The sequence below is a fragment of the Streptomyces sp. NBC_00271 genome, assembly GCF_036178845.1.
Taxonomy (GTDB): domain Bacteria; phylum Actinomycetota; class Actinomycetes; order Streptomycetales; family Streptomycetaceae; genus Streptomyces.
The window spans coordinates 9805243-9920585 of record NZ_CP108070.1 but is presented as its reverse complement, the minus strand read 5'-3'; the positions used below and the strand labels follow the sequence as shown (position 1 = coordinate 9920585).

General features: G+C 70.5%; 103 protein-coding genes, 2 tRNA genes, 2 pseudogenes and 1 riboswitch (2 of these 108 only partly in view). Of the genes and pseudogenes, 44 read left to right on the top strand and 63 right to left on the bottom strand.

Annotated elements, in window-relative coordinates; genetic code table 11:
- Together OG798_RS45140 and OG798_RS45135 are read right to left on the bottom strand one after the other, a co-directional pair.
- A protein-coding gene (locus OG798_RS45140; protein WP_328758940.1) for a family 20 glycosylhydrolase crosses the window boundary here: on the bottom strand, positions 1-1768 show its 5' portion. It extends 128 nt beyond the left edge of the window; only the first 1768 of its 1896 coding nucleotides appear in the window; its start codon is at positions 1766-1768; its stop codon lies off the left edge, out of view.
- On the bottom strand, positions 1761-4100 hold the full coding sequence (locus tag OG798_RS45135; protein WP_328758939.1) for an alpha-L-fucosidase: 2340 nt from the start codon (positions 4098-4100) through the stop codon (positions 1761-1763). The genes OG798_RS45140 and OG798_RS45135 overlap by 8 nt, the downstream gene beginning before the upstream one ends.
- A 252-nt stretch (positions 4101-4352) precedes the next feature.
- Here OG798_RS45135 and OG798_RS45130 point away from each other — a divergent pair, with 252 nt between their 5' ends.
- Positions 4353-5696, top strand: a complete 1344-nt coding sequence (locus OG798_RS45130; protein ID WP_328758938.1) for an amidase — start codon at positions 4353-4355, stop codon at positions 5694-5696.
- An 87-nt stretch (positions 5697-5783) separates the two neighbouring features.
- Here OG798_RS45130 and OG798_RS45125 read toward each other — a convergent pair whose 3' ends face one another.
- Positions 5784-6266, bottom strand: a complete 483-nt coding sequence (locus tag OG798_RS45125) for a GNAT family N-acetyltransferase (RefSeq protein WP_095851227.1) — start codon at positions 6264-6266, stop codon at positions 5784-5786.
- A gap of 59 nt (positions 6267-6325) precedes the next feature.
- Positions 6326-6499 carry a hypothetical protein gene (locus OG798_RS45120; protein ID WP_165853954.1) on the bottom strand — a complete coding sequence of 58 codons (174 nt, stop codon included), beginning with the start codon at positions 6497-6499 and terminating at the stop codon, positions 6326-6328.
- Positions 6500-7066: 567 nt separating this feature from the next.
- Here OG798_RS45120 and OG798_RS45115 point away from each other — a divergent pair.
- The 4 genes from OG798_RS45115 to OG798_RS45100 all read left to right on the top strand — a co-directional run bounded on the left by OG798_RS45115 (position 7067) and on the right by OG798_RS45100 (position 11382).
- Positions 7067-8311, top strand: coding sequence for a permease (locus OG798_RS45115; protein ID WP_095851228.1), 1245 nt, complete (start codon positions 7067-7069; stop codon positions 8309-8311).
- Positions 8312-8416: 105 nt separating this feature from the next.
- Positions 8417-8872 (top strand): hypothetical protein, encoded by a 456-nt coding sequence (locus OG798_RS45110; protein WP_120986394.1) that lies wholly within the window; start codon positions 8417-8419, stop codon positions 8870-8872.
- Positions 8873-8897: 25 nt separating this feature from the next.
- Positions 8898-9698 (top strand): SDR family oxidoreductase, encoded by an 801-nt coding sequence (locus OG798_RS45105; RefSeq protein WP_328758937.1) that lies wholly within the window; start codon positions 8898-8900, stop codon positions 9696-9698.
- A 67-nt stretch (positions 9699-9765) separates the two neighbouring features.
- The gene (locus OG798_RS45100) at positions 9766-11382 is read left to right on the top strand and encodes a serine hydrolase (RefSeq protein WP_328758936.1); all 1617 of its coding nucleotides are present in this window, start codon (positions 9766-9768) and stop codon (positions 11380-11382) included.
- A gap of 32 nt (positions 11383-11414) precedes the next feature.
- On the opposite strand, the gene OG798_RS45095 is transcribed toward OG798_RS45100, so the two are convergent.
- From OG798_RS45095 to OG798_RS45070, 6 genes are all read right to left on the bottom strand, one after another.
- Positions 11415-12938, bottom strand: a complete 1524-nt coding sequence (locus tag OG798_RS45095) for an SDR family NAD(P)-dependent oxidoreductase (RefSeq protein ID WP_257016419.1) — start codon at positions 12936-12938, stop codon at positions 11415-11417.
- Positions 12939-13063: 125 nt separating this feature from the next.
- Positions 13064-14395 (bottom strand): wax ester/triacylglycerol synthase family O-acyltransferase, encoded by a 1332-nt coding sequence (locus OG798_RS45090; RefSeq protein ID WP_121414148.1) that lies wholly within the window; start codon positions 14393-14395, stop codon positions 13064-13066.
- 253 nt (positions 14396-14648) lie between these two features.
- Complete coding sequence (locus tag OG798_RS45085; RefSeq protein ID WP_328758935.1) at positions 14649-17255, bottom strand: PA14 domain-containing protein; 2607 nt, start codon at positions 17253-17255, stop codon at positions 14649-14651.
- Between the two features lie 179 nt (positions 17256-17434).
- Positions 17435-18655, bottom strand: a complete 1221-nt coding sequence (gene glgC, locus OG798_RS45080; protein ID WP_054234963.1) for a glucose-1-phosphate adenylyltransferase — start codon at positions 18653-18655, stop codon at positions 17435-17437.
- An 81-nt stretch (positions 18656-18736) separates the two neighbouring features.
- Positions 18737-19888 carry a glycogen synthase gene (gene glgA / locus OG798_RS45075; RefSeq protein ID WP_095851233.1) on the bottom strand — a complete coding sequence of 384 codons (1152 nt, stop codon included), beginning with the start codon at positions 19886-19888 and terminating at the stop codon, positions 18737-18739.
- 81 nt (positions 19889-19969) lie between these two features.
- Positions 19970-20731 carry a (2Fe-2S)-binding protein gene (locus tag OG798_RS45070; RefSeq protein ID WP_328758934.1) on the bottom strand — a complete coding sequence of 254 codons (762 nt, stop codon included), beginning with the start codon at positions 20729-20731 and terminating at the stop codon, positions 19970-19972.
- Positions 20732-20941: 210 nt separating this feature from the next.
- Between OG798_RS45070 and OG798_RS45065 the strand changes: the two genes are divergently transcribed.
- Positions 20942-22450 (top strand): DMT family transporter, encoded by a 1509-nt coding sequence (locus OG798_RS45065; RefSeq protein ID WP_328758933.1) that lies wholly within the window; start codon positions 20942-20944, stop codon positions 22448-22450.
- Here the strand turns inward: OG798_RS45065 and OG798_RS45060 are convergent.
- A complete protein-coding gene (locus OG798_RS45060) occupies positions 22440-23654 on the bottom strand; it encodes a transglycosylase family protein (RefSeq protein WP_121414152.1) in 1215 nt (404 codons plus the stop codon). The two genes, OG798_RS45065 and OG798_RS45060, sit on opposite strands and share 11 nt — an antisense overlap.
- A gap of 272 nt (positions 23655-23926) precedes the next feature.
- Between OG798_RS45060 and gndA the strand changes: the two genes are divergently transcribed.
- Both gndA and OG798_RS45050 read left to right on the top strand, forming a co-directional pair.
- Complete coding sequence (gndA, locus tag OG798_RS45055; RefSeq protein WP_097223861.1) at positions 23927-25366, top strand: NADP-dependent phosphogluconate dehydrogenase; 1440 nt, start codon at positions 23927-23929, stop codon at positions 25364-25366.
- A gap of 137 nt (positions 25367-25503) precedes the next feature.
- Positions 25504-25662, top strand: a complete 159-nt coding sequence (locus tag OG798_RS45050) for a hypothetical protein (RefSeq protein ID WP_179436351.1) — start codon at positions 25504-25506, stop codon at positions 25660-25662.
- A 288-nt stretch (positions 25663-25950) separates the two neighbouring features.
- Here OG798_RS45050 and OG798_RS45045 read toward each other — a convergent pair whose 3' ends face one another.
- The 9 genes from OG798_RS45045 to OG798_RS45005 all read right to left on the bottom strand — a co-directional run bounded on the left by OG798_RS45045 (position 25951) and on the right by OG798_RS45005 (position 34416).
- On the bottom strand, positions 25951-26598 hold the full coding sequence (locus OG798_RS45045; RefSeq protein WP_121414154.1) for an aspartate/glutamate racemase family protein: 648 nt from the start codon (positions 26596-26598) through the stop codon (positions 25951-25953).
- On the bottom strand, positions 26598-26942 hold the full coding sequence (locus OG798_RS45040; RefSeq protein ID WP_323138775.1) for a GNAT family N-acetyltransferase: 345 nt from the start codon (positions 26940-26942) through the stop codon (positions 26598-26600). Before OG798_RS45040 ends, OG798_RS45045 begins: the two co-directional genes overlap by 1 nt.
- A 60-nt stretch (positions 26943-27002) precedes the next feature.
- On the bottom strand, positions 27003-27422 hold the full coding sequence (gene panD / locus OG798_RS45035) for an aspartate 1-decarboxylase (RefSeq protein WP_097223864.1): 420 nt from the start codon (positions 27420-27422) through the stop codon (positions 27003-27005).
- 244 nt (positions 27423-27666) lie between these two features.
- Positions 27667-28815, bottom strand: coding sequence for a vWA domain-containing protein (locus tag OG798_RS45030; RefSeq protein WP_097223865.1), 1149 nt, complete (start codon positions 28813-28815; stop codon positions 27667-27669).
- Positions 28808-29716 carry an AAA family ATPase gene (locus OG798_RS45025; RefSeq protein ID WP_328758932.1) on the bottom strand — a complete coding sequence of 303 codons (909 nt, stop codon included), beginning with the start codon at positions 29714-29716 and terminating at the stop codon, positions 28808-28810. Before OG798_RS45025 ends, OG798_RS45030 begins: the two co-directional genes overlap by 8 nt.
- Entirely contained in the window at positions 29709-30635 is a 927-nt protein-coding gene (locus tag OG798_RS45020) for an XdhC family protein (RefSeq protein ID WP_328758931.1), read from the bottom strand. The genes OG798_RS45025 and OG798_RS45020 overlap by 8 nt, the downstream gene beginning before the upstream one ends.
- Before the next feature lie 10 nt (positions 30636-30645).
- Positions 30646-33018 carry an aerobic carbon-monoxide dehydrogenase large subunit gene (locus tag OG798_RS45015; protein ID WP_328758929.1) on the bottom strand — a complete coding sequence of 791 codons (2373 nt, stop codon included), beginning with the start codon at positions 33016-33018 and terminating at the stop codon, positions 30646-30648.
- Positions 33015-33542, bottom strand: coding sequence for a (2Fe-2S)-binding protein (locus tag OG798_RS45010; RefSeq protein ID WP_120986376.1), 528 nt, complete (start codon positions 33540-33542; stop codon positions 33015-33017). Before OG798_RS45010 ends, OG798_RS45015 begins: the two co-directional genes overlap by 4 nt.
- A gap of 1 nt (position 33543) precedes the next feature.
- Positions 33544-34416 (bottom strand): FAD binding domain-containing protein, encoded by an 873-nt coding sequence (locus OG798_RS45005; protein WP_095851243.1) that lies wholly within the window; start codon positions 34414-34416, stop codon positions 33544-33546.
- Positions 34417-34532: 116 nt separating this feature from the next.
- Between OG798_RS45005 and OG798_RS45000 the strand changes: the two genes are divergently transcribed.
- On the top strand, positions 34533-35489 hold the full coding sequence (locus OG798_RS45000) for a LysR family transcriptional regulator (RefSeq protein ID WP_095851244.1): 957 nt from the start codon (positions 34533-34535) through the stop codon (positions 35487-35489).
- 444 nt (positions 35490-35933) lie between these two features.
- On the opposite strand, the gene OG798_RS44995 is transcribed toward OG798_RS45000, so the two are convergent.
- Both OG798_RS44995 and OG798_RS44990 read right to left on the bottom strand, forming a co-directional pair.
- Positions 35934-38393 carry an ATP-binding protein gene (locus OG798_RS44995; RefSeq protein WP_121414164.1) on the bottom strand — a complete coding sequence of 820 codons (2460 nt, stop codon included), beginning with the start codon at positions 38391-38393 and terminating at the stop codon, positions 35934-35936.
- Between the two features lie 163 nt (positions 38394-38556).
- Positions 38557-39360, bottom strand: a complete 804-nt coding sequence (locus tag OG798_RS44990; RefSeq protein WP_121414165.1) for an intradiol ring-cleavage dioxygenase — start codon at positions 39358-39360, stop codon at positions 38557-38559.
- A gap of 444 nt (positions 39361-39804) precedes the next feature.
- On the opposite strand from OG798_RS44990, the gene OG798_RS44985 reads away from it, so the two are divergent.
- Together OG798_RS44985 and OG798_RS44980 are read left to right on the top strand one after the other, a co-directional pair.
- Entirely contained in the window at positions 39805-41598 is a 1794-nt protein-coding gene (locus tag OG798_RS44985) for a molybdopterin-dependent oxidoreductase (protein ID WP_328758927.1), read from the top strand.
- Positions 41599-41827: 229 nt separating this feature from the next.
- Complete coding sequence (locus OG798_RS44980; RefSeq protein ID WP_121414166.1) at positions 41828-42160, top strand: cupin domain-containing protein; 333 nt, start codon at positions 41828-41830, stop codon at positions 42158-42160.
- 372 nt (positions 42161-42532) lie between these two features.
- Here the strand turns inward: OG798_RS44980 and OG798_RS44975 are convergent, their stop codons facing one another.
- Entirely contained in the window at positions 42533-43246 is a 714-nt protein-coding gene (locus tag OG798_RS44975; protein ID WP_267063650.1) for a transposase, read from the bottom strand.
- Between the two features lie 367 nt (positions 43247-43613).
- On the opposite strand from OG798_RS44975, the gene OG798_RS44970 reads away from it, so the two are divergent.
- On the top strand, positions 43614-44465 hold the full coding sequence (locus OG798_RS44970) for a glutamate racemase (RefSeq protein ID WP_121418186.1): 852 nt from the start codon (positions 43614-43616) through the stop codon (positions 44463-44465).
- 275 nt (positions 44466-44740) lie between these two features.
- Here the strand turns inward: OG798_RS44970 and OG798_RS44965 are convergent, their stop codons facing one another.
- Positions 44741-45376, bottom strand: a complete 636-nt coding sequence (locus OG798_RS44965; RefSeq protein WP_267063649.1) for a TetR/AcrR family transcriptional regulator — start codon at positions 45374-45376, stop codon at positions 44741-44743.
- Between the two features lie 103 nt (positions 45377-45479).
- Here OG798_RS44965 and OG798_RS44960 point away from each other — a divergent pair, with 103 nt between their 5' ends.
- Positions 45480-47873 (top strand): MMPL family transporter, encoded by a 2394-nt coding sequence (locus tag OG798_RS44960; protein WP_328758924.1) that lies wholly within the window; start codon positions 45480-45482, stop codon positions 47871-47873.
- A gap of 66 nt (positions 47874-47939) precedes the next feature.
- On the opposite strand, the gene OG798_RS44955 is transcribed toward OG798_RS44960, so the two are convergent.
- Positions 47940-49859 (bottom strand): ABC transporter ATP-binding protein, encoded by a 1920-nt coding sequence (locus OG798_RS44955; protein WP_328760160.1) that lies wholly within the window; start codon positions 49857-49859, stop codon positions 47940-47942.
- A 220-nt stretch (positions 49860-50079) separates the two neighbouring features.
- On the opposite strand from OG798_RS44955, the gene OG798_RS44950 reads away from it, so the two are divergent.
- From OG798_RS44950 to OG798_RS44925, 6 genes are all read left to right on the top strand, one after another.
- Positions 50080-51063, top strand: coding sequence for a lysylphosphatidylglycerol synthase transmembrane domain-containing protein (locus OG798_RS44950; protein WP_240361392.1), 984 nt, complete (start codon positions 50080-50082; stop codon positions 51061-51063).
- 97 nt (positions 51064-51160) lie between these two features.
- A complete protein-coding gene (locus OG798_RS44945; protein ID WP_120986368.1) occupies positions 51161-51925 on the top strand; it encodes a crotonase/enoyl-CoA hydratase family protein in 765 nt (254 codons plus the stop codon).
- 307 nt (positions 51926-52232) lie between these two features.
- Complete coding sequence (locus tag OG798_RS44940; RefSeq protein ID WP_097223872.1) at positions 52233-53318, top strand: mechanosensitive ion channel family protein; 1086 nt, start codon at positions 52233-52235, stop codon at positions 53316-53318.
- A gap of 350 nt (positions 53319-53668) precedes the next feature.
- A complete protein-coding gene (locus OG798_RS44935) occupies positions 53669-55888 on the top strand; it encodes an NADP-dependent isocitrate dehydrogenase (RefSeq protein WP_121414171.1) in 2220 nt (739 codons plus the stop codon).
- Between the two features lie 187 nt (positions 55889-56075).
- Positions 56076-57137: a right-handed parallel beta-helix repeat-containing protein gene (locus OG798_RS44930; protein ID WP_121414172.1), complete on the top strand. Its 1062-nt coding sequence runs from the start codon at positions 56076-56078 to the stop codon at positions 57135-57137.
- Positions 57138-57184: 47 nt separating this feature from the next.
- Positions 57185-58240 carry a methyltransferase gene (locus OG798_RS44925; RefSeq protein ID WP_095851257.1) on the top strand — a complete coding sequence of 352 codons (1056 nt, stop codon included), beginning with the start codon at positions 57185-57187 and terminating at the stop codon, positions 58238-58240.
- A gap of 94 nt (positions 58241-58334) precedes the next feature.
- Here OG798_RS44925 and OG798_RS44920 read toward each other — a convergent pair whose 3' ends face one another.
- From OG798_RS44920 to OG798_RS44890, 7 genes are all read right to left on the bottom strand, one after another.
- Positions 58335-58667: a TcmI family type II polyketide cyclase gene (locus OG798_RS44920; protein WP_054232638.1), complete on the bottom strand. Its 333-nt coding sequence runs from the start codon at positions 58665-58667 to the stop codon at positions 58335-58337.
- A gap of 26 nt (positions 58668-58693) precedes the next feature.
- Positions 58694-59170: an SRPBCC family protein gene (locus tag OG798_RS44915; protein ID WP_121414173.1), complete on the bottom strand. Its 477-nt coding sequence runs from the start codon at positions 59168-59170 to the stop codon at positions 58694-58696.
- Between the two features lie 2 nt (positions 59171-59172).
- Positions 59173-59433 carry a phosphopantetheine-binding protein gene (locus tag OG798_RS44910; RefSeq protein WP_095851259.1) on the bottom strand — a complete coding sequence of 87 codons (261 nt, stop codon included), beginning with the start codon at positions 59431-59433 and terminating at the stop codon, positions 59173-59175.
- A gap of 26 nt (positions 59434-59459) precedes the next feature.
- Positions 59460-60716, bottom strand: coding sequence for a ketosynthase chain-length factor (locus OG798_RS44905; protein ID WP_095851260.1), 1257 nt, complete (start codon positions 60714-60716; stop codon positions 59460-59462).
- Positions 60713-61981: a beta-ketoacyl-[acyl-carrier-protein] synthase family protein gene (locus OG798_RS44900; RefSeq protein WP_095851261.1), complete on the bottom strand. Its 1269-nt coding sequence runs from the start codon at positions 61979-61981 to the stop codon at positions 60713-60715. The genes OG798_RS44905 and OG798_RS44900 overlap by 4 nt, the downstream gene beginning before the upstream one ends.
- Complete coding sequence (locus OG798_RS44895) at positions 61978-62460, bottom strand: cupin domain-containing protein (RefSeq protein WP_054232643.1); 483 nt, start codon at positions 62458-62460, stop codon at positions 61978-61980. The genes OG798_RS44900 and OG798_RS44895 overlap by 4 nt, the downstream gene beginning before the upstream one ends.
- Before the next feature lie 69 nt (positions 62461-62529).
- A complete protein-coding gene (locus tag OG798_RS44890; RefSeq protein WP_095857588.1) occupies positions 62530-63651 on the bottom strand; it encodes a SchA/CurD-like domain-containing protein in 1122 nt (373 codons plus the stop codon).
- A 253-nt stretch (positions 63652-63904) separates the two neighbouring features.
- On the opposite strand from OG798_RS44890, the gene OG798_RS44885 reads away from it, so the two are divergent.
- Positions 63905-65554, top strand: a complete 1650-nt coding sequence (locus tag OG798_RS44885; protein ID WP_121414174.1) for an FAD-dependent oxidoreductase — start codon at positions 63905-63907, stop codon at positions 65552-65554.
- A 77-nt stretch (positions 65555-65631) separates the two neighbouring features.
- Here OG798_RS44885 and OG798_RS44880 read toward each other — a convergent pair whose 3' ends face one another.
- A complete protein-coding gene (locus OG798_RS44880; RefSeq protein WP_267063647.1) occupies positions 65632-66132 on the bottom strand; it encodes an SRPBCC family protein in 501 nt (166 codons plus the stop codon).
- A gap of 585 nt (positions 66133-66717) precedes the next feature.
- On the opposite strand from OG798_RS44880, the gene OG798_RS44870 reads away from it, so the two are divergent.
- Entirely contained in the window at positions 66718-67191 is a 474-nt protein-coding gene (locus OG798_RS44870; protein ID WP_095857589.1) for a carboxymuconolactone decarboxylase family protein, read from the top strand.
- Positions 67192-67483: 292 nt separating this feature from the next.
- Positions 67484-68227, top strand: coding sequence for a PIG-L deacetylase family protein (locus OG798_RS44865; protein ID WP_121414175.1), 744 nt, complete (start codon positions 67484-67486; stop codon positions 68225-68227).
- Between the two features lie 155 nt (positions 68228-68382).
- Here the strand turns inward: OG798_RS44865 and OG798_RS44860 are convergent.
- Positions 68383-68568, bottom strand: a pseudogene (locus OG798_RS44860) (DUF5134 domain-containing protein); the annotation flags it as partial.
- Positions 68569-68583: 15 nt separating this feature from the next.
- Positions 68584-68955, bottom strand: coding sequence for a cupin domain-containing protein (locus tag OG798_RS44855; protein ID WP_257017249.1), 372 nt, complete (start codon positions 68953-68955; stop codon positions 68584-68586).
- A 674-nt stretch (positions 68956-69629) separates the two neighbouring features.
- On the opposite strand from OG798_RS44855, the gene OG798_RS44850 reads away from it, so the two are divergent.
- The 8 genes and pseudogenes from OG798_RS44850 (at position 69630) to OG798_RS44815 (ending at position 77262) form a co-directional block, all read left to right on the top strand.
- Positions 69630-70526: an RNA polymerase sigma-70 factor gene (locus tag OG798_RS44850; RefSeq protein ID WP_267063981.1), complete on the top strand. Its 897-nt coding sequence runs from the start codon at positions 69630-69632 to the stop codon at positions 70524-70526.
- Positions 70527-70712: 186 nt separating this feature from the next.
- Positions 70713-71216, top strand: a complete 504-nt coding sequence (locus tag OG798_RS44845; RefSeq protein WP_267063646.1) for an Ohr family peroxiredoxin — start codon at positions 70713-70715, stop codon at positions 71214-71216.
- Positions 71217-71422: 206 nt separating this feature from the next.
- A complete protein-coding gene (locus OG798_RS44840; protein WP_183127703.1) occupies positions 71423-73123 on the top strand; it encodes an FAD-dependent oxidoreductase in 1701 nt (566 codons plus the stop codon).
- A gap of 185 nt (positions 73124-73308) precedes the next feature.
- Positions 73309-74055, top strand: coding sequence for an SDR family oxidoreductase (locus tag OG798_RS44835; RefSeq protein ID WP_121414178.1), 747 nt, complete (start codon positions 73309-73311; stop codon positions 74053-74055).
- 262 nt (positions 74056-74317) lie between these two features.
- Positions 74318-74455 (top strand): annotated as a pseudogene (locus tag OG798_RS44830) (YceI family protein); the annotation flags it as partial.
- Between the two features lie 77 nt (positions 74456-74532).
- Positions 74533-75699 carry an IS4 family transposase gene (locus OG798_RS44825; RefSeq protein WP_328758923.1) on the top strand — a complete coding sequence of 389 codons (1167 nt, stop codon included), beginning with the start codon at positions 74533-74535 and terminating at the stop codon, positions 75697-75699.
- Positions 75700-76201: 502 nt separating this feature from the next.
- Complete coding sequence (locus OG798_RS44820; RefSeq protein WP_267063644.1) at positions 76202-76372, top strand: hypothetical protein; 171 nt, start codon at positions 76202-76204, stop codon at positions 76370-76372.
- A gap of 137 nt (positions 76373-76509) precedes the next feature.
- Positions 76510-77262: an RNA polymerase subunit sigma gene (locus OG798_RS44815; protein ID WP_121414179.1), complete on the top strand. Its 753-nt coding sequence runs from the start codon at positions 76510-76512 to the stop codon at positions 77260-77262.
- Positions 77263-77280: 18 nt separating this feature from the next.
- Here the strand turns inward: OG798_RS44815 and OG798_RS44810 are convergent, their stop codons facing one another.
- Positions 77281-78216: a sigma-70 family RNA polymerase sigma factor gene (locus OG798_RS44810; RefSeq protein ID WP_095851272.1), complete on the bottom strand. Its 936-nt coding sequence runs from the start codon at positions 78214-78216 to the stop codon at positions 77281-77283.
- 330 nt (positions 78217-78546) lie between these two features.
- On the opposite strand from OG798_RS44810, the gene OG798_RS44805 reads away from it, so the two are divergent.
- Entirely contained in the window at positions 78547-79146 is a 600-nt protein-coding gene (locus tag OG798_RS44805) for a hypothetical protein (protein WP_267063643.1), read from the top strand.
- A gap of 100 nt (positions 79147-79246) precedes the next feature.
- Here the strand turns inward: OG798_RS44805 and OG798_RS44800 are convergent, their stop codons facing one another.
- The 8 genes from OG798_RS44800 to OG798_RS44765 all read right to left on the bottom strand — a co-directional run bounded on the left by OG798_RS44800 (position 79247) and on the right by OG798_RS44765 (position 85180).
- Positions 79247-79591, bottom strand: coding sequence for a hypothetical protein (locus OG798_RS44800; protein WP_121414181.1), 345 nt, complete (start codon positions 79589-79591; stop codon positions 79247-79249).
- Positions 79592-80091: 500 nt separating this feature from the next.
- Positions 80092-80165, bottom strand: a tRNA-Pro gene (locus tag OG798_RS44795).
- 135 nt (positions 80166-80300) lie between these two features.
- Complete coding sequence (locus tag OG798_RS44790) at positions 80301-81761, bottom strand: hypothetical protein (protein ID WP_328760159.1); 1461 nt, start codon at positions 81759-81761, stop codon at positions 80301-80303.
- 194 nt (positions 81762-81955) lie between these two features.
- Entirely contained in the window at positions 81956-82723 is a 768-nt protein-coding gene (locus OG798_RS44785) for an NPP1 family protein (protein WP_075030466.1), read from the bottom strand.
- A gap of 419 nt (positions 82724-83142) precedes the next feature.
- A complete protein-coding gene (locus OG798_RS44780) occupies positions 83143-83445 on the bottom strand; it encodes a hypothetical protein (protein WP_095851276.1) in 303 nt (100 codons plus the stop codon).
- A gap of 111 nt (positions 83446-83556) precedes the next feature.
- Positions 83557-83781: a hypothetical protein gene (locus OG798_RS44775; RefSeq protein ID WP_075030296.1), complete on the bottom strand. Its 225-nt coding sequence runs from the start codon at positions 83779-83781 to the stop codon at positions 83557-83559.
- A 127-nt stretch (positions 83782-83908) separates the two neighbouring features.
- Positions 83909-84241, bottom strand: coding sequence for an SCO0607 family lipoprotein (locus OG798_RS44770; protein WP_095851277.1), 333 nt, complete (start codon positions 84239-84241; stop codon positions 83909-83911).
- 231 nt (positions 84242-84472) lie between these two features.
- A complete protein-coding gene (locus tag OG798_RS44765; RefSeq protein ID WP_097223880.1) occupies positions 84473-85180 on the bottom strand; it encodes a TetR/AcrR family transcriptional regulator in 708 nt (235 codons plus the stop codon).
- An 89-nt stretch (positions 85181-85269) separates the two neighbouring features.
- Here OG798_RS44765 and OG798_RS44760 point away from each other — a divergent pair, with 89 nt between their 5' ends.
- Positions 85270-86133: an NAD(P)H-binding protein gene (locus OG798_RS44760; RefSeq protein WP_267063641.1), complete on the top strand. Its 864-nt coding sequence runs from the start codon at positions 85270-85272 to the stop codon at positions 86131-86133.
- Between the two features lie 67 nt (positions 86134-86200).
- Here the strand turns inward: OG798_RS44760 and thiD are convergent, their stop codons facing one another.
- The 6 genes from thiD to OG798_RS44730 form a co-directional block, all read right to left on the bottom strand.
- Positions 86201-87007, bottom strand: a complete 807-nt coding sequence (gene thiD / locus OG798_RS44755) for a bifunctional hydroxymethylpyrimidine kinase/phosphomethylpyrimidine kinase (protein WP_328758920.1) — start codon at positions 87005-87007, stop codon at positions 86201-86203.
- A gap of 44 nt (positions 87008-87051) precedes the next feature.
- Positions 87052-88455, bottom strand: coding sequence for a purine-cytosine permease family protein (locus OG798_RS44750; protein ID WP_121414183.1), 1404 nt, complete (start codon positions 88453-88455; stop codon positions 87052-87054).
- Positions 88445-88539, bottom strand: a riboswitch (TPP riboswitch). (Overlaps the previous gene by 11 nt.)
- A gap of 74 nt (positions 88540-88613) precedes the next feature.
- Positions 88614-89705, bottom strand: a complete 1092-nt coding sequence (locus OG798_RS44745; protein WP_267063640.1) for a maleylacetate reductase — start codon at positions 89703-89705, stop codon at positions 88614-88616.
- A gap of 5 nt (positions 89706-89710) precedes the next feature.
- Positions 89711-90610, bottom strand: a complete 900-nt coding sequence (locus OG798_RS44740; protein ID WP_120986356.1) for an intradiol ring-cleavage dioxygenase — start codon at positions 90608-90610, stop codon at positions 89711-89713.
- 16 nt (positions 90611-90626) lie between these two features.
- On the bottom strand, positions 90627-91859 hold the full coding sequence (locus OG798_RS44735) for an alanine racemase (protein ID WP_267063639.1): 1233 nt from the start codon (positions 91857-91859) through the stop codon (positions 90627-90629).
- A gap of 394 nt (positions 91860-92253) precedes the next feature.
- Entirely contained in the window at positions 92254-92601 is a 348-nt protein-coding gene (locus tag OG798_RS44730) for an SH3 domain-containing protein (protein WP_225900601.1), read from the bottom strand.
- A 239-nt stretch (positions 92602-92840) separates the two neighbouring features.
- Between OG798_RS44730 and OG798_RS44725 the strand changes: the two genes are divergently transcribed.
- The gene (locus tag OG798_RS44725; protein ID WP_328758919.1) at positions 92841-93533 is read left to right on the top strand and encodes a class I SAM-dependent methyltransferase; all 693 of its coding nucleotides are present in this window, start codon (positions 92841-92843) and stop codon (positions 93531-93533) included.
- Positions 93534-93612: 79 nt separating this feature from the next.
- Here the strand turns inward: OG798_RS44725 and OG798_RS44720 are convergent.
- Positions 93613-93686 (bottom strand) — tRNA-Pro (locus OG798_RS44720).
- Between the two features lie 100 nt (positions 93687-93786).
- Here OG798_RS44720 and OG798_RS44715 point away from each other — a divergent pair.
- Both OG798_RS44715 and cobF read left to right on the top strand, forming a co-directional pair.
- Complete coding sequence (locus OG798_RS44715) at positions 93787-94326, top strand: DUF309 domain-containing protein (RefSeq protein WP_121414185.1); 540 nt, start codon at positions 93787-93789, stop codon at positions 94324-94326.
- Between the two features lie 127 nt (positions 94327-94453).
- Positions 94454-95224: a precorrin-6A synthase (deacetylating) gene (gene cobF, locus OG798_RS44710; RefSeq protein ID WP_095851286.1), complete on the top strand. Its 771-nt coding sequence runs from the start codon at positions 94454-94456 to the stop codon at positions 95222-95224.
- Between the two features lie 21 nt (positions 95225-95245).
- On the opposite strand, the gene OG798_RS44705 is transcribed toward cobF, so the two are convergent.
- Positions 95246-95992, bottom strand: coding sequence for a cobalt-precorrin-6A reductase (locus tag OG798_RS44705; RefSeq protein ID WP_267063637.1), 747 nt, complete (start codon positions 95990-95992; stop codon positions 95246-95248).
- A 21-nt stretch (positions 95993-96013) separates the two neighbouring features.
- Entirely contained in the window at positions 96014-96787 is a 774-nt protein-coding gene (locus tag OG798_RS44700; protein WP_097223887.1) for a sulfite exporter TauE/SafE family protein, read from the bottom strand.
- A 174-nt stretch (positions 96788-96961) separates the two neighbouring features.
- Between OG798_RS44700 and OG798_RS44695 the strand changes: the two genes are divergently transcribed.
- The 8 genes from OG798_RS44695 (at position 96962) to OG798_RS44660 (ending at position 104755) form a co-directional block, all read left to right on the top strand.
- Entirely contained in the window at positions 96962-97783 is an 822-nt protein-coding gene (locus tag OG798_RS44695; RefSeq protein WP_120986348.1) for an SAM-dependent methyltransferase, read from the top strand.
- Between the two features lie 249 nt (positions 97784-98032).
- On the top strand, positions 98033-98764 hold the full coding sequence (locus tag OG798_RS44690) for a hypothetical protein (protein WP_267063636.1): 732 nt from the start codon (positions 98033-98035) through the stop codon (positions 98762-98764).
- A gap of 108 nt (positions 98765-98872) precedes the next feature.
- Positions 98873-100006 (top strand): acyl-CoA dehydrogenase family protein, encoded by a 1134-nt coding sequence (locus OG798_RS44685; protein WP_095851291.1) that lies wholly within the window; start codon positions 98873-98875, stop codon positions 100004-100006.
- A 205-nt stretch (positions 100007-100211) separates the two neighbouring features.
- Positions 100212-101366 carry an SDR family oxidoreductase gene (locus OG798_RS44680; protein WP_328758918.1) on the top strand — a complete coding sequence of 385 codons (1155 nt, stop codon included), beginning with the start codon at positions 100212-100214 and terminating at the stop codon, positions 101364-101366.
- On the top strand, positions 101363-102682 hold the full coding sequence (locus tag OG798_RS44675; RefSeq protein ID WP_267063635.1) for an aspartate aminotransferase family protein: 1320 nt from the start codon (positions 101363-101365) through the stop codon (positions 102680-102682). The genes OG798_RS44680 and OG798_RS44675 overlap by 4 nt, the downstream gene beginning before the upstream one ends.
- 50 nt (positions 102683-102732) lie before the next feature.
- On the top strand, positions 102733-103215 hold the full coding sequence (locus OG798_RS44670; protein WP_054232678.1) for a type II toxin-antitoxin system RatA family toxin: 483 nt from the start codon (positions 102733-102735) through the stop codon (positions 103213-103215).
- Complete coding sequence (locus OG798_RS44665) at positions 103208-103780, top strand: flavin reductase family protein (RefSeq protein ID WP_120986338.1); 573 nt, start codon at positions 103208-103210, stop codon at positions 103778-103780. The genes OG798_RS44670 and OG798_RS44665 overlap by 8 nt, the downstream gene beginning before the upstream one ends.
- A gap of 105 nt (positions 103781-103885) precedes the next feature.
- Positions 103886-104755: an esterase/lipase family protein gene (locus tag OG798_RS44660; RefSeq protein ID WP_328758916.1), complete on the top strand. Its 870-nt coding sequence runs from the start codon at positions 103886-103888 to the stop codon at positions 104753-104755.
- Between the two features lie 116 nt (positions 104756-104871).
- Here OG798_RS44660 and OG798_RS44655 read toward each other — a convergent pair whose 3' ends face one another.
- From OG798_RS44655 to OG798_RS44615, 9 genes are all read right to left on the bottom strand, one after another.
- Positions 104872-105477 carry a hypothetical protein gene (locus OG798_RS44655; protein ID WP_328758915.1) on the bottom strand — a complete coding sequence of 202 codons (606 nt, stop codon included), beginning with the start codon at positions 105475-105477 and terminating at the stop codon, positions 104872-104874.
- A gap of 19 nt (positions 105478-105496) precedes the next feature.
- Positions 105497-106549, bottom strand: a complete 1053-nt coding sequence (locus tag OG798_RS44650) for a fatty acid desaturase family protein (RefSeq protein WP_267063632.1) — start codon at positions 106547-106549, stop codon at positions 105497-105499.
- Between the two features lie 63 nt (positions 106550-106612).
- Complete coding sequence (locus OG798_RS44645) at positions 106613-107572, bottom strand: VlmB-like protein (RefSeq protein ID WP_121414192.1); 960 nt, start codon at positions 107570-107572, stop codon at positions 106613-106615.
- 45 nt (positions 107573-107617) lie between these two features.
- A complete protein-coding gene (locus OG798_RS44640; protein ID WP_323138774.1) occupies positions 107618-108634 on the bottom strand; it encodes a DUF2156 domain-containing protein in 1017 nt (338 codons plus the stop codon).
- Positions 108631-109098, bottom strand: coding sequence for a hypothetical protein (locus tag OG798_RS44635; protein WP_067362687.1), 468 nt, complete (start codon positions 109096-109098; stop codon positions 108631-108633). The genes OG798_RS44640 and OG798_RS44635 overlap by 4 nt, the downstream gene beginning before the upstream one ends.
- Positions 109099-109100: 2 nt before the next feature.
- Positions 109101-110051, bottom strand: coding sequence for an SAM-dependent methyltransferase (locus OG798_RS44630; RefSeq protein WP_267063631.1), 951 nt, complete (start codon positions 110049-110051; stop codon positions 109101-109103).
- A gap of 78 nt (positions 110052-110129) precedes the next feature.
- Positions 110130-111701, bottom strand: a complete 1572-nt coding sequence (locus OG798_RS44625; RefSeq protein ID WP_267063630.1) for an ABC1 kinase family protein — start codon at positions 111699-111701, stop codon at positions 110130-110132.
- Between the two features lie 133 nt (positions 111702-111834).
- The gene (locus OG798_RS44620; protein WP_267063629.1) at positions 111835-112416 is read right to left on the bottom strand and encodes a hypothetical protein; all 582 of its coding nucleotides are present in this window, start codon (positions 112414-112416) and stop codon (positions 111835-111837) included.
- 101 nt (positions 112417-112517) lie between these two features.
- A complete protein-coding gene (locus tag OG798_RS44615) occupies positions 112518-112994 on the bottom strand; it encodes an RNA polymerase sigma factor (RefSeq protein WP_382131433.1) in 477 nt (158 codons plus the stop codon).
- Between the two features lie 735 nt (positions 112995-113729).
- Here OG798_RS44615 and OG798_RS44610 point away from each other — a divergent pair.
- On the top strand, positions 113730-113996 hold the full coding sequence (locus OG798_RS44610) for a metal-sensitive transcriptional regulator (protein WP_095857593.1): 267 nt from the start codon (positions 113730-113732) through the stop codon (positions 113994-113996).
- Positions 113997-114137: 141 nt separating this feature from the next.
- Here the strand turns inward: OG798_RS44610 and OG798_RS44605 are convergent, their stop codons facing one another.
- Positions 114138-115343: the 3' portion of a M4 family metallopeptidase gene (locus tag OG798_RS44605; RefSeq protein WP_267063628.1), read on the bottom strand. It continues 1191 nt past the right edge of the window; 1206 of the gene's 2397 nt are visible here — the last part of the coding sequence; the start codon falls outside the window, past its right edge; the stop codon is at positions 114138-114140.

Genomic DNA, 115343 nt, shown 5'->3' with positions numbered 1-115343 from the left:
GCACCGGATCCAGCTCCCAGCGCTGCAAGGTGTCCGCGGCGACGCACGGCGATTCGGTCACCTCGACACCGGGGTCCAGGGGCACGTTCAGCGTGAGCTTTCCGCCGCTCACCTCCAGACAGCCGCCGCTCGTCGTGGACCGCAGGGTCACATAGCCGTCCGTGGTCCGCCGGACCTGGAGATCGACGGTCGCGGCCCCACCGCGGAAGGTGTACGTCCCTTCGGCCACCGGCACGCGGGTCAGGTCCCGCCACCCGGGCGCGTGCCCCACGGCCACACCGCGCGCGGTGAACTCGGCGTACGTCGGGTCGGGGTGTGCCGAGCTCCAGGTGACCTGGGCGAGGTGCCGCAGGGCCGGGTCCATGGCCGTCGCGACCTCGTTCTCGGTCTCCCCGCGCCCGTTGTCCGGCCAGAGGCTGATCTTCGCCCCGGTGACGCCCGCGCGTGAGGCGAGCTTCTCGCCCTCGAAACTGCGCGGGTCCCAGCTCTGGTCGTACAGCGCCTTCGTGTCGGTGTGGAAGCCGCCGCGGACGAGGTAGAGGGAGTAGGCGGCGTTCATCAACGGATAGCCTTGGGCGATGAGTCGGCTGGGCTTGGTCGCCACGTTCAGCCAGTGCTCGACCGTCGTACCGGCCGTGACGGGCACGGTATTGGCGCCGGTGAGACCGTCGTTCCAGATGCGCAGCTTCTTGCCCTTGGCCGCCGCGTAGGCCTGGACGCGGTTGACGAAGTCGATGAACGCGTCCTGCGGGGTGGCGTTCACGCCGTACCTGGCCCGTGCGTAGGCGAGGATCTGCGGGTACTCGGCGAAGTCGGAGCCGAGCATGTACTCGTCGGCGCCCATGTGCCAGGACCCGGACGTGAACACCTGCGCGTACTCGTCGATCAGGCTCGTGTAGTACGTGAAGGCCGCGTCCTGTGTGATGTCGAGCCGGGCCGGCTGTTTCATGCCGTCGGCGTCGGTGAGCTGGAGGTCCGGGCGGTTCTGGATCCAGGGGTCCATGTGCCCGGGCGAGTTGATCTCCGGGATGATCTCGACGTGGTACTTCTCGCCGAGGGCCACGAGCCGGCGTATCTCGTCCTTCGTGTAGTAGCCCCAGGTGTCGGCCTCGGGGTGGGCGTCGCTCTTCACCTTCAGTTCGAGCAGCAGCTGGTTGAGCTTGTGGTACGCCATGTCGCGTACGAGGTTCTCCAGCCAGGCCGTGGAGATGTGGACGTAGCAGGCGCAGACGCCGACACCGCGTTCCTTGTACTGGGGCACGTCGACCGTGCTCCCGGCGGGCACGCGGTCGCTCCGGGCGAGGAGCTGGAGGAGGGTCCGGGTGCCGTAGAAGGCACCGGTCTCGGCGGCGGCGGTCACCAACAGGTTTTTGCCCGCGCGCAGTTCGTAGCCCTCCGCGCCGAGCCGCGACAAGGAGGGGTCGACGCCGATCACGATGTCACCCGCGTGCGCACCCTGCCGCACGACGGGAACGGTGCCGTGGCCGGCCGCGCGCAGATCGTCGGCGAGGGTGTCCGCGACCCGGCGTGCCGCGGGGTCGCGCGCGACGATGCGGGATTCGGGGCCGAGGGAGTAACTGCCTTGTTCCGGTGTCCAGTTGGAGAGGGCGGGGACCGTGACGGGAGGCACCACCGCCGTCCACGCTTGCGCTGTTCGCGCCAGCGCCGGGACCGGCGTGGCGAGCGTCACCAGCAGCGCCACCACACCGCCGACGACCCTCCGGGTCCACCTGCTCCGAACGGACCGTGCGGCGCGTCGGTCAGCCATGCCATTCCACCTTGAACACCCACACGTACTGCCCCGCCTTGCGGGCCGCTTCCGGCACGTCGACGACCAGCGACCCGCCGCTCACCGTCCAGGTCAGCGGCCGGTCGTGACCGAGCATCGTCACCTTGTCCCCGCCGCGGATCGGCACCGGCGCCTCGACGGTCAGTGTGGCGCCGGGCTCGGTCAGCGAGTGGATGTAGAACGCCTCGTTCTGCCGGACCGTGAACCGCAGGTCCTCGCCGAGCTGCGCCATCCGCGACCAGTACGTGGTGTCGTAGATCGCCTCGCCGTTGGTCCTGAGCCAGCGGCCGGTCTCGCGCAGCCGGGTCTGCATGATCTCCGGGATGGTGCCGTCCGCGCGGGGGCCGATGTCCAGCAGGAAGTTGCCGTTCTTCGACACGATGTCGACCAGGCTCTGGACGACCTCCTCGGCGGTCATGTAGGCGGCGTCGGGGGTCGCCTTGTTGTAGCCGTAGCTGAAGGGGTCGAGTCCCCGGCTCGACTCCCACTTCGCGACGACCGTGTTCTCGTACGTCGTGTACTCGGGGGTGGTGAAGTCGTGGAAGCCGATGCCCGAGCGGTTGTTGACGGTCACCTCGTACGGCTTGGGTCTGTTCTTGCCGTGGTTGAAGTACTCGGCCAGGACATGGAGGCTGTCGTTCGCGCCGCCGATGTCGCACCAGATGAGGGACGGGTCGTAGCCGTGGATCAGTTCCAGCATCTGCGGGGCCTGATAGTCCTTCACATAGTCCTTGCCCGCCGTGTATCCGGTGTACGGGAGCGGCTCCAGGGTGTACGGGTTGCGCGGGGCGTGGCCCATCCACGGGTTGTCGGGGTTGAACCACTCGGGCATGGAGAAGTACAGGCCGCGGTGCAGCTCGGGCGTGAACTTCTTCGAGGCGTCGAAGAGTTCACGGATCAGATCGCGCTTCGGGCCCATCTTCACGGCGTTGCGGTCGGAGACCTTGGTGTCCCACAGGGCGAAGCCCTCGTGGTGCTTGGAGGTGAGGACGTGGTACTGGGCTCCCGCCTCACGGAAGAGTTCCACCCAGGCCCGGGGGTCGAACTTCTCCGCCGTGAACATCGGGATGAAGTCGTCGTAGGCGAAGTTCTCGCCGTATGTGTCCCGGTGGTAGGCGTACACCGCGTTGTCCGGACTCTGCAGGTGGTTCCAGTACCACTCGGCGTACTGCTTGCCGACCGGAGACCAGGCGGGCACCGAGTAGACACCCCAGTGGATGAAGATGCCGAACTTGGCGCGGTGGAACCAGTACGGGGCCTGGTGACCGGCGAGAGAGCTCTCGGTGGGCTGGTAGTCGGGCACGCCGAGGGTCAACTCGCGCCCGGCGAAGGTGACTTGCTGCCCACGTCCGGTGACGGTCACCTTTCCGTGCCGCGCGGTGCCCGGTGCCGTGCCCACGCGGCTGCGGATGCCGACCCGGACGCGCGCCTGCTCGCCGGGGTCGAGGCGGACGACGTGGGCGGGCTCGACGGTGCGGGCGCCCGGCACGTCGACGCCGACCGACACCCGGTCACCGGCGAGGACGGCGACCGTGCCCGCGTTGACGACCGTGGCCTCCACGCTCTGCGCGCCGCTCGACTCCAGCAGGGAGAAGGTGGAGTGCGCGTCCCGCAAGGCCAACGCCCGCCCCTGTGCCGCCGGTTGGAGGGAGAGGGCGAAGAGGTGGAGTGAGGCCTTCCCGGCCTCGGCGGGGTTGGTGGTCGGCAGGGTGAGGGCGACCGCCTCGCGCTGGGGGTCGATCCAGACCTCGGCCGTGCCGATCCCCACGCCGTGCTCGTCCTTCGTGCCGTCCGGCCGGTAGCGGTACGGGGCCGACAGCGACCCGCCCGTCGCGTACCAGTCCGCGCCGCCGAGCCCGGCGGTGGTCGTCGAGCCGTCGGCGTAGTGCACCGTGGCCCGGCCCGAGGCGTCGCCGTAACTGCCCGCGGTGAGGAAGTGGGCCGAGAGATAGCGCCCGCACGGGAGGTCGATGCGCTGGCCGAGGGCCACCACGTTGTTCCGGGCGCCCGCGGCGGCGGAGGGGAAGACGAACGCGATGCCGTCCACCTCGACGGGGCCCGCCGGGAGCTCCTCGCCGGGGAACGTGTACCCCGAGCCGTCGAAGCTGCCGCCGGGGGCGGCCGCCGTGTCGATGCCGTCGTTGTCGGTGTACGCGTCGAGCGGCACGGGGATCGGGTCGGGGACGGGAACCCACTGACCGTGTTGCTCGACCGCCGGTCGCGCTTCGGCCGTGGCCGCGAGGGGAAGAGTGGCCACGACGGCCACTCCGGCCGCGGCGCCCAGAACCTGACGTCTTGGATACGTGCTCATAGCGGCTCCAATTCATCGGATGTTTGATGATTGAGGCGCCACCAGATCCTGTCAATGGGGCGGGTAGGTGCGAAAGTTGAGCAAGTGATCGGATGATCTGCGACTCTGCGGAGATACCGGACAGGCGTGAGCGCGAAAGTCCAAGAAGACCGATCCGAATGTCCAAGGGCGACGGCTCTCGACGCGGCACCCCGCCGCCGGGCACAGTGCTCCTCGTACTCGCCAGTAATCCCCTGTCCCCGAGGAGCACCCGTGACCAGCTGGGTCGGCCGGACCGCCACCGAGATCGCCGCAGCCGTACGCGAGAAGCGGGCCACGCCCCACGAGGTGGTGGCCGACCACCTCGCGCGGATCGACCGGCTCGACGCGCGCGTGGGTGCCTTCCGTGTCGTACGGTCCGAGGCGGCCCTCGCGGAGGCCGACGAGCTGGCCGGCCGCGCGGACCTGGCCGAACTCCCCCTCGCGGGGGTGCCCGTCGCCGTCAAGGACAACCTCGCGGTGCGCGGCGAGTCGAACCGCAACGGCTCGGCCGCGACCGCGGACACCCCCGCCGATCACGACCATCCGACGGTGGCGCGACTGCGCGCGGCGGGCGCCGTGGTCGTGGGTCTCACCAACGTGCCCGAGCTCTGTGTCTTCGGCACCTCCGAGGGTGTGCACGGCACGGCCCGCAACCCCTGGGACACCTCGCGCACGGCGGGCGGCTCCTCGGGAGGCAGCGCGGCCGCGGTCGCCGCCGGAATGGTGCCGATCGCGCTGGGCAACGACGGGATGGGTTCGCTGCGCATCCCGGCGGCCAACTGCGGCATCGTCGGCCTCAAGCCGGGCCATGGCACGATCCCGGCGGGCATCGGTCACGGCGACTGGTTCGGCATGTCGGAGAACGGGCCGCTCGCGACCACGATCGAGGACGCCCGCCTGATGTTCGCGGTCCTGTCGGACACCGAGGCGATACGCCCCTCGGGGAACCTCGTCCACAAGGTGGCCGTCTCCGTGCGCAGTCCGCTGGTCGGCGTGAGCGTCGGCCGCTCGTACGCGAACGCGGCCCGGGAGGCCGCGGAGTTGCTGGCCGGGGCGGGCCACGAGGTGCGGCCCGCCGACCCGCCGTACCCCTACTGGCTGGGCACCGCCGCGCTGATGCACTGGACGGCGGGCACCGCGGTGGACGCCGAGGACCTCGACCCGCGCCGGCTCGCCCGGCGGACTCGGGTGCACGCCACCGTGGGGCGCCGTTTCGTGGCCGGGGTACGCACGAGTGAGCGCCGCGAGCAGCTGCGCGGGCGTCTGGAACCGTTCTTCGCGGAGCACGACGTGCTGCTCACCCCGGCACTGGCCCGGCGGGGGCCGGCCGCCGCACCGTGGCACGAGCGGGGCTGGCTGCGCAATGTGCTGGTCAACACCAACTACTCGCCGCTGACACCGCCGTGGAACCTCACCGGGTGGCCCGCGATGACGGTGCCGTTCGGGACCCTGCCGAGCGGGGCCCCGGCGGCCGTACAGCTGGTCGGACGACCCGGATCCGAGCTCGAACTCCTTGAGCTCGCGGGTCAGTTGGAGGAACTGCGGCCGTGGCGGCGGACGGCGCCACTGGACTGAGGAACGACGACAGGACCTAGGAGCGCGGGGGTCTCACAGCGCTCTGTCCATGCTGGGGCTTCACAGCGCCTTGTCCATGCAGGGGCGTCACAGCGCCTTGTACATGATGTGCAGACCCACCCGCCCGTGCCGGGGGTGCTCGTAGGCGTCCGGCACGGTGCCGAGGATCGTGAAGCCGAGTGCGGTCCACAGCTTGACGGCGGGATTGGTCTCCACGACGGCGTTGAAGACCATGCCCCGGTAGCCGTCGGCCTTCGCCGCGGCGAGGATGTGCTCGGCGAGCGCGCGCCCGATGCCGAGCCCGGCGTGGTCGGGGTCGACCATGAATCCGGCATTGGCGACGCGGGCGGCGGGGCCGCCGTAGTTGGGTGTGACGTAGGCCGAGCCGACGACCGCTCCGGTGACGTCCTCGGCGACGTACACACGCTTGCCCGGTGCCATCCACAGGGCCCGGGCCGCCTCCTCGGAGGTGCCCGGGTCCCAGGTGTAGGTCTCACCCGCGGCGACGATCCGGTGCCAGAAAGGCCAGATCCGCGGCCAGTCCTCGGCCGCGGCTTCTCTGATCAGCATGGACGTGAGTCTGACACGCCCATGCCGTCAGCGATCGCGATGAGTCCCGCCGCGAGCGGTCAGTCCACGCTGGGCAGGATGTGGGGCTCGGCGAGGTCGTCCTCGTACCCCGCCAGGCGGATCGGGGCGGACCTGGCCCACACGTCGAGGCTGCCGAGCTTCTTCTCGGGCCGGCCTCCGCGCTCCGTGCGTTCCTTGGGGCGCTGATCGCGATTCGTCTTCTCCGGTGTCACCGCGCACTCCTTATGTGTCGGGTCACCCTCGGGACGTACAGGGCCAGTCTGCTTCCGGTCGCCTGACATCCCCTCGGGTCTGAGTCGAAGGCAGTTAAGGACGCGGTGGCGCCGGTAACTCGTGTGAGAGCAGTCCGTGGTGACCGGCTGTCCCGGGACGGACCTTGGGTGTGGGTGGAACCCCTGCAGGCTGTCCGTCCGGTACAGGGTAACCAAATGAGCGGGTGCCCGCTCGATGGGGCTGAAAACACGAGGTAACCGTCTCGCGTCGTTCAGTGTCCATCGGACCTCGATCTGGGTCTATTTGATGATGTATCCCCCCTCGCACGCCACCCGTTCGGCATAGCGCCACTCCTCCCGCGACCAGGGCGGGAAGACTCAACCCGGCGCCCGGACAGGGATGATGGGCCGACCCGCGGAGCCCCGCCCCCTTTGGGGACGACCCTCCAAAGTCTTTGCGGAACCTTGAACCGGCGTGACCCGCCCGACCGCCACCCGGCATCTGATACCCCTAGGGGGTATAGTCCCCGATGAATCGGGGAAGCCGGACGGGAAAGAGTGAGGCCGATGCCCGCGATCCTGCACGCACTGTCCATCACCGGGTCGATGACCTGGGAGATCACCTGGGCGCTGATCCTGGGATTCGGCCTCTCCGCCGTCGTCCAGGCCGTGGTGCGCCGCGCGACGATCGTGCGGCTGCTCGGTGACGACCGGCCGCGGACGCTCACGCTGGCCGCGGGGCTCGGCGCGGCGTCCTCGTCCTGTTCGTACGCGGCCGTCGCGCTGGCGCGCTCGCTGTTCCGCAAGGGCGCGAATTTCACCGCGGCGATGGCGTTCGAGATCGCCTCCACCAATCTGGTCGTCGAACTCGGCGTGATCCTGGCCCTGTTGATGGGCTGGCAGTTCACGGTCGCCGAATTCGTCGGCGGCCCGATCATGATCGTGGTGCTGGCCGTGCTCTTCCGGATCTTTCTGCGCGAACGACTGTTGCGCGAGGCCCGGGAGCAGGCGGAGCGCGGGCTCGCCGGGTCGATGGAGGGGCATGCCGCGATGGACATGTCGATCCAGACGGAGGGCTCGTTCGCGCGGCGGCTGCTCTCGCGCGACGGCTACACCTCGGTCGCACACGTGTTCGTCATGGAGTGGGCGGCGATCCTGCGCGACCTGGTGATCGGCCTGCTGATCGCGGGCGCGATCGCGGCCTGGGTGCCCGACGCGTTCTGGCAGTCCCTCTTCCTGGAAGGCCACCCGCTCGCCGCGAAGCTGATCGGCCCCCTGATCGGCCCGCTCGTGGCGATCGCCTCGTTCGTCTGCTCCATCGGAAACGTGCCGCTGGCCGTCGTGCTGTGGAAGGGCGGGATCAGCTTCGGCGGTGTGGTCGCGTTCATCTTCGCCGACCTGCTGATCCTGCCGATCCTGAACATCTACCGGAAGTACTACGGACTCCGCATGACCGGGTTCCTCCTGGTCACCTTCTACGCCGCCATGGTGCTCGCCGGATACGTCGTGGAGTTCCTCTTCGGCGGCCTCGGGCTCATCCCCGACCAGGCCGACGCGACGATCCCCATGGAGGGTGTCTCCTGGAACTACACGACCTGGCTGAACATCGCCTTCCTGCTGCTGGCGGCGGCCCTGGTGTGGCGGTTCCTGCGCACGGGCGGCCCGGCGATGCTGCGGATGATGGGCGGGGCACCGGAGCCGGAGGGCCACGGGCACGGGAGTGCGGGGACGGAAGGCCACCACCACGGCGCACCTGCGCCGGAAGGCCACGGGCACGGGGCTCCGGGGGCCGAAGGCCACGGGCACCACTGAACACGGCGCGCAGTTCAGGTCCCGTTGGCCGATTCGCAAGGCAGCCATGATCTGCTGGCGCCCGGAAACGGCTTTTCCCGCGGGAGGACTCGGGAGGACTGACGCATGGAGCTGCGCAGCGTCGAGGAGCTGATGGATCTGCTGCACGCCTGCCGGGGCGCCCGGGAGACCCCGGGCCGCTGTGGCGGCCGAGTGGATCTGCACGACCACGCCCTGCAGACCGCCGCGCTCCTGCGCCGAAGTCGTCCCGCGGACAAGGAGCTCCAGGTGGCGGGCCTGGTCCACGCCGTAGGGCAACTGCTGCGGCCCGGCGACACGGCAGGACACGCCGACCTGGCGGGGGACCTGGTCCGGCCGCTGCTCGGCGAGCGGGTCTCCCGGCTCGTCCGGCTGCACGCCGGCGGATGGGCCGACGACGCGGACGCCGACGACGTGCTGAGCCTGCGCCACGCGGACGAGTCGGGCAGGGTCCCCGGTCTCGACGCCGGGGTCCTGGAGGACTGGCGCACGGTGCTGGAGCTGGTGGCGGCGCAGCACTCGCGACTCGGGGCTGTTGACTGACGGTCCGTCATGAGACGGTACGCGGATGACGACGCCGTACGGGCTTGAGGGCAGGAGCGCCATCGTCACCGGGGCCTCGCGCGGGATCGGTCTCGCCGTCGCCGAGGAGCTCTCCCGGGCGGGGGCGCGGGTGTGTGTGGCGGCCCGGGACCCGGACGCGGTCGGCCGGGCCGCCGAACGGCTCGGCGGCGTCGGACTCGCGGGCTCGGTGGCCGATCCGGCGCATCTGCGGGAGCTGACCGAGCTGGCACTGCGGGAGTTCGGGCGCATCGACGTCGTGGTGAACAACGCCGCGACCAACCAGCCGTACGGCCCGCTCATGGATGCCGATCCGGACCGCTGGCGCGAGGCGTTCACGGTCAACGTGGAGGCCCCGCTGCGGTTGGTGCAGTGTGCCTGGCGGGCCTGGATGGGCGAGCACGGCGGCGCGGTCGTGAACGTGTGCACGGAGGGCGCCGGGCATGTGGGGCCGAACGTGGGGGCGTACGGCACCAGCAAGGCGGCCCTCCTCCACCTCACCCAGCAGCTCGCCGGCGAACTCGCCCCGAAGGTGCGGGTGAACGCCGTCTCCCCGGGGCTCGTCCGCACCGAGATGGCCCGGTTCGTCTGGGAGAACGCCGAGGACGAGCTCGGCGCGGGCCTCCCGCTGGGCCGGATCGGCCGGCCCGAGGACATCGCGCGGGCGGTGGTCTGGCTGGCCTCGGACGCGGCCGGGTGGATCACGGGCGCCGATCTGCTGGTCGACGGAGGCACCCGGGTCCGGTCCGCGCACTCCGCCGCCGACCCCGTCCACGCACGCCTGCGGACGCGCGCGCCCGACGCATGACGGCCATGCCGGCTCCCACCCGCCCCCCGCAGGTCTCCGCAGGACAAAGCCTGACAGAGCGCGTTCAATGGTGACCATGGGTGTGCGGCGACGGGCGGGACACCACCGATGCGCGGCGCTGATCGCAGCCGCCGCGATCTCCCTGCTCGGCGCGAGCCACACCCCCTGCGCCGTAGCGGCGGCCCCGCCTCCCCAGCCGCCCCCGCAGCTCACCCGGGCCGACGTGGACGATGCCGTCGGCAAGCTCGACGGCATCGTGCGGGACGCCATGAAGAGGACCGGCGTCCCCGGCGTCGCCGTGGCCGTCGTCCACAAGGACCGCGTGGTCTATCTCAAGGGCTTCGGCGAGCGTCGGGCGGGACGGTCCGGGGCCGTCGACCCGGACACCGTCTTCCAGCTCGCGTCCTTGTCCAAGCCGCTGGCCTCGACCGTCGTCGCGGGGGTCGTCGGCGGCGGGACGCTCGCCTGGGACGACCCCGTCGCGGCGCAGCTGCCCGGCTTCGCCCTCAAGGACCCCTGGGTCACGGCGCACGTCACGTACGCCGACCTCTTCTCCCACCGCAGCGGCCTGCCCGACCACTCCGGTGACCTCCTCGAAGACCTCGGCTACGACCGGACGTACATCCTGGACCACCTGAAGTACGAGCCGCTCGGCCCGTTCCGCGCCAGTTACGCCTACACCAACTACGGGGTCACCGCCGCGGCCCAGGCGGTCGCGAACGCGAAGGACACGTCCTGGGACAAGCTCTCCCAGGACACGCTGTACGGCCCCGCAGGCATGAAAAACACCAGCTCCCGCTTCTCCGACTACGACCGGGCCGAGGACAAGGCCGTCACCCATGTGAAGAACGCGGACGGCACCTGGCAGCCGAAGTACGTCCGGGACGCCGACGCCCAGTCGCCCGCGGGCGGCGCGAGCTCCACGGCCCGCGACATGGCCACCTGGATGCGACTGCAACTGGCGAACGGGAAGCTGGACGGCAGGCAGGTCATCCCCGCCGCACCGCTGGAGCGCACCCACCTGCCCGAGATCGTCGCCCAGCCCCCGCAGGCCCCGGCGGGCCGCGCGGGCTTCTACGGCCTCGGCTGGAACGTCGGCTACGACGACCAGGGCCGGCTGCGCCTCAGCCACTCCGGCGCGTTCGAACTCGGCGCCAACACCGATGTGACGATGCTGCCCGGCGAGCAGCTCGGCATCACCGTCCTGACCAACGGGGCGCCGGTGGGCCTCGCCGACTCGGTCGCGCTGAACTTCTTCGACACCGCCCAGTACGGGAAGCCCACGACGGACTGGCTGCCCCTGGTCGACCGGGTCTACCAGCAGCAGGAGCAGCAGGGCCGCTCCCCCACCGACTACGCCAGACCCCCGCGGAACGGGGCCGTGGCCCGCGCCGCCGACACGTACACGGGCACGTACGACAACGCCTACTACGGACCGCTGACCGTCACGGCAGCCCACGGGGAACTCAGCATGAGCCTGGGCCCGAAGCACACCACCTTCCGGCTCACCCACTACGACGGCGACACCTTCGGTTTCCGGACCGTCGGCGAGAACGCGACCGGGCTCTCGGGGGTGACCTTCAAGGTCGGTGCGGGTTCACCGGGGTCCGGCGGCTCGAAGGCGTCGCGGGTGACCGTCGAGGCCTGGGACCACGACGGCCTGGGCACCTTCACCCGTGGCTGAGGGCGCGGTTTCACCCGTGGGTGAGGGCGCGGTCACCACTTGCCGGGCGCGTAGTCCTTCATGAAGACGCCGTACAGGTCCTCGCCCTGCTCGCCGCGCACGATCGGGTCGTACACCCGGGCCGCGCCGTCGATCAGGTCGAGCGGGGCGTGGAAGCCCGCGTCGGCGAGACGCATCTTGTCGGGGTGCGGGCGCTCGTCGGTGATCCAGCCGGTGTCGACGGCGGTCATCAGGATGCGGTCCTTCTCGAACATCTCCTGGGCGCTGGTGCGCGTGAGCATGTTCAGGGCGGCCTTGGCCATGTTGGTGTGCGGGTGGCCCGCGCCCTTGTAGCCGCGGTTGAAGACGCCCTCCATGGCGGAGACGTTCACGATGTACGTGCGGTCGGCACCGGAGGCCGCCATCGCCGCGCGCAGCCGGCTGATCAGGATGAAGGGGGCCGTCGAGTTGCAGAGCTGGACCTCGAGGAGCTCGACCGGCGTGACCTCCTCGACCGACTGGATCCAGCTGTTGGTGTCGTGCAGGTCGGGCACGAGGCCGCCCGCGTCGATGGCCGTACCGGCCGCGATCCGCTCCAGGGAGGCCGAGCCGGACACCAGGGCCAGGTCGGTGACGTCCTGCGCGGTCAGCGCGCCGCCCCCGGCGACCGGGAGCGCGGCCACCGCGCCGGAGCCGAAGGTGCCGATGACCTCGGCGGGCGGCAGCTCACCGGCGGGCAGCGGGCCGGACTCGGCGGCGAGCAGCTCGCTGTAGGCACCCGGGGAGCGGCGAACGGTCTGGGCGGCGTTGTTGATCAGGATGTCCAGCGGGCCCTCGGCGGCGACCGACTCGGCCAGGGCCACGACCTGCGCCGGGTCGCGCAGGTCGATGCCGACGATCTTCAGGCGGCCGATCCACTCGTCGCTGTCCGGCATGGCCTTGAAGCGGCGGATCGCGTCGTTCGGGAAGCGCGTGGTGATGGTGGTGTGCGCGCCGTCGCGCAGCAGCCGCAGTGCGATGTACATGCCGATCTTGGCGCGGCCGCCGGTGAGCAGGGCGCGCTTGCCGGTGAGGTCGGCGCGGGCGTCGCGGCGGGCGCGGTTCTCGGCGGCGCAGTCCTGGCAGAGCTGGTGGTAGAAGTAGTCGACCTCGACGTACCGCTTCTTGCAGATGTAGCAGGAGCGCGGGCGCTGGAGTATCCCCGCGATCTCGCCGGCGTCGGTGACGGACGAAGGCAGGATGCCCTCGGTCTCGTCGTCGATGCGCTGGGCGGAACCGGTCGCGGTGGACTCGGTGACGGCCTTGTCGTGGGCGGTCTTGGCGGCCCTGCGCTCCTGTCGGCGGCGCTGCTTGACCGTGCGGTAGACGCCCGCGGTGGCGCGGCGCACGGCGATGGCGTCCGGGTGGTCGACCTCGATCTTGTCGAGCTCGTCGAGCACGCCGAGGCAGACGGCCAGCCGCTCCGGGTCGATGCCCGGCCCGTAGGAGACCGCCTCCCCGTCCACGGCGGAAGCCGCCCGGTCGTCCTCAGCCGTGTCCACGGCGAGAGCCGCCTGGCCGTCCTCTGTCACCGTCATCGCGTGTGCCGTTCCTCGGGTCTCGCGCCGCGCTCGAACCGCGCTCGCTTTCGAAGGCGGAATTTTACGGAGCAAGAGGGCAAGGCGCCAAACCCGAGATGATCAACGGTCCCCCGCGGGCCGTTTCAGGGGCCGCAGGCGATGATCAGCGTCTCCACCTCCTCGGTCAGCGCGCGGGCCAGCCGGTTCAGGTCCGGCACGGCCTGTGCGTCGGCGACGAGCCCGTAGTGGACCCGTCCGCGATACGTCGACACGGCCACCGCCAGCGCCTGGCCGCGGGCCAGCGGGGCGAGCGGATAGACCTCGGTGAGCGGGCAGCCGCCGAGCTTCAGACCGAGGCTGGGCAGCGGCACGCTGGTGACCAGGATGTCGAAGAGCAGCCGGGCCGCCTGGCCGACGACGGGACCGCCGAGGCGGTGACCGAGCGGCGGCACATGGTCGGCGAGCAGCGCGACGGCGCCCGCTCCCCGGTTGGGTCCCGCGTCCTTGTTGGCGTCCATCGCCGTACGCACCGAACGGAGTCGGCCGAGCGGGTCCGGGTCGTCGACGGGAAGCCGTATCAGGTAACCGGAGAGCCGGTTGCCCTGCGGGTGCGCGGTGCGCGGGCGGCGCCTGGAGACGGGGATCAGGGCGCGGGGCGCGACTCCCTCGCTGCTGTCGCCGCGCTCGTCGAGCCAGTTGCGCAGGGCTCCCGCAACGACGGCGATCAGGACGTCGTTGACGGTGCCGCCGACGCTCTTGCGGACGCGGTGCACATCGTCCAGGTCGAGGGCGACGCCCGCGATCCGGCGGGTGCCGGTGGGCTGCGAGGTGAGGGCGGGCGAGGAGCGGGCGCCGAGGGTGGCGCGGGCGACGGAGCTGCCGATGTCGAGGGCGCGGCCCAGGTCGGAGAGGGTGCCTCGCACCAGGTCGGGCAGTTTGCGGACGTCCGGGAGGAGTCCGCGGGGCGGATCGGCGGGGCGCGGGCGGGGCTCGGGCAGGTCCAGCGGGTCCATGAGGGCGGCGGCGAGCATCAGTGCCCGCAGGCCGTCGGCCAGCGCGTGGTGGAACTTGAAGAACACCGCGAACGAGGTGCCGTCCTCGCCGGGCAGGACGTGCGCCTCCCACGGGGGCCGGCCGCGCTGGAGCGGGCGTTCCATGAGCCGGCCCGCGGCGGCGGGGAAGTCCGCGGTCGGTGCGTGCAGCCGGACGTGGTTGAGGGGTTCGAAGTCCGGCGCGGGTTCCCGGGCCGCGCTCCCGAAGTGGGGCGGGAAGGCGAGGGGCTGCCAGACGTCGCGGATCCGCATGCGCAGCCCGGGCACCCCGGCCGCGCGGACCGCGAGCAGTTCGGCGGCGTGCGCGCCCGCGGTCGGCGAGTGCGCGGAGAAGACACCGAGGGCGCCGAGGTGCATCGGGTGCTGGGCGGACTCGATGTTCCAGAACGCCAGGTCGAGTGGTGCGAGGAGATCAGGAGTCAAAGGCTTGCTCTCGCTTCGACGACAGGGTGAGCAAGCAGTCAAACCCCGACAGGCGATTACGGTCAAGTACGATCAAGCTACGCTCAGTTAACAGCAGATTAAGTCCCGCCCCCCGCGAAAGGGGCGGGACACAAGGGGCACGTGAGATCGGCTCAGGATAGGCGTCCCGACCGCGGCACGCGCGCCGACGCGCGAAGGACCGGAACGCCGGGTCGTTCGAAGGACCGCGAAGGCCCTCGAAGGACCCGAGGTGTCAGGTTGCCGGGCAGCCCGTGGGGGTCGCCCGGGACGCGTCGGCGATCAGCGCCTCGTGCGCCGCCCTCAACCTCCCCACGTCCGGCTTCACGACCTTGCGGTCATAGGTGAGGAGACCGTTCAGCTCGCCCTCCACGTCCGAGATCTGGGTGTAGACGGCGCCGTTGCTCCCCCGGCACGCGAGGGCGCGTACCTCGGCGAGGCGGGCGAGGTAGTCGTCGGTGTACGTCGACGGGTCCACGTCCACGTACGACTGCTGGACCGACCAGGCGTGCCCGGGCACGGCGAGCCCCAGGCCCCCGTACTCGCCGCTGACGAGCGCGCGTCTGCCGTCGGGAGCCGGTGGCAGCGCGGGGCTCGGATAGCCGTGTTCGTCCATGATGTCGCCGGTGCCGCCGTCGGCCCCCAGGTTCAGCCCCGACATGCCGTTGACGAGCCGGGTCGGATCCCAGGCCTTGGCCTGGTCGGCGATGCGACCCTCGTCGTACTGGCCCCAGCCCTCGTTGAAGGTCACCCACATCACGACCGACGGACTGCTGATGTGCTGGTCGATCATCAGTTTCATCTCGCGCTCGTACTCGGCGCGGGCCGCGGCGCTCGGATTCACCCCGGCGGTCATGGCGGGCATGTCCTGCCAGACCAGCAGGCCGAGCCGGTCCGCCCAGTAGAACCAGCGGTCGGGCTCCACCTTGATGTGCTTGCGCACCGCGTTGAAGCCCATCTCCTTGTGCATGCGCAGGTCGTACGCGAGGGCCTCGTCCGTCGGCGCGGTGTACAGACCGTCGGGCCAGAACCCCTGGTCGAGCGTGGCCATCATGAAGACGGGCTTGCCGTTGAGGACGGTGCGCGGGGTGCCTTCGACCTTCTCGACGGAGATCGAGCGCATCCCGAAGTAGCTGCCGACGCGGTCGCGCCCGACGCTCACCCTGAGGTCGTAGAGGAAGGGGTCGTCCGGCGACCAGAGGCGCGGATGGGCGATCTTCAGGGTCAGCGGCTGTCCGGTGCGGCCGGTGACGGTGGCGACCTTCCGCCCTCCCTCGTACGCCGTCGCCGTGACCGGCAGCCCGTCGCGCACGCCCTTCGGTTCCATGGTGAGCCGGCCGCCGTCGACGTCCGGGGTGAGCTTGAGCGAGTCGACGTGGTCCGGGGCGACCGGCTCCATCCACACCGTCTGCCAGATGCCAGAGGTCGGGGTGTACCAGATCCCGCTGGGGTCGAGGCGCTGCTTGCCGAGCGGCGGGTTCTCGCCGGACGCGGCGTCGGTCGGGTCGTACACGCCGACGATCAGCTCCTGGGTGCGGCCGGGCTTCAGCGCGTCGGTGACGTCGACGCCGAACCTGTCGTAGCCGCCCCGGTGTTCGGCGACCCTGACCCCGTTGACGTACACCTCGGACTGCCAGTCGACGGCACCGAAGTTGAGCAGGAGCCGTTGGCCCGAGCCGATGTGCCAGTCGGTCGGGACGGTGAAGGTGCGGCGGTACCACATGCGGTCCTCGTGGCGTTCGACGCCGGACAGCTGGGACTCCACGGGGTACGGGACGAGGATGTGCTCGCCGAGCGTCTTCCCGACCGGAGGCTGCTCCCCCGCGGTGGCGGCGGCGAACTGCCAGCGCCCGTTGAGGTTGCGCCAGGCGTCGCGCGTGAGCTGGGGGCGGGGGTATTCCGGCAGGGCGTTGTCCGGCCCGACCTCGTCGGCCCACTTCGTGCGCAGCTCGTACGTGGAGCGGTTGGGGCCGCTGCTCCAGAAGGCGCCGATCGTCTTGCCGTCCCCGGCGGCGGCGAGGCCGCCCGTGCCGTCGTAGCGCAGGTCGGCGTTGCCGCGCGCGCTGCCGGTCTTGTTGCCGACGACCGGCTCCTTGAGCGTGACGAGGAGGGATCTGGAGTCGGCGGGGTCCAACTCGGCCGCTCCCAAGGGCCACTTGGCGCCACCGATGACGGCCTGGAGGTGGTCGACCACGGCGGCCGGGGGCGCGGACAGTTCCCGTGCGAAGTCGAGCCTGAGGGTGCGGCCGTCCGGCTGGACGGTGGTCGCGAGGGCGCCGTCGTAGTCGTAGCCGTCGGGCAGCAGGAACGCCGACTGCGGGATCGTCACCTTGGCGCCGCCGGGTTCGGTCCAGCGCAGATGGAGGTTGGAGCCGCCGTAGTGCTCGAAGTACTCGAGCTTGAAGTCATAGGCGTGACCTGCCGTCAGATCGATGGGCTCGGAGGTCTGTTCGCGATCCCAGTCGTCCACCCAGTGGTCGATGACGGGTCTGCCGTCGATCCAGAGGCGGAAACCGTTGTCGCCGATGATCGAGAAGGTGGTGGGTCCGCTCTTCTCCGGTACGAGTGTGCCGGTCCAGCGGACACTGACATCGTTGTCCTGGCCCGTGGCGAAGCGCAGCCGGGGTTCCAGGTCGTCGAAGTCGAGTTGTGGGTCGAAGCCGGTGGCCTTGAGTTCGTGGAAGTCGAAGGCGCCGGGGGCGGACTGCGTGTAGTAGTCGCCCTTCAGTCCGTGGACCGCGACGGGATCGTCGGCCGCGGCGGGCACGGAGGCGAGTCCCGCGGCACCGAGGGCCGCGGCGAGCAGTAACGCGAGTCGGTCTCTGAGTCGTCCGAAACGCACGGATCCTCCTCTTTGAGGATGGGCGTGGGGCGGGTGGCGCGGCTCTTGCTCAGATGGAACAACGTTGTCACCAACGGCAGTTGGCATGACAACACGGGGTTCCACTTCCTGTCCAGGGGCATGACAACGGCCCCGGTGGGCACGGACGCGCCGGGGCCGTCGCCGGTCACCGTCGGCCACTACGGCACGATCCGGCCCTTGCCCAGCGCGATCACTCCGCCCTTGGAGACCGTGTAGAGATCCGCGTCCCGCTCGGGGTTGACGCCGATCGTCGCGCCCGGCGGCACCTCGACGTTCTTGTCGAGAACCGCGCCGCGCACCACCGCACCCCGCCCTATGTGGACGTTGTCGTGCAGGATCGAGCCCTGGACGACGGCTCCCGGGTCCACCACGACACCCGGCGAGAGCACGGACCGCGTGACCTGCCCCCGGATCAGACTGCCCGCGCTGACGATCGACTCGCTCGCGATGCCCCCGGCGTTGAATCGCGCCGGGGAGAGCTGTCCGGAACTGGTGTAGATGGGCCAGCTGCGGTTGTAGAGGTTGAAGGCGGGGCGTTCGGCGATCAGGTCCATGTGGGCGTCGTAGTAGGCGTCGAGGGTGCCCACGTCACGCCAGTAGCCCTGGTCGCGGGTGGTCTCGCCGGGCACGTGGTTGTCGCTGAAGTCGTAGAGCTGCGCCTCGCCGCGGTCGGTGAGCATGGGCAGAATCGATCCGCCCATGTCGTGCACCGAGTGCACGTCCTCGGCGTCCCGCTGGAGCGCCTCCACCAGAGCCTTGGTGGTGAAGATGTAGTTGCCCATCGAGGCGAAGACGCACTCCGGGTCGTCGGGCAGGCCCGGCGGGTCGGCGGGCTTCTCCAGGAAGCCCTCCACGGTCTGCCCGTCGGAGCCGGGGCTGATGACCCCGAAGGAGGACGACTCGGCGCGCGGCACCCGTATCCCGGCGACGGTCACACCCGCGCCGCCCTCGATGTGCTGGGCGAGCATCTGCCGGGGGTCCATGCGGTAGACGTGGTCGGCGCCGAACACCGCGATGTAGTCCGGCCGTTCGTCGTGCACGAGGTTGAGGGACTGCAGGATCGCGTCCGCGCTGCCCAGATACCAGCGCGGGCCGAGCCGCTGCTGGGCCGGGACCGGTGTGACGTAGTTGCCGAGCAGACTCGACATCCGCCAGGTCGTCGTCACATGGCGGTCCAGGGAGTGCGACTTGTACTGCGTCAGGACGCAGATGCGCAGGATGTCGGCGTTGACGAGATTGGAGAGTACGAAGTCCACCAGGCGGTACGTCCCGCCGAAGGTGACCGCGGGTTTCGCGCGGTCCGCGGTGAGGGGCATGAGCCGTTTGCCCTCTCCACCCGCAAGGACGATTCCCAGTACCGAAGGTCCACCGCGCCGCATGCCGCCGCCCCTCTGAGCCCGGTCGAGCCGCGCCCGCTGTGCCGGGCCGGCCCCGTTGCTTGAACTGCACCTGTCCGATGGTTACCCCGGTTTGAGAACTTCCTCGTAAAGCTGGACGGTCCGCCGGGCCACCGCGTCCCATCCGAACTCCCGCACCGCGCGCTCCCGTCCGGCCTCGCCCATCCGCCGGGCGGCCCGGGGGTCGGCGAGCACGGAGTCGAGGGCGAGCGCCAGACCCGCCTCGAAGTTCTCCTCCACCGGCACCAGGACACCCGTCACGCCGTCCTCGACCACCTCGGGTATCCCTCCGACCCGCGATGCCACCACGGCCGTTCCACAGGCCATCGCCTCCAGGTTGACGATGCCGAGCGGCTCGTACACCGAGGGGCAGACGAAGACGGCGGCGTGCGTGAGGAGTTGGACGACGTCCGGGCGGGGCAGCATCTGCGGGATCCAGTGCAGGCCCCGGCGTACGGCGCTCAGTTCCTGGAAGAGATCACGGAACTCCCGGTCGATCTCGGGGGTGTCGGGGGCGCCCGCGCACAGCACCACCTGCACGGCCGGGTCGAGGTCCCGTACCGCGCGCAGCAGGTGGGGCACGCCCTTCTGGCGGGTGATGCGGCCGACGAACAGGACGTAGGGGCGGCCGGTGTCGATGCCGATGCGCTCCAGGACGTCCGTGCCGTGGTCCGGCCGGTAGAGGGCGGTGTCGATGCCGTTGTGCACGACACGCACCTTGGCCGGGTCCAGGGCGGGATAGCAGGTGAGGATGTCCTCGCGCATGGCGCCGGAGACGGCGATGACGGCGTCGGCGGCCTCGACGGCGGTGCGCTCGGCCCAGCTGGACAGGGCGTAGCCGCCACCGAGCTGCTCGGCCTTCCAGGGACGCAGCGGCTCCAGGGAGTGGGCGGTCATGACGTGCGGGATGCCGTACAGAAGCTTGCCGAAGTGGCCGGCGAGGTTGGCGTACCAGGTGTGCGAGTGGACGAGTTCGCGGCCCTCGAGGGCGGCGGCCATGGCGAGGTCCACGGAGAAGGTGCGCAGCGCGTCGTTGGCGCCGTCGAGCGAGGACCAGGACCGGTGGCGCACGACGCCGCCCGCGGCGCCCTCGCCCCAGCAGTGCACGTCCAGGTCCGTGAGGGTCCGCAACTCCCGGGCGAGGAACTCGACATGGACGCCCGCGCCGCCGTACACGTCCGGCGGGTACTCCCGGGTCAGCAGTCCCACTCGCACGCAGAGCCCCCCGTCGTACCGGATACCGGCTGGTGCCTTTCATGGTCACCCAGAAGGGACGCTTGGGGAAGACCGCGGTGCTCAGCGGCGGCCCGGAGCCCCGCCCGGCGTCCGGCCCGGCGGGCGGTCGAAACAGCAGTCGCCGCAGAGGCCGCCGCCGGGGAGCCGGTAGTAGAGGCAGCAACTGCGGCGGCGCAGGGTACGGGGGTCCACGGTCGCGGACAGGTCGGGATGCGTGAACAGGTCGGCGGCGAGGGCGCGGGCCCGATCGGCCACGTCCGTACGGCCGTTGGCCTCGGCCCAGCGGTGCAGCTGGCGCCAGGCACCCGTGAGCGCCGAGCCCGCGTTCCCCCACAACAGGCCCTCCGACATGCGGTGTCGGGTGCGCAGAGCCGCCGCCAGCGGGGCGAGGTGGCCGTCCCGTACGACCTCTCCGACCGCCGCCACTGGCAGGGCGCGTACCTCGGACAGCCACAGGTCGTCCGGAGCGCTGCCGTCCGGATCCCACCGCAGCAGCCCCGGGTCGAGGTCCGGCAGCTGCCCGTACAGCGCGGCGGCACCGAGCGAGACCGACCACAGACGGGCCGCGAGTCCCTGCTGCGCCACCGAGACCGCGATCCGGGGCTCGGGCGCCCGCAGACTCGCCGCGACCTTCCGGACGCGAAAATTCAGAGGATCCGACCAGACATCTCTGGGATCATCGTCTCGGGGAGACGCGTACGCCTGTGCGAGCGTCGGCAGCGGAGCACACGGCGGTACGCCGGTGTGTAGTACGAAGAAGCCGCCGAGCGAGCCGAGCGCCGAGAGTTCCGGGTCGAGGTCCACGAACAGCAGTAGTACCAAGCCCCCTAGGGGTTCTCACCGGAGGGTCTCCCTCTCATGTCGCCCACCCAGGGGAGGACATGGGGCGAGTCGTACTCCATCGGCAGTACTACTCATTGCCTGCTCAGGTACGACGACGTGAACGGATGCGCGAGGCATCGTAGTGGGTATGAAGGCCGATCGTTCGCCGCGCCGGGCACAGCGCCCCCGCCGCACGCAGAGGAGGGACTCATGAGCGCGCTCGCGCTGTCCGTCCTGCTCTCGTTCGTCTCCGCCGTCGCGTACGCGGGCGGCGCGATCGTCCAGGAGCAGGTCGCACTGACCTCTCCCGACCAGACGTACGCGCCGTTGCGCCGCCCCGGCTGGTGGGCGGCGGTCGCCCTGAGCGGCGTCGGCGGGGTGCTGCACGTGGTGGCGCTCGCCTATGGCCCGCTGAGCCTGGTGCAGCCGCTGGGCGCGCTGACCATCGTGTTCGCGCTCCCCATGGCGGCCGTCTTCGTCGGCCGCAAGGCCGGGGCGACCGCGTGGCGTGGCGCGATCATGGCCACGGTGGGCCTCGCGGTCCTGCTCGCGCTGGTCGGCTCGGCCGACTCGCAGTCCCTGAGTGACACCCAGATCTCGGTGCTGGCCGTGGTGTCGGGCGGCGCGGTCGCGGCCTTCATGGTGGCGGGCCGCGCCGCGCACCGGCACCCGGCCGTGCGCAGCGTGATGCTCGCGGTGGGGTCCGGCATAGCCTTCAGCATGTCCTCGGTGTTCACCAAGACCGTCGCGGTGGACTGGTCGCACCAGGTCTCGCTCTCCGACCTGCCGAGCCTCGTCCTCATAGGTGTCTTCGCGACGGCCGGCATGCTGCTGTCGCAGGCCTCCTACCGGGGCGGCGGTCTCGCGGCGCCGCTGGCCACGCTGACGGTCGTCAACCCCGTCGTGGCGGCCGCCGTCGGCATCACGATGTTCGGCGAGACCTTCCGCTACGGCGAGACGGGCACCGTGCTCGCGCTGGCCTGCGGAGTCGTCGCGGCGGGCGGTCTGATCCTGCTCACGACCGAGCAGATCGGCAGCGCCCGGAACACCGCGGAGGTCGCCGCACCCGCCGCCGCGGAGACCGAGCCCGCGCCGGAAGGGGCCACGCCTGACTCCGCGTTGGAGGCGCTGCTGCTCGCGGCGCTGCCCGAGCAGTCCACGGGACCGGGCCACGAGAACGAGCCGACCACGGGCCGCGGCCGCGGGGAGGCGTTCGACGCGGGGCTCGGAGAGCCGTTCGACACCGGGTTCGGAGACAAATTCGACGTGAGGCTCGGAAGCGGACTCGGGGCCGGGCTCGGGAACGGACTCGGGGCCGGGCTCGGGCACGGATTCGGCGCCGGACTCGGAAGCGGACTCGGCGCGGGGCTCGGGGAGGCGTTCGACGCCGGACTCGGGAACGGACTCGGCGCCGGACTCGGAAGCGGACTCGGCGCGGGGCTCGGGGAGGCGTTCGACGCCGGGCTCGGGGCCGGACTCGGGGAAGGATTCGGCGCCGGGCTCGGGGACGGGTTCGGCGTGGACCGTGGTGAGGACCTCTTCGTACCGGCTCCGGCGATGGTGGGGGCCGCGGAGAGCGCGCCCGACCCGGCCGACTCAGCCGAGTCGTCCGAGGAGGACGCGCCGCCCGCGCTGGCCTATTTCGGCCCCCTGTGCGGGCCCTACGTAGTGGCGACGCCTCTGCTGGACCACCACCACCGCACACGCGTCAAATCCTGACGCCGCCCGCCCTCAGATAGGCGACCGGGTCGACGTCCGTGCCGAAACCGGGCCCCGTCCGCACCTCGAAGTGCAGATGCGGGCCCGTACTGTTGCCCGTGGACCCGGAGCGGCCGATGCGCTGGCCGCCCACCACGCTCTGCCCGTCCTTCACCGAGATCGCCGACAGATGGGCGTACTGGGTGTAGCGGCCGTCGGCGTGCCGGATCACCACCTGGTAGCCGAACGAGCCGCCCCAGCCCGCGCTGACGACCTGGCCCGCGGCGACCGCCTTCACGGAGGTGCCGGTGGGCACCGGGAAGTCGACGCCCGTGTGGTAGCCCTTCGACCAGGAGGCACCGGCGGCGCGGTAGGGCGTGCCGGTCGCGGCGTGCACGGGGGCGACGAGCGTGTCGGTCTTCTTGGCGGTGTCCGAGGACGTCTTGTGCGAGGAGGTCTTGTGCGGGGACGTCTTGTGCGTGGACGGCTTGTCGGGGGTCTTCTGCTTCTTCGACGCGGACGAGGGAGTGCTCTCGGTGTGCGCCGGGGTCTGGCCCTTGCCCCGCAGGTTCAGCCGCTGGCCCGGGAGGATCAGGTCCGGGTCGGAGCCGACGGTGCTGCGGTTCGCGTCGTACAACCGCTGCCAACCGCCCTGGACGTGGCGGGAACCCGCGATGCCGGAGAGCGTGTCGCCGTGGACGACGGTGTACATCTCGGCGGTGCCGGCCCGCGACTGGGGTGTGGTCTGCGGCTGGACGTCGCGCACGGAGCGCTTGGTGGTCTGGGGCGAGGTACCGGACCTGGTGCCGGTCCGCTCGGCGGCCGGGGTGATGTCGGGGGTGTCCCCGCCCCGGGTGAGACCGGCGCGCACCGAGCAGACCGGCCAGGCACCGGGGCCCTGGCCCTTCAGCACCTTCTCGGCGATGGCGATCTGCTGGTCCTTGGTGGCCTGATCCGCGCGTGGGGCGTAGACCTGCCCCCCGTACGCCTCCCAGGTGGACTGGGTGAACTGCAGTCCGCCGTAGTAGCCGTTGCCGGTGTTGATGCTCCAGTTGTCGGTGGACTCGCAGGCGGCGACCTTGTTCCAGGTGTCCACGTCGGCCGCGTGTGCGACGCCGGTGCCGATCAGCGGGAGTGCCATTCCGGCGCCGCCCGCCGTGACGGTGAGTGAGGCGCGGTTGATCCTGTTCGGCTGATACCGGCGGTGCCGGCCGCGTACGGCCATGTGGGAGCCCCCTCGACATGCGTCAGGAGCGGCAAAAGTAAGCGCTGCGAACAGGCCATGACAAGAGCGCAATCGGCCGTGCTGTGCGCCCCGGGCGCCGCTCCCTCGCCCGGGGAGACAGCGGGTCGTTCTTCTGCGTACACGTCTCCGACGCGTCAGGATGGCCGGAGGAGTACCGACGAACAGGAACGACAGGATCACCGACAGCGGCGATACCGACTCATACCGACCAATACCAGGACCTCTTACCGGATCTCTTAGGAGCCAACCGTATGAGCAACTCAGCCCAGATCGGCGTCACGGGTCTCGCGGTCATGGGGCGCAATCTCGCCCGTAACTTCGCCCGCAACGGCTACACGGTCGCCTTGCACAACAGGACCTCGGCCCGGACGCACGCGCTGGTGGAGGAATTCGGCCACGAGGGCGACTTCGTGGCGACGGAGACCGCGAAAGAGTTCGTCGAGGCACTGGAGCGCCCGCGACGTCTGATGATCATGGTGAAGGCCGGTGAGCCGACCGACGCGGTGATCCAGGAGTTCGCCCCGCTCCTTGAGCCCGGCGACATGATCATCGACGGTGGCAACGCGCACTTCGAGGACACCCGGCGCCGGGAGCACGACCTGCGGGGCCAGGGCATCCACTTCGTCGGCACGGGCGTGTCCGGCGGCGAGGAGGGCGCGCTGAACGGTCCGAGCATCATGCCGGGCGGCTCGAAGGAGTCGTACGCGTCGCTCGGTCCGATGCTGGAGAAGATCTCCGCGAAGGCGCCGGACGGCTCTCCCTGTGTGACCCACTGCGGTCCCGACGGCGCCGGGCACTTCGTGAAGATGGTGCACAACGGCATCGAGTACGCCGACATGCAGCTGATCGGCGAGGCCTACCAGCTGCTGCGCGATGTCGCCGGGTACTCCCCCGCGCAGATCGCCGACATCTTCCGCACCTGGAACACCGGCCGGCTCGACTCCTACCTGATCGAGATCACGGCGGAGGTCCTGTCGCACGTGGACGCGGCGACGGGCAAGCCGTTCGTGGACGTGGTCCAGGACCGCGCGGAGCAGAAGGGCACGGGCCGCTGGACCGTGCAGATCGCGCTGGACCTGGGCGTTCCGGTGTCCGGCATCGCGGAGGCGGTCTTCGCCCGCTCACTGTCCGGGCACGCCGACCTGCGCGCCGCATCCCGGGAGCTCGCGGGCCCCAAGGCGAAGCCGCTCGGGGAGTCCGAGGCGGGGGCTTTCGCGGACCGGGTGGAGCAGGCGCTGTACGCGTCGAAGATCGTGTCGTACACGCAGGGCTTCCACGAGATCAGTGCGGGCAGCGACCAGTACGACTGGGACATCGACCTCGGTGCCATCTCCGCGATCTGGCGCGGCGGCTGCATCATCCGGGCGGCGTTCCTGGACCGGATCCGCGCCGCGTACGACGCCCGGCCCGATCTGCCGAGCTTGCTGTCCGACGAGACGTTCGCGCAGGAGATCGCGGCCGCGCAGGACGACTGGCGTGAGGTCCTGGTGGCCGCCACCCGCCAGGGCGTGCCCGCACCCGGTTTCTCCGCGGCCCTCGCCTACTACGACGCGCTGCGCGCCGACCGGCTGCCCGCCGCCCTGACGCAGGGGCAGCGGGACTTCTTCGGGGCGCACACCTACCGGCGCGTCGACCGGGAGGGCTCGTTCCACACGCTGTGGGGCGGCGACCGGTCGGAGGTCGAGGCCTAGGCAGACGTAGGGGTACCAGGCGTACGGGTACACGGCGTACGGCCGCGCCACCGAGGCCGTCACATCCTGGAACCCGGGACGTGACGGCCTCTGTCGTTCACCCGTTCACCCGTTCACTCATTCACCCGGCTGTTCGCGTGAGCGGGGGTCCCGGTTCGGGGTTCGGTACCGGCTCGGGGCCCGGCGGCACCGGGCCCGGGCTGGGCGGCACCGGGCCGGGGCTCGGCGGGGTCGGCTCGGGCCCCGGCGGCTTCGGCACCGGGGTCGGCGGAGGGGTGGGCTTCGGTGGGGGGTGAGGGCCCGGATCCGGGGTCGGGTCAGGGAAGGGGTGAGGCTCCGGGAAGGGCTGCGGACGGTCGGGGCCCGGCCCGGGCGTGGGACCCGGTTGCACAGGATCGGGGTTCGGATGCGTCATGGTGTCCTCCAGCCAGTCGATACGTCAGCCCTGGACTTGTCCCACGCGTACCCGGCCACCGCTCCCCCAGTCACCCCGTCGCGCAGGGCGTGCGGACCAGTTGGACCAGACGGACCCGGCCGTTGCACCGGTGGCGCGCCCGCCCATGGGGCATCTACCCGTGGAGCGTCTACGCGTGGCGCACCGCGTCCGCGCCGGCCGCGAGCCCCGGGCGGGGGCTGGACAGTACCGGGACCGCGGTCGTGGTCAGCCGCTGGGCCGGGGTCATGGACGCCTGGGCGAGGACGATCGCGTCGGCGTCGATGACCGAGTCGGCGGCCGTCGCCACACTGCGGACGTACCCCTCGATGTCGCCCGCCTCGAAACGGGCCCAGGCCCCGTCGACCAGCAGCGTACGGACCCGTACGGAGCGCCCGGAGGCGCGGGCCTCCTCCTCGACGAGGGCGACCGTCGGCTCCAAGGTGCTCTCCGACGTCGCGACGACCACCACACGGGGGCCCGCGGCGACCGCGGCGGCGGCCATCGGACGGTCCACCCGGAGCACGGGCACCCCGGCGCCCGCCTCCTCGGCGACGGCGCCGATCGTCGAGCAGGTGCACAGCACGGCACGCGCCCCGTCGGCCACGGCTCGGTCGAGGGCCGCCCGCACCTCGTCGGCCACCGCGGCCGGGCCCTCGCGCCGGGCCCGGGCCAACAGTTCCTCGTCCACCATGTGCCGCAGCTCCAGCCCCTGGTGGTCCTCGTCGCGCAGCGCGTCGAAGACGGGGATGTGCAGGGGCGAGGTGTGCAGCAGGGCGAGCGGACCCGATCGGTTCATCAGAAGCGCCCGGGATGTGTCTCGAGCCACTCCGTCGCCGCCCCGAGCAGCTCCGGGTCGGCCGCCGGAGCCTCCTCGGGGTGGCGCGCCGCCCACTTCACGACGTACGGGCACAAGGGCGCGACCACGATGCCCTCGCGCGCGGCGATGCCGTACAGCTCACGGGCGAGGGAGCCCGCGATGCCCTTCCCCTCGTGCTCGGGTTCCACGATGGTGTGCACGGGGACGAGGGCGCGCGCGGGGGCCTCGAGGACGAAGTACTCGATGTGGCCGACCACTTCGTCCCCGGCGATCGCCTCGAGGCGGCCACCCGCACGGTCGTCGCGGATCTCTATGTCGCTCACGGGCAACTCCTCACGTCCTCGGGTCATCTGCTTGGTCAGCCGCTGCCCCGGGCCCGGGGTTCAGACGGTGACCGCCTGCGGGCTGCGCTCCTGGTCCGAGCCCGGCACCGGTTCGGACGGATCGGCACCGAGGGCCACGATCCGGTTGTCGTGGTCCACGTGCACGACCCTCGGCCGCAGTGCCCGCGCCTCGGCGTCGGAGACCTGAGCGTAACTGATGATGATCACCAGATCTCCGGGATGCACGAGATGGGCCGCCGCCCCGTTGATCCCGACGACCCCGGAACCGCGCTCGCCCTCGATGACGTACGTCTCCAGGCGGGCGCCGTTGGTGATGTCGACGATGTGCACGAGCTCACCCGGCAGCAGATCCGCGGCATCGAGCAGATCGGCGTCGATCGTGACGGATCCGACGTAGTGCAGGTCGGCCTGGGTGACGGTGGCACGGTGGATCTTGGACTTGAACATGGTGCGCAGCATTTGGGTGCTCCTGCTGTTCGGCTCCCTGCCTGCTTGTGCAGGTCAAGGGCGTTTTTCACTCTACAACGGCCGGCTTCCCACTGATTTCCCGCCCGCTGTTCAGGTATCGACACCGACCGATTACTGCTCCGCTCCGCCCTCGGCGTCGACAGGCGGAACCAGGGTACGGAACGGCACTCGGGACCGCACTGAGAGCCCCGTCACTGAGCATGAACTGACGAAGGTTCAGAGGGCGGCGCCTGGGTCATCGGCGGCGGCGCGGGGCGGACAGCACAGCGGTGAAGTCGCCCAGGGCCGCGAGGTTGTGGGCGCTGACGACGGCGTCGCAGTAGGGCAGTGCCGCGGCCATGCCGGCCACGAGCGGACGGTAGCGCGGGCTCGCCGTGCGCGGGTTGACCCATACGACGCGGTAGGCGACCCGGGACAGACGTGCCATCTGGGTGGCGAGGTCGGCGGGCGCTCCGGTGTCCCAGCCGTCGGAGATGAGAACGACCACGGCGCCGTGCGCCATGCCGGGCCGGCCGAACCGCTCGTTGAACTCCGCCAGGCACTCCGCTATCCGGGTGCCTCCGGACCAGTCCGGGGCCGCCCGGCCCGCCCGTGCCAGGGCGTCGTCCGGGCCGGCCCGCCGGAGGACGGGTGTGAGGCGTGTGAGGCGGGTGGCGAAGGTGAAGACCTCGGCGTGAGTGGCGCGGGCGGCACAGTAGAGCAGTTGGAGCATCGCTCGGGCATAGGGCTCCATCGATCCGGAGATGTCGCAGAGCACGATGAGGTCGCGGGGGCGGGCACGAGGCACGAAGCGGCGTAGCCGCAGCGGGTATCCGCCGGTGCGCCGGCTGACGGAGAGGGTGCGGCGCACGTCGATGCGCGCACCGTGGTGCGCGGTGCGGCGCCGGCGGGACGGCCGGGTCGGGGTGCGAAGCACCATCGTGCGCATCACTTCGGAGAGCCGCGCCAGTTCCCCGGCGGACAGCTCCGCGAAGTCGCGGCCGGCGAGACGGTCGAGCGGACTGGCCGCGAGGGGTACGGGAGCCTCCCGCGGCTGTGCGTCGGCCTCCCGGCCGCGTCCGTCCCCGGTGGCCTTCCGAGTGCCGGGGACGCGGCCGGGAACGGTGTCCCTGAGCGATCGGGCCGGGTCGCCGGGTTGCCCGCGTTGCGCTTCGCGGTCGGCCGGGCCGCCGAAGACCTCACGGAAGACCGTGTCGAACGGTTCGATCTGCTCGGGGTCGGACACCAGGGTGGCGAGCGCGCAGTGCCGCAGCTCGCGCGTCGTCGACGGTGCCAGCAGGGTGAGCGCCCGAGCGAAGCTCCGGGTACGGTCGGGGCCCACCGCGATCCCCGCGCCGTGCAGGGCGGCGGTGAACGAGGCGGCCAGTTCCGGCAGGTCAGGCATCGGACCCGGCCTCGGCGTCGACCAGCTCCGCCAATCCGGCCCGGCGCACGGCCTCCAGGTCCTCGGCGTACTTGAGGACCGCCCCCAGGGTGCGGTCGGCGGCGTCGGCGTCGAGAACGGAGAGCCCCAGCGCGTGCAGCGCGCCGGCCCAGTCGATCGCCTCGGCGATGCCGGGCGGCTTGGTGAGCTCCTGCCGGGCACGCAGGCGCGCCACCCCGCGCGCCACGTTCGTGGCCAGCCACTGGGCCGACTCCGGCACCCGTCTGCGGATGATCGCGGCGACCCGTGCGGTGTCCGGGTAGTCGATCCAGTGGTAGAGGCAGCGGCGTTTGAGCGCGTCGTGCAGATCCCGGGTGCGGTTGGACGTCAGTACGGCCACCGGCGGTACCGCGGCCGTCCGGGTGCCGAGTTCGGGGATGGTGACCGCGGCGTCTGCGAGCAGTTCCAGCAGGAACGCCTCGAACTCGTCGTCGGCGCGGTCCACTTCGTCGATGAGCAGCACCGCCGGCCGCGGTCCCGGGTGGCAGATCGCGGCGAGCAGCGGCCGTGGCAGCAGGTAGTCCTCGGCGAACAGGTCGGCGTCCCGCAGGGGCTCCCCGCGGGACTCGGCCAGCCGGATGGCCAGCAGTTGCCGTGGATAGTTCCACTCGTAGAGGGCCTCGGCCGAGGACAGTCCCTCATAGCACTGCAGCCGGATCAGCGGCGTGTCGAGCACGGCGGCGAGGGCACGGGCCGCCTCGGTCTTGCCGACGCCGGGCTCGCCCTCCAGCAGGATCGGCTGCCGCATGCGCACGGCCAGCAGCAGCGCCGTGGCCAGGGCGTCGTCGGCCAGGTAGCCGACGGCGTCCAGACGCGAGCGCAGGGCGGCGACATCGGGTACGAGGGCGTCGACGTCAGGCATGCGCGTACCGGGAGGGGTCGTCGGCGAAGGCGTGCTGGCACCCCGGCCCGCAGAAGTACACCCTGCCGGCGGCCCGGTCGAGTGAGAGGGTGGCGGGCGTGATCGCCACGGTCATGCCGCACACGGGATCCACGTTCTCGGTCACGGCCTGCGGCGCGGCGGATCCGGCTGCGGGGCGTGCGGCTCGGGCCACCTGCGGCCGCAGTGCGATGATCTCGGCGTACACCGACAGCGCGATCTCCGCCGGGGTCCGCGCGCCGATGTCCAGGCCTGCCGGGGTGTGGACGTGCGTGCGCTGTTCCTCGCCGAGATCCAGCCCGGCGAGTACCGCCGCGCCACGCTTCGGGCTGGCCACCAGCCCGATGTACGGGACCTTGGATCGTGCGGCCTCGATCAGTATCTTCTCCTCGTCGCGGCCGTGCGTGGCGATGACGACGACGTCCAGATCGGGCGGCAGCGGCTCCCCGGGCGAGGCCGGGCGGGCGTCGAGGCCGAGCACACGACCGACGTCGAGCAGGGCGCGGGCGATGGGGGCGTGACCGTAGACGTAGGCCAACGCCGGGGGGAGGTTGGCCTCCAGGAAGATGTCGAGCGTGCCGCCCGACAGGCAGGGGTTGGCCACCGTGACCAGACCTTCGGCAGGATCCCGCGCGCCTTCGGTGCCGGTGTCCGCGGCGGGCGTGATCCTCAGCAGCAGCGACTCTCCGGTCTCCAGCACCCGCAGGCCCTGCAGTTGCACCGTCGTCTCGGCGCATGTGCCGCCCACGAAGCCCTCGACGGTGCCGTCGGGCAGCACCAGCGCGCTGTCCCCGGGCCTGGCGCTCGTGGGCCGTTCCGTGTGGACGACGGTGGCCAGGACGAACGGGGTACGGCCGTGCCGGAGCACGTCCGCGCGGGTCAGCAGTTCGGTGTTCGTCATCGCCGGCACCTCAGGTGATCGCCAGGTCGGTGCGCAGCGGCCGGCCCTGGGCGGCCCGCCACACCGCGGCGGGCGTCAGCGGCATGTCGACATGGCGTACGCCGAGCGGCTTCAGCGCGTCGACCACGGCGTTGACCACCGCGGCAGGTGAGCCCACCGTGGCGGACTCGCCGACGCCCTTGGCTCCGATGGGGTGATGCGGAGAGGGGGTGACGGTCTCCCCGAGCTCCCAGGACGGGCACTCGACCGAGGTGGGCAGGAGGTAGTCCATGAACGACCCGCCGAGACAGTTGCCGTCCTCGTCGAAGGCGATCACCTGCATCAGCGCCATGCCGACGCCGTCGGCGAGTCCGCCGTGCACCTGCCCCTCGACGATCATGGGGTTGATCCGGTTGCCGCAGTCGTCCACGGCGATGAACCGGCGGACCTTCACCTGGCCGGTGTCCGCGTCCACGTCGGTGACGCAGATGTACGCGCCGAAGGGGAAGGTGAGGTTCGGCGGGTTGTAGACGCAGGTCGCGTCCAGCTGGCCCTCGACACCCTCCGGGAGTTCCAGGTTGGAGTGCGCGGCGAGCGCGATCTCGGTCATGGTCCTGCCCTGGTCGGGGTCGCCCGTGACGAACCAGCGGCCCTTCTCCCACTCCAGGTCGTCCGGGCTCACTTCGAGCATCGCGGAGGCGACGATCTTCGCGCGTTCGCGCACTTTGCGGGCGACCATCGCGGCCGCGGCTCCGGACACCGGTGTCGAGCGGGATCCGTAGGTGCCGAGCCCGAACGGGGTCTGGTCGGTGTCGCCGTGCACCACCTCGACGTCGTCGGGCGGGATGCCCAGTTCCTCGGCGACGATCTGCGCGAACGTGGTCTCGTGGCCCTGCCCCTGGGTCTGTACGGAGATCCGCAGGACGGCCTTGCCGGTCGGGTGAACGCGCAGTTCGGCGCCGTCGGCCATGCCCAGTCCGAGGATGTCCATGTGCTTGCGGGGGCCCGCGCCGACGGCCTCGGTGAAGAAGCTGACCCCGATGCCCATCAGCTCGCCGCGCTCGCGTTTTTCGGCCTGCTCCCGGCGCAGGTCCTCGTAGTGCGCGATGTCCATGGCCAGCCGCAGGGCGCGCGGGTAGTCGCCGGAGTCGTACTCCCACCCCGTCTGCGTCTTGTACGGGAACTGCCCGGGCCGCAGCAGGTTGCGCATCCGCAGCTCGGCCGGGTCCGTGCCGAGCCTGTCGGCGAGCAGGTCGACCATCCGCTCGACCAGGTACACGGCCTCGGTGACGCGGAACGAGCAGGCGTAGGCGACGCCGCCGGGGGCCTTGTCGGTGTAGACGCCGGTCACGGTGCAGTGTGCGGCGGCCAGGTCGTACGAGCCGGTGAAGACGCCGAAGAAGCCGGCCGGGAACTGCGTCGGCTGTGCGGTGGCGTTGAACGCGCCGTGATCGGCGATCACATGGACGCGCAGGCCCAGGATCTTCCCCTCCTTCGTCGCCGCGATCTCGCCGTGCATGTGGTAGTCGCGGGCGAAGGACGTGCTCATCAGGTTCTCCGAGCGGTCCTCCACCCATTTCACCGGCTTGCCGGTGACGATCGAGCCGACGACCGCGCACACGTAACCGGGGTAGATGCCGACCTTGTTGCCGAAGCCGCCCCCGATGTCCGGGGAGATGATCCGGATCTTGTGCTCCGGGATGCCGGCCACCATCGCGTAGATCGTGCGGTGGGCGTGCGGCGCTTGGGTGGTGGACCACACCGTCAGCTTCCCGGTGATGGCGTCCATGTCCGCCACGGTGCCGCAGGTCTCCAGCGGCGCCGGGTGCACCCGCGGATAGAGCATGTCCTGCTCCACCACGACGTCGGCAGCCGCGAAGACCGCGTCGGTGCGCTCCTTGTCGCCCGCCGACCAGTCGAAGATGTGGTTGTCGCTCTGATGCTCCTTGTCGTCGCGGATCACCGGCGCGTCCGGGTCGAGCGCCCGGCGGGCATCGACGACCGGCGGCAGCGGTTCGTACTCCACGTCGATCAGCTCGAGGGCGTCCCGGGCGGCGTAGCGGTCCTCGGCGACGACGAAGGCGACCTCCTGGCCCTGGAAGCGCACCTTGTCGGTGGCGAGCACCGCCTGCGTGTCGTACGAGAGCGTGGGCATCCAGGCCAGCCCGAGACCGGCCAGGGTCTCCCCGGTGATCACGGCCTTGACCTTCGGGTGTGCCTCGGCGGCGCTGGTGTCGACGGACACGATCCGGGCGTGTGCCAGTGGGCTGCGCAGGATCGCGCCGTACAGCATCCCGGGCAGCCGTACGTCGTCGACGTAGGTCCCGTGGCCGCGGACGAACCGCGCGTCCTCCTTGCGGGGCATCCGTCCGAAGCCGACCGGCCGTTCCTCGGTGGTCGTCATGCCCGCACCTCCTCGCGGCCGGGCGCCGGCTCGGTGTCCGCGGCTGCGTCCGCGGTCTGCGCCCCACCGCCGTGCTCGGCGGCCCAGCGGATGGAGCGCACGATGTTCTCGTAACCGGTGCAGCGGCACATCTGTCCGGAGATGGCCTCGCGGATGTCCTCCTCCGACGGATCCGCGTCGTGGTCGAGCAGCCAGCGTGCCGTCAACATCATCCCCGGCGTGCAGAAGCCGCACTGCAGCCCGTGGCAGGCGATGAATCCCTGTTGCACCGGGTCGAGTTCGGCCCCGTGCGCCAGGCCCTCGACGGTCCGCACCTCGTGGCCGTCGGCCATCACCGCGAGTACGGTGCAGGACTTGACCGGCGTCGCGTCCAGCCAGACGGTGCACACCCCGCAGTTGGAGGTGTCGCAGCCCCAGTGGGTGCCGGTGAGTCCGAGTTCGTCGCGCAGGAAGTGCACGAGCAGCAGCCTGGGTTCCACGTCCCTCGTGTGCTGCTCGCCGTTCACGGTCACCGTGATCCGCATGTCACGCCTCCTGCCCCTGGGCACGCGCGGCGGCGGCGCGCAGCGCCCGCGTGGTGAGCTCCCCGGCCAGATGCCGCTTGTAGTCGACCGGGCCGCGCTGGTCGGCCGTCGGCCTGCACTCCTGCGCGGCGATCCGGCCCGCCTCGGCGAAGCCCTCGTCGTCCGGCCGTCCGCCGCGCAGGAAGTCCTCCGCCTGCTCGGCCACGAACCGTCGGGCACCCACCGCGGTCAGTCCGATCCCCGCCTCGGTGATGACGCCGTCGGAGATCTCCAGCACCGCTCCCGCGGCGACGACCGCCCAGTCGCCCACCCTTCGCTCGACCTTGCGGTAGGCGCTGGCGTGCGAACGGATGGGCACTCGGATCTCCACCAAGAGCTCCGCTTCGTTCAGCGCGGTCTCGTACGGCCCGAGGAAGAACTCCCTGATCCCGATGGTGCGCCTGCCTCCCGGGCCCTGGGCGACCAGGGTCGCCCGCAGGGCTGAGAACGCGGCGGACAGGTCCTCCGACGGATCGGCCTGGCACAGCGAGCCGCCCACGGTGCCCCGGTTGCGGACGAGCGGATCGGCGATGACCCGTTCCGCGTCCCTCAGGATGGGGAAGTGTTCGCCGACAACCGGCGAGGCCAGCAGCTCCGCGTGGCGGACCATCGCTCCTACGGCCAGGTCGTGCCCGTCCACCCGGATCAACGCCAGCTCGCCGAGGTCGTTGATGTCGATCAGGGCTTCGGGCTGGGCCAGCCGCAGCTTCATCATCGGCAGCAGACTGTGTCCGCCCGCCACTACCCGGGCCTCGGGGCCGTAGCGCGTGAGCAGCTCGATCGCCTGCTCGAGGCTGGTGGCCCTCTCGTACTGGAATGCGGCCGGAACCTGCATCGGGCCCTCCTCACACGCTGTGCCCGTTGCTGCATCGATGCTGCGCTCTTCCACACCGGTCACGCAATGGGTGTATAAGCATTCACTTATCGCCCTAAACGCGAGAAAATCGGATAGTGACCGTTACGCAGCTCAGTACCTTCGTGCTGGTTGCCCGGCTCGGTTCGGTGGGCGCCGCGGCGCGGACTCTGAACGTGAGCGAGTCCGCGGTGTCACAGGCGCTCGCCGCGCTGCGCACCCACTTCGGCGATCCACTCATCCGGCGCACCGGCGGTGGTGGGATGCGTCTGACGCCCGCCGGGGCGCGGCTGCTGCCGGTCGCGTCGCGGATGGTCGCACTGAGCGCTGAAGCCGAGGCTGCGGTGCGGGCGGCCCGGGGTGCGCCCGACGAACTGCGGGTCGTCGCCACGAGCGCGCTGGCCGAGTTCGTGCTCCCGTCGCTCGTGGAGGCCTTCGCCTGTCGCTCGGGGCGCAGGACCGAGACCTCGTTCGGGGTGGCCGCCGGCAACGAGATACGTGTGCTGGTGGAGAACCGGCTGGCCGACGTCGCGCTCGGGCCGTGTCTTGGCGCCGCCCGCAGGGGCGAACTGGTCTGCGAGCCGCTGTTCCGCACCCGGTTGGTCGTGGTGATCGGCGCCGGGTCGCCGCGGCCGCCCGGTCCGCCGCCGCGGTGGTCGTGGCTGGTCGATTCCTCCGGAACCGATCCGGACGCGGACTCCGGGCGGCTGCTGCGTCGGCTCGGAGTGGCCGAGGGACACGTGCGGGTGTTCCCCAACCAGGCCGCGACCTGGGCGGCCGCCGCCGAGGGCGCGGGGGTGGCACCGGCGTTGGCTCATCTGGTGTCGCCCCGCATCCGGCGTGACGAGCTGCGCATACTGGAGACCCCTGCCACGCCGTCGGACGCCACGTGGCACGCCACCGTCCTGCAGCCCGAGCATCGTTCCCCGGCCACCGACGCGTTCCTGCACTTCCTGCACACGCCCGCAGCGACCCGCATCATGCGCGCGCCCGGCACCGGCGTCCCACCCTCCCGGTTCCGGCCCCCGGTGTACGTCACCCTCTGGGGCACGTGAGAGAGCAGGCTGGCACAGCCGCAGTCCTTGAAGAAGGACGCCATGCCGCGGGCGGGCTGTCGGGCCGTCTGTCGAAAGCAGGCGGGGACACCGCTGCGACGCATGCCGCCCTCTTGCTGGCCCGAACGGGCACCGTCATGCCCCTGACCTGCGCAAACGTCCGAATACTAGATCTTGGACTTGAATACGGTACGAAGCATTCAGAACTCCCTGAATTGAGCTCCCTGCCTGCTTTTCGCAGGTCAAGGGCCTTCTTCCGGCCTACTGTGGCTCGCTCTCCAGCTGACGCCCACCAGTCATAGACGGATTCACTCTGACCGCTTGCCGGCTGACGCTGCACCAGTGACGGGCCTTCCACCTGACTCGCGCACGACATCCGGACCAGGGTATGGACATGTGCGGCAGAGCCGCATCGAGAGGCCGAGCTTCCCCTGTTCCAGGTGCTCACCGCCGGGCTGTGCACCCACCCTCGGTCCGTGCGGCTGCCCACAGTGCGATCTGCGTGCGAGAGCGCAGGCCCAGCTTGTCGCGGACCTTGTCCAGGTGCGTGGCGACCGTGTGGATCGAAAGGCCGAGCCGGTCCGCGATCTGCCGGTTGGTCAGCCCTTCGGCGACCAGTTCGGCCACCGTGGACTCCCTTACGGTGAGCCGGAGCCGCTCGTCGGTGGCGCGGACATCGCGCCTCGTTCGGTCCTCGCCGCTCCCTGCGCCGAGCGCGTACGCGACCAGCCGCTCTCCGCGCAGCCCACGGGCACCGGCGACGGCTGCGTCCTGCGCCGCTGCCGACAGCCGTGTCCGGGCACGCGCCGCCGCCTGTTCCATCCTGTGCCACCAGGGAGCCTCGGGCTCCGTGTCCAGGCGGCGCCGCGCCCGCACGCTCGCCTCGTACAGCCGCAGCGCACGCTGCATGTCGCCGCTCTCCGCGGCCACGAGGGCCAGGCCCTCCACGGGGTACAGGGCATGGAAACTGGCCCCTGGAGCGATCCGCAGCACCTCGGCGAACAAGGTCTCCGCGCTGCGCAGACGCCCCAAGGCCAGCCGTACGGCCCCCGCGGTGTGCAGCGCGGCCGCGGTCCGAGGCCATGGCGCTTGCTGCCTCAGCACGGGTAGACACCGTGACATCAGTTCGTCGGCCTCCAGCTCCCCGCCGGCCTGAAGCAGCGCCCAGGCCAGGTGATGGGTGCACCAAGCAGTGTCCTGTGGCCTGCTGGGGGAAGCGACGACCTCCAGGCACTCCCTCAGATCCGCGACGGCCTCGGCGAACTCACCCCGGCACAGTCGCGCCGCCGCCCGGGCGTCCAGGGCATTGGCCAGTCCGGCGGCGTCACGACGCATCCGCTCGCTCTGCACCGCCTGCTCCCCCAGGCGCAGCGCCTCGTCCAGATCGGCCTGCTGGCAGGCCACACGTGCGGCGAGCGCCGGCACCTGCCCACCCAGCGCCCGGCCCCCCGCTCCCCGCAGTAGTCCGGTGAGCAGCGCACGGGCGGCCGACGGCTGCTCCTGCTGGTAGTGCACACGCGCCAGTTCCAGTGTCAGCCGCACCAGGACGGCATCGCCGTGGCCGGCGCTGCAGGCCAGTACCGAGACGAGATTGTCCCGTTCCGCCGCGAGCGGGCTGCCGGCCTGGTCGGCGAACACCTCCCCGCGGCCCCGCCCGGCCAACTCGGTCAGCCACGCGAGCGCCCGGCGCAGGGTGGCGTGCAGCTCGCCGGATGCACGCAGACGGTCCAGGGCGCAGACACGGATGGCGCTCAACTGCCTGAAACGTGTGGGCGCCGTCTCTCCCGGCAGACGTACGACGAGCGACTTCGCTTCCAGGGCGCACAGGATGCGGAAGACCTGCCGCCGGCCTATGCCGTCACCGGCGCAGACTGCTTGCGCAGCGGTCGCGTCGAACCCGCCGACCAGGACCGAAAGGCGCCGGAAGACCGCCTGCTCGGCCGGATCCAGCAGCCGATGGCTCCAGTCGACCGCTGCGGCGAACCCGCTGTGGCGTGCGGGTCCGGTTCTGCTTCCCCCGGTCAGAAGGTCCAGCTGGGAGAACTGGTCGTCCAGCCCTGCCAGGATGTCGCTCAGCGCGAGCGCACCGACGTGGCGGGCGGCGAGTTCGACGGCGAGCGCCAGGCCGTCCAGGCGCCGGCAGATCTCGGCCACCAGGTGGCCGTTGCCGCGATGGAGCGTGAACCCCGGGGAGTTGCTCGCGGCGCGGTCGACGAAGAGCCGTACGGCATCGGACTGCATGAGGGCCGTCGCATCGTCTCCGGCGTCGGCCGGCGGCAGGTACAGCTCGCCGACCCGGAACACGGTCTCTCCGGGCACCCTCAGGGCCTCCCGGCTGGTGGCCAGGATCCGCAGACGGGGGCAGCGGCCCAGCAGGGTCGCCGCCAGCCGGGCGCACGGCTCGGCCAGATGCTCGCAGTTGTCCAGAATCAGCACCCGGGAGGCGTCACCGATCGCCCGGACCAGCACGTCGACGCCGGTCCGGCCCGCTCGTTCGCCCACCCCCAGCGCGGCGGCCAGGGACTGCGTCACCAGCGTGCTGTCTTGGAGTGAGGCGAGTTCCACGAGGTCGACTCGTGCGAAGCGCTTCGGTAATCCCTTGGCGAACTCCAGCGCCAGCCGGGTCTTGCCCACACCGCCCGCACCGGTCAGCGTGAGGAGGCGCGAGCTCCTCAGGAGGGTACGCAGGCCCGACAACTCGTGCCGGCGACCGACGAAGGAGTCGAGCGCCGGCGGCAGGACGCTCCCACCGGCCGTCGAGACCGCAGGCGTGACACCCGAAGCCGCCCGTCGCCGAAACGCCAGCTGCCGGCAGGCGCTGGAGCAGTATCGAGCCGGCCGACCCCCGTGCGGGCTCACGATCAACGTCGCACCGCACACATCACACGTTCGACTCCGGCTCATCCCCGTTTCCTGGCCGTACCGCCCCGGAACGAAACCATCGCCTTCAGCCATGTGTCTCTACGAAGACTGCGCGGGTCGGCTTCGGCAGGAGCAGTGCGGCCGCAGTCGCGCGTGCGATGTCCGACCCCGTGGCAGGGCCGGCCACCGCAGGCATCCAGGTGCGTCAGGGGGTGGTGGCGGGGTCGATGCCGAGTACGACGGTTCCGGTCACTCCCTTGCCGAGGTCGCTGCCTGCCTGGGAGAGGGTCAGCAGGGTCGAGGATCCCCCGTTCCGGTAGATGCCGTCCCGCGCGTTGAGGGTGCGGGTGACCGTGTTGTTCCGGTACGGGGACAGGGCGGCGATCCTGGTGTTGTACGCCTCCGGGAAGTAGAGCTGGCCCGTATGGGACACGTGGCCGCCGTGGTATGTCCCGTTGGACACGCTGCCTCCCACATGCGTCTTGACGTGGATGTGGAGGGCCCGGCCGACGTACCAGCCGGGGTAGACGGTGGTGAACTCCGCAACACCGGCGGAGTCGGTCAGCTGCACGCCGCGCAGGAAGGTGGTGTCCGGGGTGGAACCACCAGCGACATAGCCGGAGTAGACACCGAGGGCGTCGCAGTGCCAGATGTCGACCGCCGCCTGGGGCAGCGGGGCGCAGGTCGCTGCGTCGACCACCGTCACGCGGAGAGTCAGCGCAACACCCGCCTTCCCCTCCGTGATGTCCTTGCGGACCGTCTCCAGGTCCAGGTAGTAGGGTCCCTCGGTCTGCTCGGGCGTGAGGACACAGGCGGCAGCCGGCCGGGCCGCGGCCTGGTGCTCGGTGGCGGCGGTCGCCTGCGTGGCGGCGAGACCCAGCGCGACCACCCCGAGGGTGGCGCCGCCCAGGGTGGCTATGACGGACCTGCGGGTGGCACCTGCGGGAACGTCCGACGGCTCGAGGCCGCGCTGCGGTTCTGCGGTGTTGTGGTGGGGGATGTCAGTCATGGCGTGAGCATGGCGCCTGTGACGGCCCATGGGATCGCACGGACGACCCACGAGGCAACCGCGTTACGAAACCCTCCATCGGTGCCGCGTGCGCTCCGTACATGGCCGCCGCGCCCATGACCGACCGGGAAGCAGGACGAGGGCCTGACGTCGTCCTGGGCCATGCGCGGGCGGCGACGCTCCAACAGGCCCAGCAGGTCCGGTCGTTCACTCCCCACCGCGACGAGGGTACGGGGTCAGAGCTCGATGAGAGGCGACTGGACGTGCAACCGCGCGAGCCACCACGTCGTCGCGACCAGGTTGTGCTGCGTTGCCCTGATCGTCGCACGTGCGGGTCTCTGCCTCAGGTGGTCAGATGGATCCGCCCACCCTTGCGGTGGGCTCGGTCACTGCAGCCTTGCGGCCGGTGCAAAGGCGTGGGGTCCGGCACGGGAGGTCGATGGCATGTCCGATGACGAGCACGTGACGGGTGACGGTGCGCTGCCGCACGCGTCGGGTGCCTCCTCCCAGCCCCCCGGAGGTTTCCGCTCGAACCTGACGCGAGGTGACGACGTCGTCGACGTGACGACCTGGGCGGGCTCTGTTCCGGCTTCCAGCGGGGTCGCTCCGCGGGTGCGCTTGGGCAGCAGGTGGTTCAACCTGCTGTGGCTGCTGCCGATCGGCTTCGTGGGTTTGCTGGGGTGCGTCGCCGCGGCGAAGGGACTGCGGGGCATGCCGTCGGTGCAGCGGTTCATCGCCGAGTATCCCGGCATCGATCCGCGCGCGGATCGCGACGGCGCCTACCTGGGCGTTCCGTCATGGGCACGGTGGTCGCACTTCTTCAACGTGTTCTTCATGCTGTTCACCCTGCGGTCGGGCCTGCAGATCCTGGCCGATCATCCGCGCCTGTACTGGACCCGGCACAGCACCCCGGGGCGGGAATGGTTCCGGATGCAAGAGCCCGTCTCCGCCGACCCGCTGTGGACCGCGAAGCAGGACTCGATCGGCGTGCCCCGCGGGGTCGGCCTCCCCGGGATCCGGCACTCGATCGGTCTGGCCCGATGGTGGCACCTGGGGGTGAACACGCTGTGGCTGCTCAATGGTCTCGTCTTCTACGTGATGCTGTTCGCCACCCCGCAGTGGAAACGCCTGGTCCCCACCAGCTGGAGCGTCTTGCCCAACGCCGCTTCTGTGGCCATCCAGTACTTGTCGCTGGACTGGCCGCGGGAGAACGGCTGGGTGGCGTACAACGGGCTCCAACTGCTCGCCTACTTCGTCACGGTCTTCGTCGCGGCTCCCCTTGCGTTGATCACCGGGCTGGGTATGTCACCGGCGCTGTCGACCCGCTTCAAGCGGCTCAGCCGGGTGCTGAGCATCCAGACCGCCCGGTCTGTGCACTTCCTGGTCTTCACCTGGTTCGTGCTGTTCATCGTGATCCACGTGAGCCTGGTCTTCACCACCGGTCTGCTCACCAACCTCAACCACATCGACAGCGGGCGCAACGACAGCAGCTGGCTCGGCTTGTGGATCTTCCTCGGCTGGATGGCGGTGGTCGTCGCCGCCTGGGTCGCGGCCACACCGCTGACCCTGCGTCACCCCCGGGTCGTGCAGCGCGTCGGATACACCCTCATAGGCCCCGTCCAGCGCCTGTTCGAACACCTCGATGTCTCCCCCGGCGAGTACACCGAGAAGGACATCTCCCCCTACTTCTGGCACAACGGCCGCTACCCCGACTCCGCCGAGTACAAGGCCCTGCAGTCCGGCGGTTTCGCCGACTACCGGCTGCGCATCGGCGGCCTGGTCGCCCACCCGGTCGAGCTGTCCCTCGACGACCTGAGGAAACTGTCCGCGCACGAGCAGATCACCCAGCACTTCTGCATCCAGGGCTGGTCCGGTGTCGCCAAATGGGGCGGCGTGTCCATGGCCACGATCCTCGACCTGGTCAACCCCGACCCGCAGGCCAAATGGGTGGTGTTCTACTCCCTGGGAGAAGGCTCCGACGGCGGTACCTACTACGACGCCCACCCCATCGAACACATGCGCAGCAAGCTCGCCATGCTCGCCTACGACATGAACGACCAACCGCTGCCATTCGGCCACGGCGCGCCGCTACGGCTGCGCAACGAGCTCGAACTCGGCTTCAAACAGGTCAAATGGATCAAGGAGATCGAGTTCGTCGCCGACTTCTCCGACATCGGCAGCGGCTTTGGGGGATACAACCAGGACCACGAATTCTTCGGCTACCGGCAGTCCCTGTAACGTCCGGCCACTCGGTCGGCGCGTGAGACTGTCGGCGACGGCGAGCAGCTCGTCGGCGAGCCGCGGTAGTCCGCCGCGCCCCGCAGGCGCCGAGCAGGTCCGGACCGGCCTACGAGGAAGCCTCCCGACCCCGGGGAGACGCGGGACCACACCGGTGAGGCCCATTGCCACGTGGCCCGCCCGGGCCACCCCGAGTTGCCCTCGCTCATCGAATCGGGAGACTGGTGGGGTGCAGAGAACCTCCCTGGAAGTGCTGGCCCGTCAACAGCTGGAGTTGGCAGCCGCCGCGGGTGGTGGTCACACCGCGAACACCGTCTATGGCGGCCGCGAGACGGTTCTGCGTCAGACAGTCATCGGCATGACCGAAGGCGCCAGTCTCGCCGAGCACGAGAACCCGGGCGAGGCGACGGTGCAGGTCTTGCACGGGCACGTGCGACTGTCGGCAGGTGAGCTGTCGCGCGAGGGCCGCACGGGGGACCTGCTCATCGTCCCTGACTCCCGCCACAGCCTCGAGGCGCTCGAGGACTCCGCCGTCCTGCTGACGGTAGCCAAGCTGTCCTGACCTGCGTCCCGTACCACGGCCACGTCGGCGGCGTGCGTCCACCGCGCGGCGTGGATCGCCCAGATGGCTCGTCTGTCCGAGCCCTGCGAGCAGCGTCGCCTGAAACCATGTGCGGGTGACGACGGCCCATCCCTTGACGAAGGATCGCCCTGCGCTCCATCGCTTCCCGCACCCAACGGGGCAGAGGGCCCCCTCGGAAACCCCCCTGTCTTGCGGTGCTTCAGCTTCGCCGGCTCGTGCGTATGGGAGTGGATCTGCTCGTGCGCCCGGTAGACGTCGTCCGCCAACGAGCTCGTGCACGGTGGGACGTTGTTGATGTGCACCGCGCGGGCTTCCCCGTTTCGTAGGCCGCCGCCCACCATCATGACGATCTCAAGCGCGAGATTTTCGCCAGCGACTGTCAGCGCCTTCTTCACATAGGCGAGGGAGGGGATGACCACCTTCTCGCGGACGTACTCCGGTTCCTGGACGCCCTTCACAGGGTCGTCCGCCATGGCCCCTTTGCCATAGGCGTCCCGCAGGACGGACTTCAGGGTGCGGAATTTGCCTGCCCGCGGTGTCGACGCGTACGGCGACCGCCCACGAGGCACGGCGGGCGGCGGGGGAACCGGCCGAGCCAACCGCCAGTCGGCCACGGGCTCCAGGACCGTGGCGGCGTACTGCTCCCAGGTCTCCTGCGCGACCGCTTCGGTTATCTCGACCTGACGCGCCTCGTACGGTCCCGCAGCCACTGCTCGGCAGGAACAGCCGCCGGTTGACCGGCACACCCAGAGTGTCGGACACGTGCCAGAGACCGAAGCCGCGCTGACCGTGGAACGTCTGGTCCGTGCCCGGGTCCACACCCTCGTGGACGCCCACGGACCGATCGCCGACCTGCGGTATCGGCATCGGCCGCACCACCCACACGTGCGGGGCGCTGACCTGCTGAAGGTGTCCGGCCAAGGCCCGCCGCACCGGCATCCAGTCCCAGGTGGAGCTGCTGGACAAGTGGTGCAGGCTGTGCTCCATGGCCGCCCCGCCGACGTGGGCACCGATGTTGCGGATCGTCTTGCGTCTCTCGGCCAACAGCAGACCGCGCAGGTACAACTCCCCCTTGCGACGCTGGTCGCGCCGCGGGAACGAGGCGAACAGCGCGTCAGTTCCTGCGTCGCCTGCTCCCGTGCCTGGGCCGGACCACCGCCCGGACCGGACGGCGCGTACTCTGCCGGGGTCGCGTCAATCTGAACGCTCGCAGTGGTCCCTTCCGTTTGCCGCGCCGCTGGCCAGACTGACCTCGCCGAACTGCGCGGACGAGGTCGGCGGGGCACCGGATACGCACCCGGGGAGGGGCGCTCGGCCACCTCCGGGGTTGGGGGACGAAAGACACGGGGGCCGTGGGCACGGGCGGGCGACCGGGGGAGGTGACGGGACCGCACAGCCCGCCCGGTTCCGGGTGTTTGGTACCTTCGTCGCCGTGACAGTGGCGTTGATCGACTCAGGGCTGGGACTCGTGCCCACCACCGGCTGGCTGCGGCACCTCGCCCCGCGGCTCGATCTGCTGCTGCTCATGGACCCCGACGGCGCGCCCTGGGGATCGCGGACGGCGTCGTACGTCACGGACCGCCTCCTCGTCGCGGCCCGGACGGCCGTCGCGCGAGGTGCGCGGGCTCTCGTCGTGCCCTGCAACACGGCGACCGTCACCGCGATCGACCTGCTGCGCCGGGAGTTCGAACCCGACCTGCCGGTGGTGGGCACCGTCCCTGCGGTGAAGCCGGCCGCGGCGGCCGCCCGAAGTGTCGCGGTGTGGGCGACCGTCCGTACGACGGCGAGTGTCTATCAAGAGCGGCTCATCGCCGACTTCGCGAACGGCACACCGGTCGTGCGAGTCGCCTGCCCGGGTCTCGCCGAGGCGATCGACCACGGCGACAAGGACGGGGCGACCGCTGCGATCGCAGCCGCCGCCGAGCGCACGCCCGCCGACTGTGACTCCGTGGTCCTGGGCTGCACCCACTACCCTCTCGTCGCCCCTCAGATCCTGGAGCGGCTGCCGGCGGGGGTCACCCTGTACGACAGCGCAGAGGCGGTCGCCCGGCAGACTCTGCGGCGCCTGAACGGGGCCGTGGAGGCAGTGGAGGCGGAGCTGGCCGAGGGGGCCGGGCAGGCCGTAGGTGCCGTCGATGTGCAGCTCAGTGGCCGGCCCGGAGTGCTCCCGGCGGCGGCCCTCGCCTACCCGGTGGGCCGGGCGCTGGCCTCGGGGACGTGGGTGCCGCGTGCGGCACTCATGTCCGCGGCGACCCGGCTGCCGGTGACCACTCCGGCGAACTGAGCCGGCCTGGCAGGGGAATCGGCCGCGCGTGCGGACAGCAGCGACCCGGCCATGGCCGTCGTGACGAGAGCCGTGATCACCAGCACGGTGAAGACCGTTCCGTCGAGGACACCCATGCTCACGCCGGCGTTCAGCACGACGAGTGCCCTCGTACCCGGACACGTTCCCTCGCGCTCCTCCCGCTGAACAGCCCACGACCCAGAAGCACTGCCCACGCGGAGGCATCAACCCTGACTCTTCGCTCATGAACGGGGCCGAGCCGTCGGCGTCGCCCCCTACGAGGTGCCCCCCTCCGCATCCGTCAGCGTCGCGAAGGCCGCGTGGGCGAAGTCGAGGACGCCGATCTCGTCGCGCGTCGCCTCCGGCAGGCGGGCGTAGGTGAGTCGCAGGGCGCGCAGCACGCCCACTCCCGCGCGGGCCAGGACGGACGCCCGCAGCACGCTTTCCGGCGCGGCCGGGTCGGCACCGTCCACCGTCATGCGGTCCAGGAACGCCGATGCGACGGCTTCCTCCAGGTCGAACAGGAGGAAGCGTTCGCCGCGCCCTGACGGAGCGGTCGACAGGGGCTGCGGTCCGGCGAGGAGGATCCCGGCGGCCCAGTCGTCGCGACCGGCGAGTTCCAGGACGGCGTTGCGCAGGGCCGCGAGGGGAGTCTCACCCTGCGGGCGGGCCCGGATCGCCTCCTCCAGCAGCGGGATGAAGTCCCGGACGTGCTGCAGGATCAGGCTCTCCTTGGAGGGGAAGTAGCGGAAGAAGGTCCGCTCCCCCACGCCCGCGGCGGCGGCGATGTCCCGCACGGTCGTCGCCTCGTAGCCGTTTTCCTGGAACAGCCCCGCCGCCGCGTGAATCAGCGCCTCGTGCGTGCGCCGCTTGTTCTGTTCCCTGCGTCCCGGTTCTGTCGCGCTCTCCACACCTCTGAGTATCCCAGCCCCGCGAGAACTTGGCAGTCCTGCCACTTTGTTATTGTGGCAGGACTGCCAGTTTCTTGGGACCGCTTTCTCACCATGGAGCGCCATGCCCGCCTTCCTTCACCGCCTCGGGCGCCTCGCCTTCCGCCACCGACGACGCATGCTGGCCCTGTGGTTGGCGCTGGTCGCGGCCGCCGTGCTCTGCATGACGGCCTTCGGCGGCACCGGCAAGCTCGACAACACCTTCGCGATCCCCGGCTCCGAGTCCCAGCGGGCCCTGGACCGGATGAAGACCGACTTCCCCACCTTCTCCGGCACGAGCGCGCAGATCGTGTTCACCGCGACGGACGGCCAGAAGGTGACCGGCCCGGCCGACAGCGCCCGTATCCGGGCCGCCCTGGACGCGGCCGGATCCGCGCCCCAAGTCGCCAAGGTGGTCAGCCCGTTCGACGCTCACACCATCTCCGCGGACGGCACCACCGCCGTCGCGCAGGTGCGCTACGAGGTCCCGCAGAGCGCGTTGGAGCCGAACGCGCTGGATGAACTCAAGTCCGCCGTGGCCGGGGCGAACCAGCAGGGCATGCGGGTCGACGTCGGCGGCTCCGCGTTCGGCAACGCCCCGTCGGAGTCCCACCGAAGCGACATCATCGGCGTCGGCGTCGCCCTGGTCATCCTCACTCTGACCTTCGGCTCCCTGCTGACCGCCGGAATCCCCGTCGTCACGGCGCTCTTCGGTGTCGCCACGGCCATCTTCGGTGCGCTGTCGCTCACCGGGACCGTCTCGATCTCCTCGACCGCGCAGAGCCTGGCCCTGATGATCGGGCTCGCGGTCGGCATCGACTACGCCCTGTTCATCGTCAGCCGTCACCGGTTCCACCTCGCCCACGGCATGGAGCCGGAGGAGTCGGCCGCGCTGGCGGTGGGCACGGCGGGCAGCGCCGTGGTGTTCGCCGGACTGACCGTGGTCATCGCGATGACCGGCCTCACCGTGGTCGGAATCCCCTATCTGACGGCCATGGGACTGGCCGCCGCCGGCGCGGTGCTGATCGCCGTACTGGTCGCGACCACGCTGCTGCCCGCGGTCCTCGGCTTCGCCGGCACCCGTCTGACGCCCGGGCCGGGCTCCCGCGCGATGCGCCGCGAGCAGGCCGTCGGCGGTGCGGGCGAGGACGCCGACGGCGAGAACGTCGTGAGCACTACTGGGGATAACGTCCTGAGCGGTACCGGTGACAACGTCGCCCGCGGTACCGAGGAGATCGTCGCGAGCGATGCCGAGGAAATCGTCGCGAGCCGTACCGGCGAGCGCGTCATGAGCCCCACCGGCGAGCACGTCGCGGGCACGGCCGCCAACGCCGCCGAGCGCTGGTTCAGGCTGGTCACCCGCCGCCCCCTGCTGACCCTGGTCGCGGTGGTGGCCTTCCTCGGTGCGCTGGCCTGGCCCGCTCACGACATGCGCCTCGCCCTGCCCGACAACGGCACCGCGCCCGGCTCCTCCTCTCAGCGCATCGCCTTCGACAGGATCGGCGAGAAGCTCGGGCCCGGGTTCAACGGCCCGCTCCTCGTGCTGGCGGACACCAGCCACAGCTCCGACCCCACCACGGCCGCCCAGCGGGTCGCCGCCACCATCGGCGCGCTGCCCGACGTGGCCACCGTCGGCAAACCCGTGGCCAACCCGGCCACCCACACCGCGCTCATCCAGGTGATACCGGACAGCGCGCCCAGCGATCCGGCGACCAAGACACTGGTCAACACCATCCGCGACGACCGGGCCGCGATCCTGCGGGACACCGGCGCCACCGTCCAGGTCACGGGCAGCACCGCCGTGAGCGTCGACGTCGCCGCGAAGCTCGATTCGGCGCTGATCCCCTTCGCCGCCGTCGTGATCGGGCTCTCGCTGCTCCTGCTGCTCCTGGTCTTCCGCTCACTGGTGGTGCCCCTCAAGGCCGCGGCGGGCTTCCTTCTCTCGATCGCGGCGACCCTCGGCGCGGTGGTCGGCGTCTTCCAGCTGGGCCACCTCGGCAGCCTGATCGGTGTGGACACCACCGGACCGGTCAGCAGCTTCCTGCCGATCATCCTGCTGGCCGTGCTGTTCGGCCTCGCGATGGACTACGAGGTCTTCCTCGTCTCGAGGATGCGGGAGTCCTACCTCCGCACCGGGAGTCCGCTGGGCGCGGTGCACAGCGGCGCGCGGCACAGCGGGCGGGTCGTGACGGCCGCGGCCCTCATCATGACCTCGGTCTTCGCCGCCTTCCTCACCTCCGACAGCACGATGCTGAAACAGATCGCCTTCGCACTCGCCGCCGGTGTCCTGCTCGACGCGTTCGTCATCCGGATGACCTTCGTCCCGGCCGTCCTGGCACTGACCCGGCACGCGGCCTGGTGGCTGCCGAAGTGGCTGGAGCGGCGCCTTCCCGACCTCGACATCGAGGGCGACCACCGGCTCGGCCCCGTCCACGCCGTACCGGAATCCGTCCCCCTCACCCCGTCGACGGCCGACTGACGACACCTCACTGCCGCCGCGCCCCCGGATCCGGTGATCCGGGGGGCGGGGCGTCGGCCGACGGTCCTACGGGATCGCCTCCGCCGCGACGGCGACCTCCGCCACGCCGTCCCGGTCCTTGCCGACTTCCCGGTCCTTCTTGAACTGAGTCCGGTACAGCTCCGCGTACCGACCCTCCGCCGTGAGCAACTCCTCGTGCGTGCCCCGCTCCACGATCCGTCCGGCCTCCACGACGAGGATCACGTCGGCGGTTCGCACGGTGGACAGCCGGTGCGCGATCACCACGGCCGTGCGCCCTTCCAGCGCCTCGGTGAGCGCCTCCTGGACAGCCGCCTCCGAGGTGTTGTCCAGATGGGCGGTGGCCTCGTCGAGGATGACGACACGCTGGCGGGCGAGCAGCAGCCGGGCGATGGTCATGCGCTGGCGCTCGCCGCCGGATAGACGGTAGCCGCGCTCGCCGACCACGGTGTCGAGGCCGTCGGGCAGGGAGCGTACGAGGTCTTCGAGGCGGGACCTGCGCAGTACGTCCCACAGGTCGTCCTCCGTCGCGGAGGGGCGGGCCAGGAGCAGGTTGGCGCGTACCGAGTCGTGGAAGAGGTGACCGTCCTGGGTGACCATGCCGAGGGTCCCGCGCATCGACTCGGCGCTCAGGTCGCGGACGTCGACGCCGCCGATACGGACGGTGCCCTCGTCGGTGTCGTACAGGCGCGGCAGCAGTTGGGCGATGGTCGACTTGCCGGCGCCGGAGGAGCCGACGAGGGCGACGGTCTGGCCGGGCTCGGCGCGGAAGGACACGCCGTGCAGGACCTCGGCGCCGCCCCGGGTGTCGAGGGCGGCGACCTCCTCGAGGGAGGCGAGGGAGACCTTGTCGGCGGAGGGGTAGGCGAAGCGGACGTCCTGGAACTCCACGGCCGCCGGGCCCTCCGGGACCGTACGGGCGTCGGGTTTCTCCTCGATGAGCGGCTCGAGGTCGAGCACCTCGAAGACGCGCTCGAAGCTCACCAGGGCGCTCATGACCTCGACGCGCGCCCCGGCGAGCGAGGTGAGCGGCGCGTACAGGCGGGTCAGCAGCAGCGCCAGTGAGACGACGGCGCCCGGCTCCAGGCTGCCGCGCAGGGCGAACCAGCCGCCGAGCCCGTACACGAGCGCGAGGGCCAGGGCGGAGACCAGCGTGAGGGCCGTGATGAACGCCGATTGCGCCATCGCCGTACGCACCCCGATGTCCCGCACCCGCCGGGCCCGCGCCGCGAACTCCGCGGACTCGTCCCCGGGCCGCCCGAAGAGCTTGATGAGCGTGGCGCCGGGCGCGGAGAACCGCTCGGTCATCCGGGTGCCCATCGACGCGTTCAGGTTCGCCGCCTCCCGTTGCAGGCGTGCCATACGGCTGCCCGTCCGCCGCGCGGGCACCACGAACACCGGCAGCAGCACCAGCGCGAGCAGGGTGATCTGCCAGGACAGGGTGAGCATGACGGCGAGGGTGAGCAGCAGCGTGACGAGATTGCTGACGACTCCGGACAGCGTGTTGCTGAAGGCGCGTTGGGCGCCGATCACGTCGTTGTTGAGTCGACTGACCAGCGCGCCCGTACGGGTACGTGTGAAGAACGCGACCGGCATGCGCTGCACATGATCGAACACAGCCGTCCGCAGATCGAGGATGAGCCCCTCGCCGAGCGTCGCCGACAGCCAGCGGCCGAGGAGCCCGAGCGCCGCCTCGGCGAGCGCGATGAGTGCGATGAATACGGCAAGGCGGATGACGGTTGCTTCGTCGCCGCCGGACACGATGGCGTCCACGACGCGCCCCGCGAGCACCGGCGTCGCGACGGCCAGCAGCGCGGTCAGCACGCTGAGGACCACGAACTGGCCGATGCGGCGGCGATGCGGACGGGCGAAGGCGGCGATGCGACGCAGGGTCGCGCGGGCGAAGGGACGGCGCTCCTGCTGCGCGTTCATGACGCTGTACAGCTGGGTCCAGGCTGTGCTCTCCATGCTCATGGGAGTGACCGTAGGACCTCAAGCATCGTTGAGGTCAATGATTCCCGGATGAAGTCCACGAAGAACCGGTGAAGAACACGGTGAAGAACACAGTAAGGAATTCATGACGGCACCCACGACGGCGACGACCCCTCCCGCACCTTGCCCGGCACGTCGTCCGCCGGACGCGCGCCCGCAACCCCCCGTTGGCGCGGCGTGGAGAACCTCTCCCGATGTGACAGCGGTTCGACTTCCCCAGAAGCTTCCCCAGGGATTCTCCCAAGGATCCCGACGCTTCCCGCTCAGGTCGGTCCTGTGCGTGATCCCGCTCGCCCTCGTCCTGGTGGTCGCGGTGCGGCATCGGTCCGTCCTCATGGAGGGCTTCGGCCATCTGCGCTCGGCCGAGTGGCCGTGGCTGCTGGCGGCCGCCGTCGCGACCTGCCTGACCTGGGTCGCCGCGGCCTCCGCCCGGCAGGGCGCGGTCATGCAGCGGCTGCCCGCGCGTCGGCTGCTCGCCACCCAGTTCGCCGCGGGCGCGGCCAACCACCTGCTGCCGACCGGTCTCGGCGCCGGCGCGGTCAATCTGCGCTTCATGACCGTGTGCGGCGTGCCGCTCGCGCGCTCCTCCGCCGCGCTCGCGCTCTACATGCTCGCGGAGTCGATCGCCCGGCTGACCCTCCTGGTGGGCCTGCTCATCGCGTTCCCGGGAGCCCTGCACATCGGGTCCCTCCTCCCCTCCGGCGCGATCGGCCCCTTGCTGCTCGCCGCGGGAGTGGTCCTCCTGGCCGCGGTGGCCACGCTTCTTCTCGTACGACGGCTGCGCGGGGCCGTGTTGTCGTTCCTGCGCACCGCGCTCGGCGAGGCCCGCTCCGTGCACACCCGTCCGGCACGCGCGCTCGCCCTGTGGGGCGGATCGCTCGCCTTCCCTCTGCTGCAGGCAGCCGGGCTGACCGCGGTCGGTCAGGCGATGAACCTGGCGGTGCCGCCCCTGCACATGGCTCTCGCGTATCTGGCGGCGACGGCGGCCGTCGCGATGGTGCCCACGCCGGGCGGCATCGGTTCGGTGGAGGCGGCGCTGATCGTCGCGCTCGTGGCGGCGGGCGGCCCGGTGGCCGTGGCGACGGCGGTCGTGCTGGCGTACCGGATCATCACGGTGTGGGTGCCGCTGCTGCCCGGGGCGCTGACGCTGGGGGCGCTGGTCCGTCTGAAGGTGATCTGAGCGGCACGGCTCCGCGTCGCCACCGGAAGCTCCGGAGTAACCTCCCTTTACGCCGCTCAGGAGAAGGCGTACATGGCCGGGAGAAGGGGACAGCACGATGTCGGTCCGGATCGAACGCCAGGGGTACGTCACCACGGTCGTCCTCTCCCGCCCCGCCGCCCGCAACGCCGTGGACGGACCGACCGCCGTCGAACTCGCCGACGCCTTCCGGGAGTTCGAGGCGGACGAGACGGCTAGGGTGGCGGTTCTCTGGGGCGAGGGCGGCACGTTCTGCGCCGGCGCGGACCTCAAGGCGATCGGCACCGAGTACGGCAACAGGGTCGCGGAGGACGGTGACGGGCCGATGGGTCCCACCCGGCTGCGGCTGTCCAAGCCGGTCATCGCGGCGGTCGCGGGGCATGCCGTGGCGGGCGGCCTGGAACTGGCGCTCTGGTGCGATCTGCGGGTCGCCGAGCAGGACGCCGTCTTCGGCGTCTTCTGCCGCCGTTGGGGCGTCCCGCTCATCGACGGCGGCACCGTACGGCTCCCACGCCTCATCGGCGCGAGCCGTGCGATGGACATGATCCTCACCGGCCGCGCGGTCCCGGCCGCCGAGGCGTACGAGATGGGCCTCGCCAACCGGCTCGTCCCGACCGGCCGCGCCCGGGCCGAGGCCGAGGAACTCGCCGCGGCCATCGCCGACTTCCCCCAGTCCTGCCTGCGCAGCGACCGCGCGTCGGTCCTCGACCAGGAGGGCCTGGTCGAGGAGGCGGCCATGCGCGTCGAACTCCGTTACGGCATGGACGTGTTGGCCGAGGGCATGGAGGGCGCCGCCCGCTTCGCGTCGGGAGCCGGGCGGCACGGCTCGTTCACGGCGAGGTAGTGGGCCGGGGCCCGTGCCGTGCCACGGCTCCTCGGCTCGATCGGATCGCCCTCGACCGGATCGGTCCCGGCCGAAACCCTGGTGACGGACCGACAGGTGTGGTCCGCAGGGACGGTCGGCAGGTGTGCCGCAAGCATGTGGGCCCGGTAACGGACGTACCCGCAAGTACGGCAGGATGAGAGGTCGCCCCGGACGACGAACACGCGTCCGGGCGTGATCGTGCATTCCCGGATTCGAGCAGGTGGCAAGTGACGACACAGCACATCCGGCCCGCGGGCCTTCCCCTCCGTCACACGGGAGGCGGCCGGTGAAACACTCCCTCACACTGGACGACCTGATGATGGCCGGGATTCCCGTGGTGGCGGGTCTGCTGGCCGCGTTCCTGTTGCGCATACTGCTGCGCTGGCTCGGCAAGCACGCCTCGCGCACCCGGTGGAGCGGTGACGACTTCATCGTCGACGCGCTGCGTACACTCGTCCCCTGGGGAGCGATCGCCGCGGGTGTCTCGGCGGCGGGCGCGGTGCTTCCGCTGACGGCTCCGGTCGGACGCAACGTCAACAGGGTCCTGACCGTCGTCCTCATCTTCGTCGCGACCCTGACCGCGGCCCGGGTCATCACCGGTCTCGTGCGGTCGCTGGCCCAGTCCCGCTCGGGTGTCGCGGGTTCGGCCACCATCTTCGTCAACATCACCCGAGTCGTGGTGCTGGCGATGGGCTTCCTCGTCATGCTGCAGACGCTGGGCATCTCCATAGCCCCGCTGCTCACGGCCCTGGGTGTGGGCGGTCTCGCGGTGGCGCTCGCCCTTCAGGACACCCTCGCCAACCTCTTCGCGGGCGTCCACATCCTCGCCTCGAAGACCGTCCAGCCCGGCGACTACATACGGCTCAGCAGCGGCGAGGAGGGCTACGTCGTCGACATCAACTGGCGCAACACGACGGTCCGTCAGCTCTCCAACAACCTGGTCATCATCCCCAACGCCCAGCTCGCGGGCACCAACATGACCAACTTCAACCGCCCCGAGCAGCAGATGACCCTCATCGTCCAGGTCGGTGTCGGCTACGACAGCGACCTGGACCATGTCGAGCGCGTGACCACCGAGGTCGTCACCGAGACGATGACCGAGATCACCGGCGCCGTCCCGGACCACGAGCCCGCCGTACGCTTCCACACCTTCGGCGACTCCCGCATCAGCTTCAGCGTCATCCTCGGCGTCGGGGAGTTCAGCGACCAGTACCGGATCAAGCACGAGTTCATCAAGCGCCTGCACAAGCGCTACCGGGAGGAGGGCATCCGGATTCCGGCGCCCACGCGGACGGTGGCGCTGCAGCCGGGCGGGGCGGAGCTGCTGGAGGCGGGCATACCGCACCAGCGCGAGGCCACGTCGGGGAGGTAGCCCCCGGACGAGGGCGACCCCCGGCCGACTCCCCGGTCCCTGTGCCGTCGGCGCGGCGCGACCAGGCCCGGGGGCACCGGGGCGACCGTCCGGTCGGGATGGTTCGGCCTCGGTGCTCGCGGCGGAGCCCCGGTGACACTCGGCGGAGCACTCGACACGGACGGTCACCCGGGCGTGCTCCGGCAGCGGGCGCGCCGGGGTGACCCGCGACTTTTCGACCATGCGCGGGTCGCGGTGGCGTCGCGCCACTTCTTGTTCACGGCGATGGCGGGCGGACCCCTGTCGAGTCGGGGTCGCTCACGAGATATCTTGATGTCGAGCAATGTTGCAGACGTGGAGCGGAGCACCCGGTGACTGACTCGACCATCATTTACACGCACACTGACGAGGCCCCGGCCCTGGCGACGTATTCGTTCCTGCCGGTGGTCCAGGCGTACGCCTCGCAGGCGGGTGTCACTGTGGAGACCCGTGACATCTCGCTGGCCGGGCGCATCCTCGCGCTCTTCCCCGAGTTCCTCGAGGAGGGTCAGCGCGTTCCCGACGCCCTCGCCGAGCTCGGTGACCTGGCCAAGACGCCCGAGGCCAACATCATCAAGCTGCCGAACGTCTCGGCCTCGATCCCGCAGCTGAAGGCGGCGATCGCCGAGCTCCAGGAGCAGGGCTACGCGCTCCCGGCCTACCCGGACGACCCGAAGTCGGACGAGGAGCGCGACATCCGCGCCCGTTACGACAAGGTCAAGGGCTCCGCCGTGAACCCGGTCCTGCGCGAGGGCAACTCCGACCGCCGCGCCCCCGCGTCGGTCAAGAACTACGCCAAGACCCACCCGCACCGCATGGGCGCCTGGACCTCCGAGTCCAAGACCAACGTCGCCACCATGGGTGCCGACGACTTCCGCTCCACCGAGAAGTCCACGGTGATCTCCGAGGCGGGTTCGCTCCGCATCGAGCTGGCGGGCGACGACGGCTCCACCACCGTGCTGCGCGAGTCCGTACCCGTCCTCGCGGGCGAGGTCGTCGACGCGTCCGTCATGCACGTCGCGCCGCTGCGCGAGTTCCTCACGGCGCAGATCGCCCGCGCCAAGGCCGAGGACGTGCTGTTCTCCGTGCACCTCAAGGCCACGATGATGAAGGTCTCCGACCCGATCGTCTTCGGCCACGTCGTGCGCGCCTTCTTCCCCAAGACGTTCGCGAAGTACGGCGAGACGTTCGCCGCCGCCGGTCTGACCCCGAACGACGGTCTGGGCGGCATCTTCAAGGGCCTGGAGGCGCTGCCCGAGGGCGCCGAGATCAAGGCGTCCTTCGACGCCGAGCTCGCCGAGGGCCCGGCCCTCGCGATGGTCGACTCGGACAAGGGCATCACCAACCTGCACGTCCCCTCCGACGTGATCGTCGACGCCTCCATGCCGGCGATGATCCGCACCTCCGGCCACATGTGGGGCCCGGACGGCCAGGAGGCCGACACCCTCGCAGTCCTCCCGGACAGCAGCTACTCCGGCGTCTACCAGGTCGTCATCGACGACTGCCGCGCCCACGGCGCCTTCGACCCGTCCACCATGGGCTCGGTGCCGAACGTCGGTCTGATGGCCCAGAAGGCCGAGGAGTACGGCAGCCACGACAAGACCTTCGAGATCCCCACCACCGGCACGGTCCGCCTCGTCGACCAGGCCGGCAACGTGGTCCTGGAGCAGGCCGTCGGTGCGGGCGACATCTTCCGCGCCTGCCAGACCAAGGACGACCCGATCAGGGACTGGGTGAAGCTGGCCGTCACCCGCGCCCGCGCCACCGGCGACCCGGCGGTGTTCTGGCTGGACGAGACCCGCGCCCACGACACGCAGCTGATCGAGAAGGTCAACGCGTACCTGCCGGAGCACGACACCGAGGGCCTGGAGATCAAGATCCTGTCCCCGGTCGAGGCGACGAAGTTCTCCCTGGAGCGCATCCGCAAGGGCCTGAACACCATCTCGGTCACCGGCAACGTCCTGCGTGACTACCTGACCGACCTGTTCCCGATCCTGGAGCTGGGCACCAGCGCCAAGATGCTCTCCGTCGTTCCGCTGATGGCGGGTGGCGGCCTCTTCGAGACGGGTGCCGGCGGCTCCGCCCCGAAGCACGTCCAGCAGCTGGTCAAGGAGAACTACCTGCGCTGGGACAGCCTGGGCGAGTTCTTCGCCCTCGCGGCCAGCTTCGAGCACCTCGCGCAGAGCACGGGCAACGCGCGCGCCCAGGTGCTCGCCGACACCCTCGACCGCGCGACGGCGACCTTCCTCAACGAGGACAAGTCGCCGACCCGTCGCGTCGGCGGCATCGACAACCGCGGCAGCCACTTCTACCTGGGCCTGTACTGGGCGCAGGAGTTGGCCAAGCAGACCGACGACGCGGACCTCGCCAAGGCGTTCGCCCCGCTCGCCGAGACGCTGACCGCGCAGGAGCGGACGATCGTCGACGAGCTGCTCGCGGTCCAGGGCAAGCCCGCCGACATCGGCGGCTACTACCAGCCCGACCCGGCCAAGGCCGCGACCGTCATGCGCCCCTCGGCCACCTGGAACGCGACGCTCGCGACCCTCGCCTGACACACCGTCGGCGCCCACGCGTCACCACCGCACCGCCCCGGCCGGGTTCTCCGGCCGGGGCGGTCGCGTGTCAGCCGACGCCGCTGCCTCCGACGGCTCACCCTTACGCGCGCAGGCAGGTGACATCGGCGGTCCACCTGGGTGATCAGCGGTGGCGAGCCGGAACACCCGCTCTTAGCTTCGGCCTATGACGAAACGACAGATGGCCTACCTCGCCTGCACCGCAGCCGTCACGGCGTCGCTGCTGGGCGCCGCCCCGTCGGCCGAGCACCAGACGGTGCACTGGGTCAAACCCGGCGGGTCGATCCAGAAGGCCGTGAATTCCGCACACTCGGGGGACACCGTCGTCCTCTCCCCCGGCACGTACCACGAGAGCGTCCGCATCACGGTGTCGAACCTGACGCTGCGCGGCTACGGTGCGCGCTCCACCGTCATCGTGCCGGGCAAGGCCTCCGGCAGCTGCGCCAAGGCCGGCAACGGAATCTGCGTCACCGGCACGGACAAGAAGCGCGTCAAGGGCGTGACCGTCAGCTCACTGACCCTCAGAGGCTTCGCCAAGCAGGGCCTGTGGGCGTCGGGCACCGACCGGCTGACGGTCCAGGGAGTGGTCGCCGAGAAGAACGGCCAGTGGGGCATCGCCCAGGAGCGCTCCGTGCGCGGGGCGTTCCGCTACAACCTCGCCCGGAACAACGGCGACGCCGGACTGTTCCTGTCCAACACGGTCAGCACGGAGGAGGGCGCCCGGGACGCCCAGGGGACGGTCGTCAGTCACAACCTTCTGTCCGGCAACCGGATCGGCGTCACGGTCCGACGGCTGCGGAACCTGACCGTCGATCACAACGAGGCGACCGGCAACTGCGCCGCGGTGTTCGTCGTGGGCGACGAGAACAAGCCGCACGTCGGGGCGCTGAGCGTGGTCCGCAACTACATCCACGCCAACAACAAGTTCTGTCCCAAGACTCCCCGGCTGCCCTTCCTGCAGGGCTCCGGAATCGTCCTCACCGGCGCCGAGAAGACGCTGGTGGCGGAGAACAGGGTCGAGGACAACGTGGGCACCTCCCCGCTGTCCGGCGGCATCGTTCTGTACAAGAGCTTCGTGGGTGCCGTCAACGAGCACAACGAGATCCGCAACAACGTGGCGCAGCGCAACGGCAAGGCCGACCTCGCCAACCGCGACCGCGCCAAGGGCAAGCGCAACACCTTCCACGCCAACACCTGCACGCACTCCGAGCCCGCCGGACTGTGCTGACCCCTCCCCCTCCCCCACCAGCACGACCCCAGAAGCGAGGCACCACCATGACCACTGTTGATCCGGCTCCACCGACCACGGTCGATCCGGCTCCCCCGCCGCCGTCCATGCGGCTGCGGGAGCTCGCCTTCGGAGCGGCGTGCGCCGCCGCCGTACGGGCGACCGCCCGCCTCGGCGTGGCGGACGCCCTGGGCGACACGCCCATGCGCGTGGAGGACCTGGCGGCGACGGTGAAGGCCCAGCCGAAGACCCTGCGGCGGCTGCTGCGCGCGCTGTCCTGCCAGGGGGTCTTCACCGAACTCCCGGACGGCACCTTCGCGCACACGGAGATGTCCCGGCTGCTGCGCGAGGACGACCCGCACAGCCTCCGCTACATCGTCCTGTGGTGCACCGAGCCGTGGACGTGGAACGTCTGGCCGAAGCTCGACGAGGCGGTGCGCTCGGGCCGGAACGTCTTCGAGGACGTGTACGAGCGGGAGTTCTTCGACTACCTCAACGAAGAGGCCCCGGAGTCGGCGTACGTGTTCAACCGGGCCATGACGACGTCCAGCGAGCAGTCGGCGCGGGACGTGGCGAACCTTCTCGATCTGCGAGGCGTGTCCTCGGTCGCGGACATCGGCGGCGGTCAGGGCCAGGTCCTGGTCAGCCTGCTGGAGAAGCACCCCGGGATGCACGGCACGCTGCTCGACCTGCCGGGAGTGGTGGAGAACGCCGATCCCCGGCTGCGCGGCGGCGGTTCGCTGGCCGAGCGGGTGCGCGTCGTGGCCGGGGACTGCCGTGAGGACATCCCGGTCCAGGCGGACCTGTACATCATCAAGAACATCCTGGAGTGGGACGACGACAGCACCCGCAGGGCGCTGGCCAACATCCGCAAGGCGGCGCGGCCCGGTGCCCGCGTCGTCGTCATCGAGAACCTCGTGGACGACACCCCGTCGATGCGGTTCACCACGGCCATGGACCTGCTGCTGCTCCTCAATGTCGGTGGTGCGAAGCACACCCGGCAGAGCATGGTCGACCGGCTGACGGACGCGGGGCTCGTCATCGACGAGTTCCGCCCGGTCAACGCGTATCTGCACGCCTTCGAGTGCACGATCCCCAGCTGATCCGGCCTTTCCGGCGCACCGGGAAAAACCCGAGGCCGCCGGCTCCGCGTCCATCGCGGGGTCGGCGGCCTCGGGTTGTGTCCGGGCGTTCGCCTCAGGAGACGGCGTCCCGCTCCCAGCGGTAGAAGCACTGGGCCATGGCGTCCTTGGGGCTGCGCCACGTCTGCGGGTCGTACGCGCTGACGTACGCCGACAGCTGCTCGCTGACGCTCCGGAACTCGGGGTGCCCGACCACCTTCGCGATGGCGGGCGCCGGGTCCTTGTCGGCTTCGATGAGGTGCATGTACACATCACCGAACTGGAAGAGGCTGCGCCGCTTGACGCCGATCAGGTGCGGGAGTTCACCGCGGTCGGAGGCGGCGAACACATCGGCGATCGCCGGGGCCGAGTCGGGCGCCATGCGCGCGACGATGAGGGCGTGGTGCATCGGATGTCCTTCCTGAGCTCCGGCTGTCAGCCGGGCATCGGCGCGTTCTGACGGTCGCGGGCGGCCTTCTCGATCCGGTCCCGGATGAGCTCCATCTGGACGCGGGAGTTGCGGTTGATGTTGTCCGTCATCCAGGCGTCGTCGACCGGGGCCTCGGGCTTCATCGCGAAGTCCTGCACCCAGTGCATGTGGGTGCCCTCGGGAGTCTCCTCGTACTCCCACCGGATGTTCATGTGGTCGAAGGGGCCCGTCTCGACGCGGCGGGCGCGGACCGTCCGCCTGACGCGGTCCACGGTCCGCTCCGAGACCCAGCTCCAGACCTTGCCGTTCTCGTCCGGGTGCATGGTCAGGCGGAACTTCGTCGTGTCGCCGTCGCGGGAGAGCACCTCCAGGGACGCGTACTCGCTGAAGAGCTGCGGCCAGTTCTCGATGTCGTTGGTGATGTCCCAGACGAGGTCGAGAGGGGCGTCGATGGTGATGCTGTTCTCGGTGTGTCCTGCCACTTTCAGGCTCCAGCCTTGAGGGTGTTGTTGACGAGGTTGAGGAACTCACGGGGGGTCTTGCAGCGCTCGGCGTCGGGGGGCAGCGGCTGGCTGTACCGGTTCTCCAGCTCACCGACGATGCCGAGCAGACCAAGGGAGTCGAGGCCGAGGGTGCCGAACGGGGAGTCGGACGACTTCTCGAGGTCCTGGGGGTCGACGGAGACACCGGCCGCCTTCTTCATCAGCGAGGCCAGTTCGATGAGGGTCACTTCGGTGGTGATCATGAGTCTGTTCTCCTTCCCGCCCGGTCCTATCGGGCGGAGTCGCCGCCGCGGCGCACTACCAGCGCCGCGTTGGAGCCCATCAGTCCCCTGCTGAGGACCAGGGCCGTGTGCAGCTCGGTGGGACGAGCGCTCGACATCACCAGGTCGAGGTCGTGGCAGATGTCGAACACGTTGGGGGTGGGGGGCACCTGACCGTTCTCCATGGCCAGCACCGCGGCCGCGGTGTCCAGCACGGGTGCCCCGCAGTAGGCCCGCCCGATGCCCGTCTTGGGCGCCGTGACGGGGACCCGGGTGCCGTGCTTACCGAGGGCGTCGGCAATGGCCAGGGCTTCGGCGCGGTCCGCCTCCGGAACGCCCAGGGCGTCGGCGAACACGACGTCGATCTCCTCCGGAGCGCAGCCGGCCTCGTCGAGGGCGCCACGGATCGCGTGGGCGAGACCCTCTCTGGACCGCTCCCAACGGGAGGCTCCGGTGAACGTGGCTCCATGGCCGGCCACGATGGCCCGGACGGCCGCCCCGCGCTCACGTGCGCGGGTCTCGTCCTCCACGACGAACATGGCTCCCCCCTCCGCGGGAGCGAAGCCGCACGCTCCCGCGGTGAAGGGCCGATAGGCCTGATCGGGATCCTCGGCGGTGCTGATCTCGGGGTATCCGAGCTGGCACACCATCGAGTACGGGGCGAGGGGGGCCTCCGCGGATCCGACGACCACCGCGCCGGTGCCGCGCCGTACACCCCGGGCGGCGAGCGCGATGGAGTCCAGGCCACCCGCCTCGTCGCTCGCGACCACTCCACACGGTCCCTTGAAGCCGCCCCGGATGGAGATCTGGCCGGTGCTGGCGGCGTAGAACCAGGCGATGGACTGGTACGGGCCCACGTACCGGGATCCCTGGCCCCACAGCTTCTGGAGCTCGCGCTGTCCGAACTCGCCGCCACCTGATCCGGCGGCGGTGATCACGCCGATGTCGTACGGGTCCGCGGGGTCACCGTGGCCGAGGCCGGCGTCGTCGAGGGCGAGCACGGTCGCTGCCATCGCGAAGTGGCTGAAGCGGTCCGTCTGGACGAGGAACCGCTCCTCGATGAGGGCCGCGGCGTCGAAGGCCCGGACCTCGCCCGCGATACGGAGCGGCAGGTGCTCGCATCCCTCGCGGGTGATCCGGTCCAGGACGACGAGGCCTTCTCTGACGGACTTCCAGTACGCGTCGGCGCGCAGTCCGTTGGGCGCGATCACACCGATGCCGGTGATGGCCGCGCGCCGGGGGCGCTGAGTGCGCTGAGTGGTCATCGGTTCCTCCCACCCGGCCCGGTCAGGAGCACCGCGGACTGGAATCCGCCGAATCCGCTGCCCACGGAGAGCACGTTGTTCAGCTTCCGCGGGCGTGCGGTGCGCGGCACGTAGTCCAGGTCGCACTCGGGGTCGGGAGTTTCGTAGTTCGCCGTGGGCGGCACCACTTGGTGCTTCAGGGCGAGGACGCAGGCGACGACCTCTATCGCGCCGATCGCGCCCAGCGAGTGCCCCACCATGGACTTGATGGAGCTCATGGGCGTGTTGTAGGCGTGCTCGCCCAGGGACCGCTTGACCGCGGCGGTCTCGTGCCGGTCGTTCTGTCGGGTGCCCGAGCCGTGCGCGTTGACATAGTCGATCAGGGTGGGGTCGAGGCGGGCCTGGTCGAGCGTGGTGTCGATCGCCCGGGCCATCTCCAGCCCCTCGCTGGTCAGACCGGTCATGTGGTAGGCGTTGCCGTAGGTGGCGTAGCCGCTTATCTCGCAGTAGATGTGCGCGCCGCGGGCTCGGGCGTGCTCGTACTCCTCCAGGACCAGTACCGCGCCGCCCTCGCCCATGACGAAGCCGTTGCGGTGGATGTCGAAGGGCCGGGAGGCGTGCTCGGGGTCGTCGTTGTCGGGTGAGGTGGCCTTGATGGCGTCGAAGCAGGCCATGGTGATCGGGGATATCGGAGAGTCCGACGCCCCGGCTATGCAGACGTCCGCCCGGCCCTCCTCGATGGTGTGGAAGGCGTAGCCGACCGCGTCGAGTCCGGAGGTGCAGCCGGTGGATACGGTCTGCACCGGTCCCTGGGCACCGAACTCCTCGGCGACGACCGAGGCCAGCGTGCTGGGCGAGAACGCCAGGTGCAGCTGCGGGTCGGCCGCGCGGTGGTCCACGTCCCACCGCCGGCCCCGTTCGCTGACCTGGACGTAGTCGTGTTCCAGGCGGGTGGTGCCGCCGACGGCGCTGCCCAGGGAGACCGCGACCCGCCAGGGGTCCTCCTTGCCGGTGTCGAGTCCGGAGTCGCGGACGGCTTCCCCGGCCGCGACCACGGCGAACTGGATGTACCGGTCGGCGTGGCGGCTCAGCTCCGGGTCGAGGCCGTGCGCGAGCGGGTCGAAGTCGCATTCGGCGGCTATGCGGGAACGCAGGCCCGCCGGGTCGAACAGCGAGATGCCGCGGGTCGCGGTGCGGCCGTTGGACAGCAGGTCCCAGAACGCCGTCGCCCCGGTGCCACCCGGAGCGACCACACCGATACCGGTGACGGCCACCCGCCGGGTCACTTTATGGCCCCACTTCGCTCGGACGGCTGTCCGTGGTCCGGCGCGGACAGGTCCGCCCCGGCGGTGGCGAACTCGGGGCCGGGCGCGGTGTCGTCGGTCACCTCCGTGTCGACGTGGCCGAGGCTCGGACGCGGAGCGAGCGGGCCCAGGTGGAAGACCATGCGGGCTTCCGTGTCGCCGACGTTGCGGAAGCGGTGCCGCATGTTGATCGGGATCAGCAGACCCTGATCGGGCCGCAGGGCGAAGGAGTCGCCGTCCAGGTCCACTTCGAGGGCGCCGTTGACGACGTACACGAACTCCTCGGAGTACGGGTGGTAGTGCTCACCGATGCGCTCGCCGGGCTGGATGAGGGCCAGGCCCATGAAGCCGCTGGTGGACCCCGCCGTGGCGGGCGTGAGCATGGCCCGGATGTCGCCTCCGCGCCTGCGGTTGGGTTCCGTCTCGCTCAGGTCCACGATGCGTGGATGCTTCTTGAACATGCTTGATACCTCCGGGTGGGGCAGTGACGTCCGGGGAGGGAGGGCCGCGGACGAAGCCGCGGCCCTCTGTCAGGAATCCGCCGTGCGGTCGGTGACGGGCATCATGTCGACGTGCGACAGGAGGCGGTTGATGTTGCGTTCCGTCTCCAGCGAGCCCTCGACGCCGATCGCGGCACCGTCGAGGAGACGCTCCAGCTCCGCGGCCTTCTTCGCGCCCTTGACACCGAGCGCGGCGACGGGGTCCGCGTCCAGCTCGCCCGTCACGTCGATGAGACGCACCACGATGTCGTCACGCTGGAAGACCGTGCTCCGGTACACCGGGCTCTTCGGGTCATCCGCCGCGGCTTCATCCTGGTGGGCGAGCAACCTGGCCAGCTCCATACCGCAGCCTGGCTTGGCCGGGTAGTAGAGCGCGTGGCGGCGCAGTTCCTCGGGTGCCTTGCTGCCTGACGTCACGTGGTGCACGGACGGCAGCGCGGCCCGGGTGAAGAAGACCCGTGCCGAGTCGGGGTCCCTCAGGTCCCGGTCCTGCTCCAGGTACGGGTTGATGGCCTCCTCGACCGCCCGTACCTCGGGCTGACGGGCGACGTGACGCAGTGCCGCCATGAGGTCGCCCTCCACCTCCACCGCACGCACGACACGGTTGCCGTGCATGAAGAGGGAGGTGCGCCGCAGCCGCGTGGTGTCGTCGACCTGGGCCTGGGGGGACTCGTACCCGGCGAGGATCTCCGCGACCTTCGACTCGGTTCCCGGCTTGACGGTGAAGGTGAGGGCATGGCGTGCCACACCTTCGCCCACCCGGGCCTCGACCTGCATACCCGCCTTGGCCGACTTCTGGCCGTGCGGCTGGGCGGGGGTGGTCTCCCGAAGGATGCTGTAGCGCATCGAGCGGGTGTCCCGGACGCAGTTGTGCATCGGCCGGACCGTCTCGACGTGCTCCTCGCTGTTGACCCAGGCGAGGAAGGGCGGGGCGCTCTCCCATTCGCTGGTGATGAGCCACTGCGAGGGGTTCTCGATCGACTGGCAGAGCTGGTCGCTGAGGTGTCCGGGGACGGACGCGACCTGATTGCGCATGTGCTCGTACGCGTCGAGGAACTGCTCCTGGGCTCCTTCGTACAGGTCGAGCAGCAGGATCACCCGAAGCCTGGAGCCGTCGAACGCCGATTGCGATATACGTCCCGAATTAGTCATCCGGCACACCTCTTCTCTTCTTCACGGAAGGTCAGGAACGACCGCCGTGTCCAAAGACCGGGGTCGCCATGTGCCGATCGTTGACGCGACCCCCGAGGCGCGCGAGCCCGCCGGTGCGGACGAGTGAACTGTGTGCCATCCGGGTGCCCGGAGCGCGCGATCCTCTCCGCACAGGGCATGGAAACTGATGGCCGTTCAAAGCGGCCGGCATCCCATCCCTGACTCACCTCGCGGGTGACGCTGGAGGCAATCAATGAACCGATTGAAAGAGGCCGGCGAGGTCGGTCAGCACACGCCGGTCCTCATCGTCGGCGGCTCCCTGGTGGGCCTGTCCACCTCGCTGTTCCTTGGCCGGCTCGGTGTGCCGCACCTGCTGGTCGAACGCCATTCGGGCACCTCGATCCATCCGCGTGGGCGCGGCAACAACGTGCGCACGATGGAGCTGTTCCGGGTGGCCGGAGTGCAGCGGCGCATCGAGGAGGCCGCTTCCGTCCTGGCGGAGAACCACGGCATCATGCAGACGCCGACGCTGGTGGGCGACGCCGGTGAGTGGCTGTTCAAGGAGATCGACCCGGGCGGCGGGCTCGCCCGCTTCAGCCCCGGTGCGTGGTGCCTGTGCAGCCAGAACGACCTGGAGCCGGTGCTGCTGAAGAGCGCCCGGGAGCTGGGCGGAGACCTGCGCTTCTCCACCGAGATGCTGTCGTTCGAGCAGGACGCGCAGGGGATCACCGCGCAGCTCAAGAGCCGGGAGACGGGCGAACACAGCACCGTCCGGGCGGACTACCTGGTCGCGGCGGACGGCCCGCGCAGCCCGATCCGCGAGCGGCTCGCCATCGGGCAGAGCGGACCGGGCGACCTGTTCCACAACGTGAGCGTCACGTTCACCTCCCGGGGCCTCGCGGACGTCGTCGGCGACCGGCGCTTCATCGTCTGCTACCTGACCAACCCGGAGGCCGACGGGGCGCTCCTGCCGGTCGACAACAAGGAGCACTGGGTCTTCCACGCGCCCTGGCACCCCGAACAGGGCGAAACTTTGGAGGAGTTCACCGACGAGCGGTGCGCGGACCACATCCGACGCGCCGTGGGCGTGGCCGATCTCGATGTGCGGATCACCGGCAGGGCCGCCTGGCACGCCGCCGAGCGGGTCGCCGAGCGCTACTCGGACGGCAGGGTGTTCCTGGCCGGCGACTCGGCCCACGAGATGTCCCCCACCGGTGCGTTCGGCTCCAACACCGGAATCCAGGACGGGCACAACCTCGCCTGGAAACTGGCCGCCGTGCTGGGCGGCTGGGCGGGCCCCGGACTGCTGAAGTCCTACGACGCCGAGCGCCGCCCGGTCGCCGAGGCGACCAGCGCCCGCGCCTCGTCCCGTTCGGTCGAGCACAGCCACCCCGGGTACATCCCCGCCCCGGGAGCCGCCGGCCCCGGCGGCAAGAAGGGCGGCATCCTCAACGTGGCGCTGGCCTACCGCTATCCGCGCGGCGCGGTCCTGGGTGCCGACCAGTCGGTGCCGATCGTCCCCGACGGCCTGCGCCTGACCGGCGAGCCCGGCAGCCGGGCACCGCACATGTGGCTGAACCGCGCCGGCACCCGGGTCTCCACCCTCGACCTGTACGAGCGGTCCATGGTGCTGCTGACCTCGTCGGACAAGTGGCACAGCGCGGCGAAGGACGTCGCCCAGCGGCTGTCCGTCCCGCTCGACGCGTACCGGATCGGCAGCGGCGCCGACGCGGAGCTCTCCCCCGCGAGCGACACGGACTGGGCGGAGGTGCACGGCGTCACCGAGGACGGAGCGGTGCTGGTCCGCCCCGACGGATTCGTCGCCTGGCGCTCCGAGGGCCCCTCGGCGAGCCCCGAGACGGCACTGCGGGAGGCCCTCACGGCGATCCTGGACCGGGGCTGACGGCTCCGCTCACACCGTGATCCCGACGTCCGCGTCGGTGCAACGCGCCGGTACCCGTTCCGGGTGAGCCGAGGGTCTCACTCGGAACGGGTACCCGACCGCCGCTCCTCCTCGCGTGCGCGGCGAGCCTCCTGACCGCCGTCCAGCCATGCCTTCAGACCACGGTGTCCCCGATACGTCAGGAGATAGTGGTTGGCGCGGAACAGCGGGCGAAACGGCACCTCGAGCCGGCGGATGAGTGCCTTGCGCGCCACCATGTCCTGCTCGAGGACCGCCCGGCTGCCGGTCCCGTGCGGGCGCACGCTCCATCCCGACACACCCTCCAGGTCGCCGTCGACCACCCCGCGCAACACCCTCGACTCCGTGTCCTCGAACGCGCCGGTGATGGTGAGGTCGAGGTCGAACGGCAGCAGCGAGCGCAACAGGAACGCCCCCGACTGCTCATCGACACGGCGCGCCCGCCGCACTCCGGGCCACCACAGGGGCCAGTCGTCGACCACCCGCAGCACCGCGAACACCTCGTCCGGCGGTCGAGCGAAGTCCCACACGCTTCTGAACCGATAACGATGCAGTTCCATGAACAGCAGTGTGCGGGCGCCCGCGACGGTGGCGTGAGGGCGCGGAGACCCACGTCACTCGGCGCGCGGAAGCGCGACCCGTCACCCGGCGCCGCTCCCCGGAGACGAGGTGAGCCCCCCCAGTTGGGTGCTACGAGCCTCGGCGCCGGTGGTGGGCATGGCCGTGCGCGGCGACCACATCAACCGGGGAATGATGCGCATCCTCGACCGGCTCGAGGACACTCCCGCCCAGGTGGTCAACCCAGTCTGCGCTACCGGTGGTTCACCGACCCGGCCTCCTGGCTGCTCCGTTCCGAGAGCGACCACGCCTCGCAGAGCCGCCTGCTGGTGGCAGATCTCCATGGCGCGTACGCACGGGACGGCCATGACTCCCGCACCGCCGACTTCGTCGACCCCGACCAGTCACAGCGGCTTCTGGTGTTCACCGCGGCGGCGCGGCCGCCGACACCCATTTCCCGGGCTTCACCTGGCACGAGGGTATCCACAACCGAAAGGATGAGACTCAGGTCACACTGAGGCAGTGTCACACGTCTTCGCTCACCCCGGTCAATAGTTGTGTATCCACAACACTGCAAGGAGATCACCGTGGAATCGCGTCTCAACTTCTTCGGCCACCCTCTCGCTGGGAAGGTGCTGAAGCACATCAACTCCGCCAACAAGGTGATCGCGGACTCGACGCTGCCGGTCGCGACCCAGGAGCTGGTGAAGATCCGCGCCAGCCAGATCAACGGCTGCGGTTTCTGCACCGACATGCACACCAAGGACGCCACGCACGCCGGGGAGACCCCGCAGCGCCTCAACCTGGTCGCGGCCTGGCGGGAGGCCAAGGTGTTCACCGACGCCGAGCGCGCCGCCCTGGAGCTGACCGAGCAGGGCACCCGCATCGCCGACGCGGCCGGTGGGGTCACGGACGAGGTGTGGGAGAACGCCGCCAAGCACTTCGACGAGGACCAGCTCGCCGCGCTGGTTTCCCTCATCGCCGTCATCAACGCCTACAACCGTGTGAATGTCATCGTCCAGCAGCCGGCCGGCGACTACCAGCCCGGCCAGTTCGGCTGACGGACCTCCCGGCCGCACAGTCCGTCTCCGCGCGCCCCGACCCACGGCGCGGAGACGGCCCGCCACCACCCACGAGGGCGGGCCGTGCGGAGGACTTCGCCACCCCGCAGCCAGGGACACCATCGGCGGACGCAGTCCGATGGGTGATGTCGGGGAAGCCAACATGTCCTGTGCGGGCTGGTGGATGGACCGGGCCGGCGCTGGATCGGCGGGCCCATGGGTGGCTGACGGAACCACCTCTCGCGCCGCGGTTTTCGCACGACCACGGGAACAATCCATGAAAGCAGGCGCTGTGACCGATTCTCCTCTCGCGCAACTGCGGCCGATGCCGACCGACTGGCAACGTGCACTGGCCGTGGTGGCCCATCCTGATGATCTCGAGTACGGGTGCTCGGCCGCCGTCGCGTCCTGGATCCAGGACGGCCGTGAGATCGCCTATGTCCTCGCCACCCGCGGCGAAGCGGGCATCGACACGCTGGCACCGGCCGAGGCCGGACCGCTGAGGGAGAGGGAGCAGCGCTCCAGTGCAGCCGCCGTCGGGGTCTCCGCAGTGGAGTTCCTCGACCACCGGGACGGCACAATCGAGTACGGCATCTCCCTGCGCCGCGACATCGCCGCTGCCATCCGTCGTCACCGGCCCGAGTTGCTGATCACTCTGAACCACCATGCGACCTGGGGTTCGGGGGTCTGGAACACCCCGGATCACGTGGCCGTCGGGCGCGCCGCCCTCGACGCGGCGGCGGACGCGGGCAACCGCTGGATCTTCCCGGAACTGGCCGAACAGGAACTGCGGCCCTGGAACGGCGTGCGATGGGTCGCCGTCGCCAACTCCCCGAATCCCACCCACGCGGTACGTGCGGACCGGGGCTTCGAACAGGCAGTGCAGTCGCTGCTTCAGCATCGTGCGTACATCGAGGCATTGAGCGACGAGGATCCCGAGACGTACACGCGCCGCTTCCTGATGGACAGCACCGGCGAGCACAGTGCGCGCTTCGGCGGGAAGCCGGCCGTCGTCTTCGAATTGTTCAGCCGCTGAGCGTGGCGGAACGGCTCCTGCCGCGCCTCCAAGAGAGTGGCGGGGAGGTCAGTGTCGCTTTCCGTCCATGCCTTCCGCAACGACTCCGACGCCCCGACCGAAACGCTGAATTTGACACCGTTCCGTCCGTCGTGGCACACGTTGTTGTCAAATGGTCACACGGCCTTCAGCGCCCGTACTCCGGTGACCGCGTCGCCGGCCTTCGACCCTGTGGAGTGACCGAGGTTCGTCATCCAAGCCATTGCGGTCATGCCGACCGCATACGGCAACCTCCGTGCGACATCGGTCAGTTCGAACTGCCGGTGACGGCTCACGGCGGTCAGCGGGAACCACAGTGCGGCGGCGGCGAAGAAGGGTCAGTCGGTGGGTCGCGGGGCCCGCAGGTGGGCCCGCTGCTCCAGTTCCTCCGCATCGACCAGTTCGAGCATGGGCTTGCCCGGCGCGCACATCATGGTCACGACGAACCGGGTCCGCGCATCGGCCAGCGCGTTGCCGTCCTGGTAGTGGATCGGGTCACCACCCGGTTCCCAGAACGTCCCGCCGGCCTCGACCACGCGCTCGAGCTCGCCCTCGAGCTCGAAACGGACAGCACCCTCGATGACGTACCCGAACGCCGGCCCCGAGTGGCGGTGCGGCGGAGTTCCCGGGTCTCCGGGCTCCCACTCGACGTGAAGGGTCATCGCCGAGGCACCCTCCGGGACGGAGATCGGTGCGGCGTCCTGCAGCATCGTCACCGCCGTCTTCCACCCCTCCGACGGTGTCTGGCGGCCGGTCCCGGGCACCGAGTCCTGGTTCGACACCGTGTTGCACCTCCATGCATCCGTCACGCCATGGGATGGGCATACCGTCAGCCCGACGCGTGTCCGCGCATCCAGGTCCCATGGCCGTTTCCCACTGATGACCGGACGCACAGTGGATCTGTGAAATGAAAGACCGTATCCGACCCCCGGGAGGACCGCTCGGCTGACGGAGGTTGTCAAGCGGTGTCACAACATCGGGTCCAACGCTGTCCTAGGTGTAGAGATTCGCTGCCGGCACCGTCACCGGCCTGATCGGTTCCAGAACTGTCGCCAGGCCCCGGGACCACGGTGTCGAGGTCGTACCGGTAATCACGTGGTCCTGTCCACGTACGGCGAGGGCGTGCTTGTTGCGCCCGTGCTGATGTGACCTGTGTCGACCGACGACGTCGCCGCCGCGCTCGCTGATGTCGCCGGGCGCTGGTGCCCGAAGGTGTGCTGCGAGAGCGCAACGAGTCGTTCTGGATGGCGCGCGACAGCGGTGACCATCGCCCGAGGTCGGCAGCCACTCTCGCATCGCTTCTCGCATCGCTCAAGATCCTCCGGAGAAGACGCGCACCGCTGCGGCAGCTTGTAGCATGGTGCTGCACTTCTGGAGGACACCTATGCGCGCCCGGGATGACGCAGACTCTCTCGACCAGGCAACGAGGGAATTCATGGCGGCGCGTCCCCACCTCTTCGGCATCGCTTACCGCGTGCTGGGGAGTGTCGTGGAAGCCGAGGACATCGTCCAGGATGCGTGGGTGCGCTGGCAGAACACCAATCGTGCCGACATCGTGGAGCCGGGCGCGTTTCTGGCCACGGTCACTTCCCGTCTGGCGATCAACCTGGCCCAGTCGGCACCGAAGCGACGTGAGTCGTACATCGGGCCGTGGCTGCCGGAGCCGGTCGACACACGTGTGGATCCGCAGCTGGGTGCGGAACGAGCGGAGGCGCTCGACCTGGCGGTTCTTCACCTCATGGAGAAACTGAACCCTGTGGAACGGGCTGCCTACGTTCTGCGGGAAGCCTTCGACTACCCGTACAAGCAGATCGCGGACATGTTGGAGACGAGCGAAGCCAATACGCGCCAGTTGGTGAGCCGTGCCCGGAAACATCTGTCGGCGGAACGCAAGGAGCCCGTGAGTCCTGCCGCTCACCGGCGGCTCCTGGAGGTGTTCCTCTCCGCAGCGCAGACCGGCAACCTGTCGGTCCTCGAGGACGTTCTCACCGAGGACGTGGTCAGCTACAGCGACGGCGGAGGGATTCGCGGAGCATCCAAGATTCCGGTCGTCGGACGTTCTCATGTCTCCAAATACCTCGCCGCCTTCGCCCCACGCCTCTGGCCTCAGGCGGACGTTCGCTGGGTGGAGGCCAACGGCATGCCGGCCGTCCTTGTCTCGGCCGATGGACACAGCGTTGCTCTGCTGTGCGTCGATGTGTCGGAGCGCGGCATCGAACGCCTCATGTGGGTCATGAATCCGGCGAAACTGGATCCCTACGTGGCCTCGCTGGACAGCTGAGGCAACTCGGCGAACGATGCTGCGCCGGGGCTGCCCGCAGGCGTCACAAGAGGAGTGACTTGCCGGTCAACTCGTTGTCCGGAATCGCGGATTCTCTGAGACGCGAAGGTAGCTCACCACCATGACGCTTTCCGCAGTTGCTCCTCCCCGCCCGCCCGTGTCCTGGAGCACTGACGGAGCCGCGCGGTGAACGACCCGTTCCGGTTGCCCGGTCTGTCCACCGACAAGGACTTCGAGGGCGATGCCTTTGCGCCCCTCTACACCACGACGGTGACGGTGAGCGGGGGGCCAGCGGCTCATGGCCGAGCCTCCGGGAGGGCCCGCTCGGACGACGGAGTCCTGGATCTCGACCTGCGTATGCCTGCCGAGCTGGGCGGAGACGGCCACGGAACGAATCCCGAGCAGTTGTTCGCCGCCGGCTTCGCCGCCTGCTTCCATGGCGCCGTCACTCTCCTGGCACGACAGGCCACGCTCGACCCCACCCCGATCTCCGTCGAGGCGACCGTGGCGTTCGGGCGGGATCCGGAAGACGGCGGCTACGTACTGCATGTCGACCTGGTGGTCACATGGCCTGACATCGATCCCGAGGTCGCCGCTCCGGTTCTCGAGAAGGCAGATTCGCTGTGCCCCTACGCGAGGATGACACGGCAGGGAACGCCGACCACCATCACGCTGGCTTCCTGGCGTTGATGTGACCCATGGCGTTGTGACAGCCGCCGCGCGTTCTGATGGGCGACCGTTTCGATGCGCCTCAGACGTACCTCTGGACCGCGTCCTGCCGTGACACCCCGATGGCGGCGAGCGTGTCACAGATACCTCGGCGGCCCGGTCGTAGTGAGTGACAACCTTGGCGATCGGAGTGAACCGTGGCTATCACCGAACAACGTCTTGCCACCATGGTGCTGGTGATCGGCACCGGAGGAGCCGGGCTGCGAGCGGCGATCGAGCTGGCCGAGGCCGGCGTCGACGTCCTGGCGGTCGGCAAGCGTCCCAAGGAGGACGCCCACACCGCGCTCGCCGCCGGGGGAATCAACGCGGCCCTGGCCACCATGGATCCCGAGGACAGCTGGCAGCAGCACGCCGCCGACACTCTCAAGGAGAGCTACCTGCTGGCCGACCCTCGCACCGTCGAGATCGTCACCCAGGGCGCCGCCCGAGGCATCGACGACCTGGACCGCTACGGCATGGCCTTCGCCCGGGAAGAGGACGGACGGATCTCCCAGCGCTTCTTCGGCGCGCACAAGTTCCGGCGGACCGCCTTCGCCGGTGACTACACCGGTCTGGAGATCCAGCGCACGCTGATCAGGCGGGCGGACCAGCTCGGCATTCCGGTGCTCGACGGCGTCTACATCACCCGGCTCCTCGTACACGACGGCGCTGTCTTCGGCGCCTACGGGTTCGACCTCGCGACCGGGAAGCGCTACCTGATCCACGCGGACGCGGTCATTCTTGCCGCGGGCGGCCATACGCGTATCTGGCGGCGTACCTCCTCGCGGCGCGACGAGAACACGGGCGATTCCTTCCGCCTGGCGGTGGAGGCCGGAGCCCGTCTGCGCGACGCCGAGCTGGTGCAGTTCCATCCTTCAGGGATCATCGAGCCGGAGAACGCGGCCGGAACACTGGTCAGCGAGGCCGCCCGGGGTGAGGGCGGGATCCTGCGCAACGCGCTCGGGGAACGGTTCATGAGCCGTTACGACCCCGTCAGGATGGAGCTGTCCACCCGCGACCGCGTGGCGCTGGCCTCCTACACGGAGATCAAGGAAGGGCGCGGCACACCCAAGGGAGGCGTGTGGCTCGACGTCTCGCACCTGCCACGGCAGACGATCATGACGCGGCTGCCCCGGGTCTACCAGACGCTTCTGGACCTGCAGATGCTGGACATCACCCGCGAACCGATCGAGATCGCACCCACCGCGCACTACTCGATGGGCGGGGTGTGGGTGCGTCCCGAGGACCACAGCACCGATGTGCGTGGCCTGTACGCCATCGGTGAGGCGTCGAGCGGGCTGCACGGCGCCAATCGCCTCGGCGGGAACAGTCTCATCGAGCTGCTGGTCTTCGGGCGCATCACGGGCCGGGCGGCGGCCGCCTACTCTCAGTCGCTGACCGCACAGCCACGGTCGGCGTCGGCCGTCGCGGAGGCCCGCGCGGAGATCGACGACCTTCTCGCCGCCGACGGGCCGGAGAACGTCCGTGCCCTGCAGCGCGCCATCCGCAACACCATGACCGAGCATGCGGGAGTCGTACGCGACGAAGAGGGCCTGCGTGCCGGTCTGGCGGAGCTCTCGGTGATCGAGAAGAGGATGGCGGACATCGGCGTCCACCCGGACATCGCCGGCTATCAGGACCTCGCGCACACCTTTGATCTCAAATCCGCCGCCCTGGCGGCCCGGGCCACTCTCGAGGCGGCGCTGGAACGTCGTGAGACGCGTGGCTGTCACAACCGCAGCGACTACCCCGAACAGGATCCCGCACTGCAGGTCAATCTCGTGTGGTCCCCGACGACGGGCATCACTCGCGAAAGCATTCCGGCCGTCCCGGACGAGATTTCCGCGCTGATGGAAGAGGTCTCGACCGACGGAAAGCTTGCCGAATGACCTGCCTCGTGCAACCGGGCAACTGAGGGCTGATAGGAGGAATCTTCTCGATTCGTCCGAACCAGCTGTCACAAAGAGAGCCACTTCCCTGTCTCTTCTGATGCAGACGAAATTTGTACGGGTGCCGGTGAGCAGCTCGTCACAGGGTGCGCGCCGCACCAGGAAATCTTCCGAGAGGATCCGTCATGAAGGTCGTAGTGATCGGTGGAACCGGGCTCATCGGCTCGCAACTGGTCGGCAAGCTCAACGAGAACGGGCACGACGCGGTCGCAGCCTCGCCCAACACCGGTGTCAACACCCTGACGGGCGAGGGTCTGGCCGAGGTCCTGGAGGGTGCCTCGGTCGTCGTCGACGTGTCCAACTCGCCCTCCTTCGAGGACGAGGCCGTCATGGACTTCTTCCGCACCTCCACGGCCAACCTCCTGAAGGCGGAGACCGACGCGGGCGTGCAGCACCACGTGGCGCTGTCCGTGGTCGGTACCGAGCGTCTCCAGGACAGCGGCTACTTCCGCGCCAAGCAGGTCCAGGAGGAGCTGATCAAGGCGTCCGGCACCCCCTACTCCATCGTCCACGCCACCCAGTTCTTCGAGTTCATGAAGGGGATCGCCGACTCGGCCACCGACGGCGACACCGTGCGTCTTGCCCCCGGCAAGATCCAGCCCATCTACTCCGGCGACGTGGCCGCTGCCGTCGGCCGCACCGCCGTCGGCGCTCCGGTCAACGGCATGGTGGAGGTCGCGGGCCCCGACGCGTTCCAGCTCGACGAGTTCATCCGCACGGGGCTCGCCGCCACGAACGACCCCCGCGCAGTGGTCACGGACGCACACGCGACGTACTGGGGTGTCCAGCTGGAGGAGACCACGCTTCTGCCGGGCCCCGACGCGCACATCGCCGAAACCCGTTTCACCGACTGGCTCGCACAGCAGCAGTAAGTCCCGCGGGTGGCCCCTGTCAGCAGGCGGGGGCCACCTCTTCTCTCCGGCCACGGGTCACGAGCCCGGCCTTCGCGTTCACGACGGGCAACATTTCACTCAAGCAGAGTTCTTGGAATCCGCTGCAGGGCCGCAGCGCGCCGGAATTGACCCCCGCCCGAGATTTGTACGTGAACGAGCCGACTCGACATGTCGAGTCGCGGGGAAATCGCCGCTCCCAAATTCACCGCCTTCGAGGGGCTCCTCCTCGACTCGGCGTCCTTCCCCCACGTTGCGACGTTCCGACTGGGGACTGGACCGGAACACGGCACTGGCCGGAGGCGGGGTCCTGATCAGCGACAAGGTGAAGCTGACGCTTGACGTCTCCGCTGACCGGCTGGAGCAGACAGACACCGCCTAGGGCCAATGCCGTTGCCTTTGCTGTAGGCGTACTGTGCTTGGCAGTTCGTCCCGGGGGTGGTTCGGGTGGCTGCGAGTGTGTCTGACTTATCGGGTCTCGGTCTGTTGACCTGGGTGTATCCGCCAGGCTTGGTGGACCGGGTGGTGGCGGCGTGCGGTCGTGCCGAGCGGCGTCAGCGACTGCTTCCCGCGCGGCTGGTGGTGTACTTCGTGCTGGCGTTGGCCCTGTTCTCACCTGCCCCGTATCTGGAAGTGATGCGCCATCTCGTCGAGGGCTTGCGGGGCTCGGGGCTGCTGGGCAACTGGCGTGTTCCGGCGAAGTCCTCACTGTTCAGGGCCCGGCAGCGGCTGGGCTCCGAGCCGCTGCGGGTGCTGTTCGCCACGACCGCGAAGCCCATGGCGACCGAGGCGACGCCCGGCGCGTTCTGGCGGGGCTTGCGGCTGCTCGCCGTCGACGGCACGTGCTGGGACGTCGCGGACAGTGAAGCCAACGAGACTGCCTTCGGACGTCCGGGCAGTGGCCGCGGGTCGGGCAGGAGCGCGTTTCCGCAAGTGCGAATGGCAGCTCTGGTGGAGATCGGCAGCCATGCGGTGCTGGACGCGGAACTGGCCGGCTGCCGCACCGGGGAAGTCACTCTGGTAGGCCGCCTACCACGTTCGACCGGCCCAGGTCAGCTGATCCTGGCCGACCGTGAGTTCCTTGGCGTCGCGTTGTGGCAGGCGTTCACAGCCACCGGCGCCGACCTGCTGTGGCGGGTGCCCGCCAACCGCGTCCTGCCCGTCACCAAACAGTTCCGCGACGGGTCATGGCTCTCACACATCAGAGCGAGCAGCGGCCCGGCCCGCAAGGAGCCGGTTGTGGTCCGTGTCCTGGCCTACCGGCTCAAGGACCGGGCCGGTGAGGGTGAGACCGACGGCTATCGCCTGGTCACCAGCCTGCTGGACGCCCGACGCTATCCTGCCCGGCAGATGGCCGCGCTCTACCGCGAACGCTGGGAGATCGAGTCCGTCTTCGCCGAGATCAAGACCCATCAGCGTGGCGCACGCGTCGTGCTCAGCAGTAAAACACCCGACGGTGTTCACCAGCAGATCTGGGCACACCTGCTGGTCCACCACGCTCTGCGGGAACTCATGCTGAGAACGGCTGCCACCCGTGGCCTGGACCCTGACCGGGTCTCCTTCACCGAAACCCTGCGCTCTGCCCGGCGCAGCGTGACCGTCACGCCGGGCAGTTTTTCCCCCTGACCTCCTGGTCAGAGCACTGGTGATGCTCGAGCAGGACCTCCTGGAACGGCTCCTGCCCGTCAGACGCCTCCGCAGCCAGCCCCGCGTGGTGAAACGCAAGATGTCCAACTACCACCTCAAGCGAACTGAACACCGTTCCTGGCCACAGCCGACCCGCACCGGACCTCAAGCGGTCCTCATCACAAGACCCCAACCCGCAAGCCCGTAACGCAACGGCATTGCGCCTAGGGCCTGTCCGGCGGATCAGGTCGGAGGAAAGTAACGGCGCCTCATAAGTGCAGGTGAGCGGGGTCTGGTGCGTGCAGCTGCAAGGCGGAGGAGGGCGTCGACGCGATGGGGGTCCCCCCTGCTCGAGCGAAGCCGAGAGCTCGGGGGAGTCGGCAACCGACGACAACGCCGCTGGGGGTACCCCCTGCTCGAAGAGCTTGGGGGAGGGCGTGCCAGACCCCGCGTCTCCGGCATGATCCGCCGGACAGACCCTAGGGCCGCGGAGGGACACCAGATGACTCACACCGCCGAGAACCGAACCGACATCGCGGCCGCCGTCGTATCGCTGGCCGCGGAAGCCGCGGAGCTGGAGACTCGTGTCAACGAGCTGCGCCAAGAACTCGCGGATCTCAAGGAGCGGATGAAGGCCGTCGCCACCGCTCTGTATCAGAATCCCCCCACGTGAGCTGCCGAGACGCTGATGGGCGACGCTCATGTGAAAGGGCGCCATGTCACAAGACCCGTGTGTGCCTGGTCAATCGGAATGAGTCTCGACGACGAAAGGATCACTTGGCTGGAGTTGTGTGGGAGGAGGGATGACGTATGGACGAGGCCGACGTGGTGTCGATCGCGGAGTTGCTGGACGAGCGTCGATATCTCCTGGATGTGGCTTGCTGGATGTTGGGCAGTGCCGGCGAGGCGGAGTGTGTGGTCGATGAGGTCTACCGCCGGTGGTACGGGTTGTCGGGTGCGGCGCGCCGGGAGATCGCCCGGCCCCGGTCCTGGCTTGCGAGGAGTACGGGCAGGAGTTGCCTGACCCGGCTCGAGCTGGTCGAGCGGTCTGGCGACAGCGCTTTTGAGGCGGGGGCCGAGGGAGTTGAGGCAGGGGTGGGGGCGGAGGTGAGTCGGGTTCTGCTGGATGCACTGGGTTGCCTGTCGCCGGACGAGCGGGCCCGTGCCAGTCTTCGGGTGCGGCGTTCGGACCCCGTGGCGCCGTGGGAGCACGATGCCCTGGTTCGCGCGGTGGGTCGGGCCTGCCTGGACGAGGATGCCGGGCAATTGGTGTCGCTGTTGCGTCCGGACGTCACGGCGGTCTTCGACGGCGGGGGCAAGGTGCGGGCGTCGAGCAGGCCGGTGCACGGGGGCCGGCAGGTGGCGCACAGTCTGCTGACGTTGCTGGCCCGCCGGCCGCGCACCGCTTTGACGGCTCAGTCCGTCAACGGTCGTACCGGCCTGGTCGCCCGTTACGGCCGTCAGGTCGCCGCGGTCATCAGCCTCGACATCGCAGACCACCGTGTCATACAGGTGTGGGTCGTCCTCAACCCCGACAAACTACGCTCCTGGAACCAACCTTGAGCCATGCGGTTGCCGCACTCACGCGCCACTCGGCGCAGGCCTGAGGGCAGTTGTGGATCGGAACCGTGAGTTGAGGAAGGCGTCGATCTTTGTTGGGTTGAACACCCACATCACCCTGTAGATGCCCGCCCTCTCGGCCGCTATGGTCATGAACGTGGAGGGCTCGCCATCTCGGTAGATCATCGCGCCCATACGGCCGTTGGCAGCGACGAACTCGATGCCCACATTCCCCCAGAACCGCGGATACGCGGTCAGCAGATGGGCCACGCGGGCACGGCCCAGCACGGGAATCCGAGCGACGCCCAGGATACCGTTCCCGTCCGACAGACTGACGGCATCGGGGGTGAGCAGGGCTTCCAGTGACGCCACGTCCCCCGTTCGAGCAGCTGAGACGAAGGCGTTCAGAAGGCGTCGGTGCTCGACCGTGTCCACGCTCTCCCGCTGCTCGTCCGTCAGATGCTTGCGAGCACGGCTCACGATCTTCCGTGCGTTGACGAGACTGATCTGAAGCATGTGAGCGATCTCGGGATAGCTGTAGTCGAACGCCTCGCGCAGTATGTATGCGGCACGCTCGGTGGGGCTCAGCTTCTCCAACACCAGCAGCAGAGCCAGTTCCAGGGCCTCGGCGCGCTGCGCGCCCACCTCCGGGTCCGAACTCGTGTCGATGGGCTCCGGCAGCCACGGTCCGATGTAGGTCTCCCGCCGCACGCGCGCCGACTGCGCGACGTTGATGGCCAGTCGGGTCGCGGTGCTCGACAGGAAGGCCACTGGGCTCACCACCACGGAACGCTCGGTCCTCTGCCAACGCAGCCACACCTCCTGGACCACGTCTTCGGCCTCGGCCGCGCTGCCGAGTACGCGGTAGGCGATACCGAAGAGACGTGCCCTGTGCTGCACAAAGACCGAAACAGCCTCGTCAAGGTCACTTGCCGTGGGGGACGGCTCGTCATGCATGATCCTCGGTCTCCGTTCCTCCGCTTGGTCGGGCGCCGCGGGTCATGTGCTCACTGAAGGTCACGACTGCTCCGATCACATCCCCTTCATAGACCGGGGTGAGCCCGTCCCTGTGACAGGTTTCGGCAGAGAAATACCGGCCGGCTCATGTCGGAGGAGCCGCCCCGGGCGGACACACGGTGTTTTCGCGGCCCATGACACACACCTGATGAGCTTGCCCCGCAGGCCTTGAAGAGGCTCACCCGTGGGAAACCGTGGGACCGTCCACAGCATCTACATTCCACATGGGCTACTGCCTATGATGTCGAAGGTTGAGGATGAGAGGAACACATGGTCTCCGTAACCCACGCGGCGCACAACATCGAGATCACCGCTGAGGGCCTTCAAGAGGAACTGGCCCGCCTGGAGCTTCAGAAGGAGGCACTGGAAAGGGAATTGGCCGCGGTCGTGGCGCATCTCGGCTCGGTGCGGCGGACCCTCAGGGCCTTTGAGTCGCTGTTGCGTGCGCCGGCTGCCGCAGCGTCGACGGGGTCGACCGAATCCGCGGTTGCGGGGCACGGTCAGGCCGCTCCCCCGGCCGCCCCGCAGGCAGCCGTCACTTCCTCCGAATCCGCGGACGCCGCAACCCCCTCCGCAGCACCCACAGCTCGGAAGGCCAGCAGCGGCAAGACCACGGAACGCCCTGTTTCCGCCGATACCGGAACGGACACGGACGAGCCGAAGCAGTACGGCAAGCTCACCGAACAGATCATGGAGTACTTCGCCGAAGTCGGCGACCGCGACGTGCGGGCCCGCGATGTCGCCGCGGCTCTTGGCCGTGACACCGACAGCGGGAGCATCAACGCGGTCCGCAGCACACTCGATCGTCTCGTCGGCACGTACCGCGTCCAGCGAACCGGCCGAGGCCTCTACCGCGCCCCGCGTTCCTGAGCGGTGTCCCGCGGGTCAGAGCGCGGGATGGCGGTGGCGGTGGCGCTGGTCGAGTCGAGTCGCATGCCGGGCAGGTAGAGCAAGTTGAGCACACGGTGGGTCAGCCGGACGTCCCCAGGATCACGGCGACGCACACCGTGATCAGTGCCACGGTGATCAGGACCATCGCTATCAGCGTTCCCCGCAGCCATCGGCCGAAGCGGATGTGATGTTGCCCTTCCACCAGGCTGATGCGAGCGGCGATGTGATCCGTCACCATGCCGGCGACGTAGTTTTGCTCTTCGAGATACCACCGCTCGATATCCCTCTTCTGCCCATCGGTCAGCCCCGCCGTTCGGGCGGTGAAATCCGCCACGCGCCGATGAGCCGCTTCGAGATGTACCTCCCGGTACAGGAAGTCTTCGATGTCGTTCAGGCCCCGTGCGGCCTCCTTGCTCGTGTCCATGGTGTACCTCCAGAGAGGGTTGAGAGGGACCAGTCACCGCGATGCCGGGTCGGGCAGGCAGCCCAGATGATCTGGTCCTCCGCGTCGGCGGCCTCTCCCATGGACGGGACAGCTCGTCTGTCTGTGACATCCGCCGTGGGGAGCCGACGGCGTTCGGTGAAGCCGCCGGCCCGTTGTCGCTCACGCAGCCACGTTGTCACTCGCCCGGCTCTCGCCGGAGCGCTCCGGATTCACGCTCGTGACGAACGCGTGCCGGGGGTGCTGCACGGAGGCGAGGGAGACAAGATCACGGCCGAACACGGCAGGGCTGATAGGTCATGTAGGGACGGGGATCGACAACCGTCACCCGCGCCTCACCCGCACAGCCCCATGCCGTGCAGAAGCCTGCGTAGCCGCCACCGATGATCACAAGCTCACGCATGATTCCCTCTGCCTGAGCCGGAACGTTCCACGCGAAAAGGGCCCCCGCAGGCTCTCGCCTGCGAAGACCCTTCGCACCGTCGGGACGACAGGATTTGAACCTGCGACCCCTTGACCCCCAGTCAAGTGCGCTACCAAGCTGCGCCACGTCCCGGTGCGTTCACCCGCGGTGTTCCGCGTGATCCTGCAGGTAAACCCTACCGCACGTGAGGGGGCGGCCCCGCACACGTGGAGGTACGGCGGGTGCGGGGCGCTGGTCACGGCGCGGCGCGAGCCGCGTCCGCCGGACCTACATCTTGCCGTCGGCGAGCTTCCACTCCCGGTGCAGTGTGCCCAGGGGGATGGCGTGCTGGATGACGGGGGTGCCGAAGATGGCCAGCTGGATCTGGAGGGTGCCGCTCAGATCGAGGCCGCCGTAGAGGGCCCAGGAACCACTCGCCGCGACGTCGGACTTGGTGCCGGAGCCGACCGGGGTGGTCGCGGTGACCGTGCCCGCCGCCTCACCCCGCAGGTACGGGGCCAGGTCGGCGGTGACGCCCACGGCACCGTACAGGCCGACGGTGGCCTGTGCGCCGAGGGCCGCCTTCACGCTTCCGGCGGTCGTGACGGACGTACGGACCGGAGAGCTGTCCATGTGGGACTCGTTGACCGGTGTCCAGCCGGCCGCCGTGCCGAAGGTACCGCCCGCCTTGAAGTCGCCCTTGAGGTCCTGTTCGACGTCGACGGTGACCCGGCCGTCGCCGCTGATCTCGAAGTAGCAGGTCAGGTCGAGGTTCACGACGACGGGGACGGGGCCGACCTGGAGGACCGGGTCGGCGTGCAGCTTCGCGAACGGCAGCCGGACCGGCTTGGCGGTGGCGCCGGCGCGCCCCTTGAGCGCCCACTGCGAGGTCCAGTCGCCGGAGACGCCGAGGTAGGCCGCCCCCGGTCCGGAAGCGGTGGAACCGTTGGAGGCGGTCGAGGCGGTCGAGGCGTCGCCTCCGTAGGAGAAGTCCACCTCGGGCTTGACCTGGACGAAGCCGGACACGGAGGCGTCCGCCGAGGCCGGTGCCCCCTCGGCCGTGGCGACCTTCGTCGCGACATCGACCCGCAGGCTGCCCAGCGGGACCTTCGTCCCCTCGGGACCGGAGTGGATGTCTCCCGTCTTCGCCCAGGAGACCTTCACATCGGGCAGCAGCCGCTCGACGTCGAAGGAGGCCGGGTCGACCGGGACGGTGCCCTTCGCGTCGTCGTCACCCAGCAGCGTGTCCAGGGTCGTCGGCGCGGTCTGGACCTCGGTGCCGTCGGCCGTCTCACCGATCACCTTGGTGACCTTGGCGAGAAGTCCGTCCGGGGCGCCGGGCGCGGGGGCACTGGCGATGACGTCGCCGACGGCGGTGCGACCCGGCGTCGCGGTGCCTGCGGGGGTCGGGCTCCCGGTCGGGGACGGCGATGAAGTCCCCTTGCTGACCGTGGATATGACGGCTCGTCGGGTGTGGCTGTCGTACGACTTCACCTTGAGCGAGGTCTTGCGAGCCTTGCCGCCGACCGTGCCGGGCCGCGCGACTGCGGTCGAGGTGGCCGCCGCCGCGGGGGCGGCAGCGACGGCGAGCGGTTGGTCGCTGTTCGCGGTCGCGGTCGCGGATGCACCGGCGTCCGGGGTCCGTGCGGCGGCGGAGCTCTGGCCGGGGTCCGCGGAGCAGCCGGCGGCGAGGAGGAGAGCGGAGGCGGCGAGCGCGGGCACGAGGGCGCGCGAGGGCCGCTTGCGGATGCGCAAGATCAGTCCTGGGGGGGTGGGGGTGGCATGCGATTACCAGCGAGTAACTAGATGTGAGCATGCCATGAAGACGGGAAGCCCTGCTTCACGTTTCCACCCCCTCCAGGGTGATGTACGCCACGATCACGCATCGAGAGCCGCCAATGACACCACCAACTCACCCGGTTGCCGTGTCATCTGACGGAGCATCACGCATTGGGATCGAACGGGATGCCGGCCGGCTTCGCCTTCTCCAGGTGGTAGTTGAAGTTGCCGTCCTTGAGGCCGAAGACGGCACTGCCGAAGTCGTAGGCGCTCAGCTTGTCGCGCAGACCGGCGGGGTAGCCGTTCCAGCCGACCAGGTCGGGGAACTGCCAGGCGTGGTAGTGGTTCTCCGGCGGTTCGTCGTTCGAGTTCGCGGGCCGGAAGCAGTGGGTGCTCAGACCGTCCTTGTGATAGACGACCTTGGGGTGGGTCCCGTCCCAACGGATCTGGTCACGGCCGTAGATGTTGAAGTTGCCGTGGGCGGAGGTGGAGACGTACTGGGCCTCGTTGTTCTGCACCCACACCACGACGTGTTCCCAGTCGTTGCGGTGCCCGCCGAGGCTGCTGCCGAGCACGGCCTGGTCCTTCTCGAAGTAGAGGCCGTACATGATGGCGCACCAGCCGTTGTTGCACTTCTCGCGCGAGTAGCCGTTGGTGTTGTCGAGGTCCGAGGCGTCGTGGCACTGGCCGTTGAGGGCGCCGGACGGGTTGAGGCCGGGGTTGATCGTCCCGTCGGGGCCGATGGCGGGGGTGGGGTAGCAACCGTCCGTGTCGTAGTCGAAGGCCGGCTGGAACGTCTGCTCCAGTCCGTCCGCGTTGGCGGGCAGGGCCTGGGGCGGGGCGGCGAGAGCGCTGCCGGGGAAGGCGACGACCAGGGCGACCGCACTGCCGAGGATGAGCGAGACCTTGCGGATGCGCGAGCTTCTCTTCACTGCGTCCTCCTGATCGACCGCGATGTGGGGGTGGGCCGGGCACACCCGGTCGAGTTGGCATGCCCAGATCACCATTCCCCCTCTCGTCGACAACGCATGCGTCAGGGGGTGTCTGAGTGATGAATGATGAAGGGCCAACCAACGGATAAGGAGGCGGAGTTGGGCGACGACTCCCCGCCCGGCCGGCCGGGACGTGGGACGCGCGCGAGGAAGCGGTGTTGCGGGTACGGCGCGTAGGACGACTACGGCAAGGCCACCCGACGGCAGCGCGGCAGCTGCACGGTGACTGCCTCACGGGACCTGAGCCCGGTAAGGACCCGCGATCGAACGCCGCTGCGACCGACCAACCAGCACCAAATCGGCCCCACCCAGCACGTCTTCCTCGAAGGCGCCCCGAGGATACGGCTAAGCCCCGGACGTCACTGCGGCGGAGCCGACGAGGGCAGGCTTTTGAGCCAACGGGTGGCGAGTGGGTGGGCGAGCGTCGCGACCAGGATTCCCGTCAGGGCGGTGACACGGTGCGCGTAGTCGGGAAGCAACCGGCTGACGGGTTCGAAGACCAGGGCCTGCACGACCACGAAGGCGGCGGTGGCCGCGAAGAAGCCCCCGGCCGACTCCTTGGTCCACCGCCGCCGCTCCGACGCGACGGTGGTGGACCCCGTCTCCGGGGGTGGTGCGAACGGGTCGGTGACGCTCCCGTTGTGCCGGTCAGCGATCGGCACGACAAGACGCACGATCAACGGCACCGCTGAGCGCCGCCGGACGGACGTACGACGGTTGCACGAGCGGCCCACCGCGCGGCGCGGCCACAGGGGACGGCCACAGGGGCGCCCTCATCCGCGGGTCTCGGGCCCCCAGTACTCCGGGCCCACACCGCGCCAGTCGATGAGGGGGGACACCGCCGCGGTCACGGGGTCCACGTCGAGACCCGCGCGTCGCAGGAATTCGGACAGGTCCTCCAGGTTGTAGGCCAACCCGAGGTTCTCGCCGTGCACTCGGACTCGGCGGCCACCGGTGTCACTCGGCGGAGCCACGATGACAGGCAACGGTTCGGACATGGATCCAGCCTCGCCTCTCCGGTCCCGGCCTGCATCCCGGCCCTGGAAGTGTGGGTACGTCATACCCGAATTCAAGCACGTGTTCGATTTCCAGCGCACGGCCACGCGTCACTCGCGCAACCGGCGGTCACACCCCGGCGTCGGGAGCCTTGATGATCTTGCCGTTCTCGTCGATGGTGTGGGTGCTCCAGTAGGTGTCCCACTTGTCGCCGACGTGCTCGGGGACCTTCCCTTCGGGATAGCGGACGTACCCCTTCGGCGGCTCGTCGCCGTTGGACACGCAGGCGCTGCCGGTGCCGCCCACCGTCATGACCGGGTACTCGCCACCGCCGCAGCTCGCGTCCTCGGCGGAGCAACCGGTCAGCATCGCGAGGGTCACGCAGGCCAGCGCGAGGCCCAGGGCGGACCGCGCCGGGCCCCTGCTGATCACGGACGACGGTCGGTGAACTCGGCTTGTCATACGCACGATGGCTCCCTCTGGACGGCTTGTGGGACCAGCCTGCGCGAGACAAGGAAACCGATCATGAGTACGCGTACTCGGATGCGGTGGGCCGTCGTACCCGATTCCGCGTAGGCACGGGGGCGGCCGACCCCACCCGACCGAGCCACCCTCAGGTCGAACCGCTCTCAGCCCGCGTCACCCTCAGGCCGGGTCGCTCCCAGCCCGGGTCACCCTCAGGCCGGGTCACCCTCAGCCAGGATCGGCGATTCGGTTGAGCCACTCCTCCATGAGGCCGCGTTCCGGCGCCGTCAGGGCGTCGATCCGTGGGAGTACGGCCCGGAGGGTGACGGCGGCCGCGACGGGCCCGGGTGCGGGCGCGACAGGGGCGTCCGTGGCGATCGCCGCGATGACCGCCTCGCGGGCGGTGCGGGACAGCTCCGGGTCCCGGCGGCCTTCGGGGGTGGCGATGAGCGTGAGCGTCGTACCGCAGCCGGCCGCGTGGACGAGGTCCGCGGCGCGGTCCTCGGGGACGCGCAGCCGGCCCGCCTCGGCGATGCGCCGTATGTGCGCGGCGAGGACCTCGAAGGCGGCGAGCGCCGCGGGCGAGGGCGTACCGGGGCGGTATCGGCCGTACATCAGGGTGTACAGCGCCGGGTTGGCCAGGCCGAGGCCTACGTGCAGATCCCAGCCGGCGCGAAGGTCCTCGACCGGGTCATCGGTGGGCTTCCGGGCGGTCTTGCTGGTCAGGTACGCGGTGAAGCCGTCGGCGACGACCGCGTCGAGCAGGCCCTCTTTGTCACCGAAGAGCCGGTAGATGGCCGGCGGCTGCACGCCCGCCGCGGCGCTCACCGCACGGGTCGAGACCGCGTCCGGCCCGCCTTCGGCCAGCAGCCGGGCAGCTGCCGCGACGATGCGTTCACGATGCCCGTCCGCCGCGGTGACGTCCTCACTCTCCATGATTCCGACGATAACAGAATCCTGTTACCGATGAGAATTTCCAGTGATACCGTCATTGCGTTGTCGATGGAAACAGAGATGAGGTTGTCATGATCATCGTCACCGGAGCCAACGGCGGACTCGGTCGGCTTGTCACCGAGCGGCTGCTGGAGCGCGTCCCCGCCGAGCGGATCGGCGTCAGTGTGCGCGACCCGGAGAAGGCCCGAGAGCTCGAAGACCGGGGCGTGCGCGTCCGTCAGGGCGACTTCGGCGACCCCGCGAGCCTGGCGGACGCCTTCGAGGGCGCCCGGCAGGTCCTCGTCGTGTCGACGGACAGCACCGGCGCGGACGCCGTGCACCACCACCGCACCGCCGTCGAGGCCGCCGCGGCAGCCGGAGCCAAGCGCATCCTCTACACCAGCCACATGGGCTCGAACCCGTCCTCGCCCTTCGCTCCGATGCGCGACCACGCCGCGACCGAGGCGGCCCTCCGGGAGTCCGGGGTCCCCTTCACCTCACTGCGCAACGGCTTCTACGCCTCCTCAGCCGCGATGCTGCTGGGCCACGCGCTCGAGACGGGCGAACTGGCCGCGCCGAAGGACGGACCGGTCGCCTGGACGGCCCACGCCGACCTCGCCGAGGCGGCGGCGCTCGCGCTCACCGGCGAGGGCCTCGACGGGACGACACCGGCGCTCACCGGCCCCGAGGCGCTCGACCTGGCCGACATCGCGGCGATCGCCACGCGGCTCACGGGCCGCGAAGTCCGCCGGGTGGTCGTCTCCGACGCCGACTACCGCGCGAGCCTGCTCGCCCGCGGTCTGCCCGAGGCCGGCGCCGACCTGCTCCTCGGCCTGTTCGCCGCGAGCCGACAGGGACAGTTCACGCCGGTCGACCCCACGCTGGGCCGCCTGCTCGGCCGACCCACCACGCCCCTGGCGGACTTCCTGAAGACAACGATCACGCCGACCGGCTGACGTCCGGGTTCCCCTTCGGTCGCCGCGGACGACGGCCTCGTCCGCCATGCCGACGGATCCGCGGCGTTCAGGCGCGCGTCCGCCAGCCGTGGTCGACCGGTCCGAGGCCCGCGCCCAGGGCGAATCCCGCGGCGATCGCGCCGGTGACGTACTCCTTCGCCAGCCGCACCGCCTCCGGCACCGCCCGCCCCTGCGCCAGCCCCACCGCGATGGCCGAGGCCAGGGTGCAACCGGTGCCGTGCGTATGGCGGTTGTCGTGGCGCGGGGCCCGGAACCAGTGTTGTTCGGTGCCGTCGGTCAGCAGGTCGACGGCCTCGCCGGGCAGGTGGCCGCCCTTCACCAGGACCCAGAGGGGCCCGTACGACAGCAGCTGTTCCGCGGCCCGGCACATGTCACGCTCCCCGGTGGCCTTGATCCCGGTCAGCTCGGCGGTCTCGTCGAGATTCGGGGTGGCCACCGTCGCCAGCGGCAGCAGGGCGGTCCGTACGGCGTCCAGCGCGTCGTCCGCCAGCAGGCGGTCGCCGTGCTTGGAGACGCTCACCGGGTCCACCACCACGGGCGCGCCGACGTCCGAGAGCAGTTCGGCGACGGTCTCGACGAGCAGGGGCGAGGCGAGCATGCCGGTCTTCACGGCCTGCACACCGATGTCGTCCACGACGCTGCGGTACTGGGCGCGCACCGCCTCGGCGGGAAGCTCCCAGGCTCCCTGTACGCCGAGGGAGTTCTGCGCGGTGACGGCGGTGAGCACGCTCATCCCGTGCGCGCCCAGCGCGAGCATGGTCTTCAGGTCGGCCTGGATGCCGGCGCCGCCCCCGGAGTCCGATCCGGCGATGGTCAGGACACGGGGCGGGGTGGTCGGCGTGTTCGCGGACATGGTGGGTGTCACTCCGTACGAAGGGGGTGAGAGGGGGGGCGGGGTCAGCGGCGCAGGCGCAGCGGGGCGTAGACCAGCAGGGCCGCGAGGAACGCCACGCCGTAGGCGGTGTCGGCGCCGTGCAGGGCGTGCGCGACCGGGCCGACGTACAGGCTGGTGCTCATGAACGGCACCGCGGCGGCGAACGCGGCGGCGAACGCCACGAGCGCGGGCCACCACGGATACGGGCGGGCGCTCTCGGCGGCCAGGTCGACGGGTGCGCCGCCGCGGGCCCTGGCCCGGGCGAGCCAGTCGACGGCGACGATCGCGACGAACCCGGGAATCCAGTAGCCGACGAACAGCAGGACGTTCTGGAAGCGGGCCGTGGTGTCGGCGGCGTGCATCCACAGCACGAGCGGGAAGCCGAGGACGGCGGCCAGCGCGGCGGCGGCCGGGCGCGGCAGCCGTACGCCCATGGTCTGCAGGGCGAGCGAGCCGCTGTAGTCGTTCATGGCGTTGCTGCTCAGCGCGGCGAGCGCCACGGCGAGCAGGCCGAACGCGCCGAGGGCGCCGCCGCCGAGCAGGGTGTCGACGCCGCGGGCGGTCTGGTCGGTGAAGACGGCCGCGCCCCACAGTCCGAGGGCCTGGACGGCCACGAAGGACACGCTGATGCCCGCCAGGGTGTACCAGAACATGCGCGGGCGGGATGCCGTGCGCGGCAGATAGCGGCTGAAGTCGCTCGCGTACGGCGCCCACGACAGCGCGAGGCTGAGCGCGATCGTGCAGGTCAGGACGAAGGCCCCGGCCCGGTCGGCGCCGTGCGCGGTGGCGGCGGGGGTGGTGTGGGCACCGCTCAGGAGTTTCACGGTCAGGGCCACGAACGCGGCGGCGAGAGCGAAGGTCATCACGGTCTGGAGCCGGTGGATCACCTCGTAGCCGAGGACGCCGAGCGCCCCCTGCGCCGCCATCATGACGAGCACGCCCAGCCAGAACGGCCAGCCGCACAGCTGGGCCAGCGCGTCCCCGCCGAAGAGGCCGATCAGCGCGTCCCAGGCGATGGACGACAGCCACTGCAGGGCCCCGGGGACGACCACGGCCCGGCCGAACGCGAGGCGGGCGAGCGGCAGCTGTCCGGCGCCGGTCTGGCTCCCCCAGGTGCCGAGGTACGCGGTCGGTACCGCCCCCAGGAGGGTGCCCAGCACGACGGCGACGAGCGCGGTGGAGAAGTCCAGGCCGAGCGCGATGCCGACGGTGCCGGTGAACACGCCGGTCATGGTCAGGTTGGGGGCGAACCACACGGTGAACAGGCGGCCGGGGCCGCCGTAGCGGTGGTCCTCCGGGACCGGGGCGATTCCGCGCGCCTCGACGTGCAGATCCCCCGGGGCGGTGGGCATCCGCCCGTCGAATACGCCCTGCGGGCCTCCGACGGCCACCTCACCGCGAGCGTTACGGGCATACGGCAACGACATGAGACATCCCTCCGCCAGTCCTAACTGGTTCAGGTTCGACGGGTGTGATCTCAGCCCTCGTGCGGGGCACCCCGTGTCCGGTTCGGCGGTCAGGATAGCCCGGCGGGCGCGGTCTGCCCCAGGGGGAGGGGTCCGCGCGGGACCGTACGGGCCCGTGGCTACGCGTGGACGCTCGGCTCCCTGCCCTCGTACGCCGCCGTCAGCAGCGCCAGTACACCGTCCACGGTGACCTCGCGCGGGTTCGGGTACGGCTGCCCGGCGGCCTGCTCGGCGGCCACCGCCAGGTCGGTCTCCTTGAGGCCGAGTTCGGCGAGGCTCCGGGGGGCGCCGAGGCTTGCGGCCAGGGCCCACAGGGCATGGGGGACGTCGTCGGCGCCGCCCAGGGCGCGCGAGAGCGCCGCGACGGCCCGGGGTGCGGCGGGCGCGTTGTAGGCGAGGGCGTACGGGAGGACCACCGTGTGCGTCTCGGCGTGCGGCAGGCCGAAGGTCCCGCCGAGGACGTGGCACAGCTTGTGGTGCAGGCCCATGGTGGTGGCGCCCAGACAGGCGCCGCAGAGCCAGGCACCGTACAGGGCCCGGCCTCGCGCGTCGAGGTCGCCGGGGGCTGCGGCCACCAGCGGTAGGGCCCGCGTCATCGCCCGTACGCCCTCCTCGGCCATGAGCGAGACGAGGGGCGAGGCGTCGGGCGCGTAGAGGGCCTCGACGGCGTGGGCGAGCGCGTTGACGCCGCTGGTGACGGTGAGGGGGACGGGGAGCGAGAGGGTGAGTTCGGGGTCGTAGACGACGCTGCGGGGCTGGACGGCGGGGTCGCGTCCGGTGCGCTTGGCGCCGTGCTCGGTGAGTCCCCAGACCGGGGTCATCTCGGAGCCGGAGTAGGTGGAGGGCACGGCGATCAGGGGCAGGCCGGTGCGCAGCGCGATCGCCTTGCCCAGGCCGATCGCCGAGCCGCCGCCGACGGCGACGCACCCGTCGGCGCCGGCCGCGCGCGCCGCCTCGACGGCCCGGTCGGCCAGCTCGACGGGTACGTGCATCCGGGCCTCGGCGTGCAGCCCCGCGCAGGCCTCGCCCAGGGCGTCCGCGACCGCGCGTGCCGTGCCCTCGCCCCTGCTGCCGCAGACCACCAGCACCCTGCGCAGCCCGAGCCTGGCGGCCTCGTCGGGGGTCGCGGAGACGGCGGCGCCGGGCCGGAAGACGATCCGCGCGGGCTGGGTCTCGTACGAGAAGTCGAGCGGGGTGTTCCTGTCGGTCATGGTGCTCATTCCGGTTCGAGTACGAGGTCGAAGCGGGCGTGGCGGAAGGGGTTCGGGACGCCGAACTCCCGCGCCAGGGACGGGTCGTCGGTCTCCGTGAAGTCCTGTACCAGGCTCTTCTTGACCGCGAACACCGCGTCGGAGTCCAGGTAGTCGCTGCCCGCGACGAAGATGTGCGTGGTGACCGGGGCGTGGCCCTCGGCCGAGGCGATGAAGTGGATGTGGGCGGGGCGGTAGGGGTGCCGGGCCGTGGCGCGCAGCAGTTCGCCGATCGGCCCGTCGGTGGGGATCGGGTACGGGCTCGGTACGCAGGTGCGGAACCAGAAGCGGCCCTCGGCGTCGGTCGTGAACAGTCCCCGCCCGTTGCCGGCCGGCTGGACGTCCGGCTGCTGTACGTCGTAGTAGCCCTCGGAGTCGGCCTGCCACACGTCGAGGACCGCGCCCGGCAGCGGGGTGCCGCCCTTGCCCAGTACCCGGCCGCTGACCACGCACGGCTCGCCCCTGCCCACCAGGTCGATGTTCGCGCCGAGTGCGCGGATCGGCGATCTGGTCAGGTGGAACGGGCCCAGGACCGTCGACTCGGTGGCACCCGGGTCGCGGTGACCGCCCAGCGTCTCCACGAGCATGGAGACACCGAGCACGTCCGACAGCAGGATGAACTCCTGACGGGTGTCGGTGCACTGTTGCCCGGTCGCGGTCAGGAATCCGATCGCGCGTTCCCATTCCGCCATCGTCGGCTCCGTCTCGCGCACGAAGTCGTGCAGATGACGGGTGAGCGCGCCGAGCAGTTCACGCAGCCGCGGATCGGTCGTGCCCCGCAGGCTGTCGACGACGGCGTCGGTGATGCCGTGCGTGAAGTCGGTCGTGGCATCGGTCGTCGTCCAACGGTTCGGTTCGTCTGTCATGCCGCTCCTCGTGGTGCTATCGGGACTGGTAGCCGTCGGTGCCCGGGTCCACGAAGTGGAAGCCGGGCTCGGGCAACCTGGCGAACGCCCGGTGGGGCACGGACGAGGTGTAGGCACCCGCGAGGGAGAACACCACCCGGTCGCCGGCCCGCAGCCCCGGCGCCCGGACGTCCCGGACCAGGATGTCCCTGGAGTTGCTCAACTGGCCGGTGAGCGTGACCCGTTCGCGGCGCACCACGGGCCGCGGCCAGGAGTAGGGCCACGCGTCCACCTCGAGTACCGACCAGGGCTGGTCGGGCCACGGCTGGTCGGGCCTCCGGGACGCCGACGTGCGCAGGTTCACCCCGCCACCGCGGACGACGGCGAAGTCCTCGCTCGCGCCGTGCTCGACGTCCAGCACCTCGCTCGCGTACCAGCCGCAGTACGCCGTCAGCGCGCGACCGGGCTCGACACTCAGGGTCAGTTCCGGGTGCGCGGCGACGAGTCGGGCGAGTCCCTCGCCGTACGCCCGCCAGTCGAAGCGGCGTTCGGGGTGCTCGTAGTCCACCGCCATGCCGCCCCCGAGGTTCACCTCGGTGAGACGCAGGCCGTGCCGCGCGGCGAGTTCCGCCGTCCAGGCGACGACACTCCCGGCCACCGCGAGGTGTTCGGGGGCGTGCAGGCCGTTGGCCAAGTGGGCGTACACGCCGCGCAGTTCGAGGTTCGGGTAGCTGCCGTCGGTGAGCAGGCCGACGATCGTGTCCGCCTGTACCGGGTCGAGGCCGGAGATCCTGCGGCCACCGCCGCCGTCGGCGAACAGGTGGTCGGCCACCGGGAGGTTGAAGCGCGGCAGGACCGCCACCCGGCCGTCCGGAGCGTGCCGCTGGGCCAGCCCGGCCAGCATGTACAGCTCGTACTCGCTCTCCACGAGGAAGCGTGTCACGCCCCGCTCCAGCGCGTCCAGGAGCTCCGTCGGGGTCTTGTCCTGGCCGCCGAAGGCCAGTGGATGGTCCGGCGCCACCCGGGTGACGTGGTCCAGTTCGCTGCCGGTGGAGACCTTGTAGCCGTCGACGTACGGGGCGAGCGCGGCCAGGATCTCCGGTTCCCGGTTGGCCTGGGTCGCGTAGTACAGCTCGACGCACTCGGGCAGCGCGGCCCGCACCGACGCGGCGTGTGCGCGCAGTGCCGCCAAGTCGTACACATAAGCGGGAAGTTCCGTGGGCGGCAGGGTCAGGATGCGGTCGCGCACCGCGAGTGAGGGTGTGTTCATGGGGCACTCCGGGTCGTGTGGCGCAGGATACCGTCGGCACGCGAGGAAGGCGGCGGACGGGGACCGGAGTGACGGCCCGGCGGACGCAGGCGGTCGGGGACATGACACGTGCCACGGCAGCCGCCGAAATCGACGGGGCCGAGCGTCCGGTTCGGCGCGGTGGCCGGGAACCGGGAGACCGGCAGCGCCGTGCTCGCGCACGCCGACGCCTCCGCTCGCAGGGCCCGCGCCCTGTGGCATCCCACCATCATGCTGATCCGCGACTCCATACCCGAGGCCCCACACGATCTCTACCCGGTGGGAGATCCTTCGGCACCTCGAGCGGTCGCCGGTGTACCTGAACGCGGCGCGGTGCCCGACCCCGGGTCGGGGTCGGGCACCGCGTGTGGGTCGGTCAGCAGGTGGCGGAGGCCGGAAGGCCGCCGTACTGGTCGCCCTTGAGGTAGACGGCGCTCACATAGCCTTCGGCCAGTCGCACCCAGACGTCGTTGACGTAGCCGTTGTCGCGGATGGTCTCGCCGTGGGTCCAGCAGGAGGCGCCGCGCGGTTGCCCGGCGGCGACGTGCCCGGTGATGTCGGTGGTGGTCGAGGGCCCGGAGCGGACGTTGACGTTCACATACGGCGTGACGGCGTACGGCAGTCCCGCCGCCGCGGCCTGCGCCCCGGCCGCGCCGGTCAGCAGCAGTCCGGTGGCCAGCGCGCCGACCCCCGCCGTGGCGAACGCCTTGGTCCTCATCCTCATGGTCATACGGTCCTTCCCCGTGGTGGAGTCCGGGCGTGTTCCCGGGCCGGGCCGTACGGCCCACCCGGTCACGCCCGGGCCCACCCTGCCGGGTCGACACCCGGGGGCGGTACTTCTTTCGACGACGCTCGAAACGTCCGGTCCCGACGGGCCGGTACGCGCCGGTGGCCCGGAGTTCGAAGCCGACGCATCCGTCCGCGCGGCCCCACGGCGCGTCCGACCTGTCGCACAATGGGGCGATGATCGACGGTACTTCGCCGACAACAGCCCCACCGCCACCCGAGTTGGTCAAGGACGACGAACTGACCGGCCATGCCGTGGTGGCCAACAGCACCATGAACCGCGCACGCGTCCTAGCAGGCGTCAACAGCTACGCCCGCGAACTCGGCTTCTCCCCCGCCGAGTTCCTGAACGACCACGGACCCGCGCCGTCCTGGCTGGACCTGTGCAGCGGAGAGGGACTCGCCCTCCGCGAGGCGGCGCGGCAACTCCCCCGGGCCGTCATCACGGGCGTGGACCTGGTCGGCCCCCTGCTGCGGACGGCACTGCCCGACGGCCTCGAACTCGTCACCGCGAACCTCGGCCGATGGTCGCCGGGCCGCCGCTACGACCTCATCACCTGTGTCCACGGACTGCACTACATCGGCGACCGGCTCGCCCTGCTGGAGCGGGCCGCCTCCTGGCTCACCGGCACCGGTCTGCTGGTCGCCCATCTCGATCCCTCGACGCTGCGGCGCCCGGACGGCAGCGACGCGTCCCGACCGGTCCTGGCGGCACTGCGGGCCGCCGGCTTCCAGTACGCGGCCCGCCACCACCGTCTCAGCCTGCGCGGCGGCCGCCCCGTCACGCTGCCTTTCGCCTACCTCGGCGCCGACCCGCACGCCGGCCCGAACTACACCGGCCAACCGGCCGTCGCCTCGTACTACCGCTGAGCCCCCGGCCGACACCCGGAAACGAGGAAGAGGCCGTATCGAAATGTCCGATACAGCCTCTGACCCGCGACTTCAAAAGTCGGGACGACAGGATTTGAACCTGCGACCCCTTGACCCCCAGTCAAGTGCGCTACCAAGCTGCGCCACGTCCCGGTGCGTTCACCCGCGGTGTTCCGCGTGATCGTGCGAACAGAACTTTACCCCACGTCGGGGGCTGCTCCGCAGGGGGCGCGGGACGCGCGACAATCGGGGCATGAACGCAACATCCGGAGGTCGGCGGGGCGACGGGCGGGATCGGGACACGACGGGGCGGGCGCGGAACGCCCGGCCGCGGGACGGACTGGGACGGCCGCTGCCGTACGGCACCGACGGCGTCGAGCGGCAGCCGGAAGGAGTCGTCCGCAGCCCCGAGGAGACGGTCACCGAGGCGCAGGCGCTGCTGGACGCGGGGAAGCCGTTCCACGCGCACGAGGTCTTCGAGGACGCCTGGAAGTCGGGCCCCGAGGGTGAGCGCACACTCTGGCGGGGGCTGGCGCAGCTCGCGGTGGGGCTCACCCACGCGGCCCGTGGGAACACGACGGGCGGTGCCCGGCTGCTGCGGCGCGGGGCCGGGGCGGTCGAGGAGTGGGCGGCGGGGGCGGACGGCCGGGGCCACCCGCATGGGCTGGATCTCGCCGAACTCGCCTCCTGGGCACGCGAGCTGGCGACGGTTGTGGAACGCGAGGGCGCCGCGATCAGCGCGGTGACGTGGGCGCCCCGGCTGCGGGGGCGCCGGGACCGACGGGTGCGGTGACACCGGGACGGGTGAGCGCGGGGCCGCCGGTGCTGACAGGTGCGGCGGCGTCGATCGGCGCGCGGTGCGTGCGGCGTCACCCGGGTGCGGTGCGTGCGCTGTCAGTGGCGTGCGGCAGACTCGGGGTGTGCGAAAGATTCATGTCATCGGCATCGGCGCGGGCGACCCCGACCAGCTCACCTTGCAGGCGGTCAAGGCGCTGAGGAGCACGGACGTGTTCTTCATCCTGGACAAGGGCGAGGTGAAGTCGGACCTCGTCCAGCTGCGCCGTGACATCCTCGACGCGCACATACCTACGGGGTCCTACCGCCTGGTCGAGGCGCGCGACCCCGACCGCGACCGGGCCGCCGGGGGCGCCGCCTACTCCCCCGCCGTCGGGGACTGGCGCAGTGCCCGCGCCGACATCTACCAGCGGCTGATCACGCAGGAGCTGGGCGAGGACGAGAGCGGCGCGTTCCTGGTCTGGGGGGATCCCGCGCTGTACGACAGCACGCTCGGGATCCTGGAGGAGATCCTGGAGCGGGGCGCGGTGGCGTTCACGTACGAGGTCGTGCCCGGCATCAGCAGCGTCTCCGCGCTGGTCGCCCGCCATCGCACCGGGCTGAACCGGGTGGCCCGTCCCGTCCAGATCACCACGGGGCGGCGGCTCGCGGAGGGCTTCCCCGAGGGGGTCGACGACGTGGTCGTGATGCTCGACGCCCATCAGACCTTCCGGCAGTACGCCGACGAGGACATCGACATCTACTGGGGCGCCTACATCGGTACGCCCGACGAGATCCTGGCCTCCGGTCCGATCGCCGAGACGGCCCCGCGCATCGAGCGACTGCGGGCCGAGGCACGGGACCGCAAGGGCTGGATCATGGACACGTATCTGCTGCGCAGACATCCGCGCGGCTAGGCGAGCTGACCGGTCCCTCCGTCATCGAGGGCCGAGATCCAGCAGGGCCAGGGCCGACGGCACGTCCGGCGCGGTGGTCACGTCCGCCGGGAGCGGGGGGCGGCGTACGACGACCACGGGGAGGGCGAGGTCGCGTGCGGCGGTCAGTTTGGCGGCTGTCGCCTCTCCTCCGCTGTCCTTGGTCACCAGCACGTCGACCCGGTGTGCGCGCAGCAGGGCCTGCTCGTCGTCCGGTGTGAAGGGTCCCCGGGTGAGCAGCACTTCCATGTCCTGGGGCATCGGCGGCTCGGGGGGTTCCACCGTACGGACGAGGAAGTGGAGCTCGGAGAGGTGGGCGAAGGCCGCAAGGCCCAGGCGGCCCGTGGTGAGGAAGACACGGCGGCCCAGGGACGGCAGGAGCGCGGCGGCCTCGGGGAGGGAGCCGACCCAGTGCCAGCGGTCGTCGGGGCCGGGGGTCCAGCCGGGGCGGCGCAGCACCACGGCCGGGATTCCCGTGGCCGCGGCGGCGCGCGCCGCGTTCGCCGTGATCGCGGCGGCGAACGGGTGGGTGGCGTCGACCACGGCGTCCACCCGGTGCTCGCGCAGCCACCGCGCCAGCCCGTCCGCCCCGCCGAAGCCCCCGACGCGGACGTCACCGTCGAGCGCTCCCGGCCGGGAGACGCGTCCCGCCAGGGATGTCGTCACGCGGACACCGGGGCGCGCCGCCAGTTCGGTGGCGAGTCGGCGTGCCTCGGTGGTGCCGCCGAGGACCAGGACGTGGGGGGACATGGCGTCGAGCCTACGAGGTGGTCAGCGCAGCAGGAGCTGCACCCCGCCCACCACCGTCGCCGCGATGACCAGCCGCTCGAACAGGATCTGGTTGATGCGGTGCACGGCCCATTTCCCGAGGAACGCCCCCGGTACGACGAAGATCGCGAGTGCCGCGTCCAGGAGCAGCGAATGCCAGTCGATGAGACCGAGGCCCACGCTGAAGGGCACCTTGGAGACGTTCACGATCAGGAAGAAGAAGGCCGAGGTCCCCAGGAAGCCGAGTTTGCGGAAGCCGGCCGACAGGAGGTACATCGACATCACCGGGCCGCCCGCGTTGGCGACCATCGTGGTGAAGCCGCCGAGGACGCCGTACGAGCGGGCCTTGACCCGGCCGGCCCGGGTCGAGACCGAGTCGGGTTCCTCGTCCTGGGCGGCGGCCCGGCGGCGCCACATCGTCACCGCCGCCATCAGCAGCAGGATCGCGCCGATGGAAGTCCGTACCATCCCGTCGTCGGCCCACACCAGGAACAGCGTGCCGAACACGACGCCCGCGGCGACCGCCGGGAACAGCCGCCACAGCGTGGGCCAGTGGGCGTGCCGCCGGTAGGTGAGCACGGCGAGCACGTCCCCGACGATGAGGAGGGGCAGGAGCACGCCGGTCGAGGCGCGGGCGGGCAGTACGGCGGCGAAAATCGCCAGGCTGACCGTGTTGGCCCCGCTCACGGCGGTCTTCGAGAAGCCGACGAGCAGGGCCGCGGCGGCGAGCGCGGCGAACTCCCAGATGGATATGTGCCAGAGCGTCATCGTGTTCATGCGGAAACCGATGCTAGGCGCACGCATGTCCCGGCGTAAGGACCGTCTCGCCAGGTGACCCCTGCGGCGGCGGTGGACCCGTGGGTCGGGGCCTCGGAGAATGCCCCCCGCCCGGTCCAACTCCCGTGGCAGACTGCTCGAACATCAACACGAGCGTGAGCAGAGGAGTGCCGCATGACCGCGACCGGGCCTTCCGCCCAGCGGATCGACACCAGCAGGCCGCACCCGGCGCGGATGTACGACTGGTTCCTCGGCGGCAAGGACAACTACCCGGTCGACGAGGAGCTCGGGCGGCGGATCATGTCCACGGACCCGAGCGCCCCCCGCTCGGCCCGCAGCAACCGCTGGTTCATGCAGCGCGCCACCCGCTGGCTGGTCCGGGAGACCGGCATCCGCCAGTTCCTCGACATCGGCACCGGCATCCCCACGGAGCCGAACCTCCACCAGATCGCCCAGGCCGTCGTCCCGGACGCGCGGGTCGTCTACGTGGACAACGACCCGATCGTCCTCGCCCACACCGAGGCCCTGTTGCGCGGCACCCCCGAGGGTGTGACGGAGTACATCCAGGCCGACGCGCGGGAACCGGGGAAGATACTCGAACAGGCCGCCCAGGTTCTCGACTTCGACCGGCCCGTCGCGCTGTCGCTGATCGCGCTGATGCACTTCATCGCCGAGGAGGACGGTGCGTACGACCTGGTGGACACCCTGGTCGACGCGCTGGCGCCGGGCAGCTGTCTGGTCCTGTCCGCGCTGACCGGCGACTACGACCCCGTGACGGTCGCGACCGGGATCGCGGCGTACGCGGCGGGCGGCGTGACCCTCGTGGCCCGCTCGCACACCGAGGTCAGCCGCTTCTTCCGGGGACTCGACCTCGTCGACCCCGGGGTGGTGTCGCTGTCGAAGTGGCATCCCGAGCTCGCGCTGGACGAGGACGAGATCGGCGACGCGCCCGTCCCGCTGTACGGCGCGGTCGGTTTCAAGTCCCCCCGTTCCTGAGGCACTCGGCCATCGCGCCCACGTCCCGGCCCGCCACACGGGTGGGCCGACCCGCTCGGCGGGGGCCAGGATCAAGTCCGGGTTCTCGCCGACGAGTTGAGGCCTGAAGAATCCCGCGGTGCAGCCAGCGCCCACGACCACCCCACCCACCGCCCCACCCGGTAGACCGCCGATGACCTTGAGCTTGTACCGTGCGGGCGGTGGCGACCGGGGATAAGCGGGAGGCGGGCTGTGGGAGCGGATCACCGTGTGGGGGATGTCCTGTTGGTCTCGTGCCCGTACACCGACGCACGGGTCGCCCGTCTCACCCGGCAGGAAGTGGTCGTCGAGTGGCCGTGGTGGGAGGTGGACCCGGAGTGCGACTGGATCGAGTGGAACGGCCAGGTGGCCCTGGCCGGCGATCCGGCCTCGTACGACTGGGACTTGGAGCTGTTCCGCACCGAGCCGCCGCCCCGGCACCTCGAGGTCGGCGCGGTGTGCAAGGTCGGCATCCCTCCCACGGTGGTGCATGTGATGAGCGTCGAGCGGATGGATCCACCGCTGGAGACAGGACGTCTTCCTCGTCCGGGAACGCAGGTGATGGTGCTGCGCACGGGGCAGTCGCACGATCCCGACCTGGAGTGGCAGGGTTACGAAATCGCCCCCGACGACGGGATCCCGATCGCCCTCGACCTGCTGTTTCGCCCGTACGCCTGCCTCGTGGCGGGTGACGAGGTCGCGGACGCCGTGGGGCGTGCCTGGCGGTTCGACGCGCCGTGGGACTGGCATCCGTTCGACGGTCAGGAGCCCTCCGAACCCGCCTGGCCGCTCAGTCTCCTGACCCGCGACGGCCGCCCCGACGACGCTGCGGCGACCGTCGTGGCGCGGGCGACGCGCAGCGGTTCGCACGAGCAGGAGCTCGCCCGCTGGGTGGAACTGACCCAGGCCAGACCCACCCGCCTCGTCGTCGTACGGGACTCGGCCCGGCAGCCGAATCGCTGACCGTCGAACGTTCCAACATCCTTTTTGCCCCGAGGGGTTCCGCCGGTTCGCGCGTAAACAGAAACGACGCTGCCGGCGACACCTGAGGATCAAGGAGCAGGGGACGACATGAGATTCCTGGAGCGTGAGCGCGCGGCCCTCGCCACACTGCTGCCCGGCCTCGACGAGAGTCTGAGGGCCGTACCGCTGATGACGCTGGAGGGTCCGAAGAGCCCCGGCATCGGGTTGTTCCGGGAGGCGGGCGGGCCGGGTCTGCTGGCCCCGACCGCCCTCCAGGGCCGGGGCGCCACCGCGCTGGAGACCCTGCGGGTACAGCGCGCGCTCGGCAGTCGTTCGCCCTCGCTCGCGGTGGCGACGACGATGCACCACTTCTCGATGGCCACGCTGGTCGGGCTGAGCGACTCCGGCGAGGGGCTGGAGTGGATGCTCGTCCAGGGCGTCGCGTCCGAGAACCAGCTGATGGCGTCCGGCTTCGCCGAAGGACGCAGCGGCACCGGCATCCTGTCGCCCTCCATGTCCGCCACAGTGACGCCCGAAGGGGTGCGGATCACCGGCGTGAAACGGCCGTGCAGCCTCGCCCGTTCCATGGATCTGCTCACCGCCAGCGTGATGGTGCCGTGCGAGGAGGGCGAAGGAGACGAACTGGCCGTGGCGCTGGTTCCCGCCGCGAGCGAGGGGCTGAGCGTCAGCGGCTTCTGGTCGAGCACCTTCCTGGCGGGCGCCGAGAGCGACCAGGTGACGCTGGACAACGTCCTGGTCCCGCCGGAGCTCCTGGTGCGCACGGCCTCGCCGGCCGGGGCCCGCCTCGATGCGGTGCAGACCGCCGGCCTGGTCTGGTTCGAGCTGCTGATGACCGGCAGCTACCTCGGCTCCGCGAGCGCCCTCGTCGAACGGGTGCTGCTCAACGACCGGGTGCCCGACGCCGAACGGGTCCGGCTGCTGGTGGAGATCGAGGGCGCGACGGCGGCCGTCGAGGGCCTCGCCCGCCGGGTGGACGCGGACGCGCCCGACGAGTCCGCGCTCGCCGACTCGCTCTACGCGCGCTACACCGTGCAGGACGCCCTCGCCCGGATCGTGCCCCGGTCCGTCGAACTGCTCGGCGGGCTCAACTTCATGACCTCGGACGAGGTCGGGTACCTCGCCGCCTGCGCCAACGGCCTCGCCCTGCACCCGCCGTCGCGCTCACGGATGACCGGCCCGCTGTCCGCGTACCTCGCCGACGAGCCGCTGACCATCGCGTAACCCCGGCGCGCCCGAGCGCCCCGAAGGGGGCGCGAGGAACGGCGCGACCAGTCACAGACAACCCGCGGTCGCCGCCGAACAACGAGAACCGAGCTCATAGGCGCTCCGCGCGCGCACAACCCCAGCACCCGAACACCCACCCGCCCGGACACCCGCCCGCCCGCCCGGCAGGACCTACGCTCACTCGACCGAGGGGATCACCGCCATGCCTCTGTCCCGGCCCCGGCCCAGCGCTCCGACCAGCCCGCAACCGTCCGCGAAACGCCCCACGATTCTGCTCACCGGCGGCGCCGGGGTACTCGGCAGAGCCCTGATCGAGGAGCTGTCGCCGGATTTCGGAATCGTCTGCCTGCGCCATCGCACGCCGGTGAACGACCACCGGGTCCGTGAGGTCCGCGCCGATCTGCTGCAACCCGGACTCGGCCTGGCCCAGGCGGACTTCACCCAGCTCATCGCCGAAGTGGACCTGGTGGTGCACTCCGCCGCCGCCACCAACTGGAAGGCGGAGCCGGACCAGATCCGGCGGGCCAACCTCGACGGCACCATCGCGATGCTCGACCTCGCCACCCGTGCCGAGGCTCCGTTCTTCCACATGAGCACCGCCTTCGTCGCCAACCCGCTGGCGCCGGAGGAGCAGGAGCGCTTCCCGGGTGCCGCCGGGTACCTCGCCTCCAAGACGGCGGCCGAACAGGTCGTGCGCGACGCCCCGGTGCCGGGCGTGATCATGCGCCCGTCGGTGGTGATGGGTGATTCCGTCACCGGTCGGATCGCCGGGATGCAGGGGCTGACGCGGGCACTGGGCGCCATCGTGAAGGGGCAGGTGCCGGTGCTGCCGGGAGCGCCGGACGCACGGATCGACATGGTGCCCCAGGACATCGTCGCGCGCGCGGTGGGTGACCTGGTGAGGGCGGGTGTCACGGGCGGCGAGTACTGGCTGACGGCCGGCACCGAGGCGCTGCTCCAGCGCGAAGTGGTGGACACCTGCCTGGAGTTCGCCGACCAGTGGGGACCGAGGCCGCATCCGCCTCGGCTCATCCCGCTGGAGTCGGTGCACCGGCTGCTGCTGCCGCTGATCGAGGGCCCCACGTTCCCGGAGTCGCTGCGCCGCCGCTTCCAGACGTACGCGGAACTGCTGCTGGTCTTCCAGCGGGCCCTCCCCTTCGAATCGTCGCTGGGGTCGCCGCACTGCGGCACGGCCCTCTCGAAGGACGACCTCCGGCGGGCGCTCGTCCGCAACCTGGCCGCCTGGTCCACCGGGCGCGGCGGCATGCGCGCCCGCCTGCGTCCGGGGCCCGCGCAGGACACGGGAGCTAGGTCCCAGCCCTCGCAGGCCACCCACACCCAGGAACTGGCCTCATGACCGCGGCCCCCGCCCCCGTCGAGACGCCGGACATCGGAACCGTGACACCGGTCGCCGACCTCGCCACGGACCGTGCGCACATCGCCCGGCTCTACCGCGAGCACCTCTCCTCCGGCCGGTCCGTCCTCGGCACGGTGCTCGGCGGCATGCTGGAGACGGCGTCCGACGGCGCGTGGGTGTTCACCGAGGACGGCCGCCGCTACCTCGACTTCGGCGGTTACGGGGTCTTCATCCTCGGTCACCGGCATCCCCACGTGACCGCGGCCGTGCACCGCCAGGTGGACACCCACCCGCTGGCCGGGCGGGTCTTCCTGGAGCCCGTCGCGGCCCTCGCCGCCGAGGCACTGACCGCACGGACCCCACCGGGCCTCGACCACGTCCACTTCGTGAACTCCGGCGCGGAGGCCACCGAGGCCGGTCTGAAACTGGCCCGGGCGCACGGCCACACCGCCCTCGTCTCCACCATCGGCGGTTACCACGGAAAGACCCTGGGCGCGCTGACCGCCACCGCCAACCCGAAGTACCAGCAGCCCTTCCAGCCGCTGCTGCCGGACAGCACGGCGGTCCCGTACGCGGACACGGCCGCGCTGGAAGCCACGCTCGCCGAACTCGGCCGCCGGGCCTGCGTGATCGTCGAGCCGGTGCAGGGCGAGGGCGGCGTACGCATTCCACCGCCGGGCTATCTGGCGGAGGTGAGCCGGCTGTGCCGGACGTACGGGGCCTTCCTGATCGTCGACGAGATCCAGACGGGCCTGGGCCGACTGGGTTCGTGGTGGGGCATGGACGCCGACGCCGAGAGCGGCCTGCCCCCACAGCCCGAGGTACTGCTCGTCGGCAAGGGACTCAGCGGCGGTGTCGTGCCCGTCGCGGCGATGGTCGCGACCGCGGCGGCCTACGGGCCGTTCTCCCGCGACCCCTATCTGCACACCTCCACCTTCGCGGCCTCCCCGATCGCCTGCGCCGCCGCGCTCGCCGCGGTCGAGGCCCTGGACCGGGAGGGCGTCGTCCCGCGTGCCAAGGCACTGGGCGAGCGGCTGCTCGCGGGCGTCCGGTCCGTCTGCGCCCCGTACACCGGCGGCCTGGTGCGCGAGGTCCGCGGGCGAGGGCTGCTGATCGGCCTGGAGTTCACCGAGGAGCAGGCCGTGGGTGAACTGATCCTCGAGCTGGTCGGGCGCGGCGTCCTCGTGAACCACTCCCTCAACGCCACCCGGGTGCTGCGGCTGACACCGCCCGCGATCGTCGGCGAGGAGGAGGTACGGCTGTTCCTCACCGCCCTGGCCGAGGCGCTGCGCGTCGTCGCGACCCATATCGGCTGACCCGTCCGCCACCGCCGACCCGTCCCTACCGTGGAAAGGCAACACCTCCCATGCGTCACGTGACCGTACGGCTGACCGCCCACGACGTCGACCCCGAGACCGCCTACCAGCGGATCCGTGATTTCCGCCGGTATCCCGAAGTCACCGAGACCGTCCGCGAGGTCGTGGTCCATCCACCCCATGACGACGGCACGGTGGTGTCGGACTGGACCGTGCGCTTCAGGAACGGTCTGATGCGCTGGTCGGAACGGGACGCGTTCTTCCCGAAGACGCGGACCATCGGTTTCACCCAGCTCACGGGTGACTTCGAGCTGTTCGAGGGCACCTGGCGGTGCGCGTCCGGCGAGGACGGCACGGCGGTGACCTTCGACGCCGTCTTCGACCTGGGGATCCCCACGCTGGCGGAACTCCTCGACCCCGTCGCCGACTCGACGCTGCGCAGCAATATCGAGCGCATCCTGCGCGGGCTGCTCGGCAGGGTCACGCCCGCCCCGGCCCAACTCGCCGACAGCGTCGCCCCCGCGCATGGCTGACCTCACCCTCGTGCCCCGCCGGCCCCGTCCCGACGGCCCGTCCGCCGCGGGCTGGGACCCCCTGCGGGACGAGCCCGGCCCCGACACGGTCCGCTGTCTCGGTCTCTACGCCAAGCTGACGGCCGGCGTCACGGTCGTCACGGCGCTGGACGGGGCGGGCCCGACCGGGATGACGGTCTCCGCGCTGACCTCCCTGTCGGCGCGGCCGCCGCTGATCCTTGCGTGTCTGCGCGGCAGTTCCCGCACGCTCACTGCCCTGCGTGAGCAAGGCGCCTTCGCCGTGAGCCTGTTGACAGACCATCAGAGAGCGGTCGCGGAGCTCTTCGCCGACTCCTCCGTGCCGCCCGCCAGGCGGTTCGAGGGCGGCCCGGTACGCCGGGTGCTCGGCCTGCCGGTCCTCGCCGACGCGCTCGCGTGGTCGGTGTGCCTGGTCGAGGACGTACGACCGTACGGGGACCACCACGCCGTCGTCGGACGGGTGCTGGCGGTGGAGGTGAACGGCGGACGGCCGCTGCTCTGGCACGACCGGGCGTTCCACGCGCTGCCCGCGGCGACCACCGACTGAGCCCACCAGAAGTCAGGACGGAGGCCCGGCCGGGGATTCGCACCGGCCGGGCCTCCCTCGTATCCACGACCACTGCGCACACACAACCGAGGCCAAGGAGGCCCCATGTCCCTGCCCCGCATTCCCGGCGTGAACTCCGAGAGCGCCGCGACCGAACTGCTCAGGACGCCCGAGCGGCTGGCCGGCAACGCCCAGTCCACCGCGCACCGGCTGGTCGCCGGGCTCGACGGCGACCCCGAGACGGACGACTGGGGCCTGCCCCCGACGCCGGAGCGTCCTCACCCGGTCGTCCTCGTGCACGGCACGCTCGGCGACCGGGAGTCCGTCTGGCGGAAGCTGGCGCCCGCGCTCAGGACGGCAGGGCACCGCATCTTCCGCCTCAACTACGGGGAACTGCCCACGCTCCCCCGCCTGTACGGTCTCGGCGACATGCGGAAGTCCTCCCAGGAGCTCGCGAACTTCGTGGACCGGGTGCTGGTGGACACCAAGGCGTCGAAGGCGGACCTCGTGGGCCACTCGCAGGGCGGGATGCTCCCGCACTACTACCTCAAGTACCTCGGCGGGACCGGGAAGGTGCGCCGTGTCGTCGGGATCGCGCCCAGCAACCACGGGGTCGAGGTGGCCGGCCTGACGAAGCTGGTCCGCCAAGTCCCGGGCGTACAGGCGGTCGTGGAGGACCAGGTGCTCTTCCGGATCAGTCCGGCCTTCACCCAGCTGCTGCACGACTCGGAGTTCGTGGGAGAGCTGGTGGCTCCGGGCGACACGGTGGACGGGGTCGACTACACCGTCATCTGGTCGACCCGGGACGAGCTGGTCCAGCCTCCGGAGGCCCAGCAGCTGAAGCCCACCCGGCCGGAACACCCGGTCACCAACACCTGCCTTCAGCTCCTCGCCCCGAAGAACCGGACCACCCACCTGGCCATGCCGTACGACCCGATCGTGGTGCGCGAGACGCTCAAGGCGCTGGCCGACTGAGTCCCGTACGACGACGAAGCACCCCTACGACGACGGACCATACGGCGAGGGAAGGGACGAAAGGGAGGGGGTGGTGCGGGCCCGTCGGCCCGCACCACCCCCTCCGCGTGGTCGGCTCAGAACGCCGTGCAGCGGCCCTTCTCACCGGGCCAGAAGCAGACCTGGCCGATGACGTCGAAGCCCGCGACCCCGTCCGGGGTGATCTTGTCGAACCGGGGGGTGGGGATCTGCAGCCCGTTGATCCCGTCGCCGGCGAGCGGGCCGCTCGTCACGGTGCGGTCCGGCACGGGGCTGCCCTGCTTGAGGTCTCCCTTGAAGTAGAGACTGCCGACCTCACCCGTGTTCCAGGTGCCCACGCCGTTGCCCTCCACGGAGAAGGTCGGCGGGAACACACCGAATCTTCCGGTGCCCTCGACACCGAAGACGATGTCGGTCAGCTCCGGCGCCGCGCCGCTGGGCGAGCGGCAGTCCAGGTAACCGATGTGCCCGGTCACCTCGGCCTCCTTGACCCGCACACTGAGCGGCGGGCTGAAGTTCACCTCGGCTGCGAGGCGGCACACGAGGTCGGGGACCGGTGCGGCCCGTACCGCGGCCGCTTCTTCGGCCTGGGCCGCGGGGGCGGCCAGGGCGGTGCCCGCGAGGAGGGCGGCGGCCAGCACCGACCTCCTGCCGAGGCGGGACAGCGGGGGCATCTTCGCTTTCGCCTTCACCGAGAACGTCACTGCGTCTGGTTCCTTTCCTTCACGCCGTGGTCGTGGTGCCACGGAGAACCTCGCTCGCGGAGCCGAGATGCTCGGCGAGGTCGCGGTACGACTCCAGGACGCCCGTCTCGACGTACGGGATATCCCGCTCGACGCAGAACTGCTTGACGAGCGGATAGGCGCGGCGCAGCGCCGCCCTGGGCATGCCGGGGAAGAGGTGATGCTCGATCTGGTAGTTGAGGCCGCCGAAGAAGAAGTCGCCGATGTAGCCGGTGGGCAGGGTGCGCGCGGTGAGGACCTGGCGCTCCAGCCAGCTCCACTCCTTGCCCACGCGGGTCGGCAGGCCCTTGTGATTGATGGCGAAACCGAGGCCGAGCAGATACCCGAGGAGGACCTGGTGGACGGCGAGGAAGAGCAGGACGGACGGCCAGGGCAGGAGCACGAAGAGCGCACCGAAGAACAGCACCGCGTGCAGCACCATCAGGCCGCCCTCCAAGAGGGGCTTGCGCAGTGCCCGGCGGCGCAGGGCGATGACGCCGGCGACACGCAGCACCAGGGCTTCGAGGCCCAGCAGTGGGAAGAACAGATAGCGCTGGTTGGCCGCGAGGAAGCGGGCGAATCCCTTGCGGTCCTGGGCCTGTTCGGGCGCGAAGATGGCCACGCGCCGCAGGATGTCGGGGTCGAGCTCCAGGTGGTTGGGGTGGTTGTGGTGCCGGTTGTGATGTTGCACCCACCAGCCGAAGCAGACCCCGAGCATCAGGTTCCCGTGGACCAGGCCGAGGGCCTGGATGAACCTGCGGGACCGGGTGATCTGACGGTGTCCCGCGTCGTGCACGAGGAAGGCGAGCTGTTCGTGCCAGACGGCGAGCCAGACCGCGGCCAGGACCACCTTCCACCAGGTGCCGCCGGAGAAGGCCAGCGCGGCCCAGCCGAGGGCGTTCATCAACCAGACCACCGCGATCCCGGTCACGTACTGGCCCGTGCGGGGCCGCATGAGCCCGGCGGCCTGGACGCGCCGGGTCAGTTCGCGGAAGTCCTCGTCCTGTGCGGCCGGTTCATACGGTGAGGAGTTGACTGCCGGGCTGTCGGTCATCGGTGTGCCACCGACCCTTCCGTTGTGGGACGCCCGCGACGCGGGCGGGTGTGCATGGCCTGTTCACGGGGTCAGACCCATGTCGGTGAGGCGCGCTTCCTGGGTGACGCGCGACCATTCCGCGGCGGCGAGCATCCGTTCCTCGGCGGTGGTGTCGACCAGGCGGCGGCCCGGCCACAGCTCGTAGTCGCCGGCGAGGTCGCGGTGCTGGTCCAGTCCCTGCTGATAGAGCTGTTCGCGGCGGAAGGTCATCTGCTGCACCGGGAGTTCCGACCACAACCGCATCCCGCGCGCGACGAGTTCACCGATCCGCTCCAGGTCCTCCGGGTGTTGCCGGACATGGCGGCGGACGATCGTGGTGCCCACGGACAGATGCCGGATCTCGTCGATGCCGGCGGCGCGTTCGATCTCGGCGGCGGGCGCGTCGAAGGGCCGCCATTTGCGCTCGCTCAGCTCGGCGGTGGGCGCGAGGACCCCCTCCACCAGGACGGTGAGGGTGATCACGCCACCGATGTAGTCGCGTTCCTTCTCCATGACGGCGAGCCCGAACTCCTCCAGGGGGTTCAGGACGGCGTCCCGGTCGACCCCGGCGAGCGACTCCATGGTGGCCGCCAACTCGCCCTGCGGTACGCCCAGTTCGAGCAGGTGGCCGCGGAAGGCGTAGGCGTGGCGGGCCTCGTCCATCAGCTGGGAGGTGTAGAAGTCCATCCCGGAGAGGTCGGGGGCGTACGCGACGAGGAAGGAGATGGCGCGGGCCGCCTTCTCCTCCGCCATCGAGCGGAAGGCGAGCTCCTGCATGACGGCCTGGCGCAGCGGCCCGTCCACCATCATGTGGTCCGGCACCGGCACGTCCGGGGAGCGACCCAGGGGATCGCCGCCGAGGGTGCCTTCCGGTACGGCCCGGAACCAGTAGCCGAGGTCGCAGCCCTCCGGTGTCAGTTCGGTGCGCAGCGCGCCTTCCAGGAGACCCGGGGCGCGGTGCCGGTCGGCCTCCACCGGGAACTTCTCGATGGATGTGGTCATTTCAGCCTTTCTGAGTCATGCGGACGGCCGGGACCCTGGAGCGGGTCAGACCGACTTGGTGAGGCGCATCAGCTGCCAGACGGCGCCGGGGCTCACCCGGCCCTGGAAGGCCAGGTACTCCGGTTCGATCAGCTGTGGGCGCCATTTGAGCTTGAAGGACTCCTGGGCGGCCGCCGGATAGATGGCGCGCCCCTTGGCCGCCAGCACCTCCACGCAGCGGTGCAGGAAGGCGCTGGTCGGGCCGGGCCCGGCCGTGTCCGGGCCGAGCTGGACGAACGGGGTGAAGCCGAGGTGCAGCCAGCCGCAGCCCTCGTCCTGGAACTGGCGCAGGGCGGTGGCGAACAGCAGCTCCACCGTGCCGGGCGGTGCGTCCGGGAGCCGCCGTGTGAGGTCGTACAGCCAGCCGGCGTGTTCGCCGAAGACCGGTGAGTACGACACGTAGCCGACCGTCCGTCCCTCGTGGACGGCGGTGAACAGGCGCCGGTGCGGTGCGCCGGGGCCGCCGCGTTCGCCGATCAGGAACTCGAGTTCCTTGACGCGTCGGCCCTTGGCGCGCAGCCAGGCGGCGTCCACGGCGTCGAGGGCCGTGGTGACCTTCGCGCCGTCCCGCTCCTCGGCGGGCACCTCGGCGACCGAAACCCCTTCTCTGCGGGCCCGGTTGACCATGTTGCGCACCTTGACCATGCGCTGTCCGCCGAGGCTGTATCCGTCGAGCGCGATGCTGAAGGAGGCGCCGAACTGGTTGACGACGAAGCCGTGTCCGGCGTGCAGTTCGGCCTGCGGGCGAGAGAGTTGGACGGCGGCGACCCGGCGTCGCTCACTGCCGGCCCGTGCGAGCAGCGCGCTCAGCAGGCTCGGCCGGTCCTCCACCGCGCACACGGGTCCGCCCAGTTGGAACAGGTGTCGTCGGCCGGCCTCCCGGTACGGGACGAAGCCGTCGACACCGTCCGTGTGGAAGCGGCGGTTCCCGCTGTTCATCGCGAGGAAGGCGCTGCTGTGGCTGCCGTACCGGCGCAGCATCTCGTACGCCTCCGTGTCGGCCGGCGCCTGTGCGGCGCTCACCGCACCGCCGCCTGGTGCCAGGGGACGGTGGCGAAGTCCCGCAGCGGGCCCTGGACTGCGGGGTGCGGAACCGGCTCGAAGGACACGGTGAACGACTTGGCGAAGTTGCCGAACAGCGCCCGGTCCCCGAAGAGATGGATGGGCAGGACCAGCAGCGCCCACTCCCAGCCGTACGCCAGGACCCAGGCGCCGAGGACCGCGCCCTGCACGCTCAGGCTGTGCATGGTGTTGTAGAGCACGTAGTAGACGCGGGAGACCTGCTGGTCGGGACTGCGGTGGTAGGCGAGCGCGCCCGGCAGATAGCCGATGACGTCGACGTAGACGAACAGGACGACGGCGACCCACCAGCGCACCTCGGCCAGATGCGCGAGGAAGAATCCCGCGGCCACCAGGAGCCCGAGCAGGTATTCCAGGCGCAGCAGCCGGTAGGTGGTGGGGGTCTGGCAGAGATTGTGCCCGTCCACGGTCACCGCCCGCCGACCGGGCTCGTCCCGTCGTCCCGGCTCGTCCCGTCGTCCGGGCTCGTCCCGCCCGCCGAGGTCGCCCCGCCCTCCGGAATCGTCGCGGTGACCAGGATCATGCTGTCCTTCTCGACCCCCGAGAACGCGGCCAGATGCGGGGCGAACCGCTCGACGGCGTACGGCAGGGCCAGCAGGTCCGCGACGCGCGCCTGCCAGCCGTAGCCGCCCCACCAGCGCTCCGCGTCCGCGAGGTGCCACACCCACGGTGTCCCCGAGCCGGACAGGGCCTCCAGCCAGGGCTTCACGAAGGGCGAGTCGGCGGTGTCGGCGTTGAGGCACTCGGCGCCGAGGCTGCTGCCGGGTGCGGAGAGCGCGCTCACCGTGCCGATCAGACGCTCCACCGCCTCCGGTGCCAGGTAGAAGAGCAGCCCCTCGCACAGCCAGGCGGTGGGCCGGCCGGGGTCGAACCCGGCGGCGAGCAGCGCGCCGCGCCAGTCGCCGAGCAGGTCGGCGGCGACCGTGGTGCGCCGGGCGGTGTCCGGCGTACGTCCGTCGACGACCCGTGACTTGAAGGTGTGTACGGCCGGCAGGTCGACCTCGAAGAAATGGGTTCCGGCGGGCCAGTCGAGCCGGAAGGCACGGGTGTCGAGTCCCGCTCCCAGCAGGACGACCTGTGCGCGTCCCTCCCGGGTCGTGGCGAGCAGGTGGTCGTCGAAGAAGCGGGTGCGGACGGCCAGCCAGTCGGGCAGCACCTTCTGCAGGACGCCGGCTCCCGGCGGGGCGCCGGCCGCCCCGGCGGCGTTCAGGAACTCGCCCGCGAGCCGGTCGTCGAAGAGGGCGTCCGCCCGCGCGGATTCATGGGCCCGCATGCGGACGGTCCACAGGGCCGTCTCCGAGACCCCGTCCAGGGCGCCGGGAGCCGCCTCGCGCTGAGCGTCGTGTTGCTGCATGGGCATGGGTGATTCCTTTGTGCGTGCGGTTGACATGGGCTGTGGATGGGGCGGTTGTCGAGGGTGGATCGGATGGTGGGTGGTTCAGCGGGGCGTGCGGCGGCGGTCGAGGAACAGGGCCGCGGCGCCCAGCGCCATGAGCCCGCGGGAGGGTGACCAGGGCCGCTGTCCGCCCATCGACGAGGGCGTGTGCGGCTCGTGGAGCTGGAGCGCGAACTGACGGTTGGCCGCGTCGGAGAGCAGCCCGCGCCACTGTTCGGGGGCGGACGCGGCGGCCGAGAGGAGGTCCATCGTGTTGCGGGCGACCTGGTCCACGGAGAAGTACTCGCGGATCAGGGCCAGGATGATCCCGCGCGCCTCCGCCTTGAAGACCTCCGCGAGGGCGATGTCCGGCGCGAGACAGCGCACCGAACCCTCCAGGTTCGCGAAGGACTTGCCGAGCAGGGAGATGGCGGGCGCCGAGCCGATGCCCCGCCGCGTCGCCTTCTCCAGGACGGTGGTCAGGGACACCCCGAAGTTGATGTCCTCCAGGGAGGCGGTGGCGACCTTGGGGACCAGCGCGGCCATGTCGGCGGCGAACGCGGGCAGGTTCGACCAGGCGGTGACCCGGCCCATGTCGGCCCACGCGTGGGCGAGACCGTGGCCGTCGTTCTGCGCGATGGCCATGAGCAGGGGCAGCAGCTGGAGGCTGGTGCGCCGGTCGAGGCGGCCGACCATGCCCCAGTCGATGAGGGTGGCCGGGCCGCCGGGCAGTGCGAAGACGTTGCCCGCATGCGGGTCGGCGTGGAACATCCGGTCGACGAAGTACCCGCGGTACATGAAGCGCAGCAGGTCCTTGCCGATGTCCGTGCGCTCCCGGTCGCTGAACGAGCGGCGGTCGAGATGGCGTACGGAGGTGCCGGGTGCCAGTGACTGGATCAGCACTTTGGTGGTGGCGTGGACGACCCGGGGCACGGAGAGCGACGGATAGCGGCGGATGTTCTCGCGGGCCTCGTCCATGTTGCGGGCCTCGCCGGTGAAGTCCAGCTCGGGTTCCATCGCGTCGAAGATGGAGCCGAGCATCGCCTCGACGTCGATGACCTCGTTGAAGCGGGGTGCGGTACGGGCGACGATCCGGGACGCCTTGCGCATCAGGGCCATGTCCGCGCGGACGGTGTCCCGGATCCCGGGCCGCTGGATCTTCACCACGGCGGGCCGGCCGCCGGGCAGGGTCACCCGGTAGACCTGGGCCAGCGAGGCCGCCCCGAGCGGGCGGACCGTCTCGATGTCGTCGAAGCGGCGCTTCCAGTCCAGTCCCAGCTCCTCCTGGAGCACGGGCTCGAAGAGGGCGAAGGGCTGGACGTCGACCTGGTCGTGGAGGTTCTGCAGTTCGCCGATCATGGAGGCAGGCACCATGTCGGGCCGGGTGGAGAGGATCTGGCCGAGCTTCACATAGAACGGGCCGAGGCTCTCCAGGGCGTGCCGCACCGCCTTCGCACGGCGTGCCCCGTCCGCGGAGGCGGTCCCGTCCCCGGCGGAGGCCTCGCCTTCCGCCGGGGAGTTCGAGTCCTGCCGGGACCGCCGGCGCTCCCGCGTCACCTGGCCGACCTCGTCGGCGACGAGGCTTCCCAGCACCTTCACAACCAGCCGGAGCCGATTGCCGAGCATGGCACCCATGTGTCACAACCTCCTGTGCCTGACGAGTTCCGTCGGTCATCCGTGCGATCGCCCACGCACGTGGGTCGTGCGGCGCGATCACTCACCCGAGGTGAGGCGGTACGCGCCCGGTGAGCCCCGGATCAGCGGCGGATCAGCCGCTCTTCCTCGCCGCCGGTGCCCGCCCGGCGCCCGCCATGGCGCCGGCCACCCCCTGGACGCCCTCCAGCACGTTCACCAGGGAGGCGACGAGCTCGGAGAGCTGGGCGATCTGCCGGGGCAGCGCGGCCAGGCCCTCCGCCATGTCGGTCGCGCCCGAGACGGCCGAGGCCGCCCCGCCCGCGACCTGTCCGAGCGCGCCCAGCGGATTGGCACCGCTGAGGGCGCCGAGCGGGTTCGCGCCGCCGCCCGTCAGGGCAGCGAGCGGGTTGGGGGCCGCGCCGGCGAGAGCGGCGAGCGGGTTGGCGGCGCCGAGGCCGGCCGCGGCGTTGGCCGCGTTGGCGAGAGCGGCCACGGGGTTGGCCACGCCGCCGAGGGCGGACAGCGCGCTGACCGTCCGCAGCACATCTCCGGGGAGCCCGTTCAACGCCTGATACGGATTCCCCGGGGTGAGCCAGTCCGCGGAATGCGAATCATCACCTTTCCGGTCGAGGATTTCGTCGAATGCCTTCTTGGTGCTGTCGGCGATATCGCCGATGAAATCCTTGATGGTGTCCTGGGTGTTATTCTTGCTCACGGTCACTACCCTTTCCATTTCATCCGCACTCCCGGAATTCGGGAGCCGTTTTCTTCCCCGCTCCCGGCCTGCACCGGACGCGGAAGGAAGGCGGAAATCCGTTATGCCGCGGCGCCGTCGAGGGCCCTGGCGCAGACCAGCCGCAGCCGAGCCCGCCCCCGGGTGAACGCGCCTTCGGCCGCCTTGACCGAGATCTGGTGCATGCGGGCGAATTCCAGCGTGGAGATCCCATGGGCGCGGGCGAGGACCACCTGTCGCTCCCGGCCCCGCAGCAGGTGCACCTGGCCGAGCAGCCAGCGTCCGAAGTCCTGGTCGCACACGCCTTCGTCCGGCAGCTCGGGTCCGCCCACGTCCGCCGCGCGGCGCAACAGTCGCCGTCTTCGCTCCAGTTCGCGGTAGTGGTCCACACAAAGACGCAGGGCGACCGAGGTCAGAAAGGGACCGATCCGGTCCTGGTCGAGATTGCCGTGGGCCGCCGCTCTGAGCATCGCTTCCTGAACGCAGTCCTCCGCGTCCTGGGCATTCGGCAGCCGGCGGCGGACCAGCCTCATCAGTCGCTCCCGGTGGCTGGCGATCACGCCCCAGGAGAACTCGCGCCGCACCTCTTCCTGGGATTCGCGGCTCGCTCGATCAATCCCTTGATCGGCGATTCCGCGCTCATCTAAGTGGTCTAGCAATTCCCTGTGACTCATGACCCCGAGCTTGATTCCCTGGTGCGAATCAGAATATTCGCACGGCCTATCCCCACCCGTCGCGAAGGTTCTTTTCCGAGTCAACACACCAACAAACCAGAGGGAATACGGACCACTCATCCGCATGGAAAACGGAGGACCGCGTTCCGGCGTACCCCATACCGTGCTACACATTTCATGCATGCACCTGCGGCCCCTCATGTCTGCGGAAACGTCACGCCATGAGCGGGGCCGCACCAAAAGGGGGCCGAAATCACATCCGCCTCAGCGGCGCGGGGGTCGATCGCGCCAAATTCCTCGACCGCGGACGGGCACCCGGAGGCCGACCTCGGACCACGGTGAGGGCCCAGGCACGGGCCGGGCCGCCGCAAGGGGCCACCGCCATCCCGAAAGTCGTCGCGGCCGTCTGGCTCGTTCTCGCCACCGGGCTCGGCACCCTCGCCCCCTCGGCGGCGTCCCCCCGGCGGTCACCCGGGCGCACCAGCCGGTTGACGATCCCGCGATAAAGAAGGTCATCGGACCGGGCGGACCGACCGGTGGAGGCGATCGGACGGCCGCCCCGTTGATACCCCAGGGGGTAAACTCAACAGCACCACCCCGAGGAGGACCCACCCCATGGCCATGTCCGTCGACGAGGAAGCCAGTACCGCGATCCTCAACCGCCTGCGCCGCGCCCAGGGGCAGCTCGCCGGCGTCATCGCCATGATCGAGGCCGGCCGCGACTGCAAGGACGTGGTCACCCAACTCGCCGCCGTTTCCCGCGCCCTCGACCGCGCCGGATTCAAGATCGTCGCCAGCGGGATGCGCCAGTGCATGGCCGCGGCCGACGACGAGACGCCCCCGATGTCCGAGGCCGAACTCGAGAAGCTCTTCCTCGCCCTCGCCTGAGCCGGCACGGGAACGACGACTTCACGGGAACGACGGACATCACGGGAACGACGACACACCGACGCGACGTGGGCCACCCTGGCGGGTGACCCACGTCGCGGCTGTTGCCGGGGAGGCGTCAGACGGTGTCGATCGGATCGATCAGCTGGTCGTGACGGCGGTGTCGTCGACGACGAAGCTGGTCTGGAGCGAGGAGTCCTCGACCCCGCTGAACTTCAGGGCGACGGTGGTACCGGCGAACGAGGACAGGTCGAAGGTCTTCTGGGCGTACCCCGTGGCCTTGTTGAGGTTGGAGTACGTCGCCAGCGTGGTGGTGCCCGCGGTGACCGTCAGCTTGTCGTAGGCGGTGCTGGTGGTCGTCTCGGCGCTGTCGATGTGCAGGTAGAAGGTGAAGCTGGCCTTGCAGCCGGACGGGATCGTCACCGACTGGGAGAGCGTGTCGGTGTGCGTCGAGCCGTAGCCGTCCAGCCAGGCCTTGTACGAACCGGCGTGCGCCGCCTGGCTGCTGGAGTTGGTGATGACACCGCTGGTCGCGGTCCAGGTGGTGTTGCCCGACTCGAAGCCCGGGTTGCCGAGCAGCTGGGTCGAGGTGCAGGTGCCGCCGCCTCCGGAGGAGCTGACGGTCCAGGTGAAGGACGCCGTTCCGGTGGCTCCGGTGCTGTCCGTGACGGTGACCGTACTGCTGTACGTCCCGGCGGTGGTCGGCGTCCCGGTGATCGCTCCGGTGGAGCTGTTGATCGACAGGCCGGTGGGCAGCCCGGTCGCGGCGTAGCTCAGCGTGCCGGTGTTGGTGCTGCTGGCGGAGATCTGCAGGCTCACCGCGGTGCCGACGGTGGAGGACTGGCTGCCCGGGTTGGTGACGGTCACCCCGCTCGACGGCGGCGTGACATGGCTGCCGACGTTGATGCCCGCGAAGGCGTTCGCCACCCCCGCGTACTGGGTGGAGCTCGCGCCGTACAGGGCGGTGGCCGCGTTCAGGGCGGCGGTGCGGGCGCCCGCGTAGTTGGTGCTGGACGTCATGTACGTCGTCAGCGCCTTGTACCAGATCTGCAGGGCGGCGGCCCGGCCGATGCCGGCGACAGCGACCCCGTCGGAGGTCGTGCTGTTGTACGTGACGCCGTTGATGACCTTGGTGCCGCTGCCCTCGGAGAGCAGGTAGAACATGTGGTTCGCCGGGCCCGAGGAGTAGTGGACGTCCAGGTTGCCGACGCCGGAGTACCAACTGTCCGCGGAGCCGCCGTCCTTGCTCGGCTTGTCCATGTAACGCAGCGGCGTGCCGTCGCCGTTGATGTCGATCTTCTCGCCGATGAGGTAGTCGCCGACGTCGCTGGAGTTGCCCGCGTAGAA

Bases quoted from the DNA above. Each gene is read 5' to 3' on its own strand.
- OG798_RS44760 (WP_267063641.1), top strand. From the start codon at position 85,270: ATGATCATCGTCACCGGAGCCAACGGCGGACTCGGTCGGCTTGTCACC.
- OG798_RS44765 (WP_097223880.1), bottom strand. From the start codon at position 85,180: ATGGAGAGTGAGGACGTCACCGCGGCGGACGGGCATCGTGAACGCATC.
- glgC (WP_054234963.1), bottom strand. From the start codon at position 18,655: ATGCGGCGCGGTGGACCTTCGGTACTGGGAATCGTCCTTGCGGGTGGA.
- OG798_RS44625 (WP_267063630.1), bottom strand. From the start codon at position 111,701: ATGGGTGCCATGCTCGGCAATCGGCTCCGGCTGGTTGTGAAGGTGCTG.
- OG798_RS44650 (WP_267063632.1), bottom strand. From the start codon at position 106,549: ATGACCGACAGCCCGGCAGTCAACTCCTCACCGTATGAACCGGCCGCA.
- OG798_RS44920 (WP_054232638.1), bottom strand. From the start codon at position 58,667: ATGCACCACGCCCTCATCGTCGCGCGCATGGCGCCCGACTCGGCCCCG.
- OG798_RS45015 (WP_328758929.1), bottom strand. From the start codon at position 33,018: ATGACGACCACCGAGGAACGGCCGGTCGGCTTCGGACGGATGCCCCGC.
- OG798_RS44680 (WP_328758918.1), top strand. From the start codon at position 100,212: ATGCCTCTGTCCCGGCCCCGGCCCAGCGCTCCGACCAGCCCGCAACCG.
- OG798_RS44985 (WP_328758927.1), top strand. From the start codon at position 39,805: ATGTCCGATGACGAGCACGTGACGGGTGACGGTGCGCTGCCGCACGCG.
- OG798_RS44810 (WP_095851272.1), bottom strand. From the start codon at position 78,216: ATGCATGACGAGCCGTCCCCCACGGCAAGTGACCTTGACGAGGCTGTT.
- OG798_RS44610 (WP_095857593.1), top strand. From the start codon at position 113,730: ATGTCCGTCGACGAGGAAGCCAGTACCGCGATCCTCAACCGCCTGCGC.
- thiD (WP_328758920.1), bottom strand. From the start codon at position 87,007: ATGTCCGCGAACACGCCGACCACCCCGCCCCGTGTCCTGACCATCGCC.
- OG798_RS44805 (WP_267063643.1), top strand. From the start codon at position 78,547: ATGGTCTCCGTAACCCACGCGGCGCACAACATCGAGATCACCGCTGAG.
- OG798_RS44695 (WP_120986348.1), top strand. From the start codon at position 96,962: ATGACCGCGACCGGGCCTTCCGCCCAGCGGATCGACACCAGCAGGCCG.
- OG798_RS44840 (WP_183127703.1), top strand. From the start codon at position 71,423: ATGGTGCTGGTGATCGGCACCGGAGGAGCCGGGCTGCGAGCGGCGATC.
- OG798_RS44700 (WP_097223887.1), bottom strand. From the start codon at position 96,787: ATGAACACGATGACGCTCTGGCACATATCCATCTGGGAGTTCGCCGCG.
- OG798_RS45115 (WP_095851228.1), top strand. From the start codon at position 7,067: ATGCCCGCGATCCTGCACGCACTGTCCATCACCGGGTCGATGACCTGG.
- OG798_RS45005 (WP_095851243.1), bottom strand. From the start codon at position 34,416: ATGCAGGTTCCGGCCGCATTCCAGTACGAGAGGGCCACCAGCCTCGAG.
- OG798_RS44995 (WP_121414164.1), bottom strand. From the start codon at position 38,393: ATGAGCCGGAGTCGAACGTGTGATGTGTGCGGTGCGACGTTGATCGTG.
- OG798_RS44735 (WP_267063639.1), bottom strand. From the start codon at position 91,859: ATGAACACACCCTCACTCGCGGTGCGCGACCGCATCCTGACCCTGCCG.
- OG798_RS44750 (WP_121414183.1), bottom strand. From the start codon at position 88,455: ATGTCGTTGCCGTATGCCCGTAACGCTCGCGGTGAGGTGGCCGTCGGA.
- OG798_RS45105 (WP_328758937.1), top strand. From the start codon at position 8,898: ATGACGACGCCGTACGGGCTTGAGGGCAGGAGCGCCATCGTCACCGGG.
- gndA (WP_097223861.1), top strand. From the start codon at position 23,927: ATGAGCAACTCAGCCCAGATCGGCGTCACGGGTCTCGCGGTCATGGGG.
- OG798_RS44740 (WP_120986356.1), bottom strand. From the start codon at position 90,610: ATGACAGACGAACCGAACCGTTGGACGACGACCGATGCCACGACCGAC.
- OG798_RS44815 (WP_121414179.1), top strand. From the start codon at position 76,510: ATGGACGAGGCCGACGTGGTGTCGATCGCGGAGTTGCTGGACGAGCGT.
- OG798_RS45030 (WP_097223865.1), bottom strand. From the start codon at position 28,815: ATGCCTGACCTGCCGGAACTGGCCGCCTCGTTCACCGCCGCCCTGCAC.
- OG798_RS44850 (WP_267063981.1), top strand. From the start codon at position 69,630: ATGCGCGCCCGGGATGACGCAGACTCTCTCGACCAGGCAACGAGGGAA.
- OG798_RS45025 (WP_328758932.1), bottom strand. From the start codon at position 29,716: ATGCCTGACGTCGACGCCCTCGTACCCGATGTCGCCGCCCTGCGCTCG.
- OG798_RS44685 (WP_095851291.1), top strand. From the start codon at position 98,873: ATGAGATTCCTGGAGCGTGAGCGCGCGGCCCTCGCCACACTGCTGCCC.
- OG798_RS44645 (WP_121414192.1), bottom strand. From the start codon at position 107,572: ATGACCACATCCATCGAGAAGTTCCCGGTGGAGGCCGACCGGCACCGC.
- OG798_RS44715 (WP_121414185.1), top strand. From the start codon at position 93,787: ATGAACGCAACATCCGGAGGTCGGCGGGGCGACGGGCGGGATCGGGAC.
- OG798_RS44955 (WP_328760160.1), bottom strand. From the start codon at position 49,859: ATGGAGAGCACAGCCTGGACCCAGCTGTACAGCGTCATGAACGCGCAG.
- OG798_RS44925 (WP_095851257.1), top strand. From the start codon at position 57,185: ATGACCACTGTTGATCCGGCTCCACCGACCACGGTCGATCCGGCTCCC.
- OG798_RS44930 (WP_121414172.1), top strand. From the start codon at position 56,076: ATGACGAAACGACAGATGGCCTACCTCGCCTGCACCGCAGCCGTCACG.
- OG798_RS44905 (WP_095851260.1), bottom strand. From the start codon at position 60,716: ATGACCACTCAGCGCACTCAGCGCCCCCGGCGCGCGGCCATCACCGGC.
- OG798_RS44730 (WP_225900601.1), bottom strand. From the start codon at position 92,601: ATGAGGATGAGGACCAAGGCGTTCGCCACGGCGGGGGTCGGCGCGCTG.
- panD (WP_097223864.1), bottom strand. From the start codon at position 27,422: ATGCTGCGCACCATGTTCAAGTCCAAGATCCACCGTGCCACCGTCACC.
- OG798_RS44800 (WP_121414181.1), bottom strand. From the start codon at position 79,591: ATGGACACGAGCAAGGAGGCCGCACGGGGCCTGAACGACATCGAAGAC.
- OG798_RS45110 (WP_120986394.1), top strand. From the start codon at position 8,417: ATGGAGCTGCGCAGCGTCGAGGAGCTGATGGATCTGCTGCACGCCTGC.
- OG798_RS45065 (WP_328758933.1), top strand. From the start codon at position 20,942: ATGAGCGCGCTCGCGCTGTCCGTCCTGCTCTCGTTCGTCTCCGCCGTC.
- OG798_RS44910 (WP_095851259.1), bottom strand. From the start codon at position 59,433: ATGATCACCACCGAAGTGACCCTCATCGAACTGGCCTCGCTGATGAAG.
- OG798_RS45060 (WP_121414152.1), bottom strand. From the start codon at position 23,654: ATGGCCGTACGCGGCCGGCACCGCCGGTATCAGCCGAACAGGATCAAC.
- OG798_RS44945 (WP_120986368.1), top strand. From the start codon at position 51,161: ATGTCGGTCCGGATCGAACGCCAGGGGTACGTCACCACGGTCGTCCTC.
- OG798_RS44660 (WP_328758916.1), top strand. From the start codon at position 103,886: ATGTCCCTGCCCCGCATTCCCGGCGTGAACTCCGAGAGCGCCGCGACC.
- OG798_RS44890 (WP_095857588.1), bottom strand. From the start codon at position 63,651: ATGACTAATTCGGGACGTATATCGCAATCGGCGTTCGACGGCTCCAGG.
- OG798_RS44675 (WP_267063635.1), top strand. From the start codon at position 101,363: ATGACCGCGGCCCCCGCCCCCGTCGAGACGCCGGACATCGGAACCGTG.
- OG798_RS45020 (WP_328758931.1), bottom strand. From the start codon at position 30,635: ATGACGAACACCGAACTGCTGACCCGCGCGGACGTGCTCCGGCACGGC.
- OG798_RS45100 (WP_328758936.1), top strand. From the start codon at position 9,766: ATGGTGACCATGGGTGTGCGGCGACGGGCGGGACACCACCGATGCGCG.
- OG798_RS44885 (WP_121414174.1), top strand. From the start codon at position 63,905: ATGAACCGATTGAAAGAGGCCGGCGAGGTCGGTCAGCACACGCCGGTC.
- OG798_RS44670 (WP_054232678.1), top strand. From the start codon at position 102,733: ATGCGTCACGTGACCGTACGGCTGACCGCCCACGACGTCGACCCCGAG.
- OG798_RS44705 (WP_267063637.1), bottom strand. From the start codon at position 95,992: ATGTCCCCCCACGTCCTGGTCCTCGGCGGCACCACCGAGGCACGCCGA.
- OG798_RS44630 (WP_267063631.1), bottom strand. From the start codon at position 110,051: ATGCCCATGCAGCAACACGACGCTCAGCGCGAGGCGGCTCCCGGCGCC.
- OG798_RS44725 (WP_328758919.1), top strand. From the start codon at position 92,841: ATGATCGACGGTACTTCGCCGACAACAGCCCCACCGCCACCCGAGTTG.
- OG798_RS45045 (WP_121414154.1), bottom strand. From the start codon at position 26,598: ATGAACCGATCGGGTCCGCTCGCCCTGCTGCACACCTCGCCCCTGCAC.
- OG798_RS44770 (WP_095851277.1), bottom strand. From the start codon at position 84,241: ATGACAAGCCGAGTTCACCGACCGTCGTCCGTGATCAGCAGGGGCCCG.
- OG798_RS45095 (WP_257016419.1), bottom strand. From the start codon at position 12,938: ATGACGGTGACAGAGGACGGCCAGGCGGCTCTCGCCGTGGACACGGCT.
- OG798_RS45010 (WP_120986376.1), bottom strand. From the start codon at position 33,542: ATGCGGATCACGGTGACCGTGAACGGCGAGCAGCACACGAGGGACGTG.
- OG798_RS44895 (WP_054232643.1), bottom strand. From the start codon at position 62,460: ATGTTCAAGAAGCATCCACGCATCGTGGACCTGAGCGAGACGGAACCC.
- OG798_RS44820 (WP_267063644.1), top strand. From the start codon at position 76,202: ATGACTCACACCGCCGAGAACCGAACCGACATCGCGGCCGCCGTCGTA.
- OG798_RS44855 (WP_257017249.1), bottom strand. From the start codon at position 68,955: ATGCTGCAGGACGCCGCACCGATCTCCGTCCCGGAGGGTGCCTCGGCG.
- OG798_RS45125 (WP_095851227.1), bottom strand. From the start codon at position 6,266: ATGCTGATCAGAGAAGCCGCGGCCGAGGACTGGCCGCGGATCTGGCCT.
- OG798_RS44990 (WP_121414165.1), bottom strand. From the start codon at position 39,360: ATGACTGACATCCCCCACCACAACACCGCAGAACCGCAGCGCGGCCTC.
- OG798_RS44745 (WP_267063640.1), bottom strand. From the start codon at position 89,705: ATGACCGACAGGAACACCCCGCTCGACTTCTCGTACGAGACCCAGCCC.
- OG798_RS44665 (WP_120986338.1), top strand. From the start codon at position 103,208: ATGGCTGACCTCACCCTCGTGCCCCGCCGGCCCCGTCCCGACGGCCCG.
- OG798_RS44835 (WP_121414178.1), top strand. From the start codon at position 73,309: ATGAAGGTCGTAGTGATCGGTGGAACCGGGCTCATCGGCTCGCAACTG.
- OG798_RS44775 (WP_075030296.1), bottom strand. From the start codon at position 83,781: ATGTCCGAACCGTTGCCTGTCATCGTGGCTCCGCCGAGTGACACCGGT.
- OG798_RS44880 (WP_267063647.1), bottom strand. From the start codon at position 66,132: ATGGAACTGCATCGTTATCGGTTCAGAAGCGTGTGGGACTTCGCTCGA.
- OG798_RS45135 (WP_328758939.1), bottom strand. From the start codon at position 4,100: ATGAGCACGTATCCAAGACGTCAGGTTCTGGGCGCCGCGGCCGGAGTG.
- OG798_RS44960 (WP_328758924.1), top strand. From the start codon at position 45,480: ATGCCCGCCTTCCTTCACCGCCTCGGGCGCCTCGCCTTCCGCCACCGA.